The organism is Cardiobacterium hominis, assembly GCF_900637305.1.
GTDB classification, from domain to species: Bacteria; Pseudomonadota; Gammaproteobacteria; order Cardiobacteriales; family Cardiobacteriaceae; genus Cardiobacterium; species Cardiobacterium hominis.
In genome coordinates, this window is record NZ_LR134365.1 from 1413587 (window position 1) to 1528929 (window position 115343).

The following is a 115343-nucleotide window of genomic DNA, read 5'->3' on the forward strand; positions in this document are numbered from 1 at the left end:
CGCGCGCGCCGGTTTTGCGGGTAATGGCTTTTTGCGCAATGGCTTGCAGCGCGTCCGGGGTGAATTCTAGGGCGACGTTCTCAAAGCCGAAGATTTTTTCAAATTGGCGCACGATGGCGTTTTTCGGCTCGGTAAGGATGTGGATGAGCGCGTCTTCGTCCAGGGTGTCTAGCAGGGCGATGATGGGCAGGCGGCCGACGAATTCGGGAATGAGGCCGAATTTGACGAGGTCTTCCGGTTCGATTTGTTGTAGCAGGCGGTTGTTGTTTTCGTCCGCCTCGGCTTTGCTGTGGACGTGCGCGCCGAAGCCGATACCGCCTTGTTCGGTACGTTTGGCGATGAGTTTTTCCAGTCCGGCAAAGGCGCCGCCGCAGATGAAGAGGATGTTAGTGGTGTTGACGTGTATCAGTTCTTGCTGCGGGTGTTTGCGCCCGCCTTGTGGCGGCACGGCGGCAACGGTGCCTTCTACCAGTTTGAGCAGCGCCTGTTGCACGCCTTCGCCGGAGACGTCGCGGGTGATGGAGAGGTTTTCGCCCTTGCGCGCGATTTTGTCGATTTCGTCAATGTAGATGATGCCGCGTTCGGCGCGGGTGACGTCGTTGTCGCAGTTCATCAGCAGTTTTTGCACGATGGTTTCGACGTCTTCGCCCACGTAACCCGCTTCGGTCAGCGCGGTGGCGTCGGCAATGGCGAAGGGGACATCCAGGCATTTGGCCAGTGTTTGCGCGAGCAGGGTTTTGCCGGAGCCGGTCGAGCCGATCATCAGGATGTTGCTTTTGACGATTTCGACGCCGTCGTCGGCTTTTTGTTGGTTGAGGTGCAGCCGTTTGTAGTGGTTGTACACCGCCACCGCCAGCGCTTTTTTCGCGCGGTGCTGGCCGATGATGTAGTCATCGAGGAAGGCCTTGATTTCGGAGGGGGTCGGCAGCGGTTTGCCGTCAAACAGTTCGGGGCTGCTGCCTGCGGGTGCGCCGTCTTTCAGCATGTCGCCGCAGAGGGTGATGCACTCGTCGCAGATGTTGATGCCGTCCGGGCCGGAAATGAGGCGGCGCACTTCGGTATCGGGCTTGTGGCAAAACGAGCAGCGGTGACGTTTATCGGTCATGGGAACTCCGGGGAATACGGGTAGGGTGCGCTCAGGAGGCGCTGATGTCGGCGCGCGCAGTGGTGACGTGGTCAATCAGGCCGTAGGCGGCGGCTTCTTCGGCGGACATGAAGTTGTCGCGGTCGGTGTCGCGCTCGATTTTTTCCAACGGCTGACCGCTGTGTTTGGCGAGCAATTCGTTCAGCGTCGCCTTCATTTTCAGGAGTTCGCGCGCGTGGATTTCAATATCGGATGCCTGACCACCGAGACCGCCGCTGATAAGCGGTTGGTGAATCATCACCCGGCTATGTGGCAGGGCGAAACGTTTGCCTTTGGCGCCGGCAGTGAGCAGCATCGCGCCCATGCTCGCTGCCTGGCCGAGGCAGAGGGTGGAGACATCCGGCTTGATGAAGTTCATGGTGTCGTACACCGACATGCCTGCGGTGACGGAGCCGCCGGGCGAGTTGATGTAGAGGTGGATGTCCTGGTCGGGGTTTTCCGCTTCAAGGAAAAGCATTTGCGCGACGACGAGGTTGGCGGAGGCGTCATTGACCGGGCCGACGAGGAAGATGACCCGCTCTTTTAACAGGCGGGAATAGATGTCGTAGGAGCGTTCGCCGCGGCCGGTCTGCTCGACGACCATCGGGATGAGCAGGTTGTTGTGGATTTCCATGAGGGTTTTCTCCGTAAGGTGACAAGACAGTTCCCGATGTGCGGGCGGCTGGCGGGATTTCAAGAGGGGTAGAGGAACGGGCGTTTGCGTAAAACGGTTTCATGCGGTGATTTACATACTCTTGAGCGCTCAGGGTGTATGTAAATGAAGGGTGGTGATGGTGAGGCAGATGGCGTCGTGAAAGCTGTGGGCTAGCGGTTTTTTGGCGATAGCACCAATAAATGAAGGGCAGCCAAGGCTGCCCCGGATGCGGGATTAGTGCTTAGGCACGTTGTTGGCCCAGCGCCATCACTTCCTGGAAGGTTTTGTCTTCTTCGCTGACTTGGGCTTGGGTGTAAAGCTGGTCAATCAGCTGTTCTTCAAGAATGGCAGCTTCCAGACGGCGCAGGGTTTCCTGGTCTTTTTTGTACCAGTCGACGACTTCTTGCGGGTCTTCGTAGGTAGCAGCGATGGACTGGATACGGGCATCAACACGTGCCTGATCCACTTCCAGTTTGCGATCGTCGAGCAGTTTGTTCACGAGGAGGCTCAGGCGGACACGGTTGCGTGCCGGTTCGTCGAAGATGCGGGCAGCCAGTTCGCGGCGCTGTTGTGCGTCCGGGATTTGCCGCTCCAGTTGCATATCGTGTGCCATGCGCTCGATTTCCATGCGTACCATGCCTTCGGCGACGGTCTGTTCGGCGTTTTTCTCTAGCAGGGCATCGAACATGCGGTTGCGGCGGATGTTGCGCTGGGCGTTTTCCAGCTCGCGCGTCATGTTGTCGCGGATGGCTTTGCGGAAGGCTTCCTGGTCGCCGCTGTCAATGCCGAAGGCTTTGATGAAGGTTTCGTTGACTTCCGGCAGTTCCAGCGCTTCCACTTTTTTTACGGTCGCGGTGAATTGTGCGGTTTTTCCGGCAAGGTCGGCGCTGTGGTAGTCGGCCGGGAAGGCAACATCGAAGGTTTTTTCTTCACCTGCTTTGCTGCCACGGATGCCCGCTTCAAAGTCGGGCAGCATTCTGCCGTCGCCGATGATGAAGTTCATGTTTTCGCCGCTGCCGCCATCGAATGCGACGCCGTCCAGCTTGCCGACGAAATCCACGGTAACGCGGTCGGTATCTTCCGCCGCCTTGTCGGCTTCGCGGAAGGTGCCTTGTTGGCGGCGCAGGGTGGTAATCATGTTATCCACGTCTTCGTCGCGCACTTCGCTACGCGGCAGGGTGATGCTGATTTGATCCAGACCCTTGACTTCAACTTCGGGCATGACTTCAAAAATGGCGGTGTATTTGACCGGTTCGTTGGCGGCCATGCCGGAGACGAGCTCGATTTGCGGCGAGGCGACGGGTTCGTAACCGCTTTGCTGGATGGCTTCGCGGTAGGTTTCTTCAATTACTTCACCGAGAACATCCTGGCGGACGCTGGCGCCGTATTTTTGTTTGACGACGGCAGGCGGGACCTTGCCGGGACGGAAACCGTCAATGCGCACGCGCGGCGTGATTTCTTTGAGACGTTTGGCGACTTCTTGATCAAGACGCGCAGACGGCACTTCAACCGTTAATTTGTGCGCCAGACCTTCCAGATGTTCAACGGATGATTGCATGCTATCCTCGATTAAAGCTGTGGCTATTGCCAGTAAATTCAAAATTGGAAACTATGGTGCGAAAGGAGAGACTCGAACTCTCAAGGGTTGCCCCGCTGGAACCTAAATCCAGTGCGTCTACCAGTTCCGCCACTCTCGCAAAGCGGCGCATTTAAGCACAGCACCCAGCGAAATGCAAGATGGACGGGGCGTAAATGGCGATTGCGTTGCCTTGGTAAATATGGATAATTGCGCCGTTTCTTTTCTCTATAACGAGGCGTTATTCCTTGATAATGAATACGAGTGCGTGGGCGGATATCCGCCAGGGTATCGCCGGGTTTCGCTTGTGGCAGTCGCTGGCACGGCAGGACATCCGCCTGAAATACCGCCGCTCCACGCTGGGGCCGTTCTGGATTACCCTCAGTATGGCAGTGACGGTGTCGGCGATGGGGCCGCTTTACGGTGCGCTGTTTTCCACCGATTTGGCGGCGTTCGTGCCGCATCTGGCGCTGGGCCTCATTTTCTGGGCATTTATCGCCGGTTCTATCAGCGAATATGCGGAAACCTTTACCGCCAACGAGCATATTTTGAAGCAGTCTTATCTGCCGCTGTCAGCGCTGGTGATGCGCGTGTTTTACCGGCAACTGCTCATTTTGCTGCATAACCTGCTGATTTATCCTTTCGTGATGCTGTTTCTGGGGCTTAGCGTCAATGCCAATATTTTCTGGCTGCTGCCCGCCTTCGTGCTGGTATCGCTCAATATTATCTGGCTCGGCCTTATCATCGCCATTTTCTGTACCCGCTTCCGCGACATGATGCCGGTCATCCAAAGCATTGTGACGCTGCTGTTTTTCGTTACGCCCATCATTTGGCAGCTGCACCAACTGCCGGAAGGGCGGCTGCATATCGCGCAAATGAACCCTTTTACTTCGCTCATTACCCTGCTGCGCGACCCGGTGCTGGGCGTTATGCCTGCGCCGCTGTACTGGCTGGTGGCGGCTGCTTTCGCCCTCGTCGGCACGGCGCTCGCGGTGTGGGTTTTCTCGCTTACCCGCAAAAAAATCACTTACTGGCTATAAAAGATGTATATCAAGGCAGACGACGTCTGCGTGACTTTTCCCGTGTTTGACGCGCACCAGCGTTCTTTCAAGAAGACCGTTTTCAAGGCGGCGGCAGGCGGCGGACTCAGTAGTTTCCGCAAAGGTTTTGCCGAGATTGAGGCGCTGAAGCATATTACCCTCGATATCCGCGAAGGCGAGCGGGTCGCGCTTATCGGCCATAACGGCTCCGGCAAGACAACGCTGCTGCGTGTTTTCGCCGGAGTTTATGCGCCGACGCGTGGCAAGATCGCCGTTGAGGGCAGCGTTACCAGTCTTTTGGATGCGATGCTCGGCATGGACGGCGAGGCGACCGGCTTTGAAAACATCCGTATGCGCGGCCTCTTTCTCGGCCTCTCGCCGAAGCAAATCGAAGCCATCACTGACGAAGTGGTGGAATTTAGCGAGCTGGGCGATTTCATCAATATGCCGGTGCGCACCTATTCCAGCGGCATGGTGCTACGTCTCGCCTTTTCCATCTCGACCAGCATCCGTCCGGAAATTATCCTCATGGACGAATGGATGAGCGTCGGCGATGAAGCCTTCCGGCAAAAAGCCGAAGCGCGGCTGATGCGTTTCATTGAAAACGCGGGCATCCTGGTTTTTGCCACGCACGATTTCAACCTCGCCAAACGTCTGTGTAACCGCATGATATTTCTGGAGCATGGCGAACTCATCCGCGAAGAAGCGAATATTCTGGAGACTCACCCATGAAAGACAAAATCCTCGTGGTTGGCGCCGGTTTCTCCGGCGCTGTCATTGCCCGCACCCTGGCTGAAGCCGGACACGCGGTAGACGTCATCGAAAGCCGCGAACACGTCGCCGGTAATTGCTACAGCGCCCGCGACGGCGAAACCGGGGTGATGGTGCACGTCTATGGACCGCACATTTTCCATACCGACGACGCCGAGGTGTGGGCGCTGATGCAGCGTTTCGGCGAGATGATGCCTTATGTGAACCGCGTCAAAAGCACGGTGGACGGACAGGTGTACTCGCTGCCGGTCAATCTGCACACCATCAACCAGTTCTTCGGCAAGGCGTTGCGTCCGGATGAAGCGCGCGCCTTCATCAGTGAGCAGGCAGACAGCAGCATTGCCGAACCGCAGAACTTTGAGGAGCAGGCGCTGAAATTTGTCGGTCGCGCGCTTTATGAGGCCTTCTTCAAGGGCTATACGCAAAAACAGTGGGGCTGCGAGCCGCGCGAACTGCCTGCCAGCATCCTCAAACGCCTGCCGGTGCGTTTCAACTACAACGACAACTACTTCTTCCACCAGTTTCAGGGGATGCCGAAAGACGGCTACACTCCCATCGTCGCGGCGATGCTTGACCATCCGGCGATTCACCTGCGCCTGAACACCGACTTTAACCGCGCCGACAGCGCCGCCTACGCGCACACCTTCTACACCGGCCCGCTCGATGGCTACTTTGACTACCAACTGGGGCGCCTCGGCTACCGTACCCTCGATTTCGAGCGCTTTGTGACCGACGGCGATTATCAGGGCACGGCGGTGATGAACTACGGCAACGTGGACGTGCCCTACACCCGCATCACCGAGCACAAACACTTCGCCCCGTGGGAGACACACGAAAAAACCGTGTGTTACCGCGAATACAGCCGCGCCTGCGATGCCGACGACCTGCCGTATTACCCCATCCGCCTCACCGCCGAACAACAAATGCTCGCCGACTACGTGCGCGCGGCGCAGGCGCTCGAAGGCGTGACCTTCATCGGCCGCCTCGCCACCTACCGCTATCTTGATATGGACGTTACCATCCGCGAAGCGCTCGATGCGGCGCGCGGCTACCTCGCCGCCCGCGAGCGCGGCGCGCGTGTGCCGGTTTTCTACTGCGACATTTGATGAACATCGTCGCCGTCATCGTCACCCACAACCGCCGTCACGCGCTGCTGCAAACACTGGCGGCGACGCTGGCGCAGCCGTTTGCGGGCGTGGTCGTCGTGGATAACGCCTCAACCGACGGCACGCGCGAATGGCTGGAACAGTGCGATGACCCGCGCCTGCACCTCATCCTGCACACGCAAAACGCCGGTGGCGCCGGTGGCTTTGCCCTCGGCATGGCGGCGGCTCTCGCGCACTTCAACCCCGACTGGCTGCTCTGCTACGACGACGACGCCTTCCCTGCGCCCGACACCCTGCGCCAATTCAGCGCCGCAGACCTTAGCGACTGCGACAGCGCCGCCGCCGCCGTTTACTACCCCGACGGCCGCCTCTGCGAAATGAACCGTCCCAGTTACAACCCCTTCTGGCACCCGCGCAAACTGCTGCGTACCGCGCTTGGCGTCTTCACCGGGCGCGCCCGCGGCGCCTTTCACGTCACCGACAGCGCCTACCAAGGCGCAGAAGCGCTGCCCATCGACAGCTCGTCGTTTGTCGGCTTCTTCGTCCGCGCCGACTGGGTGCGCCGCCTACCGCTGCCGGAACCGGGGCTGTTCATCTACGGCGACGACGTCCTCTACACCCTGAACCTGACGAAACACGGCGCGCGCCACCGCTTCCTGCCGACGGTACGCTTCATCCACGACTGCTCCACCTTCCAGACGACGCGGCGCGGCTACCACCCGCTGTGGAAAGCCTACTTCACCTACCGCAACGGCCTGCTCATCTACCGCATGGCGGCGGGCGTGTGGTTCTACCCCGTCGCCCTGCTGAAAGCGCTCCTCTGGCTCGCCGCCGTCCGCCATTACCGCAACAAGCGCCGCTACCTGCGCCTGTGGTGGCAGGCGGTGCGCGACGGCATCCGCCAAGACTTGAGCCGCGATCCCGCCATCATCATCCAACAATACCAAGACGATGCACCTGCACCCTAAAGCCGCGCGCAACGGCGTCATGCCCTACATGCACTGGCTGGCAAAATGCGCCGACGGTGTCAGCATCTACCTTGCCGGTGTCATCACCTTCTGGGCGTACTTCGGCTACCCCATCTGGCAGTGGGAACGCTACCAATGGATGACCGCGCTCTCCTCGCTGATGGGCGTATTTGTCTTAAGCGGCTGCGGCGTTTACCGCTCCTGGCGCGGCGCCCTGCGCGCGCCGCTCCTGCTGCGCCTCACCCAGGGATTCCTCTACCTCGCCGGAATGATAGCGGGCTACCTCTACCTCACCAAAGCAGGACACCACTTCTCCCGCCTCTGGTTCGGCATCTGGCTTGGCACCGCCTTTGCCCTGTGCATCATGAGCCGCCTCATCGCCTACTGGCTGCTGAGCCGCCTGCGCGCTTCCGGGCACAACACGCGCAGCCTCGCCCTCATCGGCAACCACGCCACCTGCCGCGAAGTCTTCCGCTCCATCCGCCGCGACCCGCTGGCGGGCTTCGTCGTGCGGCAAATCCGCCTGCTCGATGCCGACGAAGCGCTGTTTAACGACGTCGAAGACGTGCGCCGCTACGACCCGGCGCGCGACGGCGAACCGCCCTACGACGAAATCTGGATCTGCCTGCCGCTGACCGCCGGTGATACCGTTGGCGACATCCTCGACGTCCTGCGCTACAGCACCGCCAACATCCGTTACATCCCCGACCTGCGCAGCTTCCGTCTCATCAACTACCAGGGCTCCTACGTTGTCGGCCACTACGCGCTCGACATCAGCATCTCGCCGATGCACGGCCGCAAACGCCTGACCAAATGGCTGGAAGACAAAATCATCGCCAGCGTCGCCCTCATCCTGCTCGCGCCGCTCCTGCTTGCGGTTGCCCTGTGGATACGCATCCGCGCGGGCAGCCCCATCTTCTACCGCCAAGCGCGCGTCGGCTGGAACGGCGAAGTCTTTAACATCCTCAAATTCCGCACCATGCCGACCGGCAACGAGCAGGGCGGCGCGACCTGGGGCGGCGCGGGCGAAAAACCGACCATCCCGATGGGACGCTGGCTGCGCCGCCTGAGCATAGATGAATTGCCACAATTCTGGAACGTCCTCAAAGGCGAAATGTCCGTCGTCGGCCCGCGTCCGGAGCGGCCACAATTCGTCGAACAATTCAAAGACGAAATCCCCGGCTACATGCAAAAACACATGGTGAAAGCGGGCATTACCGGCTGGGCGCAAGTGAACGGCTGGCGCGGCGACACCGACCTCGAAGAACGCATCAACTACGACCTGTGGTACATCGAAAACTGGTCGCTGTGGCTTGACCTCAAAATCATCGCCCTCACCGCCCTGCGCGTCTTCCATGACCGCAACGCACAATAACCACAGCACGGCGGGCGTGCCGGGTAACCTTGAAGGCAGCTGATTTACATACACCTTGAGCGCTCAAGTGTAGGTATAATCCGGCGCCCTCATGGAGATACCATGCAACCCGCCGAAAAAGCGCATGCCGACCACCAAAACGCACACGCCTCCCATGCACAACATCCAAAACCTGCAATTCAGCTATCCCTCGCTCCCGCAGCATCTCTTTTGGCACAGTGCCGACCAAGAATACGCCTGCCAGACAAAAGCCGACGGCCTGCATTTGGCGAGCTACGGCAAACAAATCTCGCTCAACTTCACCAGCCTGTTTAACAGCTTCCCTGCCGGGCATTTCCTGCTGCATACCACCGCCACTCAAGTCTATCTACAATTACACATCAGCGGCAAAGCCGACAGCATCAGAATCTACCGCAAAAGCCAATGGAGCGAAGAGTGCATCCTGCAACACCACGACTGCGCGGAAGGCACAATCCAATTAGGCCCGTTTCCGTTGGAAAAAGGCATCGAGCGCTACAGCTTTTCCCTCGAAACCCGCGGCGAAATCATTATTCATGAGGGCTGTTGGCTAGTCGATGCCAGCGCCAAAAACAAAAGCGTCGCAGTCTGCATCACCACCTTCAAAAAAGAACACTACGTTATCGCCAACGTCAATGCACTCTTGCATTACCCGCCACTCAAAAAACAAAATTACCGCATTACCGTCATCGATAACGGCAGCACCCTGCAGCGCGAAGATTTTGCGCCTTCCGCACCATTCCAACTCATTTCGCAGGCGAATCTCGGCGGAACCGGCGGCTTTATGCGCGGCTTAATGGATGCGCGCGCAAAAAACAGCGACTACATACTATTCATGGATGATGACATCCTGCTCGCGCCGGAAATCATTTACCGTGCCGTCGCCATTGCACAAATCGCCCGCCCGAAAAAAGCCTTCGGCGGCATGATGCTGCATTACACGCGCAAAGACAAAATCCATGAACAGGGCTGCCGCCTGCCGTGGAAAACCAACCAATTTTTCCAGAGAATCAACAGCGACGAACAATTAACGTGCGTGCAAGACAAATTTGCGCCGCTATATACCGAAAACTATCCCGACTTCAGCGGCTGGTGGTTTTACATGGCAGAAACCAAAGAAACCCCCATCCTGCCCAATTTCTTCTTCAAATGGGACGACATCTGCGCCTCGCTTTACCTGCAACAACACGGCAATAGCCTGACCGTATTCCCGACCCTTTTTGTCTGGCATGAAGACTTCAGCATCAAGCGCCATTTAATGCTGACCGATTACCTTAGTATGCGCAATGAGATTTGGGCTTTTGCTTTTCTCGGCATTTCGGAAAACCAAATGCAAATTGCCTTTCGCCGTACCTTTATGATGATCGTGCGCGACATCCTGATGTATGACTACCGGCGCGCGAAAATCCGCCTGCAATCCCTGCAAGATGCACTCCGCTACCGCGAATACCTTGCGCCGCAATTCGTCGCCGACGGTCACGGCGATTATCCGGTAAAACTGGCACGGGAATACATGCCACCATTGCAGGAAATTGACAACCACATTGACACCTTCTATGAAAAAGAAAAAGAACGCTATCCGCGCGGCACCTTCATGAAGCGCTTGGTTCGCCTTTCGCTCGGCACCCTGCGCATGCTGATGCCACGGAAAAAAGCCAGCCTCGGCAATGGCAAAATCCCGCTACTCTCGATGGATAACGGCAACTTCCCGATTATCCATCCTTACCAAAAATACTTCCTCTATAACAGCGACGGCAACGTCGGCTATTACTGCGAATATAGCGCCAAAGAAAGCAGACAATTACTTTGGCAGACCGTAAAGACCCTGCGGCAAATCAAAAAAGCATATCCACAAATCGTCGCCTGGATGAAAACGCAGACATTTGATGAAACCTATTGGCATGCCATCTTTCAGGCGAAAGCGGAAAAATAAAGCGCCCCCACAGAAAGCGGACACGTCATTTCCAAAACACAAATTCCAAAACATCAAACCCATAACAAAAGGAGACTCCCATGATTCTCGTCACCGGCGGCGCCGGCTACATCGGCTCGCACACCGTCCTCGTCCTCCTGCAAGCAGGGCATGACGTCGTCGTCCTCGACAACCTCGTCAACAGCTCCGCCGAATCGCTGCGCCGCGTCGGCACGCTGGCAGGCAAAACCGCGACCTTCATCGAAGGCGACATCCGCGACCGCGCCGCGCTGGACGCGCTCTTTGCCCGCTACCCGATAACATCGGTCATCCACTTCGCCGGACTCAAAGCGGTCGGCGAGAGCGTCGAAAAACCGCTGCCGTACTACGAAAACAACGTGAGCGGCTCCATTACCCTCTTTGAAGCCATGGCGGCGGCGGGCGTGAAGCGCATCGTCTTCAGCTCGTCGGCGACCGTTTACGGCGAAGCGGGCGGCGAACGCGAATACCGCGAAACCCTGCCGGTCGGCGTGCCGAGCAGCCCCTACGGCCAGAGCAAAGTGATGATTGAGCAAATCCTGCGCGACACCGCCCGCGCCGATGGCGACTGGTCAGTCGCGCTATTGCGCTACTTTAACCCGATTGGCGCGCACGAAAGCGGCGATATCGGCGAAGACCCGCAAGGCATCCCGAACAACCTCGTGCCTTACATCTCGCAAGTCGCCGTCGGCCGCCTCGCGCAGCTCTCCATCTACGGCAACGATTACGACACTCCGGACGGCACCTGCCTGCGCGACTACATCCACGTCATGGATTTGGCAGAAGGGCACGTCAAGGCGCTGCAAGGCATTGACAGCAAGACCGGCGTATTTACCTGGAATCTCGGCAGCGGCAAACCCAGCTCGGTGCTGGACGTCTTGCACGCCTATGAAAAAGCCTGCGGCAAGGCCATCCCGTACCAATTCGCACCGCGCCGCGCCGGTGACTTGCCCGCCTTCTGGGCGAACGCGGACAAGGCCGCCAAAGAGCTCGGCTGGCGCACCAGCCGCAGTCTGGACGATATGGTCGCCGACACCTGGCGCTGGCAGCAGAAGAACCCGATGGGTTATCGTTAAATCCTTGCGACCCAGTCATAAAAAAACCGCCTTACGGCGGTTTTTTGCGTGCCGGCGATCAGGCCTTCGCTTGGCGGTAAAGCTCGGCGACATACGGCCAGTTCACCACTTTCCACCAGGCTTCGAGGTAATCCGGACGCTTGTTCTGGTAGTTGAGGTAGTAGGCGTGTTCCCAGACGTCGCAGCCGAGAATCGGCGTGCCTTGGACGGCGGCGGTATCCATCAGCGGGTTGCCCTGGTTCGGGGTGCTGGTGATGGCGAGTTTGCCGTCTTTGCCGACAATCAGCCACGCCCAGCCGGAGCCAAACTGCTTGATACCGGCGTCCTTGAAGGCGGTTTTGAAGGCGTCAAAGCTGCCAAAGGCGGCGTTGATGGCGTCCAGGAGTTCGCCTTCCGGCTCGCCGCCGCCATTCGGGCTCATCACGTTCCAGTAGAGGTTGTGGTTGTAGTAACCGCCGCCGTTGTTGCGTACCGCCGCCGGGTATTTGCTGATGCCCGCGAAGATGGCTTCCAGCGTTTCATTGGCGAGCGGGGTGTCTTTGATAGCGGCGATGAAGTTGTCAAAGTAGGCCTTGTGGTGGCGGCCATGGTGGATTTCCATCGTGGTTTTGTCGATGACCGGTTCGAGCGCGTCCGCCGGGTAGGGCAGGGGGGCAAAGGTGTAGTTCATGAGCGTATTCTCCGTGTCTGTTGGGGAAGCGTCATTATTGGCGCGCGGCGGTATGTTTTCAAGTTTTTCAGGATGTTTTTTGTTTGTCGTTTTGTTTTTCTGTTTGGGTTATGCGCGGAATATGTGCTCGCGGTAGTGGCGCAACTCGGCGATGGAGTCCTGGATGTCGGCAAGCGCCTGATGCGTGCTGTTTTTGATGAAGGTGTGCTGCGGATACCAGCGGCGCACCAGCTCTTTCAGGGTGGAGACGTCGAGGTTGCGGTAGTGGAAGTAATTTTCGAGTTCGGGCATGAGACGCGCCATGAAGCGGCGGTCCTGGCAGATGCTGTTGCCGCAGAGCGGTGATTTTTTCGCCGGCACGTACTGGCGGATGAAGGCGAGCGTCGCCGCTTCGGCTGCGGCGGTGCTGACGGCGCTTTGGCGGCAGCGCTCCAGCAGTCCGCTTTTGCCGTGATGCTGACGGTTCCAGTCGTCAAGGTTGTCGAGGAGTTCGGCGTCCTGGTGGATGGCGATGACCGGCCCTTCGGCGAGGATGTTGAGCTGGGCGTCGGTGATGAGGGTAGCGATTTCGAGGATGTGGTCGCGCTGGCTGTCGAGGCCGGTCATTTCGAGGTCAATCCAGACGAGGTTATCGGGGTGTTGCATGGTTAGTCCTTTAAGGGTTTTCTGTATCTGCGACGGGGGGGGCCGCGCACATGATACGCGCAACCGTCGTCGGGCGTTTATTTTGACATTAGCCGTTGCCGCCTGCGCGCGGGCATGGTAAAAAGCCCGCCATTTTTATTCCCGGGGATGTCATGAGTGCAATATTGGCTGCCACGCAGCTACGAAAAAATTTTGCCGGTTTTACCGCGGTCAGCGATGTCGATATCCACATCGACGCGGGGGAAACGGTCGCCCTTGCCGGGCATAACGGCGCGGGCAAATCCACCCTGATGAAGATGCTGCTCGGCCTGCTCGCGCCAACGCAGGGCAGTATCCGGATTGACGGTCATGCGGCGGGCAGCGTCGCCGCGCGCAAAATCATCGGTTACCTGCCGGAGACCGTCGCACTCTATCCGAACATGACTGGCTTTGAAACGCTCACTTTCTTTGCCAGCCTCAAGGGACTTTCAGATGCGGGCAACCGCGACCTGCTCGCGCGGGTGGGCATACTGGAAGCGGCGGGCAAGCGCGTCGGCACCTATTCCAAAGGGATGCGGCAGCGCCTCGCGCTGGCACAAGCCTTGCTCGGCCAGCCGAAAATCCTTCTGCTGGACGAGCCGACCACCGGCCTGGATCCCGCTTCGCGCGCCGATTTTTACCGCATCCTCGCCGAACTGGCGGCGCAGGGCACGGCGATTCTGCTCTCCTCGCACGCACTCGCCGAACTGGCCGACCAGGCCGACCGCATCGTCATCATGAAAAACGGCGTCAAAACCGCCGACGGCAGTTTGCAAGAATTGCGGCAGAACGCCGGCCTGCCGACGCGGCTGCGCGTCTGGTTTGACGATGCGGCGCTGACGCTGCCCGCACCGTGGCAGGCAGATGGCGCCGGGCAATGGTTCTGCGATTGCGCCGAGAGCGAGAAAACGGCGCTGCTTGGCGCGCTGTGGCAGGCGGGGACGCCGCGCAATATTGATATGTTGCCGCCCGCGCTGGATGATTTGTATGCCCACTTTTTACGCCGTGAAGATGCCACAGCCTGATAACGCGCCGCGTCGCGCATTATTCGTCGATGTGCTGGTGGTCTTTTCCGCGTTGGCGGTGGTTTTTTTGCACGCCAACGCGATTTTCTGGACGCGGCCGCAGGGGCGGCTGTGGCTGACCAGCAATATCATCGAATCTGTATGTTATTTTGCTGTGCCGGTATTTTTCATGATTTCCGGCTATACCCTGCTCGATTATCGTGCGCGCTATGATACCAAGGCCTTTTTGCGCAAACGGATGCAGCGCACGCTGATTCCGTTTTTATTCTGGTCGCTGTTTGGTTTCTGCTATGTATGGTGGTATCACGGTGCGCCGCCGGATGATTCGGCATCACGCATCATCGAAGGCATCCTCACCCACCGCTATATTGATATCTATTGGTTCTTTATGCCGCTCTTTGCGGTATATCTCTCCTTGCCGCTGTTTGGGCTGATTCCGGCAGAAAAACAGCCGCGTGTTTTTGCCTATCTCATCGGCTACGCTTTTGTTTCTTTTTCCCTCTTGCCTTTTTTGCGCAATATCAGCGGCATTGACTACGACTGGCAGATTCATTCGCCGGTTTCTGCCGGTTTCCTGCTCTATGCCTTGCTTGGCTATTATTTGGGAAAATGGCCGCCTGCGCGGCGCTGGCGTTTGCTGATTTATGCGCTTGGCATGGGCGGCCTGCTGCTGCATTGCCTCGGTACGATTTTGCTGTCGCCGCCGGATAAAGTGAACGAGTTGTTCAAGGGGTATCTCAATTTCCCCTGCGTCCTTTACGCGGCGGCCCTTTTCCTCTGGGCGCGGCAGCATGACTGGTCGTGGCTGGCGCGTGGCGGCGTTGCCAGATTGCTGACGGCTTGCCGCAATGCCGCGCTCGGAGTCTATGTGCTGCATATTTATTTTATTTGGCAGATGCACGAGTATTTCCCGCAAGCGAAGCAAGTTATCGGCTTTCGCATTTTTGGCGCGCTGGCTATTTTCATCTTGTGTGTGCTGATTGCCAGCCTTATCCGTAAATTGCCGCTGTTACGCGCCTTGATTCCTTAACCGTTTTGGATGTTTTTATGAATACATTGCTAACCCTCGCCCGCAAAGAATTAAAAGACGGATTGCGCAACCGCTGGGTACTGGCCATTGCCATTTTGCTCGCTGCTTTCGCGCTGACGCTCGCTTTTCTCGGCAGCGCGCCCGCAGGTGAAACCAAGGCCAATGCGCTCGCCATTACCGTAGTCAGTCTGGCAACGCTCAATATTTATCTGATTCCGCTGATTGCGCTGCTGCTTTCGTATGATGCGATTGTGGGGGAAATTGAGCGCGGCACGATGGCATTATTGCTTTCTTATCCGTTATCACGCTGGCAAGTGGTCGCGGGCAAGTTTTTAGGGCAGACGGCAATTTTGGCGGTGGCCATTGCCATTGGTTATTTTGTCGCCGGTATTGCCGTCGCCTTATTGCACAAAAATACCGGGTTTTCTTGGGCGGTTTGGCAGCCCTTTTTCAAAATGACATTCACCACGCTATTACTCGGCGCCGTCTTTTTGGCGATTGGTTATGTGTTAAGTGCCATTGCCAAACAGCGCGGCAGCGCAGCGGGCATGGCGATTGGCGTCTGGCTGTTTTTTGTGCTGCTTTATGATTTTGCCCTGCTCGGTATTTTGATTGCCGACAAGGGGCAGCATATCGGCGTGGCGGCGCTGAACGCGCTGTTGCTCGCCAACCCGACCGACACTTACCGCCTGCTCAATTTGAGCGGCAATGTGGCAAGCGGCTTGGGCGCGCAGGGCGGGATTGCGCATGGCGTGCTGGCGCTGGTGCTGCTCGCCTGGATTGCCGCCCCCTTGGCGTTGGGGATTTTTTTGTTCCGGCGCAAGACGCTGTGAGGCTTTAGAGAATGGCTAGAAAAAGGCGCGGAACGATCCGCGCCTTTTTCTTTATGCCGCCGACAAAATCGCGCTATTTGCGCACCATCCGCCGGTTCAGTACCGAGCAGATGGCGCCGGTGACGACCAGCGCCGCGCCGAGGGCGGCGAGCAGGTTGAGGTCGGGCGCGGCGAATTTCGCCGGGACGAGCCAGTGGGCGAGCGCGGCAAAGGCAATGGTAAAGAGCGGCACCAGGGTGATGGTGGTTGAAACTTTGCCCACTTCCCAGTGGTTCAGCGCTTCGGCAAAGGCGCCGTAGGCGATGGGGGTGTTGATGCAGCAGTAGAACAGGCAGAGCCACTGGTAGCCGTTGAGGTTGGAGAGTTCCGACCAGTTGGCAAACGGCGCGGCAAAGAGCGCGCAGCCGCAGTAGAAAACGAACAGCACTTGCGGCGCGGTGAGGCGGCGCAGCAGCATTTTCTGCACGAGGCCGTAGGCTGCCCAGCTAAAGCAGCCGAGCAGGCTTAAGGTGATGCCAAGCATTTGGTGGTTGGCACCGCCGGCAAATATTTGCGGCAGCTCGCGGTTGAAAAAGAGGAGGATGCCGAACATGAGGATGGCCGCGCCGATAATCTGGTTTTTGCGCAGCGGTTCTTTAAGGACGACGATACCGGCGAACAGCAGGATGAAGGGCGAGATTTGCGCCAACACCTGCGAGGCGGCGGCGGAAAGGTAGACAAGCGAGGTGCTGAACAGCCAGAAGTTGCCGACCAGACCGAGGATGCCGATGAGGATGAGCCAGCGGTTTTGCAGGAGCAGGCGCGGGTCGGGCAGGCGTTTGCGGGCGCGCAGGAACAGGCCGAGGATGAGGGCGGCAGCGGCGAAGCGGCAGGCGACGACGGTGCGCGGCGAGATGACGGGCAGGATTTGTTGCAGGATGAGCGGCAGCGACGCCCACATAAGGATGGTGACGAGGGTAAGCAGCGGTCCTTTTAGCGATGCATTCATGATGTTTGCGGTTTGGTGGTGGATTTTGGGGGGCGCTATTGTAGCGCCTGCATCTTATAATGCCGCGCTTTTACCACGGGCGGTTTGCGATTTCTCCCTCTCCTGCGAAGCGGGGGAGGGCAGGGGGGTAGAACAACACCGCCACAACATCAAATCCGGATGGCAAACACGCCCCAATGCCGCGCTTTTACGGGAGGGATACATGGCATTACTACTGACCGCACAAGACCTGTCGCTCGCCTTCGGCTGGCGGCCGCTACTTGACCACGTCAACTTCTCGCTGGAGACGGGCGAGCGCGTCGCCCTGCTGGGGCGCAACGGCGAAGGCAAATCCACCCTGCTCAACGTCCTGCGCGGCGCCCAAGCGCCGGATGACGGCGAACTGCGCCTGACCGAAGGCGTGCGCGTCGCCTACCTGCCGCAAGACCCGCCCGCCGCCGATGCGCGCAGCGTGCGCGAAGTGGTGCGCGACGGCCTCGCGGAAACGGCAGCGCTGGTCGCGCGTTACCAAGAACTGCTTGCCAACCATAGCGACAGCGACGCCGAAACCCTCGCCCAACTGGAAGCGCAAGTGGCCGCCGCGGACGGCTGGCAGCTGGAAAACCGCATCGACAATATCCTGCAACGCTTCGACCTCGACGGCGCGGCGCGCATGGCCGACCTCTCCGGCGGTTGGCGGCGGCGCGTCTGGCTGGCGCGGGTGCTGGTCGCCAAGCCGGACGTGTTGCTGCTCGATGAGCCCACCAACCACCTCGACATGGGCGCCATCGTCTGGCTGGAAAACCTGCTGAACAACTTCAGCGGTGCCGTCGTCTTCGTCACCCACGACCGCGCCTTTCTCGAAAAAGTCGCCAACCGCATCTGGGAACTTGACCGCGGCCGCCTGCTGGATGTACGCAGCGACTACCGCCGCTTCCTGCGCACCCGCGACGAAATGCAGCACGCCGAAGCCGAAGCCAACGCGCGCTTCGACAAAAAACTCGCCGAAGAAGAAATCTGGATACGCCAGGGCATCAAGGCGCGCCGTACCCGCAACGAAGGCCGCGTGCGCGCGCTAAAAGCCATGCGGGCAGAGCGCGCCGCGCGCATCAACCGCCAGGGCAAAACCAACCTGCAACTGGACGCGGGCGAGCGCAGTGGGCGGCAAGTCATCGTCGCCGAGCGCGTCAGCTACGCCCACCCCGGCGGCGCGCCGCTGGTACAAGACTTCAGCGACATCATCGAGCGCGGCGAAAAAATCGGCCTCGTCGGCGCGAACGGCGCGGGCAAAACCACCTTGCTACGCCTGCTGCTCGGCGACCTCGCGCCCACCGGCGGCCACATCAAACACGGCACCAAACTGGAAGTCGCCTACTTCGACCAACTGCGTGCCCAGCTTGACCCGGACGAAACCCTGCGCGACAGCGTCGGCGCCGGACGCGACTACGTCGAAGTGGGTGGCGTGCGCAAACACATTGTCGCCTACCTGCAAGACTTCCTTTTCCCGCCCGAACGCTGGCGCACCCCGGTCGGCGCACTCTCCGGCGGCGAACGCGCGCGACTCTTGCTCGCCCGCCTCTTTGCCCAACCGGCAAACGTCCTCGTGCTGGACGAACCGACCAACGACCTCGACATCGAAACCCTCGAACTGCTCGAAGAAGTACTGGCCGACTACCCCGGCACCGTGCTGCTGGTCAGCCACGACCGCGCCTTCCTTGACGCCGTCGTTACCCGCCTCTGGGTCTTCAACGCACAAAAAAACCGCATCGAACAAACCGTGGGCGGCTTTGCCGACTGGCTGAACCAGGGCGGCGACATCGCCCAACTCGAAGCCGTCACCGCAACCGTCGCGCCGGAAAAACCCGCACCCACACCCGCCGCCGCGCCCGTTGCCGAGAAAAAAAGCGGCAAACTCTCCTACAAATACCAGCGCGAACTCGAAGCCCTGCCGGGACAAATCGAAGCGAAAGAAGCAGAAATCGCCCGCCTGACCGACACCGTGCAACAGGCGGACTTCTACCAGCGCCCGCCCGCCGAACAACAGGCGGCATTCGCCGAACTGGAAGCGGCACAACAGACGCTGGAAGCGCTGCTGGAGCGCTGGATGCAGCTGGAAGAAGGCGAAGTGTGAGGCGGATTCCGAAAAAACATCAACGTTGTATCATGCCGCTTTTCCCCGCCGGAGCCGCCGATGAAACCACACCAACCGCTTACAATCGCCCTCACCCTGCTGCTTGCCGCCTGCGCCAGCAGCGCGCGCTACGAAACTAACCTCGCCCGCTGGGGCGGAAAACCGCTGGATGACCTCGTTCTCGCCTGGGGGCCGCCACAAAGCAGCTACACCCTGCGCGACGGCCGCCAAGTCGTCGAATACCAGCGGCAACAACTCATCCGCCGTCCCGGCTTGGGGCGCAGCATGCTCAATACCTCGCGCGTCTTCTACCTGCTCGATGAAATGGAAGACGACTACACCCTGCTGCAATGCCGCACCCGCTTCACCGTGGATGCGCAGGGCATCATCCAAAACTGGACATGGGACGGCAACGCCTGCCGCGAGTAACTTTCACCAATCCCGGAGAACCTATGCTCACTTACCGTACCAACCACCCCGTCAGCCGCGCCCAGTTCATCGCGCTGCTGCAAAAAACCAGCCTCGGCGCACGCCGCCCGCTCGCTGAAGCCGAGCGCATTGACGCCATGCTGCAAAACGCCGACCTGCTCATTTCCGCCTGGGACGACGACCGCCTGGTCGGCATCGCCCGCGCCGTTACCGACTACGCCTACTGCTGTTACCTCTCCGATCTCGCCGTTGATGAAGCCTGGCAGCGCCGCGGCATCGGTCAAGAACTCCTCGCCACCCTCAAACAGGCGCTGCACCCGCAATGCAAAATCATCCTCCTCGCCGCACCGCAGGCGGTGGACTACTACCCGCATATCGGCTTTACCCAGCATCCGAGCGCCTGGACGAAAGTGTGAGCGGTTTACAAACACCTACCGCGCTACTCGTGTACATAAATGCCATGGCCTGTAGGGTAGGGCTTGCCCCCAATCTAGGGCGTGTTTGCAAATTGCACTCCCTCCCCTGCGAAGCGGGGGAGGGACGGGATTCCCCTTGAAAAAGGCGTTCGCCTTTTTCAAGGGAACCCGGGGAGGGGGTGTGAAAACTGCGTAGCGACGACACTCAAAATGAAATACAAACAGCCCCTAAAATCCGATAACGGATTGCGGTGGAAGCACCTCCCACACCACACAACAAACCCCGCCTCACCATGCCCACACCCTCCCGCTCCTGGCGCAGCGCCGCCGCCGTTTACACCGACCGCCGTGCGGTCAGCCTCTTCCTCCTCGGCCTCGCCGCCGGGCTGCCGTTTCTCCTCATCTTCTCCAGCCTCTCCATTTGGCTGAACGAAGCGGGCGTTGAGCGCAGCACCGTCACCCGCTTCAGCTGGGCGGCGCTCGCCTACTCCTTCAAATTCGTCTGGTCGCCGCTGGCTGATGCCCTGCCGCTGCCGCTTTTGACACGCAGTCTGGGTCGCCGCCGCGCCTGGCTCTTTGCCGCGCAATGCGGGATTATTGCCGCCATCTGCCTGATGGCGCTGATTGATCCGGCGCGGCCGGGCGCGTTGCCGCACATGGCGCTTGCTGCCGTCCTGCTCGGATTCTCCTCGGCGACGCAGGACATCGTCATCGACGCCTACCGCATCGAAATCGCGCCCAACGACGCGGCGATGCAGGCGGTCACGGCCGCGACCTACGCCGCCGGATACCGCTGCGGCATGATTCTCTCCGGCGCGGGCGCGCTGCTGCTCGCCGAACACTACGGCTCGACCCTGCAAAACTACCATTACCCCGCCTGGCGCGCGACCTACCTCATCATGGCGGCGCTGATGGGCATCGGCATTGCCACCACCCTGCTCGTGCGCGAACCGTCCGCCTCGCGGCAAAACACCGCCAGCCGCCCGACTGCCGATAATTTGCGCCTGCTGCTGCTTTTCGCCGCCAGCGTTGCCGCGCTCATCGCCGCTTACCGCGTCCTCGGCGGCCTGCCTGAAGCGCGTGGCAACCTCGCCGCGCTCGCCCGCGAAATCCTGCGCCTCGGTGGCGGCATGACGGCGGCTGTCGCGGTTGGCATGGCGCTGGTGCGCCTCGGCCTCGTCCCGTGCGAACTGGCGCGGCAAACCTGGATTGAGCCGGTCGCCGACTTCTTCCGCCGCTACGGCCGCGCCGCGCTGCTGCTGCTCGCGCTTATCGGCGTATATCGCAGCGCCGACATCGTCGCCGGCGTCATCGCCAACGTCTTCTATCAGGACCTGGGCTACAGCAAGGCGGAAATCGCCAGCGCCGTCAAAATTTTCGGCGTGGTCATGACCCTCGGCGGCGGCTTTCTCGGCGGCCTTTTGGCGCAGCGCTACCCGCTGATGCGGATGATGATGGCGGGCGCGCTGCTGACCGCGGCGACCAACCTGCTGTTCGTGCTGCTCGCCTGGTTTGGCGACAAAAGCGCGTGGCTCGCGCTCGCACCGCTCGCCGCCGACCCGCACTGGCAGATACTCTGCCCGCCGCTGGAAGCCGTCGCACAGACCCTCGCCGCCGCGCAAAGCGACAAAACCTGGCTGCTCTACGGCGTCGTCGGCTTTGACAACCTCGCCGGCGGCGTCGCCGCATCGGTCTTCATCGCCTTCCTCTCCTCGCTGACCAGCATCCGCTTCACCGCGGTGCAATACGCGATCTTCAGCTCGCTGATGACCCTCTTGCCGAAAACCCTCGGCGGCTACTCCGGCAGCATCGTCGATGCCATCGGCTACCCCGCCTTCTTCACCTTCACCGCGCTCCTCGGCGTGCCGGTGCTGGCGCTGGTGTACTGGACGGAGCTGCGGGTGTATCGCGGCAACAGTACGCGATAAAGCGCTATGGCCGCTGCCCTAAAACCTTAAACACACAACATCAGCAGCACCAAGGGAGGACATATGGCGATCCTCCGAAAACCACCTCATAAGGTGTTGCGTCGCTTCACCGCACCAATAACGTACTGTCTTCAGCGACGCGCCTTGTCTGAAACTTTATATGTGGATGGTTATAAAAAAAACCGGGCGATGCCCGGTTTTTAATGATGTTGCGCTCAGCGGCGTGCGGTGACGACTTTGCTCTTTTTCACGACGGCAGCGACTTTCGCCTTGCTGTCTTTGCCGCTCGCCTTGTCTTTGCTATTTGGCGCACGTTTGGCGAGACGTTTCTCGTTGGGCTCTTTGTTTTTGCTTGTTGCAGTAACACGATTGGCGGCAATAACGATTTTCTCGCCTTTCAGCGCACGACGCGCGCCGGCGTAGCGGCGTTTCCAGTTGGGGCGGCCCATGTCTTCGATGCGAACTTTGGAACCGGTTTGCGGGGCGTGCAACATTTTGCCGCCGCCGAGGTAGAGGCCGACGTGGTTGATGGTGCCGTTGCGGCGGAAGAAAACAAGATCGCCCGGCTGCGGGTTGCTGGCGACGGGCAGGCGGGAGAATTGTTCGCGGCTGTTGCGCGGGATAGATACGCCCTGTTTTTGGTAGAGGTAATGCACCAAGCCGGAGCAGTCAAAACCTTTGGGCGAGGTGCCGCCCCAAACATAAGGGGTGCCGATGAATTTTTTGCCGTGATTGAGCAGGGTGCTGCGGGCGCTGCTGATGCCATTGGCGGCGACGTCGCGCGTTTTCGCAGGGGCGTGCTTCTTGTCTTTGGCGGCAGCGATTTTCTTGTCGTTTTTATTCTTGGCGGCCGCTTTGTCATGCGATTTCTCGCTTTTTTGGGCAACGGCTTTTTTCGTCTCGACCGCTTTGCGCTTGTCCGCTTTCTCCGGTTTTTTCGGATTTTTGTCCGCTTTGGCGAGTGTCGGTTTTTTCTCGCTGGTTTTGTCTTTTTTCGCTTTTACCGGTTCGGCTTTTTTCTTGGGTTCGGCAGTTTTTTTCGCTTCGGGTTTGGCGGCTTTTTTATCTGCGGCAGGTTTGGCTTTTTCCGCTTTTTTGGCAGGCGCTTTGCTGGTCTGCGTGGCTTTGGCTGCCGGGGCGGAGGCTTTACTGGCGGGCGCAGCGTAGAGGCTCTGACAGGCGAGCATCAGCGAGAGGAGGATGATTTTTTTCATGGTTTTCAGGGTTTCGTGTTTGAGGTAACTGGCGGGCTATGCTAATGGATAGTGGCTGGTTTGTCATGTTTCACTTCTACACTTTACGCCTGGTTAATGTTGTGTCTGCACAACAGATTTGTGGTTTTTCGCGCAATACTCGGGTTTTGTATGGAGGGTTATCGCCCTTTTATTGGCCACGATGTTGCGAAATTATCATGTATAGCCACTTTTCTACATAGCCTGTTCAGAATCACGGAGAAGCTACTTTTTAGCGCTCTGTGTAGTGACCAAAGCGAGAGGCAAGACGCTGATATGCCCTTCCCCCCGTGGGGAGGGGGTGAGCGGTGTCGTTTATGAACAGATGTCTGCATTTTCACATTCGCAGCCCTCACCCCAACCCCTCTCCCAGAAGGAGAGGGGCTCGTTCGCCGAATTGTCAACAGTCCCTAAGGGATGTATTGAGGGCTGCCGATAGGCAGCCCTTTGAACGCGGTTTCGGGGTTGGGGAGGGCAAGCGTTTATGGTGCGCTGCTGCCCGATTTGATGGCGATGATGTGGGTGTTGTCAGCGGTGGCGCGGATGGTGTGGCTTTGCCACGGGGCGAGGGTGATGATGCGGTCGGGGGTTAGCGCCGCGCTTTCGCCGTTGCTGTGGATTTCGGCGCTGCCGCTCAATGTGATGAGGATGATGCTGGCGGCGTTTTGGTAGGGCGGGATTTCGTTGCCCGCGCGCAGGCGCAGTTCGACGATTTCGTATTGGTTGTCGTTGGCGAGGATGCCGCCGAGCGGGCCGCTGTGGTGCAGGAGCAGGGTTTGCATGGGTTTCTGGTTTGGGTTGGGGGAGGAGTTGGATGCGTTGTGAGCGGGCGGTTGTGTTTTGCCAACCGCCCCTGCGCTCCCTGCAGGGACGGTTTGGCAAGGGATTTGCAACTGTGGCGGGTGTTATTCCGGCAATTCCAGCAGCAGTTCGATGAGTTCCGGCGAGCCGGCAACGTGCAGCAGTTCTTGCGGGGTGAGGTATTTCAGCGCCTCAGCGTAGTGCCGCGCTTCTTGTAGTTTGGCTTTGGCGGTGATGTGCAACAGGCGTTCTTTGGTGTTTCGCGGGGCATCCAGGTCAAGGGCGGCGATGTGCTGTGCGGCGAGTTCGCGGTTGCGCCCCAGGTCGGCGATGCGTTGTGCGCGGCAGGCAGCAAAGGGCGCGCTATCGGCTTCGGCGGCGGTTTCGATGGCGGGCGGCGCAATTTCTTCCGGGATGATCAATACGCGCTTTTTCGCCAGCCATTTGCCAAGGCCGATGTTGCCGCTGTGGCGCGACAGCCACGGCGAGAGGAAGAGGCCGATGATGATCGGCGAGAGCCAGATGATTTGGTTCGGCGCCTGCCAGATGAGGCCGGCGAGCATGATGGCGGCGATGATGACGTAGATGAGGTTGCGCTTGATGGCGTCTTTCCACGGCATCAGCGCGCCTTCGCGGTTTTGTGTGCGCCAGCCGCTGTCGCGGCCGAGGAAGATGTCGATGACGTGGCGCGTCTGGATGAGCATCAGCAGCGGTGCGTAGAGGGTGGAGACGATGAGTTCGATGATGAAGCCTTTGCAGACGGTCAGGCCGCCACCGAAGGCGCGGCGACGTTTGCCGGAGAGCATGATGCGCAGCCAGCCGACGAATTTGGGCAGGAGCAGCAGGTTGATGGCGGCGAAGAACAGCCAGAGCATGCGCTCGGGGTCGAAGGTCGGCCAGTCGGGGAAGAGTTGGCGCGCGCTGGTGAAGTATTGGGGTTTGGTAAAGAGGGTCTGCGCGGTGATGCCGGTGCCGACGATGAGCATGGTCAGCCAGATGGGGCTCATGATGTAGCTGGCGATGCCGATGAGGAAGTGGATGCGGCTCGGCCAGCGCAGGCCTTTGGCGCCGATGATGCCGAGGTGCTGCATGTTGCCCTGTGCCCAGCGGCGCTCGCGGCCGACGAGGTCGTCCAGTGTTGGCGGCAGGCCTTCGTAGCTGCCGCCGAGGTCGGGGTCCATGCGCACGTTCCAGCCCATGCGGCGCAGTAATGCGGCTTCGACGAAGTCATGCGAGAGGATGTGGCCGCCGATGGGGTTGCGCCCGCGCAGGATGGGCAGGCCGCAGCTTTCGGCGAAGGCATGGACGCGGATGATGGCGTTATGTCCCCAGTAGTTGCCGTCTTCGCCTTGCCAGGCGGCAACGCCACGGGCGACGATGGGGCCGTAGAGCGCACCGGCGAATTGGATGGCGCGCGCCAAGAGGGATTCTCCGCCGATGAGGCGTGGCATGGTTTGCAAGAGGCCGAGGCGGGGTTCGGCGTCCATGCGTGCGACCATTTCGACGAGGGTGTCGGCGTCCATCAGGCTGTCGGCGTCAAGCATGACCATGTAGGCGTAGCGGCCGCCCCAGCGGCGCACGAAGTTTTCGACGTTGCCGGATTTGCGCCCGACGTTTTGCGCGCGGCGGCGGTACCACACGGGCAACGGCGATTGTGCGCGCAGGATGTGCAGCGCCTGGGTTTCGCCGAGCCAGGCGTCGGGTTTTTGGGTGTCGGAGATGATGAAGATTTCGCAGCGTTCGGCAATGGCGGTCTGGCGGATTTGTTGTGCCATCGCCAAGAGTGCGGCGTGGGTCATCGCCGGGTCTTCGCCGTAAACGGGCATGACCAGCGCCACTTTGCCGCCGTTCGGGTCAAGCGCCGATTTGGGGCGGCGCAGCGGCAGGAAGCCGGCGAGGCAGGCGGTGGTGGAGAAGGCGACCCAGTAGAAGGTGAGCGCGAAGAAGACGAGCAGCACGTATTGCAGCAGGGTGCTGCGCCCGTCGCCAAAGGCTTTGAGCATGTGCCAGGTGCCGAGGCTGCCGATGGCAAGCGCACCGCCAAAGGCGATGAGGCGCGCGAGGTGGGTGCGCAGCGGGGTGTAGAGCGGTGGGCGTCCAGGCGCTTTGCGTAGCGACTGGACGCGCATGTTCAGCGGCGCGTCCGGTGGTACGGCGGGGGTTCTCATAAGGGTACCCAGCGGTAGTACCAGCTTTCGGTGACGGGTACGCCTTTGTCGTCGGTCAGGCGCAGTTGTAGTTCGGCCATGGTGTTGTTTTTCGGGCGGTAATCAAAGGCCGCGCGCAGTTTGCCCGCTTCCGGCAGGCGCACGAGGTGCGCGCCGCTGATTTCGCCGACGCTGGCGTTGGTGCTGAGTTTGAGGGTGTCCGGATCGAGTGGCGTGCTGCCTTCGGGCATGGTGAAGTCAATGGTGAAGGTGAACAGTTCGGGGTTGTTCACCGCCGCCCCGCTGCGCGTACCGCTGATGCGGGCGCGGCCGGAGAATTCGGGGCCGGATTGCGACCAGGTAAGGTCGTAGGAGAAATCGTGCCGTTGTCCCGCCTTGAGCGGCTCGGCCGGACTCCAGAAGGAAATGATGTTGTCGTTAAATTCGTTGGTAACAGGGATCTCGACGAGCGAGACGCTGCCTTTGCTCCAGTTGCCGCGCGGCGTGACCCAGGCGGAGGGGCGTTTGTCGTAACGCGCTTCGGCGTCCTGGAAGTTGTCGAAGGCGCGTGCGCGTTGCAGGAGACCGAAGCCTTTCGGGTTGTCGTCAATAAAGGCGGAGAATTGCAGGGTCTGCGGGTTGCACAGCGGCCGCCACAGGCGGGCTTCCGCGCCGGTGTAGATGGCGAGGCCGTCGTTGTCGTGTACCGCGTTGCGGTAATCGTTGATGGCGGCGCGACGGCTTGGGCTGAAGTAGTACATTGAGGTCAAGGGCGCGATGCCGTAGTGCTCAATGTCCTTGCGCGGGAACAGGCTGGATTTAATCAGGAAAACAGTTTCCGCGCCGGGGATGATTTCCATCGCGTACGCGCCGGTGAGCGAGGCGCTTTCCAGCAGCGCTTCGAGGCGGATGCTGCGGTCGTTCGCTTCCGGCTGGTAAATCCAGAATTGGGTAAAGCGCGGGAATTCTTCGCCACCGGGGCCGCCGGTGCCGAGCGCGAGTCCACGGGCGGAGAGGCCGTAGAGGGTGTCGCGGGCGATGGCGCGGAAGTAGCTTGCGCCCTGGAAGACGGCGAATTCGTCCATGTAATCGGGCGAGTTGATCGGATAGCGCAGGCGGAAGCCGGACCAGCCAAGGCCTTTGCGCATGTCGTCGTTGAAGTCGAGTTTGGCGGCGTCGAACTGGTTGGGGTCGTAGTCAAACAGCGTCGGGTCAAAGGCGATTTCTTCTGCCTGTCCGTTTTTGACGAGGAAGATGCGTACCCGTTCTTTGAAGAAGTGGCCGGGCGGCAGCAGGTCGAGTCCGAATTGGGAATGGCTGGACTGGATGGGGTCAGCGCTGCGGCGGAAGCGGATGCCGCGGTATTGGTCGTAGGTGAGGTCGGCATAGGCGCCGCTCAAGCGAAATTGGTCGGGTTTGTCCGGGCTTTGTGCGCGCTCTTGCGCCAATGTGATGACCCGGCCAAAGCTGTGTGTATCTGCCGCTGGCTGCGCTGCGCCTTCTTGCGCAAGCGCCTGATTGGCCAGGGCGGCCGCGCCGATGACGCTGGCCATGAAATCCCGTCTGTTCATAATGATTGCTCGTGATGTGTGTGATTGGGAGGTTTCTGGGGCGCGAAAGTATAGCATGATTAGCGGGCGGTAATCTGTCGCCACGCTTGTGGTGGTGCGGGGTGGGCGTGTTTTTTGTCGCGGGAGCGGTTACGGTGAAGTCCGTAACCGCCCGGTGTTGTTGTGGGGTGATGCCGGATGAGACGCGGCGCGCCCATCCGGTCTGCCCCCGTTTTTTGGGCGGGACGAGTCCCGCCTTGTGGTTTATTGTCCGGTGCTGATTTTTAAGTTGTATTTGGCGGTTTCGCCGCGTTTGGCGGCGGCGTTGAGCAGGTAAACGCGCACGCGGTATTCGCCGCTTTGTTTGGCCACACCGGTGTATTGGTCGCCGCTGACGGTGCCGTTGTGTACGGCGTCTTCGCCTTTGGGCGGCAGCAGGTTGAAGTGGGCGTCTTTGTTGGCGCTCGTGAGGGTGATGTTCATCGCCTGGCCTTGTTTGATGCTCAGCGGGTATTCGCTGGTTTGGTCGCCGGTGATGCTGCCGCTGATGTCGCGGTTGTCCGCGGGCGGCGGCACGGGCGCGCTGGTTTTCGGTGCGGGTTTGCTGGTGGTGATGGTGAGGTCGTAGGGGGCGGTTTCCTGGTTTTTCGCCGCGCTTTGCAGCATGTACACCTGTACGCGGTATTTGCCGTTTTGTTTGGTCACGCCTTGGTATTGGTTGCCGTCCAGCGCGCTGTTGTGCAGGACTTCTTCGCCTGCGGGCGGCATCAGCAGGTAGTGGGTGCTCGTGTGCGGTGTGCTCAGTTTGACGGTCAGGGTCTGGCCTTCTTGCAGGTTGAGCGGGTAGTCGGCGGTTTGTTCGCCGCTGATGCGGCCTTTGATTTGTTGGACGTCGTCGGTGTTCGTTTGTGCGGCAGCAGCTGGTTTTTTGGCGGACGTTTTTTTGCGCGTGGTTTTTTTCTTGGCTTTGCTGGTTTTGCCCGTGCTTTTGCTGATGGTGGCTTTGCCGTTGCTGACGGTCGCGCTTTGTGCGGTTGCGGTTTGCGCGAGGGCAAAGGCCGAGAGGCAGGCGAGGGTGATGAGGGTTTTGTTCATCGGGGTTCTCCGTTTGGTTTAGTCGGGACGGGGATTGTAACGGGTTGGCGGCGTAGCGGGTTGTCTATATGGTCAGGCGGCGGTTTTATGGTAGCCGCCGCCAGAGGTCAAACAGGGGCAAGCCGCGACGGTCAGGCGTTGGAGGCAGCGAGTACGCGCTTGACGGCTTCGTCTTCGCCCATGCGGGTCATGAAGGGGGCGAGGTGCGGGTAGGCGCTGTAGGGTTTCGGCGTTTTGACCGACCAGCGCGCCATGACGTGGGCGTAGGCATCGGCGACGCTGCGTTTGCCGCGGTATACGTGGCCGCGCTCGCCGATGAGGTTGTCGAGAAACGCCATGACGCGGTCGATGCGTGCGTAGGCGGCTTCACGCACGGCGTTGTGTGCGGCCGGGGTTTTGTCCGTGGTGTAGCGCGCCGGGGAGAACATCGGCCAGTAGGCGGGGTGGAAGTCGCCGGTGAGGAAGGCCATGGTTTCGTTGAATTCGAATTGGCTTCGGGGCCGTCTTCCGCACCGAGGCGGGCTGCGGGGTGGCTGTCGGCGATGTATTGCAGGATGGCGTTGGCTTGGGTCATGGCGCGGCTGCCGCCGATGTCCAGCGCGGGCACCATGCCGAGCGGGTTGATTTTTTTGTATGCGGGGTCGGCGTAATCGACTTTCTGCACTTCGTAGTCGGCGTTCGCCCATTCGAGGGCGATCCAACAGCAAGGGCGCAGGTGCCGGGGGCGTAGTAGAGTTTCATCGGGGTCTCCTTTGGGGTAAGAGGGGTGGGGATTTACATACAGGTTAGTCGCTACCGCGTATGTAAATGGAAGGGGCATTTTACATACAGGGTAGCGACTATGGTGTATGTAAATCGTCTGGCTATCCGTCTTTCAAGATGCGGTAGGCAACGCCGGGGGCGAGGCGCAGCAGCCATTTGAGCAGGCGGGTTTTGCCAATGTAGTGTTCGCTGTCGCCGCGCTCAATGACGCGGATGATGGCGGTCGCAACCGCCTCTGGCGTCATTTTGCCGGTGCCGCGTCCGGCGGTCATGCGAGTGGCGACGAGCGGCGGGATGATTTCTTGTACCTGGATGTGCGGCGCGGCGGCTTCGGTCTGGTAACGCAGGGCGCGGGTGAAGTTGCGCAGTCCGGCCTTGCTGGCGCAGTACACCGGCGCGCTTTTTTTCGGCGCGAGCGCGAGGGCGGTGGTGATGTTGATGATGGCGCCCCGAGGGTGTTGCGCAAGCAGGGGCAGTAGTCCGGCGGCAAGGGCGATGGGTGCTTCGAGGTTGAGCGCCAGCTCTTGCGCGAGGGTGGCTTGTAGGTGCTGCGGCGTGTCATGGAGGAAATCGAGCGGGGATTGCAGCGCGGCGTTATTGATAAGGACGGCGGTGTCGGGGTGTTCGTCTTGTATCCAGGCGATGAGGGCGGCGCGTTCGGCAGGAATTGCAAGGTCGCAGCGACGGTAAATGACGCCGGACAGCGGCTGTTCGGGGAGGTTGCGGGCGCAGGCGATGACGCGGGCGCCGTGGTTTTGCAGTTGGGCGACGAGCGCCGCGCCAATGCCAGTAGTGCCGCCGGTGATGAGGATTTTTTGTTTGTCGAGGTTCATGGTTTTTGTGTGTTAGTGGATGGGTTAGCGGGGGTTTTTTATGCGTTGCAGTAATGCCCGTCCTTTGGCGGTCAGGCGGTATTTTTGGTTGGGGCTTTTGGGTTTGTCAGGCAAGGTCATTTCGATGAGATTTTGTGTTAATGCCGGAACCAGATAGGTTGTTCTGAAGCTTGCTCTATGCTTGATGGACAGTTTGTCCAGCAGCTCTATTACGCTTAATGGTTCATGTTGCAGCGGCTCTAGCAGGCGCAAAACGGTTTTCTCGGTCATGCCGCCAGCTTGTACGGTAGCTTGTACGGTATCTAGGTCGGTCGGATCCGGTAAACCCAGTCCTGATGCGGGTTTATCTTGGTCGGTGTCTTGTTCTGCCGGAGGGGTATGTTTTGGGTGTACCGGCAGGCGTATCAGGAAGGTAGTGCGGTCGTCGTCGGTTTCAAATTGGGGTTCGGGCGAGCCGTTTTCCCGCATCACGCGCAGGATTTTCGGGATGCCGGTTGAGCGTCCTTCGGTTAAATCCAGCTCTTTCAGGAATTCGCCGATACGACGGTTGCGATAGCGGCGGCTGACGGCTTTGCCGCTGCGCAGGTCTTCCAGGCGGATGGAGCGGTCGGGGCCGGGGACGCTGAAAACCGTGATTTCTTCGGGCGTGATGCGGATTTCTATCGGCTCGCGTTCTTCGTAGGAGCGGTGGTAAACCGCATTGACCACCGCTTCTTCCACCGCCTGATAGGGGTAATTCCAAAAGCGCTCGGCCTCGGCGCGGTTTGGATGCTTGATGACGGTCTCGTGCAGGTAGTGGTTTTGTATGTAGGTGAGGGCGTCGCGGGTGATTCGCCCCAGCGGGCCGATGAAGGTTTTTTCGCTGAATTGGTCAGCGTCTGTACCTTGCGGGAAGTGGACGATATCTATCTGGGTGGCGGGGAAAAAGCGGGTCGGGTCTTCGTTGAAAAATAGCAGGCCGACGTTTTTCGGAAAGAGCATTTCGGGTGTCCCGGATACGATATTCATCTGTTTTGCCACGGTTTCCAGCGGTAAATGGCGCGCATCTTGTGCCAAACCGCTGTTCACTTCGGCCAGAAATTCGCGTATCAGGTGCGGCGCGAAATCTGAAAGCATGGCCTGCTGGCAATAGCGGTCGTCAAACGGGATTTTCTGCGCCAGGCCGATGAGTTCCTGTTCGTCTGCCGCATTGGCGCATACGGTGCTGCTATGTTTGCGGATGTAGTAGCCCCAGCCCGTGTTTTTCTCGCCCAATGCCTTTTTCGCTTTATACGGGCGGTTTTCGCCGCCAACCACCCACAGCACCAGGATGTGTTTGCCCTGGATTTCGTATTGTTCGGTCAGCGGATGGTAGTTGGGGCGGATGGCGCTGTTGCCGAGATTCAGCAGTTCTTTTTGGATTTTGTCCAGTTGTGCCGCATCCAGTCCCGCTGGCGGCATTTCTGGTTGTCCGTTTTGCTCGCGCACGCCGATGACGATATAGCCGCTGCCCAGGTTGTGAAAGTCGTTGGCAAAGGCGCAGATGGCATGCAACACCGCTTCGGGATTCCAGTTTTCTTTGTATTCAATCTGCTCGCTTTCCACGCGGCGCTGGTGCAGCAGGTCTTCGATGTTAATCGGCAGTTTGTTGGCAAACATCGTGGGGAGAGGGTCAATGGCTGCCGGTGTGGCCGAAGCCGCCGCTGCCGCGGCTGCTGTCGGGGAAGTCGTCCACGAGGTTGAGCGCCGGACGGGCGACGGGCTGGATGAGCAGTTGGGCGATGCGCTCGCCGAGGGCGATGGTGTAGGGCGTGTTGCTGCGGTTCCAGACGGATATTTTCAGCTCGCCCTGGTAGTCGCTGTCGATGAGGCCGGTGAGGTTGCCCAGTACCAGGCCGTGTTTGTGGCCGAGGCCGGAGCGAGGCAGGATGAGGGCGCAGTAGTTAGGGTCGGCGAGGTGGATGGCGAGTCCCGTGCCGATGAGCGCGGTGGCATTGGGCTCAACGGTGTAGTGGTCGCCCTCGAAGACGGCGCGCAGGTCCATCGCGGCGCTGCCGGGGGTGGCGTAGGCGGGGAGCGGGATGGTGTCGCCGACGCGCGGGTCGAGGATTTTGAGGTCAAGGGTGTTCATGTTTTTTTCCAATGGCTGAGGATGTGGGTGAGCAGGCTGTCCGCCAGCGTGGTTTTCGCCTGGCGCGGCAGGGTGGTTTCGCCGTCGGCAGCGATGAGGGTGGCTGCGTTGTCGTCGGCGCCGAAGACGTCCCGGCTGACGTCGTTGGCAATGATGAGGTCGAGGTTTTTGCGTGCGCGTTTGTCGCGGGCGTAGGCGAGGACGTTGTCGGTTTCGGCGGCAAAGCCGACGGTGTAGGGGCGGTTTTCGCGCAATGCGGCGATGGTGGCGACGATGTCCGGGTTTTGCACCAGTTGCAGGGTAAGGCCGCTGTCGCCCTGTTTTTTTTGTTTGTGCGCGGCAGGCTGGGCAACGCGGTAGTCGGCGACGGCGGCAGCGGCGATGAACACGTCGCCGGGGTGGGCGAGCGATGCGGCGAGCATGTCAGCGGCGCTGGTGATGTCAAGGCGGGTAACGCCCGTGGGGCAGGGCAGGGCGGTCGGGCCGCTGATGAGGGTCACGTCCGCGCCACGGCGGGCAGCGGCGGCGGCAAGCGCGTAGCCCATTTTGCCGCTGCTGTGGTTGGTGAGGTAGCGCACCGGGTCGATAGCTTCGCGCGTCGGCCCGGCGGTGACAGTCAGGCGGATGTCGCGCCAGTCTTGCGTTTCGGCGTAGTTGAGGTATTGCAACAGGGTTTCGGGTTCGGGCAGGCGTCCGGCGCCGACGTCGCCGCAGGCTTGCGCGCCGCTGTCGCTGGGGATGACGGTGTGGTTTGGTCGCGCGGCGAGGGTGGCGAGGTTCGCCTGTACCGCCGGGTGGGCGAACATATGGCAGTTCATCGCCGGCGCGATATAGACGCGCGCGCTGGTCGCCAGGTAGAGGGTGGTGAGCAGGTTGTCGGCGATGCCGTGCGCCAGTTTGCCGAGGGTGTTGGCGCTCGCCGGGGCGATGAGGTAGGCATCCGCCCAGCGCGCGAGTTCGATGTGCCCCATGCCCTGTTCGGCGGCGGGGTCAAAGAGGGCATCACGCACCGCCTCGCCGGAAACGGCTTGCAGGGTGGTGGCGGTGACGAATTCGTGCGCGTGTTCGCTCATGACGATGCGCACGTTATCGCCTTGTTTTTTCAGGAGTCGGATGAGCTGCGGGATTTTGTAGGCGGCGATGCCGCCGCTGATGCCGATGAGGATGTTTTGCGCCATAATGCGCCCCTTCAAGGAAAAGGGGCATTGTAATGGATGAGGTTGCAAACTCAACGGATATGCCGCGCGAGCGGATGTTGCACAACGGCGCGCAGGCGCTCGCCGATTATGAGCTGCTCGCCATTTTGCTGCGCACCGGCAGCAAGGGCAGCAATGTGCTGGAGTTTTCGCGCGAACTGCTGCGGGGGCGCGGCGGGCTGGTCGGGCTGTTCAACAGCCGCGCCGCCGATTTACAGGCGGTGCGCGGTCTCGGCAAGGCGAAGACGGCGGAGATTCTCGCGGTAACGGAATTGGCGCGGCGCTTCATGCGCGAGGAAATGCGGCAGCCGTCGTGGTCGTTCAAAACGGCGGCGGACGTGCGCGATTACCTCTTGATGCAGTTCAAGGGGCAGGCGCTGGAGGCGTTTGGCGTGCTATTTTTGAACCAGCAACATGGCTTCATCGCCTTTGAGCGGCTGGCGGCGGGGGCTGCGGCGAAAGTGCCCGTGCCGGTGCGCCAGCTGATTGCCAGCGCCCTGCACCATCACGCCGCTGCCGTTATCCTCGCCCACAACCATCCGGCGGGCAGCGGTGCGCCGTCGGCAGAAGACCGCGACGTTACGCGCCATCTCGATGACGCCCTGGCGCTGATGGATATCCGCCTGCTGGATCACTTCATCGTCGCCGGGAATGAAATGGTGTCGATGCGTGAGCGCGGCGGCTGGTAAATACAGGCTATTCTATGGAATGCGGCCAGGAATAACGCTACAATGCCGCGGCCTTACAATGGATGACAGGAAATACTTAACATGCTCAAAACCGCACTGATTGTGGACGATTCACGACTGGCCCGCCTGACCCTGAAACGCCTGCTGGCCAAATACGACATCGAAGTGGCGGAAGCCGAAAGCGTCGTCGATGGCGAAAACTGGATTGCGCGCCACACCCTGCCCGACATCGTATTCATGGACATCATGATGCCGGATATTGACGGCTACGAAGGACTCGCCCGCCTGCGCGCCGACCCCGACACCCACGACCTGCCGGTCATCATGTACTCCGGCGACATCTCCGAAGAAGCCCGCCAACGCGCGCGCGATGCTGGCGCCACCGGCTACCTGCCCAAACCCGCCGACGCCAGCCGCCTTGACCATTTGCTCTCCGCGCTGCGCGACCGCGTCCGTGTTGCCCCAGCGCCGCAACCCGTACACCAGCCGACGCCCGCACCGCAGCCCGTTGCCCCGCCGCCTGTCGCACCGGTCAGCCGACCCTCGGCGATAGATGACGGCGAATTCGGCGTCGTCACCCCGTCCTACGTCGCTCCCGCTGCCGTACCGCCCGCGCCGCAGGCACAAATCCCGCTTGCCGTCACCTACGTTGATACCACCGAAATCACCCGCCGTATTGACGCCCTTGAGCGCCAGCTGAGCAGCGCACAAGAGCGCGCACAACGCGCCGCCGAAGAAGGCAAGGCGGGCATGAGCAGCGAAATCGAGCGCCACCGCAAAGAAGTCCAACACCTGCAACACCGCCTCGCCGAAAGCGACCGCCGCGCCACCATCTCCATCGTCATCGGCGCCGTTGCGCTCCTGATCGCGCTGGTCGCCATCGTCTGGCAACTGTTGCCGTCGCTGGGACTTTAAGCGATCGACCCTAACGAAAAACGCCACGAAAGTGGCGTTTTTTATCGCCATACCCTAGGGGCTGTTTACAATTCAGCGAACTAGCCCCTCTCCCTGTGGGAGAGGGGTTGGGGTGAGGGCAGCAAACGATTGAAAAATCGAAATTTCATCTCGTAAGCGGCATTGTCCACCCCCTCCCCATCCCTCCCCCGCTGCGGGCTTCGCCCTGCAGGGGAGGGAGATTTGAATTGTAAACAGCCCCTAGGCAAAACTGACCACCTCGACGCCAAGATGCTGGCAGATTACGCCCAGGCATTGGATAGCAGAAAGATGGCCGACGACATGTGTTATGCCCCGCCGAGCGAAGAAGCGCTGGCGCTTGAAGCATTGGTCAAGCGTCGCAGCCAGCTGGTTGAGATGCGCAAAATGGAGAAAAACCGCCTCGAACAAACCCATGCCAGCCAAAAAGCGAGCGTGGTCGCGATGATTAAACACCTGGGCGAGCTGATAGCCGCGTTGGACAAAGAAATCGACCAAAGCAACCGCGGCGGATTTAACGGCAAAGGCGAGATACTCAGTGAAATGAAAGGAGTCGGCAGAATAACCTGCGCCACCTTACTGTCGATGTTGCCGGAGTTGGGCAAAGTGCCACACAAACGCGCGGCGCTGTTGGTGGGGGTCGTGCCACCGCCACGTCAAAGCGGCGAGAAAGAAAAGAAAAGCGGCTGCGTCGGCGGCAGGATGGTGGTACGAAACGCGCTATACATGGCAGCGCTGACGGCGACGCGCAGTGAGCCGAAGATCAAGGCGTTTTACGAGAAGCTGATGAGCAGGGGTAAGGCGTTTAAGGTAGCGCTAAACGCCTGCATGCACAAACTGCTGCGCATACTGAACGCGCGGATGCGGGACTATCTCGCAAGTCTTAAAGAAACGGAGGAATCCGAGCTACAAGGTGCATAACTACCGAGTTTGGTTTCCCCGACCGACGGGTTGGAGAAACACAGTTGACTGCAGGGCGAAGCCCGCAGCGGGGGAGGGGGTGTGAAAACCGCATAGCGACCGCATTCAAAACGAAACGCAAACAGCCCCTTATATCGCGTTCGAAAATAATGCCCGCATCATGCGGGCGTTTCCAAACTTATACAATCCCCTGCGCCAGCATCGCATCCGCCACCTTGACGAAGCCGGCGATGTTCGCGCCTTGGACGTAGTTGATGCTGCCGTCGGCGCGCATGCCGTAGCGCTGGCAGGATTCATGAATGGCGGCCATGATGCCGTGCAGGCGGTTATCGACTTCTCCGCGCGTCCATGAGAGGCGGATGGCGTTCTGGCTCATTTCCAGACCGGAGGTGGCAACACCGCCTGCGTTGCTCGCCTTGCCGGGCGCGTAGAGGATGCCTGCCTTGAGGAAGGCTTCGGTCGCCTCCAGGGTGGAGGGCATGTTCGCGCCTTCGGCGACACAGGTGCAGCCGTTGGCGAGCAGGGTTTTCGCGTCGCTCTCGTCCAGCTCGTTTTGCGTGGCGCACGGCAGGGCGATGTCGGTCGGCACGCCCCAGGGACGTTTGCCGGGGAAGAATTCCAGCCCCTGTTCCTTGGCATAGACCGCAAGGCGTTCGCGCCGCACTTCTTTCAGTTCCAGCAGCGCTTGCAGTTGCGCTTCCGTCATGCCGCTGTCGGCAAAGCGGACAAAGCCGCCGGAATCGGAGACGGTCAGCACTTTGGCGCCGCGCTGGATGGCGCGCTCGGCCGCGTATTGGGCGACGTTGCCGGAGCCAGAAATGAGTACGCGCTTGCCGCCCAAATCCTGCCCGCGCGTTTGCAGCATGAATTCGGTGAAGTAGATGAGACCGTAGCCGGTCGCTTCCGGGCGGATGAGGCTGCCGCCGTAGGCGAGGCCTTTGCCGGTGAGCACCGAGGTGAAACCGTTGGTGAGGCGCTTGTATTGGCCAAAGAGGAAGCCGATTTCGCGGCCGCCGACGCCAATATCACCGGCGGGGACGTCGGTATCCGCGCCAATATGGCGGAACAGCTCGCTCATGAAGGACTGGCAGAAGCGCATCACTTCGCCGTCGCTCTTGCCTTTGGGGTCAAAGTCGGAGCCGCCTTTGGCGCCGCCCATCGGCAGCGTGGTCAGCGCGTTTTTGAAGACTTGTTCGAAGGCGAGGAATTTCAGCACGCCCAGATCGACTTGCGGGTGAAAGCGCAGACCGCCTTTGTACGGGCCGATGGCAGAGCTCATCTGCACGCGGTAGCCACGGTTGATTTGCGCCACGCCGCGGTCATCAACCCACGGCACGCGGAACATGATGATGCGCTCCGGCTCGACGATGCGCTCCAGCAGCGCCTGTTCGGTATAGTGCGGATGTTGCGCGAGAAAGCCTTCCAGACTGGAAAAGACTTCCTGCACTGCCTGATGAAAGACGGGCTGGCCGGGGTCGCGTTGCTGAACACGGGCGAACAGATTGCTCAGGATAGTTTGGGGCATAGTTATCTCCTCTAATAAAGTCAAAAAAACAGCAGAAAAATCTGCTGTATTTGCAATATAAAGCGATTTTCGCCAAACGCCAAACAAAAAATGCCAAAACGGCAAAAAAACGCCAACGGGGAGCCGTTGGCGGGTTAAAACGGGAGAGGGTTATAGTGGGTCAAGACCCACCCTACCAATATACATACACGATGAGCGCTACCCTGTATGTATATTTGCGGTTTAAGAAGCGGCGAGGCGTTTCCCCAAAATGACGATATCGGCGCGGCGGGTTTGCAAATCACAGACTTGCGGCAGGCGTCCCCATTCGGCAAAGCCCTGCGCTTGAAAGAGGGCGAGGCTCGCCGCATTGTGCGCGAAGATGACCGCCAGCACGTTTTCGATATCGAGCGCGGGCGCGCGGCGCAGCATGTCTTGCAAGAGCCTTTTGCCGAGGCCGCGACCGCGTTGGTCAGGCGCGACGTAGATGCTGATTTCGGCGCTGATGCGGTAGGCCTCGCGCGGGTAGTAGTCGCTGAAACTGCCCCAGGCGGCTATCGCGCCGTCCGCGTCTTCGACGACGTAAAGCGGGCGGTTGCCCTGATGCGCCGCAAACCATGCCTGCCGCGCGGCGACGCTTACCGGCGCGAGGTCGGCGGTAGCCTCCCTGCTTGCAATGGTGCTGTTGTAAATGGCGACGATGGCGGGCAGGTCATCGGCACGGGCGAGGCGGAGGGTTTCGGGCATAGCTTTGTGATTTCTTGTGTTTTTCCTGTGGGTTAGGGTTGATTCTGCGTGATTCGGTGTTGTTTTTATACCCTTATATACGTATTATAACGCCTGCCTGATATTTTTTTTCTTGGGGGTATATGTATGGCTAACTATCAGAATCAAAAGGCTTCTTCGCAATTGAGCGGTGGCAATGCCGCCTATATTGAGGCGCTTTATGAGCAGTATCTGGACGCACCGGAGAGCGTTTCCCCGCAATGGCGCAGTTATTTTGACGACATTCGCGGCGGTCAGGGCGGCGAGAAGCCGCGTCTGCCGGTGCAGGAGCGCTTCGAGGCGCTGGCGCAGTTGCCGCCGTTGGCAGGCGATGGCGCAGACAGCGAGGCGATTCGCAAACAGGTCGCGGTGCTGGCGCTGATTTCCGGCTATCGCGCCCGCGGGCATCAGGTGGCGGATTTGTGCCCCATTCATTTGCGCGACCGCCGCGAGGTGCCGGATGTGGATTATCGCTGGCATGGTTTGACGGATGCGGATTTGGACAGCAGTTTCAATACGGGAACGCTTTTTACCGGCGATATGAAATTGCGCGATATTATTGCGTATTTGGAGAAGGCGTATAAGCATCATATTGGCGCGGAGTTTTCTCATATTCATAACACCGACGAGCGCCGTTGGTTGCAAAGGAGATTGGAGCAAGCCGCGCAGGGTTATGGTTTTTCTGCAGCGCGCAAAAAGGAATTGTTAAATACGCTGGTCGCGGCGGACGGTTTGGAAAAGTATTTGCACAAACGATTCGTCGGGCAGAAGCGTTTTTCTTTGGAAGGCGGCGATGGTTTGATTCCGCTTTTGGATAATGTCATTCAGCGGCTGGGCAAGAATGGTTCCAAGGAAGTGGGCATTGCTATGGCGCACCGTGGCCGTCTGAATGTGTTAATCAATATTCTCGGTAAACGCCCTGAAGATTTGTTCAACGAATTTGAAGGGAAATATACGCCGATGGAAGGTCGCAGCGGCGATGTGAAATATCATATGGGATTTTCTTCCAGCGTCGATACGGAAGGCGGCGCGGTGGGATTGTCGCTGGCTTATAATCCCTCACATCTGGAATTCGTCAATCCGGTAGTGCAAGGTTCAATGCGCGCCCGTCTGGAGCGGGTGCAACAGGCGCAACACGCGGAAAGTGTTTATTCCATCAGCAATTATGCCGTGCCTATTCAGATTCACGGCGATGCCGCCTTTGCCGGACAGGGCATTATTATGGAAACGCTGCAATTGTCGCAGGTGCGCGGCTATCGTGTCGGCGGCTCGCTGCATATTATCGTCAATAACCAAATCGGCTTTACCACTTCCAATCCGCTCGATACCCGTTCGGCGATGTATTGTTCCGATGCGGCGAAATTGATTCAATCACCAGTTTTGCATGTCAATGGCGATGATCCGGAAGCGCTGGCTTTTGCCGCCGAATTGGCCGCCGATTATTTGCGCGAATTCCAGAAAGATATTTTCATTGATATTGTCTGCTATCGCCGCCTTGGCCATAACGAAGCGGATGAACCGGCGGCAACGCAGCCGATGATGTATCAGAAAATCCGCAAACATGCGGTACCGGCGCAGGTTTATGCCGAACGTCTGGTCGCCGAAGGCGTGATTGCCGCCGGTGATTATGAAAAATTGCAGGACGACTACCGCCAGCGGTTAGAGGCGGGCGATTCCGTTTCCCGCCCGCAGCCGCCGCGTCCGAACGCCAGACTGGAGAATGAATGGAAGGCGTTCAGCAAACCGGATATACACGCGCCGGTCGAAACTGCCTATCCGGCCAAAGACCTCACCCGTCTCGGCGCCAAAATCTTCACCCCGCCCGCCGATTTCACGCCGCACCCCATCGTGGAAAAAATGCTGGCGACGCGCGTGGAAATGTCTGCCGGCAAACAGCCGCTCGATTGGGGCACGGCTGAAAACCTCGCCTACGCCTCGCTGCTCGAACAAGGCCATCCGGTGCGCGTTTCCGGCGAAGACTGCGGTCGCGGCACCTTCTCGCACCGCCATGCGGTCATCCACGACCAGAAAACCGGCGACAGCTACACCGCGCTCGCCCACCTCTATGACGGCCAGCCGTCGGCGCGTATCATCGACTCCATCCTCTCCGAAGCGGCGGTACTCGGCTTTGAATACGGCTACTCCACCGCCGAGCCGCTGGGGCTGACCATTTGGGAAGCGCAGTTCGGCGACTTTGCCAACGGCGCGCAGGTGCTGATTGACCAGTTCATCACCTCCGGCGAAACCAAATGGGGACGCTACAGCGGCCTCACCATGCTGCTGCCGCACGGCTACGAAGGCCAGGGGCCGGAGCACTCCTCGGCGCGGCTGGAGCGCTACCTGCAACTGTGCGCGGAAGACAACGTGCGCGTCTGCGTGCCGACCACGCCCGCGCAAATCTTCCACCTGCTGCGCAGCCAGGTACTCGGCACCTTCCGCAAACCGCTGATTGTGATGTCGCCCAAATCGCTCCTGCGCCACAAACTGGCGGTGAGCGACCTGCAAGAACTGGCGGGCGGCGCCTTCCGCCCGGTGATTGGCGAAATCGACGAACTGCTGCCCGATGCGCAAATCCGCCGCGTCGTGCTGTGCAGCGGCAAGGTTTACTACGACCTGCTGCAAAAACGCCGCGACGAGAACCGGCGCGACATCGCCATCATCCGCGTCGAACAGCTCTACCCCTTCCCGCAAAAAGCCGTCGCCGCCGAACTGGCGCGCTACCCCAACGCCGACATCGTCTGGTGCCAGGAAGAACCGCGCAACCAGGGCGCCTGGCGACAAATCTACGAAGCACTCGCCCCGGCGCTGCCCGCGGGCAAAGCCTTGCATTACACCGGCCGCGTCGCCTCCGCCTCGACCGCTGCCGGCTACCTGAAACTGCACAACGCCGAACAGGCCGCGCTGGTGCGCGACGCCCTCGGCTTAACAGAAAACCAATGAGGAACCCCACATGACAACAGCAGTAACCGTCCCCGCCCTGCCCGAGTCCGTCGCCGACGCGACCCTGGTGAACTGGAACAAAAAACCCGGCGACAGCGTGCGCGAAGGCGAAAACCTCGTCGATCTCGAAACCGACAAAGTCGTCCTCGAAATGCCCGCCCCGGTCAGCGGCGTGCTGAAAGAAATCACCGCCCAGGATGGCGCGACCGTCACCGGCGGCGACATCATCGCCTACATCGAAGAAGGCGCGGTTGCAGACGCTCCTGCCGCTGCCGCACCCGCTGCGGAAAAAGCCGCTGCCCCCGCCGCTGCCGCCGCAAGCGCTGACGACAAAGCCCTCAGCCCGGCAGCGCGCAAAATCGCCGCCGAAGCAGGCGTTGCCGCAGGCGAGGTCGCCGGTAGCGGCCGCGGCGGCAGAGTGACCAAAAACGACGTCAAACAATACCTCGCCGGAGGCAATCGCCGCCTGGAAGAGCGCGTACCGATGACCCGCCTGCGTAAACGCATCGCCGAGCGCCTGCTCGACGCACAGCACAACGCCGCTATGCTCACCACCTTCAACGAAGTGAACATGCGCGCGGTGATGGCACTGCGCAAAAAATACCAGGACGCCTTCGTCGCTAAAAACGGCGTCAAACTCGGCTTCATGTCCTTCTTCGTCAAAGCCGCGGTCGAAGCGCTGAAAAAATACCCGGCGGTGAACGCCGCCATTGACGGCGACGACATCATCTACCACAACTACTGCGACATCGGCATCGCCGTCTCCTCGCCGCGCGGCCTCGTCGTCCCCATCTTGCGCAACGCCGAACAACTCGGCTTTGCCGACATCGAAAACGGCATCCTCGACTACGCGGGCAAAGCCAAAGACGGCAGCCTCGCCATCGAAGACATGACCGGCGGCACCTTCACCATCACTAACGGCGGCACCTTCGGCTCGATGATGTCCACCCCCATCATCAACCCGCCACAAAGCGGCATCCTCGGCATGCACAACATCGTCGAGCGCCCCATCGCCGAAAACGGCCAAGTCGTCATCGCGCCGATGATGTACATCGCGCTGTCCTACGACCACCGCATCATCGACGGGCGCGAAGCGGTCGGCTTCCTCGTTGAAATCAAACAACTCATCGAAGACCCGGCGCGGCTCATCCTGAACCTGTAACCACGAACGGCTCCCTCCCCCTGTGGGGGAGAGCTGGGGTGGGGGCAGCAAGCACCCCGCAGAGCGAAAAGCCAAAAACCGTAGCATCATTGCCGTTTGCCATTTACATACACCAAGAGCGCTCAGGTGTATGTATAACGCAAACCGAACGGCGCCCTCCCCCGTGGGCAAGGTTAAATAACAAACCGCGCTGACAAGCGGAAAACCGCGTCCCCCCGCACAACCGGAAAAAAATCCCCATGAAAAACTACGACATCATCATCATCGGCGGTGGCCCCGGCGGCTACGTCGCCGCCATCCGCGCCGCCCAACTCGGCTACAAAACCGCCTGCGTCGAAGCAGCATCCACCCTCGGCGGCACCTGTCTGAACGTCGGCTGCATCCCCTCCAAAGCGCTGCTCGAAAGCACCGCCCTCTACGAAAAAGCACGGCACGACTTCGCCGCGCACGGCATCAGCACCGGCGACGTCAAACTCGACATCGCCACGATGATTGCCCGCAAAAACGACATCGTCAAACAACTCACCGGCGGCATCGAACAACTCTTCAAAGCCAACGGCATCGACTGGCTCGCCGGGCGCGGCCGCCTGTTGCCGGGCAAAACCGTAGAAGTCACCGCCGCCGACGGCAGCATTGCCAAATACCAGGCAAGCCGCGGCGTCATCCTCGCCTTCGGCTCCGTGCCGGTGGATATCCCCGTCGCCAAAATGGACGGGCAGCACATCGTCAGCTCCAGCGAAGCGCTCTCCTTTAGCGACGTCCCCAAACGCCTCGGCATCATCGGCGCGGGCGTCATCGGCCTCGAACTGGGCAGCGTCTGGCACGCCGCAGGCAGCGAAGTCGTCATCCTCGAAGCGGTGGACGAACTGCTGCCGATGGCAGACCGCCAGCTTGCGCGCGAAGCCGGCAAGGCCTTCAAAAAACAGGGGCTGGACATCCGCCTCGGCGCCAAAGTCAGCGGCGCGAGCGTCAAAGGCGGCGCAGTCGAAGTGCAATACCAAGACAAAAACGGCGAACAAACCCTCACCGTGGACAAACTCCTCGTCGCCGTCGGCCGCAAACCCAACACCGCGAACACCATCGACCCCGCCTGCGCCGTCAAACTGGACGCGCGCGGCTACATCGAAGTCGATGAACACTGCGCCACCGCCGAGCCGGGGGTGTACGCCATCGGCGACTGCGTGCGCGGCGCCATGCTCGCCCACAAAGCGAGCGAAGAAGGCGTGATGGTTGCCGAAAACATCGACGGCCAGGCAGGACACGTGCGCTACGACCTCATCCCCGCCGTCATCTACACCCACCCCGAAATGGCGTGGCTCGGACAAAACGAAGAACAACTGAAAGCCGCGGGCGTGAACTACCAAAAAGGCGACTTCCCCTTCGCTGCCAACGGCCGCGCCAAAGCGCTCGGCGCGGCGGAAGGCTTCGTCAAAATCCTGGTGGACGCCGACAGCGATGAAATCCTCGGCGCGCACATCATCGGCCCGAACGCCTCCGAACTCATCCACGAACTGGTCATCGCGATGGAATACTACGCGGCCAGCGAAGACATCGCGCGCAGCATGCACGCCCACCCGACACTCGCTGAAGCCATCCACGAAGCCGCGCTTGCCGTCGAAAATCGCGCCATCCACAAAGCCAACCCGAAACGGCGCTAAAATACCCCAACCGGAACGCGGGCAACCCGTTCCGGTTTCTTCATTCACACACAAGAAAAACCCATGAAAAAAACCGCCCTCGCCCTCGCACTTGCCCTGCCGCTCCTCGCCCACGCCGAAGACGCTGGCGACGACCAACGCACCGCAAAAATGAACGCCTACATCGAATGCTATAACCGCGCCGACGACAGCGCGCACACCAGCATCGAACGTTACCAAAGCTGGATCAAGGACATAAAAAAAGGCCCGACGGGCAAAGAAAGCCACATATACGGCATCCATGACATCCACGAAAACGTCATCAAACTCTGCAACAAAAGCATGACCGAAGGCCTCGCCATCGAACCCGCCGCGCCCGAACTGGACGCTGCCGCCAAACAATACCTCGACAATCTGAACGCCTTAAAAGAAAAAGTCAGCGAAGCCCACAAATACTACGAGCGCGAGAACTACAAGGACGACAAATTCGCCAAAGGCAAAGAAATGCACGCGCCTCTGGTCGCCGCCATGACCGCCTTTGAAAAAGCGAGCGAAGATTTCTCCGCCAAACTCGAAGCCGAAAACGACAAAGTCCTGCGCGCGCGCCTGGAAGAACTCGAAAAAGCGGGCGACAAAAACGCCGAATACTGGACACTTGCGACCACGCTGGACGCCAAAGCGCTCACCAACCTGATGCAGGCGGACACCTTCGATACCGATGCCGCGAGCAAACTCATCGACGCCTACGAAAAAAACGCCGACGGCCTTGCCGAATACAGCAAAGCGCATCACGACGACTGGATGGCTGGCAGTTTCCTCAGTAACGCAGCGGAGGAGTACCGTGTTGCCGCCAAAGAGCGGATGCGCCGTGTCCGCGACAAAGAACCCTACAGCCAGGGCGAAAAAATGCACCTCAACCCGGACGCGGGCTGGATGGTCAAGGGCAGCCCGTACAAACTGCTACGCGCCTACAACGACCTCATCAGCGCCGCTAACCGCTAAACGCGCCGTACAAAAAACCCCGCGCCACGCGGGGTTTTCTTTTGCCGAACAGGTTTGGCTGCTTACGCACTCACCCGCTTTTTGAACACGCCGAGGCAGGCGGTGCTGACCGCGGTGCCGACGATAATAGCGAAGGCGTATGCCCAGACGTTCACCACCGCGTTCGGGATGAACAGCACGAAGATGCCGCCGTGCGGCGCACGCAGGCCGCAGCCGAAAACCATGCTGAGCGCTCCCGTTACCGCCGAGCCAATCATCAGCGCCGGAATGACGCGCAGCGGGTCTTTCGCCGCAAACGGTATCGCGCCTTCGGTGATGAAGCTGAGCCCCAGTACGCCCGCCGCTTTGCCCGCCTGCCGCTCTTCTTCGGTAAAGCGGTTTCTGTAGAGCATCGTCGCGCAGCAGATGGCAAGCGGCGGCGTCATGCCTGCCGCCATCGTTGCCGCCATCGGGCCGAGGACGTCCGAAGCAATCAGGCCGCTGGAAAAGAGATACGCCGCCTTGTTCACCGGTCCGCCCATATCCAGCGCCATCATGCCGCCGAGCAGCGCGCCCAGCAGCAGGGCGCTGGAGCCTTGCAGCGATTTCAGCCAGGTTTCCAGCGCGCTTTGCGCGTCGGCGACCGGGTGGGCGATGAGGTAATACATTAAAAGCCCGATGACGGCGGTGCCGACCAGCGGCAGGATGATCATCGGCTTCAAGCTATCCAGTTCGCGCGGCAGTTTGATGACTTTTGCCAGCCAGGCGACGAAGTATCCGGCGATGAAACCGGCGACAATCGCGCCGAGGAAGCCCGCGCCGGTATTGGCGGCGATATAGGCACCGACCATACCGGGGGCGATGCCGGGGCGCCCGGCGATGGAGTAGGCGATGTAGGCGCCGAGTACCGGCACGAACAGGGCGAAGGCGTCTTTACCGATTTGGAACAAGGTCTGCCCCAGCGTGCCTGCGTATTCTTCTTTGTAGATGTAGATGCCCTGCTCGCCGAACATGAACGAGCCGATGGCAAAGCCGAGCGCAATCAGCAAACCGCCCGCGACCACAAACGGCAGCATGTGCGACACGCCAGTCATCAGGTGTTTGTAAACGCCGGTGCGCTCCGGTTTGGCGCTGGCGCTCGCCGCTGCGTCCGCGTCGCCAAAGACCGGGGCGCTGGCGAAGGCGGTGTTGATGACCTGCACCGCGTCGTTGATGGCCGCTTTGGTGCCGGTGCGGTAGAGGCGTTTGCCGACGAAGCGGGCGGGATCGACGTTGGTATCGGCGGCGATGATGACTACATCGGCGCGGGCGATGTCTTCGGTGGTAAGCACGTTATCCGCGCCGACGCTGCCCTGCGTTTCGATTTTGACTTCATGGCCAAGCACTTGCGCGCCTTTTTCCAGCGCTTCCTGCGCCATGTAGGTGTGGGCGACGCCGGTCGGGCAGGAGGTGATACCGATGACGTATTTGCCGCTGGCGGTGGCCTGCGGCGCGGCGCTTTCACCCCCGGCAACGTCCGACAGGGCGCGGCGGATGTCTTCGGCATCGGTGGTTTTCGCCAGGCGTTCCGCAACTTCCTCGTCGCCGACGACGGTACTCAGGCGCTTCAAAACCGCCAGGTGTTCGTTGTCGCTGGCGGCAATGCCGACGATGAGGTAGGCGGGCTCGCCTTCGCCGTCTTCCCAATCAATGCCGCCCGGCACTTGCAGCACGGCGATGGCGGTTTCTTTGATGAGGTGGCGGCTTTGCGGTGTGCCGTGCGGAATGGCGACGCCGTTGCCGAGGTAGGTGTTTTCCTGCGCTTCGCGCGCGAACATGCCTTCGACGTATTCCGGCGCGACTTTGCCGTTCTCGGCGAGCAGCGCCGCGACTTGGCGGATGGCCTCGTTTTTGTCGCGCGGCGTCGCGCCAAGGCGGATGAGGGAGGTGGTCAGTTGCATGGGTTCTCCTTTGGTTGGGGGTAAAGCGCTATGTTATTTCCACACGCGGGCAATCAGGCGCAGCAGGTTGTCGCGCATGATGGCTTGGATGTCCGCCTCGCGGTAGCCGAGGCGGGCGAGGCCGTCGCGGATGTCGTCCAGTCCGGCGGGGCTGACGTATTTGCCGCTCAGTCCTTTTTTCGGGTCGTAGCCCGCTTCCGGCGGCCACCAGTATTGACGGTTCACATCGGCGGGGACGTCCGGCACGCCGTCGTCGTAGCAGTAATCAAGGCCGATGGCGGTGTGTTCGACGCCGACCATTTGCACGACGTAGTCGATGAGCGGCAGCAGCGAGGCGGGTTTCAGGTCAGGATCGCCGATGAAGCTGCCGACGCCGTTTAACGCGATGAGGCCGCCGGTCGCGGCGCAGGCGCGGATGGCGCGGTCGGTGATGTTGCGTCCGTGCGCTACCCGCGCGCGCGGGTTGGCGTGGCTAAAGAGTACCGGACGGTCGCCGCTGTAGGCGCAGATGTCGAGCGCGGTTTGTTCGTTGCTGTGGCTTAGGTCCATGAGGATGCCGGCGGCGTGGATGGCATCTACGATGGTTTCGCCGAGCGGGGTCAGGCCGCCTTCGTCGTGTGCGCCACCGGCAACGCTGTTGCTGCGGTTGTAAGCGAGGTGGATTTGCCGCACGCCGAGGCGGTGGTAGAGCGCGACCATGTCTGGCGTTTCCAGGAGCGGCAGCGCGCCTTCGAGGTCGAAACTCAGCGCCAGGCGGTTTTCGCTGGCGATGCGTGGGATGTCGGCGGCGCTTTCGGCAAGTTCGATCCAGTCACTCGCCGCGATTTGGCGGCGGTATCCGGCGATGGTGGTGAGTATTTGTGACAGCGGGTTCATGTCCATGCCGACGTTGACGGAGAGGTAGCGCACGCCGGCGTCGTAGTGCAGGCGGAGCTGGTTGAGGTCGGTGTCGCCGTGCAGTGGCAAGCAACTGTGCGCGTCGGCGTACCAGAAGTTTTGCATAGTGTTGGCCTTTGGAATGAGATAAGGGTTTCGGGATGGTCGTAACCGCGCCCCGCCCTGTGGACGGTCAATGTGCGTCACAGGGGGAGCGGGGCTTGATGCGCGGGCGCGTTACGGTACGAGGATTTCGTTACCGTTTAAGTCGATGACGCTGCGGTGGCCGCCTTTTTGTACGGTGGCGCGGCCGTTTTTGTACGGCCAGACGCGGTCGTAGCGCGGCTCGACGATTTCTTTGCCTTTTTCGTCAAGGTAGCCCCATTGGCCGTCTTTTTTGACGGCGGCGCGGCCTTCGCCGTAGGGCATCGCCTGTTCGTAGCGCGGCTCGACGACTTCTTTGCCGCGGTTGTCGAGGTAGCCCCAGCGGCCGTTTTTCTTCACGGCAGCGCGGCCTTCGCGGTATGACCAGGCGTCTTGGTAGGTCGGCGCGACGACTTCGCGTTCGGCGCGGTCGATGTAGCCCCAGCGGCCGTCTTTTTGGACGGCGGCGCGGTCTTCGCTGTAAGGCAGGACGCGGTCGTAATACGGGCGTTTGGGGTTGGGCAGGTAGAGGCCGCGCGGCGCTTTTTGTCCGGCAGCGGCGGTCTCGGCACTTGCACGGTTGGCAGCGGCACTGGCAGCGGCCGCGTTATTGGTGGCGTTCGCGCTCTGGCTGCTGCGGCTGTTCGCGGCAAGGGTTCCGGCGTAGGCGTTGTTGGCTGCCGCTGCGCGGGCGGCGGCGGTGGCTGCGGTTGTCGCGTTGTTGTCGCCGCTGCGGTAAGTGCCACTGCGGTTAGCGGGGGCGTTGTTTTTTTGCGCGACGGGTGCGGTTTTTTGCGCTTTGTCGGCACGCGGGCTTTCGGCGCCGTTGGTCGCATCCATCAGGACGTTCAGCAGCGCGCCGCGGTCAACGGGTACGCCCGGTTTGACGGTTTTGCCTTCGGGGTCAATGGCGCGGGCAATGTCCAGCGGCAAGGCTTTGCCGCTGCGTTTGGCCGGGCTGTCGTCGCGCAGGTGGTAGTTGCTTTGGCGGTAGGCGTCGTTGCCTTCGGCTTCTTTTTTGAAGTAGGGGTTTTCCGCCCGGCTGCCAAAGAGATCCAGCGCGTGCCGCTCCAGGCCGTTGATTTTCGGGTTGATGCGTGGGTTTTTCGCGAGGTCTGCGGTGCGCATCAGCATTTCGTTCACTTTGCCTTCGGCTTCGGTGTCCCAAACGATAACGTAAGGTTCGTTTTCGAGGCTGCTGCGGTAGTAGGCGTTGTAGTCGAGGCCGCGGAACATGTCGTTGCCGTTGCGCACGATGCCGCTGTCGTCTTCGGGCAGGCTGCTTTCGTTGCGCAGCGGGTAGGCGAAGTAAGGGTTGCCGTAGTCTTTTTTGACGAAGGCGCGCGAGGAGATGATGTTGTTGTAGATTTCGGTGTTTTCTTGGTTCCAGGAGAGGCCGCGGCTTTTTGACCAGCGTTCTTCGGCTTTGCAGACACCGTCTTTCATGTAGTTGCAGCCTTTGGCGCGCGAGTCTTCGCGGATAAGGAAGGGACGGGAGACGCGCGAGATGGTGTTGTTGTAGATGCGGGTGTTGCTGCTGCCGGAGGCGCGGATGCCGTAGTCGCCGCCTTCGATGATGTTGGAGGCGATGATGCTGCCGTCGCTGACTTCATCAAAGATGGCGACCGGTGAGTTGATGAAGATGTTGCCGGTGATTTTGGCGTTGATGCAGCCTTCGTCGCACCAGAAGCCGGGCGCGGTGTTGTTGATGAGGTTTTCGCGCAGGTAGTTCGGCGGGCTGTCGGAGTCGTCAATGGTGTTGTTGCGGAAGGTGAAGTCTTCGATGTGGGTGATTTTGACGTGGGCAACACCGCAGTAGGCGCCGCAGTCTTTGACGATGAATTTTTCGTTGTTGTTGCGCGCGAAGTAGTTGTTTTCAAAGACGGAGCCGTGCGCGTAGTTGGCGCCTGCACCATTCGCGCCGTTATCAACGAACTGGTTGTTGCGCACGACGGTGTTTTTCGCGCCCGCTGCGCCTTTTTCTTTCGGGCCGTCCAGGAAGAAGGCGCCAGCGCCGCTGCCGTTTTGCGCGAAGATGCCGTTTTCAACCAGGCTCGCTTCGCCGTTGATGCTGATGGCGATCGGCCCGCTCATTTCGGCGAGGATAGGGTCTTTGTAACCCCAGAATTGGTGCGGCGAGAACTGGGCGACGTTGATGCCGCGCATTTTGAAGCGTTTGCCGGTGCTGGTCAGCGCGCGCGTGTATTTGGAGATTTCGGCAGTCCCCTGGGTCGGGTCGCTGCCCAGATAGTAAGTGACGGGGTGCGCGGGCGGAATGTTAAAACCAAGGCGGTTGTTTTCGTTTTTCGGGTCTTTCAGGGTGGTGGGGTTTGGATCATCCACGTAGAAAGTGCCGGGTTTGACGTCTTCCTTGCGCGCCACCTGTTTCAGCGGTTCGTCGTTGATAAACGCCTGCTCGGGATAGGCGGCCATGCCTTCTTTTTTCGGGTCGGCGTTGGTGGTGCAGACGCGGCAGAAGCTCTGCTCACTCGTGGTTTTCCACAGGCTGCCCTCTTTTTGCCAACGGTCTGCGGGGACGACTTCCGTGCCTTTCAGCCAGACTTCGCCCTGCGGTTCGGCTTGCAGGGTGATGTCATCGCGGGTGATGAAGACGTGCGGCTCGCGGTAGATGCCGCTTTTCATGATGATGGTAGTGCCGTTCTGGCTGCGGTCTGCCGCTTCTTTCAAGGTAGAGAAGGGTTTTTCACGGCTGCCGGTCGCGCCCTGAGCGGCGCTTTTACCGTCGGTGGCAACCCAAAAGACGTTATCGGCAGGTACGGGGTAATTCTGCGGCTTGGGCTGGTATTTGTGGTTTAGCCCGGCAGCGTTTGCCGCGAGCGGCAAAGCGCCCAAAAGAACCCAGAGCGCGGTGCGATGTATCATGATTGTGTCTCCTTTTCTTCATTGAGGACGGCAGTTTAGCACGTCGGGACAGGGATGGCGCCTACCACGGCGCCGTAGGAAAAACCGGCAAAAATTTCCGCTTTTTGGCACGCGCTATAAACATTACCGCGCCCCGCCCCCCGGACGTTCACCGTCCCACCCTGTGCCAACCTGAAAAAACAATGGTGAAATAACTGATTGCCCGTACCCTTTTCCGTATGCTTCCCTTATAATTGCCTGACCGTATCGTCATGATGCGGTCAGGCAGGGAACCCGCAACATTCCACAGCCACCTCTGCTCCGTGTGCCGACCGCGCCGGACTCCCCTTCCACTCAAATACGAGACTCAACGATGAAACTGACCAATCTCTCTTTGGCCATCATGGTCGCCTTGGGCGTCGCAGCCTGCGGCGGTAGCGACAACACGGATAACACCCCGGCAGACCCGCCCGCGCAAAACCCCGCGCCGAAAGCCGACGAAAACAAACCGCAAGAGCCAGAAGCAAAAAACGACGACAAACTGGTTGACCCGACTGGAACCCACGTCGTCGATGGTCGCGATCTCTCCAAAGAAAGCACCGTCGGCGGTCTGCAATACATCCGCCGCGATAGCTCTGATTACGACCGCGTCTATAACCCGGACAAAATGGCGTCAAGCACCCCGCTCCTCGGTGTCAGCCTTGACGTACAAAACCCGAAGCTGACCAACATCGTCCTCGCTCGCCGCGACCTTGAGCGCGAAGAAAACAAGGCGGTGCGCGCACAATTCGCCGGTGGTATCGAAAAAGAGCCGCTTACCCTCGAAGGCAAAGAACCGGCTACCCCCAGCCTGCAAATCGAGAACTTCAAAAACGTCGATATCCTTGCGGGTGCATTCAAACAAGTCGGCTCCGCCAAATTTGCCGATGCCGCAACCAACCGCCTCGATCCGGTCACGCATAACATTGACACCCATATCCAGAACAATACCGACAAAGACGGCGAATTTACCCGTGAACGCGTCAGCCATGTCTATACCCTGCGCTACGAATACAAACAGCCGCACGTAGATTACCCGCATGGTCCGGATGGATTACTAAACGATAGCCCGACGGCAGCGGAACTCAGCGCCTATCCGCCGGGCAAACCGAGATTGCCGACAGCGGCTGAATTAAAGGCAGACGCCAGCTGGGAAACCAACAATAACCACAATAAATCTTGGCATGCCGTGAATAACGGTTTGGGCGATGGTCCCAAATCTGGCGGCTATATCGTCAATAACGAAGCCAAATACGGCAGTCTGGATGGTGCAACCGGTAGCGGCGATGTCGTGAACAATCCCGGCGACCATTCGGCAAGTGCCAGCAACTGGAAAAACAAGCCCTCGGATCCAGAAAATGCGGTGAACTGGACCACCACCAATTACCCCAACAGTTACTGGGGCAATCCGAAAGGCGCGTATCCGCGTTATCCGGCACAAACCCTGGAATACCCGAACTACAAAACCGAACAGCCGCGCTACCCGAATGAGCCCTATCTGGAGCGCACCCGCAGAAATGCCAACCATACCAAGAGCAGCCAATATACCCACGAGCACACCTATCTCGATCAGGAAGAATTTACGGCTATCCGTGTCGGGAAGGCAGTACGTCCGTTGCAAAATCCGGTACCCAATACCTGGAAATGGACACTGGATCAAAAATGGTCGTACCAAAAATACGAACAGACTGGAACAGATGGCAATGGTGATCCCATTTATGGCTTCGTAACGTATAACATCGCCAAAGGAAACCATGCTACCAAATATGATGGCACCAACCTTTGTGGTGCAGCGAATACAGTAAATTGCACCAAAGACTGGGCGCTGGAATCTGTTGATTGGACAACCCCGACTAACGAAGGCGGCGGCCAACTCGGCTGGTTCCGCGGGCCGCACTATTACGGCTGGCAAGAATACGCCCTGACCCTGCGTTTCAACGACGAACGCATCTGGAAACCGGGTACGCCGGGCTACAAGCCGGAATACGAGAAAAAATACGGCGCCAACCTTATCTGGTGGAGTACCCAAGACAGCGCCTTTGAAAACTGGGCCACACTGGAAGGTTGGAATCCGCGCGCCCGCCGCGTTGATAACAACGACAGCAAAACCGGTGGCGAAGGCTCGGAAGACCTCGTCTGGGCAAACGGTACGAATAACGGCAAAAACGCCCGTGACCGCGACCTGGAAATCCAGCCGACCGGCGACATCACCAACGGCCTGATTCGCATCGGTGGCGGCCGCATCACCCTCGGTGAAGAACTGAAATGGGATGGCAATGCAGGCGTGTGGAAAGACCACCACAACACCACCAGCCGCATCTTCGGTCACTACCACTTGGCGTTTGCCGATCAGGACGACCGACAAGTCAAGCCGATGACCATGAACAGCTACCTCGGCGCGCGTTCCTTCGTCGCCGAAGTACAAGGCCGCCTGCAAACCCCGCACCAACAGACAGACAAGCAGGGCACTACCCAGCGCTTCTATGCCGATTTGGAAAGCAAGCCGAAGTACTACAGCATCGGTGCTGAACCGATGACGCTGCACAAAGTGCAATATGGCCGCGTCACCACCAACCTCGACCTTGCCGCAGGCGAAGGCCCGTTGGGTGAAGGCTTCCTGCGTGCGCCGTTTGCCAAGAAAAACACCAACGACAGCGTGGACAACTACTTCTTCCGCGGTGTGGATGCCACCACCATCGAAGAAATGGCAGCACTGCCGAAAGAAGGCAGCGCGACCTATAACGGCCACGCGCTGATGTACGGTCTGAACAACGACTTCCACGGCATCACCGGCGACGTTCACCGCAACACGAAAAAAGACCTGCCGAACGCCTTTGACGGCGGCGGTCGCGCCAAAGAAAACGCCTCGCTCGGTTTCGGTAACTTCGTCGAAGCCAACGTTGATTTTGCTACCCGCAAAGTCAAAGGCGACGTCTATAACGCCTGGCTGGTCGATACCACCAAGCCCAACGTCGTCCACGACAAGCTCGTCGCCTTTGAAGGGGACATCATCGGCAACACCGTCATCGGTACCGCTGACCGCACCTACGCGCCCGGTAACGATAAAGCGGACTTCCGCGCCGCTTTCTTCGGCAGCAAGGCAGAAGAAATGGGCGGTTCCTTCAACTCCGTCGCGCATGAAGACAAATACGGCTCCGCCTACGAAACCGGCGACTGGGGCGGTGTCTTCGGTGCGAAGAAAACCGGCGGTAGTAGCAACAACACCTTCCAAGGTGATGACAGCAACAGCGTTTACGGCAATACCAACGTTGCCCCTGCCAACAATTACAACGAATAATTCGTTGATAACGACAAAAAACGGCCTCGCAAGAGGCCGTTTTCATTTGCGGCAATCCGGTTATCTGCCACAAACACATCCATCGCGTGTCGAAAATCGCGAATACAGTTGGAAATAATAAAGAAGTGGTTATAATCGACGCACCGATTCTTCAGAACGGTGCGGGCAGGGACGCTCAACGAGAAAAACTCGTCACACAGGAAGCGCCTCCCGCGACATCAACGCCCCAAGCGAGTCGCAAGGGGCTCTCAACGGAAGGAGCATACACTGTGAAACTGACGAACCTCTCTATCGCTATCCTGATCGCACTCGGCACCGTCGCCTGCGGTGGCAGCGATAACAACAGCGGCAACAACAACCCACCCGCAGATCCCCCCGCACCGCAGCCAAAACCGGAAACCCCGCCTGCGGACAACAGCCAAAAAGACAGCAAAATCGTTGACCCCACCGAAACCCACGTCGTTGATGGCCGGGACCTCAGCAAGGACAGCACCGTCGGCGGACTACAATACATCCGCCGCGAAAGCTCCGACTACGACCGCGTGTACAACCCGGACAAAATGGCATCGGCGACACCGCTGCTTGGCGTCAGCCTCAACGAACAAAACCCGAAGCTGACCAACATCGTTCTCGCCCGCCGCGACCTTGAGCGCGAAGAAAACAAAGGCGTGCGCGCCCAATTTGCGGGTTCAGAAGAAAACGAACCCCTCACCCACGCCGGCAAAGAGCGCGAACAGCCCAGCCTGCAAATCGAAAACTTCAAAAACGTCGATATCCTGGCAGGCGCCTTCAAACAAGTGGGCTCCGCCGTATTTGCCGACCCGTCCAACCGGTTGGATCCGGTCACCCACAACATTGACACCCATATCCAAAACAATACCGACAAGAGCGGCGAATTTACCCGCGAACGGGTCACGCACGTCTATACCCCGCGCTACGAATACCGCCAGCCGTTTGTCGATTACCCGAATGCGGCGAATAGCGCAGATAACCGCAAAGAAGCCGACGGCGATAAAACTATTGCCACCAAAGCACCCGCACCGCCCGGATTCCCCGACATCAACGCCCTGGAAAGCGCGCTCTACGGCACCGACGGCTCATGGTCAACCGAGGATGCCAATGACAACTCCCGCCATCCCGTTAACACCGGCACGGACAAAGACCGCTCCTTCGGCAGTTTTAGCAACGAAAGAGACCGCTACGGTAATTTCCCCAGCGGCAAAGACGATAGCCCGACCGACCCGGCAAACATCGCCGACGCCAAAGCCTGGCGCAACAAAGGTACCCGCACCGCAAACGGCACGGCAGTACCCCAGACAAGAAGTCCGGATCGCGAAGGCAACCACTATTACAGCGATGCCAAAACCGATAACGTCGTGGACTGGCAAGGCGATGACGCCAACTTGCCCGCCTACAAAGGCACCATCACCCGGGCACAGGCCATCACCCGCACGGGGGCTAATACCGCCAGCTATACACCCTCCCCTGATAGCACTTACAACTATCAGCAATCCTGGCCGAATGGCGCATATCCCCAATACCCGAAAAAACTCTTTGCCTACCCGAACGACCCCTACGACGAGCCGGGCAACAATGCCCTAAACGGCGGCTCTGCCGACGGTGACCCGAAAAACCATGAACACATCTACCTGGAGCGGGAAGAATTCACCGCCATCCGCCAGCTAGAACCCATCCGCCCGCTGGTCAATCCGATTGCCAACGAATGGGATTGGACGCTATATCAAGTATGGGACGCGTCGGTCAAATACCACAAACTCGTCAAGGAAGAACGGGAAAGAATTATCGGCACGAACCCCGACGGCACGCCGAAGAAAGAAAAATACGAAGTTGTCGTCCATGACCAAGACCATACGGCCAACATCGGAGACTCTGGCAATGACGCCATGCCCGTGCAAACTATTCAGGCAAAACTGGCTAATCTTAGTTTGGTTGACCCGCAATGTAGCGGCAGACTGGTTACTTGCACCAAACTCGGAGAAAGCTATTCCCTGAAGTCTGCGAACTGGCACACACCGGACAACAAAGGCGGCGGCATTCGCGGCGAATTCCGCGGGCCTGCCTACGTGGGCTATCACGAAGACCTGGCGACCATCCGCTTTGCCGACGACCGCATCTGGAAAGCAGGCACGCCCGGCTACAAACAAGAATACGAGAAAAAATATGGCGCCAACCTCATCTGGTGGAGTACCCAAGACAGCGCCTTTGAAAACCACGCCACCTCCAACGGCTGGAATCCGCGCGCCCGCCGCGTTGACATCAACACCAAAGCCAGCAATGGCGGAAACGATGCCGAAGGCCTGGAAGAACTCATCTGGGCAAAAGACAGCGGCAACGGCAACGAGGCCCGCGACCGCGACGTCGAAATCCAGCCCACCGGCGACATCACTAACGGCCTGATCCGTATCGGCTACACCGCGCGCACCGGCAAAATGCCGACCCTCGGCCAAGAGCTCAAATGGGAAGATGGCCGCTGGAAAGACCATCACAACACGACCTCGCGCATCTTTGGCCACTACCACCTCGCCTATGCCGACCAGGATGACCGTAAAGTCAAATCCATGAGCATGAACAGCTATTCCGGCGCGCGTTCTTTCGTTGCCAAGGTCAAAGACGTATTGCCGCAGGCGACCGCCCAAGGCTACCGCGCCGACCTCGACAGCGCTCCGGTGGAATACAGCATTGGCGCGCAGCCCATCACCCTGCACAAAGTGCAGTATGGCCGCGTCACCACCCAACTTGACTTGGCCGCCGGAGAAGGACCGTTTGGCGACGGCTTCCTGCGCGCGCCATTTGCCAAGAAAAATACCGACGACAGCGTGGACAACTACTTCTTCCGCGGCATAGACGCCACTTCCGTCGCAGACATGCCGAAAGAAGGCAGCGCCACCTACAACGGCCACGCGCTGATGTATGGCATCAACAACGACTTCCACGGCGTCACTCAAGATGTCAGCTTAAACGGCGGCTACAAAAACCTGCCGAACGCCTTTGATGGCCTAAACGGCCGCGGTCAGGCACAAATCGCCCTGGGCAACTTCGTTGAAGCCAACGTTGATTTCGCCACCCGCAAAGTCAAAGGCGACGTGTACAACGCCTGGCTGACCGACCTCAGCAAATCCACCGTCGTTCACGACAAACTGGTGGCCTTTGAAGGCAACATCATTGGCAACACCGTCCTCGGTAAGGCAGACCGCAGCTACATCCACGGCAACGACGAAGCAGAATTCCGCGCAGCCTTCTTTGGCAAAGAAGCCGAAGAAATGGGCGGTTCCTTCAACTCCGTCAAGCCGGATGACAAATACGGCTCCGCCTACGAAAACGGCGACTGGGGCGGTGTCTTCGGCGCAGTCAAAAGCGCCAGCAACACCTTCCAGGGCGACGACGGCAAAGGCGTTTATGGCAACAGCAACGTTGCCCCCGCCAATAACTACAACGAATAAAGCGCTTCGCGCTGAAAAGCAAAACGGCCACGCAAGTGGCCGTTTTTTTATGTACGCAATCGCCTATTCATGCCAGACGACGACATCATCAAGCGGCGGGCGCGGGCGTTCGCTCGCGCTGGCGGCAGGGCTGCCGAGGAGGATGAAACCGAGGATTTCATCATCAGGGGTGACGTTCAGCGCCTGTTTGGCGTCGGCATCGTATGCTGCCCAAGAGGTCAGCCAGCAGCTGGCGTAGCCAAGTGCGGTCGCGGCAATGATGAGGTTTTGGCAGACGGCGGCGCCGGAGAGGATTTGTTCGATACGCGGCACGCTGCTCGCGCGGTTGATGCGGCTCGATACCATGACGAGTAGCGGCGCGCGGGCAACGAAGCCGGTTTTTTTCGCGGTCAGCGCGGCATCGGCGTCAGGGTTTTTCTGCGTCCAAATGTCGAGCAGGGTGGCGACGAGTTTTTCTTGCGCGGGTTTGCGATAGATGTCCAGCCGCCACGGGTTGAGGTTGCCGTGGTCGGAGACGCGGGTCGCCGCGCGCAGGATGGTTTGCAGCTCCGCGTCGCTCGGCGCCGGTTCTTGCATTTGGTTGGGGCGCAGCGAGTTGCGATGCAGCAGGGTGTCAAGGGTGGGGTTCATGGTGTACTCCGGTTGGGTCGTTGTCCGAGGTTTAGGGCGTGTTGACAATTGAGACAGCCCCTTAGGGCGTGTTTGCATTTCGTTTTGAGTGCGGTCGCTACGCGGTTTTCACCCCCCCCGGTTCCCATGAAAAAGGCGTCCGCCTTTTTCATGGGGAGTCCCGTCCCTCCCACGCTTCGTAGGGGAGGGAAATTCAAATTGCAAACACGCCCAGGCAAAGAACTCGCTGTCAAACAGCGGGTTCTTTTTTATAGCGGCAAGTAGGCGGAACCACTTTTAATTTATTCCTGCGAAACGGTCGCGGCATTCCAGTCAATTTCCCATTCGCGTGCGGCAAAGTAAGCATTTAATTCGCGTACATCGCTCACCCAGTGATCGTAATTGTCTTCGGGATTGAACGGCGAAATCAGCAAAATCAGGAATCCGCCGGTATAGTCTTTGTCATTTAATATTTTGACGTGCCAGCCGAAATAGTCGCCTTTGACGACTTTGCCGGTTTTGTTGATTTCGATTTTTGTCATGCGGTATCCGTTATTCAAGGCGATGTTGTGGCGCGATGGTTTTTAGATCCGCCGGGCGAGTGCTTCCGCTTTGCCGGTGTAGCTCGCGGGCGTCATTTCGAGCAGGCGCGCTTTGGCGTCTTCCGGAATGTTCAGGGTGTCAATGAAGGCGCGGATGGTCGCGGCGTCAAGGTGCGGTTTGCCGCGCGTCAGTTCTTTGAGTTTTTCGTAGGGGTTGGCGATGCCGTAGCGGCGCATCACGGTCTGGATGGGTTCGGCAAGCAGTTCCCAGGTGGCGTCTAAATCAGCGGCAAGGGCGGCGGGGTTCGCTTCGAGTTTGTCGAGGCCGCGTTGGTGTGCGCTCATGCCGAGTACAGTGTAGCCGATGGCGACGCCCATGTTGCGCAGTACGGTGCTGTCGGTGAGGTCGCGTTGCCAGCGCGAGACGGGCAGTTTTTCGGCGAGGAAGCCGAGGATGGCGTTGGCCATGCCGAGGTTGCCTTCGGAGTTTTCAAAGTCGATGGGGTTTACTTTGTGCGGCATGGTGGAGGAGCCGATTTCGCCCGCCTTGATTTTTTGTTTGTAGTAGCCGAGCGAGATGTAGCCCCAGATGTCGCGGTTGTGGTCGATGAGGATGGTGTTGAGGCGGGCGAGGGTGTGGAAGGTTTCCGCCATGTAGTCGTGTGGCTCTATTTGGATGGTGTAGGGGTTCCAGGCGAGACCGAGCGCGTTTTCGACGAAGTTGCGGCAATGTGTTTCCCAGTCGTAGTCGGGGTAGGCGGCGAGGTGGGCGTTGTAATTGCCGACCGCACCGTTGATTTTGCCGAGGATGGGTTGGGCGGCGAGTTGTTCGCGCTGGCGTTGCAGGCGGCTGTACACGTTGGCGATTTCTTTGCCGAGGGTGGTTGGTGTCGCCGGTTGGCCGTGGGTGCGGCTCATCATTGGCAGCGCGGCGTGTTCGTGCGCCATGGCGCGTAGTTTGTCGCAGATGGCGTCAATCTGCGGCAGGAGGATGGTGTCGCGCGCGGCTTTGAGGGTGAGGGCGTGCGCGAGGTTGTTGATGTCTTCGCTGGTGCAGGCGAAGTGGATGTATTCGCTGACGGCGGCAATTTCGTGGTTCGCGGCAAAGCGGTTTTTCAGCCAGTATTCGATGGCTTTGACGTCGTGGTTGGTGGTCGCTTCTATCGCTTTGACGGCGGCGGCGTCCTCCGGCGAGAAGTCGGCGATGACTTGGTCAATGGCGGCGAGGGTGGCGGCGCTGAAGGGCGCGACTTCGCCGATTTGTGGCGCGGCGGCGAGCGCTTTCAGCCATTCGAGTTCAACGCGGACGCGCGCTTTCATCAGGCCGTATTCGGAGAAGACGGGGCGCAGCGCGGCGACGCTTTTGGCGTAACGGCCGTCAAGCGGCGAGAGGGCGAGGAGGGTGTCTTGCATGGGGGGTCCTTAGGGATGGCAGGCTTCGTAAAGGGGTTGCAGTGCGCGGATGGTGTCGGCAATCCATGCGGCGCTATCGACGCTGCCGAGCTGGGCGCGCTCAAGGTGTTTGCCGATGCTGTAGTAGTCGGCGGCGTCGCGTAGTGGTAATTCGTCGCAGTCGGCAACGCGCGGGTAGTCGGCGTATTCGTCGTCGCTGCCGTGCCAGAGGTCGTAGTCGGCGTAGGTTTTGCGGTCAAGCGCTTGCGGCCAGCGGTTGTAGTGGTCGAGGGTGGTGAGGGAGATGCTCGCTTTGTAGCAATGCCAGTCGAGGCTGACGGTGAGGCGGCGACGGTTGAGCAGCACGGAGAGGATGGCAGCGCTCTCTTGCCACTCGTGGTATTTGAAGTAGGCGAAGAAGTGGGCGCGCACTTGCCAGCCGTTGCACCAGCGCTCGATATGCGGCGCGGCGAAGGGTTCGCCGAGCATGGCGGCGACGCGCAGGATGATGGCGCGCCAGTTTTCCCAGGCGGCTTTGTAGTCGGCCTTGATTTGCGGGATGGTTTCGGGCGCGTATTTTTTTAGCTGCGCGAATTGGAAGCAGGGGCGGTTAAAGAGGTCGCAACTGGCGGGGGTGAGGTAGGTCATGCGTGGGTTTGTTGGGCGTGGTACCCGGCTTGGGCGTCGCTGATGGTGCGGGTGATTTTGATGAGGGTGAGGGCTGAAATTATGAAAGGAATACAGCCTACACTAAAAATGATACAACCTGTAATGACATCTTCTATGTTTTCGGAATCTATAAAGCGGTCGGATGCTTTATCGAAAAAACTGGAACTGATAAAACAAAACCACCAAACCAGCAAAATACCGGTACGACGGTAGTTTTTGTTCTTTACCATGTTAAGGCTATGGCGCCAGAGTTCTGCCATGATTTGATAAGGCGCAATAAGATTGGCGAAAGGAATGAACCACCAGATAATCGTTGCTCTTGGGCTGAAGTTCAGATGCCGCTTGCCGAGAGCACGTATATTGGTATTTGCCCGATAGAGCCAAATAAATGTCAGGATAATGTTGGCAAGCAAGAATGTTAAAGCAATTAACAGCAGGATGAATGCTAAATTCTCTTTGTTATTCATGGCTTCCAGAAAATTGGCAAAAGTGCGGTACTTTTCCAAGGTTTTTTCCGGATCGATAGTAATTTGTTTAAGAAAATACGCAAAGAAAGAAAAGTATGCCATTATTATGGCGATAATGACTACGGAGATGTAAAGGGTATAGTGCAGCCATTGGGTTAGCAATTTAAGATGGCGATATTGGTAAGTCTTTTCGGGATGGTCGCTCATATCAGTGTTCTCCTTGGGAAATTTTGTATTTATAAACGGTGTGCCAAGGCGCACCCTATGGCTGGTTGGCATAATCGGTTTACATACACCTGAGCGCTCATCGTGTATGTATATTTTGCGGCGATTGAAAAAGGCAGCTTGCGCTGCCCGTGATTAGTGGTGGTGATGGTGTCCGTGCGGGCCGTGGACGTGTCCGTGTGCGATTTCTTCGGCGGTTGCCTCACGCACGCTCTGCACTTTTGCCTTGAAGCGGAGGGTGAGGCCGGCGAGCGGGTGGTTGCCGTTTAGGGTAACGTGGGTGTCGCCGATGTCGCTGATGTGGAAGAGCTGGATGTTGCCATTGGTGTCTTCGCCTTCCAGCACCATGCCGACTTCGATTTCCGGCGGCAGGATTTCACGCGGTTCTTGGCGGATGTATTCGTCCTGGATTTCGCCGAAATGGTCATTGGGCGTGAGGGTGAGTTCAACCTGGTCGCCGACGTCTTTGCCGTCCAACGCCGCTTCGACTTTCGGGAAGGTTCCGCCGTAGCCACCGTGCAGGTAGGTAAGCGGTTCGCCGTCGTGGACGATGGCGTTGCCCTGATCGTCATAGAGTTCGTAGGTGACTTCAACGACGCTGTTTTTGCTGATTTTCATGGGTTTTCCTTGGTTTGTGGGCGGCGGATTATAGCACGGCGGCTGCAAGCCACAGGGCTGCGAGCGCGTACCCTGCGGCGAGGACGTCATCAAGCATGATGCCAAGTCCGCCGGGGGTGTGGCGGTCGATTTGCCGGATGGGCGGCGGTTTTGTGATGTCAAAGAGGCGGAAAAGAAGGAAGGCGGCGAGGTAGCATAGAAGCGTTCCCCAACGTGTCCACAATGCGGGCGGCAGGTAGGCAAGCACCAGCCAGACGCCGAGGAATTCGTCCCAGACGATTTCGCCGAAGTCATGCACGCCGAGGTCGCGCGCGGTTTTGTCGCAGACCCAGCAGCCGAGGGCAAAGGCGGCAAGGAGGAATATGGCGGTAATGGCTGGGTTGATGAGCAGGCAGGAGAGCGGCCAGTAGAGCAGGGTGGCGGCGAGTGTTCCCCAGGTGCCGGGGGCGGGGTGGATGAGGCCGCTGCCGAGGCCGAAGGCGAGGAAATGTATTGGTTTTTTGCGCAGACTGGCGAAGGTGTGCGGCCGGAAGTTCGCCGGGTTTTTGTCGTTCATTTAGAGGACGCAGGTTTGCAGGGAGAATTGCACCGGGGTTTCGACTTGTTTGGCGCGCTGCTCCGGGTTTTCCTGGGTCATGAAGCGCACCGAGAAGCGGTGTTTGTCGCCGCTGATGCGCGGGAAAACACGCTGTTCGTTGTCGAGGTGGATGCGAATCATCTGGTTGCGACAGTTGCTGTCCAGCGTTTTTAGGAAGATGCCGTCGTCGGTGTATTCGTTGGTGATTTCTGCGCCAGCGCGTACCAGGCGCAGCACGAGCGTGACCGCGCGCGCAATCGGCACGAACATTTCATAGCATTGTTGTAAAAAAGGAATTTCGTGATTTTCGTTTTGCAGCAGCCAGTATTGGTAGGCGGGGACTTCAAAGAGGCAGTTGCCGCTTTGGTTGAAGTTGCGCTGGCGCAGGCTGGTGAACAGCTCATTTTCGCGCAAGGCACTGATGGGGTTGAAGTTCAGAGCGTAGGCTTCTTGCAGCGACATATCTATATGTTCCAGCGTCGCCACCCGGTCTTCCAGCGTCCAGCCAAGGGCGAAGTGTTCGCGGTCAATGCCGGTTTTATAGCCCTGTAATTCCTTGATAATTTCCGAGCGAATTTCGTAGCGGTGCAGAAAATCCAGTACGTCAAACAGTGCATCAAGGAACAGCTGGATGGAATAGTATTCGTCCGCCTGGTGAAAGTTTTTCATCTGGAAAAACATCGACTCCAGCCGCATAAAGAGACGGATGCGCTCATTGAGAGGCTGCTCGTAAGTGCTTAATTGACATTGGGTTTGCGGGCTGATGGACATGGTGTGGAACGCTCTCGCTGCGAGGTGGGCGCTTATCGTGGCACAAGGGCGCGCGCTTGTCCATCGCGTTGCGTGGGAGGCCGCGAATTTGGTATAGTTTCCCGCCGGTTTACGGCCACGGAGGCCGTCCGGCCCAAAGATTTCTCAAAACGGTAACCAATAAAATCCGACAGGAGCGGGATGCTCGAACGGATCATCTTTTTTACAAATTTATCAGTCGTATGCGCGAAGGATGCGACTGCGGAGATTCTCGACTATGAAACGTATGCTTATAAACGCGACCCAGCAGGAAGAACTGCGGGTGGCGCTGGTTGATGGCCAGCAACTCTACGACCTTGATATTGAAACCCTTTATTCTGCCCAGAAAAAAGCCAATATTTACAAAGGCAAGATTACCCGGATTGAACCCTCGCTGGAAGCGGCCTTTGTCGATTACGGCGCGCAGCGGCACGGCTTCCTGCCGTTCAAGGAAATCGGCAAGGAATATCTGACCGGCTCCACGACCGCGCATGAAGGCCAACTGGCGTTCAAAGACATGATTGAAGTCGGGCAGGAAGTACTGGTTCAGATTGACAAAGAAGAGCGCGGCAACAAAGGCGCGGCGCTGACTACTTATATCAGTCTCGCCGGACGTTTCCTTGTACTGATGCCAAACAACCCGCGCGCCGGAGGCGTATCGCGCCGCATCCAGGGTGATGACCGCAAAGAGCTGCGCGAAACGCTCGATATGCTTGATGTTCCTGAAAACATGGGGATTATCGTGCGTACTGCGGGCGTTGGCCGGGCGCAGGAAGAACTACAATGGGACTTGGATTTCCTCCTGCAACTGTGGGAGGCAATTTCCGAAGAATACCGCAAGGCGCAGCCACAACGCCTGATTTATCAAGAAAGTAACATCATCGTCCGCGCCCTGCGCGACTACCTGCGCCCGGACATCGGCCAGATACTCATTGACGACGAGCGCGTCTATCAGCAAGCCAGCGATTTCATGACGCTGGTGATGCCGAACAACCTCAATAAACTCAAGCTGTATCAGGATAATATCCCGCTCTTTACCCGCTACCAGATTGAGGGGCAAATAGAATCCGCCTACCAGCGCAACGTGCAGCTGCCTTCCGGCGGCGAGCTGGTGATTGACTACACCGAAGCGCTGGTTTCCATTGACATCAACTCCTCCAAGGCGACCAAAGGCGGTGATATCGAAGAAACCGCCTACCAGACCAACCTTGAAGCGGCGGACGAAATCGCGCGACAAATGCGCCTGCGCGACTTGGGCGGGCTGATTGTCATTGATTTCATTGATATGAGCGTCAGCCGCAACCGCAAAGACGTGGAAAACCGCCTCTATGAAGCGACGAAAATTGACCGCGCGCGCGTGCAAATCGGCCGTATCTCCCGCTTTGGTCTGCTCGAACTCTCGCGCCAGCGCCTGCGCCCGTCGATGGACGAATCCAGCCACCGCGTCTGCCCGCGTTGCAAAGGGCAGGGCTCCATTCGCGGCATTCAGTCGATGGCGCTCTCACTCTTGCGTTTGATTGAAGAAGAAGCGATGAAAGAGCGCACCCGCCGCATCACCGGTGAGCTGCCGGTGAGCATCGCCACTTACCTCCTCAACGAAAAACGTGCGGTCATCCGCCAGATTGAGCAGCGCAACAAAGTGGAAGTCGTGCTGGTGCCGAATGCCGACCTGCACACGCCGGACTACTACATCGAGCGCTTGCGCGATGACGAGCTGGACGAAGACACCGCACCGACACCGAGCTACCGCCTGCGTACCCGCCACGAAAGCCACGAAGAAAGCGACGTTGTGGCCAAGCCGGGCGAAGCCGTCACCGAACAGGCGGCTGTACAGGGCGTCGTGCCGCGCGCCCCTGCGCCGCAAGTCGCGCCGACCGTACAAAAAAGCGGACTGGCGGCGCTGTTCTCCAAAGTCGTTGCCCTGTTCAAAGAAAACCGCGACCCGGCGAGTGCCGTTGAAGAAACGGCGAAAACCACCGCTGGCGACAAACGCCGCGAACGTACCGCCCCGGCGCGTAACCGCCGCGAGCGCAACGAACGGCAAGAACCGGTGCAGCCACCGCGTAAAACCGCCGAAGCCAAAGCCGAAAGCGTGCAAGAGCCGCGTCAGGCACCGCGCAACAACGAAAACGGCAATGGCAAAAACCAGCGCCAGGAAGAAGCGGCGCGCCGTTACGAAGAAGCGCTGCAACAAGACATCGTGCGTGAAGAAGCCCCTGCCGCTACGCCGCGCCGCGAAAAAGCGAGCCGCAGCGCCTTGCCGAAGGACGACGTCAATCCCACCCTTGAAGCGCTGCTCAATCCGCCGGAAGAAATCAACGGTCGCAGCGTGCGCAAAGGCCGTCCGCGCGACGTTCACGCCGTACGCGGCCAGGGCAAGGCGGACTACGTACCGCAAGAGCGCCCGCTAGCTCCGGCAGAAGACGAGCTGACCGCTCCCGGACTGGTCGAAGAACTGCGCGACGATGCGCCGGAAGCCGCAGAGACTGCGCCCGCACCGAAAAAAGCACCGTCCTTTGCCAAAATCAAACCGCTGCCGCCGTCTGATGCCGAAGCGCCCGGACTGGTTTCCCTGCTGGACCAGCCCGCCGATGCCGCGCCCGCCCCGGCACTGCTGCCCACCGGCAAACTGCGCGAAGACGCCCACTACCCGCTGGAAATGCCGGCCACACAAGCCATCAACCCGTTGCGCCAACTGGCAGCACTCGGGCAGAGCGTTTGGTACGACAACATCCAGCGGAGCATGCTCACCAGCGGCGAACTGGCGAACCTCATCGCGGATGACGACCTGCGCGGCATTACCTCCAACCCGGCCATCTTCCAAAAAGCCTTTGCTAGCGACGCCTACGACGCCGCGCTGCGCAGCTGGCTCGACGAAAACCCGAACGGCAGCGCCCGCGACGCCTTCTACAGCCTCGCCATTGACGACATCCGCCAAGCCTGCGACCTCCTCCTGCCGGTGTACGAACAAACCGGCGGCACCGACGGCATGGTATCGCTCGAAGTCTCGCCCGACCTCGCGCATGACAGCGGCAAAACCGTTGCCGAGGCGCTGGAACTTTACCGTCGCGTCGGTCGCGAAAACGTCATGATCAAAATCCCGGCGACACTGGCGGGCATCAAAGCCATCCGCGAACTCACCGTAGAAGGCGTGAACGTCAATGCGACCCTGCTCTTCTCGCCGGAGCGCTACCGCCAGACACTGGAAGCCTACATTGACGGCCTGAAAGCGCGCGTCGCCGCCGGACAATCCATAGATCTGCTGCGCTCGGTAGCGAGCTTCTTCGTCAGCCGCGTGGATAGCAAAATCGACGCACAACTCACTGACGAACACGCCGCGTTGCGTGGTCGCGCCGCCATCGCCAACGCACAGGCCGCCTACAGCTACTACCTGGAGCGCATCAGCCACGACGACTGGGCAGACCTTGCCAAAAAAGGCGCGGCCGTACAGCGCCTCTTGTGGGCGAGCACCGGTACCAAAAACCCGGCCTACTCCGACGTGCGCTACGTCGAACTGCTGATTGGCCGCGACACCGTCAACACCATTCCGCCCGCGACCTACGCCGCCTTCAAGGCGCACGGTCGCGCCGAAGAAACCCTGCTGCGCAACATTGACCAGGCGCCGCAACTGCTGCAACAAATCACTGATGCGGGCATCGACTGGGCGCAACTGTTCGTCGAGCTTGAAGCCGAAGGCATCGCCGGCTTTGAACAAGCCTTTGCCGAACTGCTGGCGACACTGACCGCCAAAATCAAAACCTTGCGGCAAGCGGCAGACGACGCGCCCCAAGCGGACGCCGAAACCGTCATACAGGCGGCAGAAGGCGAGGGGGCAGAAGCCGAAACAGCGGCTGAAGAAGCACCTGCGGACGAAGCTGAAGGCGAGGGCGAACAGCCCGCGGCTGTAGCGGAAACAGACGCTGCGCCTGAGGACGCCCAGAGCGAAGCGGCGCCACAAGCAGAAACAAATGCCGCAGGCGAAACGGCTGCCACGGCCACCGCTGAAGAACCTGCAGCAGAAGCAGAAAACGCGGACGCGGATGAAACCGCCGAAACCGCAGCCGGAGCGGACGAACACCCCGCAGACGAACCTGCCGCTGCGCCCGAACACGGCGACAACGCAGACGAAAACAGCGAAGACAAGCGCGGCGACTAAACGCCGATACCCGAACGATAACAGGGGCGGCAACGTCCCTGTTGTCGTTTGGGTATGGCATGCCAATGGCGTCCGCTACATGGGCCGAATGGAATGGCAAACAGCCTTTGGCTGAATCCCGTAAAAACGGCTATTCCCCGCCGTGATACGCGGTAGCGCGCCTGCGTCCATGCTAAAATCCGCGTCATCCTTACTTCACCCGGAACCGCCATGCACCAGCGCCTCTACATCGAAAAACGCCCTGAATTTGCCGACGATTACGCCCTCACTGAGCGGCTAAAAACCCGCCTTGACCTCACCGGATTGCAGCGGGTGCGACGCCTTGCCGTTTACGACTTGTACGACTGCCCGGAGGCGCTGCTTGCTGCCGCCATCAGTCGCGTCTTCAGCGATCCGGTCAGCGACGAAGTGCGCGACGCCCTGCCCAAGGCGGATTTCACCCTCGTCATTGAGCCGCTGCCGGGGCAGTTTGACCAGCGCGCCGACTCCGCCATGCAATGTCTGCGCCTGCTCGATGACGCCTTCGCGCCGACCGTGGTTACCAGCGCGCAGGCGTGGCTGTTTGAAGGCACGCTGGACGAGGCGGCACGCGCCAAGCTGCGTCAGCATCTCATCAACCCCATCGACAGCCGCGAAAAAAACCTTGCCGAAACGGCGCTGCCGCCGCATCACCCCGCCGCTCCCGTGCCGCGTTACGACGGCTTTACCGCGCTTGATGCCGACGGTCTTGCCGCCTGGCACGCCGCACAAGGCCTTGCCATGACCCTTGCCGACCTGCAACTGGTGCAAAAATACTTCCGCGCAGAGCAACGCGAGCCGAGCGAGACGGAAATCCGCGTGCTCGATACCTACTGGTCGGACCACTGCCGCCATACCACCTTCGCCACCGCCCTGCACGACATCGCATTCCCGCAGACGGACTTCGGCGCGGCACTCGCCGCCGATTTCGCCGACTATGAAGCGCAGCGGCAGGCCGTTTACGGTGCGCGCGCCGCCGCCCGCCCCTACACCCTGATGGATTTGGCCACCATCGACGCCAAATACCAGCGCGCCCAGGGCAATCTGCAAGACGTGGAAATCTCGGCCGAAGTAAACGCCTGCTCCGTTTACATCGACGTCGATGAAGATGGCAAAACCCGCCCGTGGCTGCTGCAATTCAAAAACGAAACGCACAACCACCCGACTGAAATCGAACCCTACGGCGGCGCCGCGACCTGCATCGGCGGCGCCATCCGCGACCCGCTCTCCGGCCGTGCCTACGTTTACCAGGCGCTGCGCATCTCCGGCAGCGCCGACCCGCGCGAACCCTACGCCGCTACCCTGCCCGGCAAACTGCCGCAGGCGGTCATAGCCGAAGGCGCGGCGGCGGGCGCATCCTCCTACGGCAACCAAATCGGCCTCGCTACCGGACAAATCGTTGAGTACTACCACGAAGGCTTCAAGGCAAAACACATGGAAGTCGGCGCCGTTGTCGCGGCCGTGCCGGCGGAGAACGTGCGCCGCGAAGAACCGGCGGCGGGTGACCTCGTCCTGCTGATTGGCGGCGCAACCGGACGCGACGGCTGCGGCGGGGCGACCGGCTCCTCACGCGCGCAACACGGCGGCTCGCTGCAAGAATCCGCCGCCGAAGTACAAAAAGGCAACCCGCCGGAAGAACGCAAACTGCAACGCCTGTTCAGAAACCCCGAATTCTCGCGCCGCATCAAGCGCTGCAACGACTTCGGCGCGGGCGGCGTTGCCGTGGCTATCGGCGAACTGGCGGATGGTCTAGACATCAACCTCGACGCCGTGCCGGTCAAATACCAAGGCCTCTCCGGCACCGAACTCGCCATCAGCGAATCACAAGAGCGCATGGCTATCGTCATCGCCGCCGAAGACCATGCCGCGATGCAGGCACTTGCCGCGGCAGAAAACCTCACCGCCAGCCATGTGGCGACCGTCACCGCTGACGCGACACTCACCATGCACTGGCAGGGCGACACCATCGTCCGCCTGAAACGCGACTTCCTCGACAGCAACGGCGCGGCGAATGCGCAGCACGGCGTGCGCATTGCCGAGCCGGACGACAGCGCCAGCCCGCTCGCCGTTACCAGCGAAAAAAACTGGGTGGACGCCCTCAAAGCACAACTCGCCACCCTCGCCCATGCCGACCAAAAAGGCCTCGGCGACCGCTTCGATCACAGCGTCGGCGCCGCCTGCGTCCTCATCCCCTACGGCGGCCGCTACCAGCGCACCCCGGTTGAGGCCAGCGTGTACCAACTGCCGACCGAAGGCAGAACCCACACCGCCTCCATCCTCGCGCACGGCTACAACCCCGCCGTCAGCGCCTGGTCGCCCTACCACGGCGGCCTGCTCGCGGTGGTGGACGCCACCGCCCGCCTCGTCGCCTGCGGCGGCAACGCCGAAACCGCGCACTACTCCCTGCAAGAATACTACCGCCGCATGGGCGCAGAAGCGGACAACTGGGGACAGCCCTACGCCGCGCTGCTTGGCGCGCATCACGCCCTTGCCGCCCTCGGCCGCGCGGCGATTGGCGGCAAAGACAGCATGAGCGGCAGCTACCACAACCTGCACGTGCCGCCGACCTTGATTGCCTTCGCCGTCGCCGCGGTGGACGTGCGCCGCGTCATCAGCCCCGAATACAAAGACAAAGGCCACCAACTCTACTGGCTGCGCTGCCCGCAAGATGCGCTCGGCCGCCCCGACCTCAAAGCATTTGCCGCCAACAACCGCTTCCTATTTGAGGCCATCGGCGAAGGCAACGTCAAAAGCATCCGCGCCGTGCGCCACGGCGGCATCCTGCAAGCCCTCTACGAAAGCGCGATTGGCAACGGCATCGGCGTCCACATCGACCAACTCGAAGACGGCTTTGCCCCCGAATACGGCGGCTACCTCATCAGCAGCGACGGCGGCCTCGGCATCACCGACAACCTGCAACACCTCGGCTTCACCACCGACAGCGGCAAACTCGAAATCAACGGCCAAAGCGCCGCCATCAAAGACCTCTACGCCATCGCCAGCGCCACACTCGCCAGCGTGTACCCGCTCTACGAAAGCGTAGGCGAAGCCACGCGCGTCCCGCTCGCCACCGCCAAAGACGCACAACGCCGCCCGCGTGCCGTGAGCGGCATCGCCACCCCGCGCATCTGCCTACCCGTATTCCCCGGCACCAACAGCGAACTCGACACCGCCCGCGCCTTCCGCAAAAACGGTGGCGACGTCATCGAAACCGTCATCTGCAACCAAAACCGCGACGCGCTCGACGCCAGCCTGCAAGCCTTTGCCGACCACCTCGCCAACAGCCAAATCCTCGTCCTCGCCGGCGGCTTCAGCGCAGGCGACGAACCGGACGGCTCCGGCAAATACATGGCAAACGTGCTCGCCAACCCGCGCATCGCCGACGCCATCGCCGCCCTCTTGGAACGCGACGGCCTCATCCTCGGCATCTGCAACGGCTTCCAGGCGCTCATCAAAAGCGGCCTCCTGCCGGGCGGCAAAATCGCCGCACCGGTGCCGGGCGACGCCACCCTCACCCACAACCGCATCGGCCGCCACATCGCGCGCATCGCCACCACCGTCGTTGCCAACAACCATAGCCCGTGGCTTGCCGACTTCCAAATCGGCGAGGCGCACAGCGTCAATTTCTCGCACGGCGAAGGCCGCTTCACCGCCGCCGATGCCGTGCTGAAAACGCTCATCAAAAACGGACAAATCGCCTTCCAATACGCCGCCCCCGGCGACCTCGCGCCGAGCATGAGCCCGAAACACAACCCGAACGGCTCACTCTACGCGGTGGAAGGCATCACCAGCCCCTGCGGCCGCATCCTCGGCAAAATGGGACACAGCGAGCGTCACCAGCACCACGGCCAGCAAAACTACCCCGACTTCCGCGCGCAGAACCTCTTTGCAGCGGGCATCAAAGCCTTCAAATAAAAACAAAAACCGCCGCAAGGCGGTTTTTTTATCCCCTACGCCTTCCGCCAGCGCCATTGCGTCCAAGCAAACAGCGCCGTGCCGAACGCGCCGAGCGCGGCGCCGCTGAAGCCAATCCAGGCAAGATCGGCATATTGCATCACCTGCTGGCCGATGAGCGCGCCGCCGCCAATGCCGATGTTGTAAATGCCGGAAAAAATAGCGGTGGCGACGTCGGTCGCATCCGGCGCAAAATGCAGCACGCGCACCATCAGGCAGAGACTGATACCGGAGATGCCGATGCCCCAAAAGAACACCAGCGCGTACAGCGCCGCAGGCATCGCGCCGAGCGGGCGCAGGAGGACGAGGGCGGCAAGCAGCAGCGCGATAGAAGCGCCAAGGAAAACCGTCGGCAGGCGGCTGTGGAAGCGGGCAAAAAGGACGCTTGCCACCATGCCGGAGAGACCGAAAACGAGCAACAGCGCGGTGGTCGCGCCTTCGCCCAGCGCGCTGAAATGGCGGGCGAACGGCTCGATGTAGCTGTAGGCGGTGAAATGCGCGGCGATGATGATGGCGGTAAAAGCGTAGAGGCTAAGCAAGCGCGGGCGGCGCGCCAGCAGCGGCAGACTGCGCAGCGAGCCGGCATTACGGCTGGGCAGACGCGGCAGGAGCGCGTAAACGGCGCACATCACCGCGGCGGCAATCAGCGCAATCAGCGCAAAAGTCGCGCGCCAGCCGAGCGCTTGCCCGATGAGCCGCCCCAGCGGCAGACCGAGAACCGCTGCCATCGCGCTGCCCATGGCAATCCAGCCGATGGCCTGTTGTCCCTTGCCGGGTGGGGCAAGCCGCATCGCCAGCGCCGAAGTAATCGCCCAAAAAACAGCGTGCGCCAGCGCCACACCGGCGCGCGCAGCCAGCAGCAGGGCGAAATTCCAGGCGACGGCAGTCGCGATATGGCTCATGACAAAGAGCGCAAAGAGGGCGAGCAGCAGGCCGCGCCGTTCGCGCCGCGCGACGAGCAGCATTCCCGGCAGCGAGGCAAGCGCGACAATCCAGGCGTACACCGTCATCATCACCCCGGCCTCGGCGGCGCTCATCGAGAAACCGGCGCCAATGTCGGAAAGCAGCGCGATGGGGATGAATTCGGTGGTGTTGAAGACGAAGGCGGCGACGGCGAGCGTCAGCACGCGCAGCCAGGCGAGGCGGTGGGCGGTGGTTTGCAGGGCGGTAGTCATGGCGAATAAAAAAGGCCGGGCAGTCCGGCCTTGTTGATGGACAGGCTTTTAGTGCAGGATGCGCTTGACCATGTTCTCCAGCGGCGCGATGAGATACGTGTCGCGCCAGATTTTCTCGCGCGCTGCCCAGCAGACCAGCCAAAGGATGATAAAGAAGATGAAATGCGCGCGGGCGACGGTGAGCCAGACGGTGAGGCTGATCGCCCATGCCCAAGGATAATTGGCATAGTAGCGCGGGATGAGAATGCAGACGACGAGGAAAGCAATGATAAGGATGGCGTGCATGGAAACTCCGGTTGCGTAAAAACGGGCGCAAGGATAGCGCTAAACCGGGATTTGCGCCAGCGGGGCGGTATACATCAGGCGGCCCCATTTGCCGCTACCGTCAGGCACGGGCGCGGGCAAGATGCAGCGGCGGCTTTTTAATTGCCACCACCCGCTATATCATGCGCCCCTCATTTCCACCACGAGGCAACCATGCACCTCAACCCCCTCCTCCTCACCCTGGTACTGACCATGACCACCCTCCACGCCCAAACCCCACCCGATGTCGAAAAACGCCCGCATACCGTCACCTCGCCGCATGGCGAACGCCAGGACGAATACTACTGGCTGCGCGACGACGAACGCAAAGACCCGCAGATGCTCGCCTATCTCAACGCGGAAAACGCCTACGCCGACGCCGTCCTCGCGCCGCTGCAAGCACAGGAAGACAAGCTCTACGACGAAATCGTCGCCCGCATCAAGCAGGATGACAGCTCCGTACCGGAGCGCGACCGCGGTTACTGGTACTACACCCGCTTCGAGACCGGCAAAGATTACCCCGTCCACGCCCGCCGCGCCGACCGCGTAGGGCTGGACGCCGTCAGCATCCAGGCGGCGAACAACAGCGGCGATTTTGTCGGCGAAGAAATCCTGCTCAACGTCAATGCGCTCGCGGAAGGACACGATTACTACAGCGCGAGCATGGTGGACATCAGCAAGGACAACCAAAAAATGCTCTGGGCGGATGACACCAATGGCCGCCGCCAGTACACCCTGCGCGTCACCGACCTCGCGAGCGGCAAGCGCCTTGCCGACGAAATCCCCGGCACCAACGGCGATGCCGTCTGGGCGGACGACGGCCAGACCTTCTACTACATCGAAAACGACCCCGACACCCTGCTCAGCAAACGGGTGAAAAAACACACCCTCGGCAGCGACCCGAAAACCGACCCCGTGGTGTACGAAGAAGGCGACGACAGCTACTACCTCGGCGTCGGCCGCACCCGCGACGAAAAATACCTCACCATCCACGCCAGCAGCACCGTCTCGGACGAACTACGCTACACCCCGGCGGCAAACCCCGGCGAATTCAAAATACTGACGCCGCGCGAGCGCGACCTCGAATACGATGCCGACCACTACGGCGACCGCTGGATTATCCGCACCAACGCCGACGGCGCGCGCAATTTCAAACTCATGACCGCGCGCGACGACGCCACCGCCCGCGCCGACTGGCAAGAATGGATTGCGCATGACCCGGCGATATACATCGAATACTTTGAAACCTTCGCCGACTACACCGCCATCGGCGAGCGCTCGGACGGCCTCGACCGCATCCGCATCGTCAAAAAAGACGGACAAAGCGAATACCTGAAAGCGGACGAACCCGCCTACACCATGGGCATCTCGTCCAACCCGGAGCCGGACAGCGACTGGCTGCGCTACAGCTATACCTCGCTCACCACCCCTGCCATCGTCTATGAAACCAACATCAAAACCGGCGAACGCCGCCAGCTCAAACAACAGCCCGTACCCGGTTACGACGCCAGCAACTACACCACCGAGCGCGTCTGGGTCCCGGCACGCGACGGCACCAAAATCCCCGTCTCCCTCGTTTACCGCAAAGACTTCAAACGCGACGGCAGCGCCGCCATGCTGCAATACGGCTACGGCAGCTACGGCGCCTCGATGGACCCGGCATTTTCCGCCAGCATCATCAGCCTGCTTGACCGCGGCATGATCTACGCCCTCGCCCACATCCGCGGCGGCCAAGAAATGGGGCGCGCCTGGTACGAAGACGGCAAACTGCTGCACAAAAAAAACACCTTCACCGACTTCATCGACGTTACCCGCTGGCTGGTCGCAGAAAAATACGCGGCCAAAGACCGCGTCGCCGCACTCGGCGGCAGCGCCGGCGGCCTGCTCATGGGCGCAGTCGCCAACATGGCGCCGGAAGACTACCGCGTCATCCTCTCGCAAGTGCCGTTCGTGGACGTCGTTACCACCATGCTCGACCCCAGCATCCCGCTCACCACCAACGAATACGACGAATGGGGCAACCCGGAAGCGAGCGCGGAAAGCTACGCCTACATGCTCTCCTACTCGCCCTACGACAACCTCAAGGCACAGGCGTATCCGGCGATGTTCGTCGGCACCGGCCTCTGGGACTCACAAGTACAATACTGGGAGCCGGCGAAATACGTTGCCCGCCTGCGCGACGTCAATACCGGCAAACACCCCGTCATCCTGCGCACCAACATGGAAGCGGGACACGGCGGCAAATCCGGCAGATTCCAGCGCTACCGCGAAATCGCCGAAATGTACGCCTTCATGCTGGAACAGCTCAACGCCAAATAAACCGAAAACGCCCCACAAGGGGCGTTTCTTTTGTGTTTCTCCGATCCGCCGCTCAGAGAGAGGCTTGTTCATCGAATTATCAACAGTCTCTAAATAATGGGCGGATGTGTTCGAACTGTTCGCGACGGATGTCGCTGGGGTATGCTTTTCTCATCCTGTCATGTACGCATTTCTGGAGAAACTTTAAACAGGCTCTTAAAAGGGCGGTTATGCTTGTGCTTAACCGCCCGTGTGTCAGTAGTGTTCGTTGTTCAATGCCGCTCTTGTTTGATGTTGCGGGCGAGCAGGCTGGCGAAGGTGTCTTCGAGGCTGCGGCTGCCCGCGAGCATGTGGTGCAGGTGTTCGGTGATGGGCATGCGGATGCCGTGTTGTTGGGCGAGCGCGTAGGTGTCGTGCGTCGCACCTTCGCCTTCGACGACCTGGCCGATGGCAGCCTTGGCCGCTGCCGCGCTTTCGCCGCGTCCCAAGGCGAGGCCGAAGCGGCGGTTGCGTGATTGGTCGTCGGTGCAGGTGAGGACGAGGTCGCCCATGCCGGCAAGGCCGGTCAGGGTTTCTTCTTGGGCGCCGAGGGCGGTGGCGAGGCGGGTGATTTCGCGCAGGCCGCGGGTGACGAGTGCGGCGCGGGCGTTGGCGCCGCAGCCAAGGCCGTCGGCGATGCCTGTGGCGATGGCGATGACGTTTTTCACCGCGCCGCCAATCTGGATGCCGGTGAGGTCGGTGCTGGTGTAGCAGAGGAAGTTGCTGCCGTGGAAGTAGCGGGCGAAGGTTTGTGCCAGCGCGTCGTCGCGGGCGGCGATGGTGACGGCGGTGGGTTGGCCGACGGCGACTTCTTTGGCGAAGCTGGGCCCGGCGAGGATGGCGTGCGGGTGTTCGCCGAGGGTTTCCATGAAGACGTCGGTCAGCAGGCGACCGCTGCCCGCCTCGAAGCCTTTGATGGCCCACATCAGCGGGGTTTGTTGGATGTGCGGTTTGAGGTCGGCAAGAAGACCGGCGAAGGCGCGGCTGGGCACGACGGCCAGGACGAGTTCTGCCGCCCGGACGCTCGCCGCGAGGTCATCGCTGATGGCGAGGTTGGGCGGCAGGGGGATGCCGGGCAGGTAGCGGCTGTTTTCGCGGTTTTCGGCGAGCGCCGCCGCGTGTTCGCGGCGGTGTGCCCAGAGGGTGACGTCGTGCTGGTTGCGCGCCAGTTGTAGCGCCAGCGCGGTGCCCCAGCTGCCCGCGCCGAGGACGGCGATGTTGGCCATTATTGGACGGGCTGGTCGGCCTGTTGTGCCGCTTCTTGCAGGCGCTGCTGGTACATGAGGTCGAAGTTGATCGGTTGCAGGTAGAGGTTGGGGAATCCGGCGCGGTTGATGGCGTTGCTGATGCCTTCGCGGGCGTAGGGGTAGAGGACGGTCGGGCAGTAGACGTTCAGCGCGTGGTGCAGTTGTGCGTCCGGCAGGCCGCTGATTTCAAAGATGCCACTTTGCGCGACTTCCACCAGGTAGATGACGCGCTCGCCGTCTTTGGCGGTGACGGTCAGGCGCAGTTTGATGTGGTAGTAGTTGTCTTCCGGCAGTTTGGTGATTTCGTGGGCAACGCCGAGGCTGATTTCCGGGTTGAGTTCCTGCTGGAAGATTTCCGGAGCGTGCGGGACTTCAACGGACATGTCGCCCGCGTAGAGTTTGCGGATGTCAAGGACGACGGGGGTTTGTTGTTCTTCGCTCATGGGGTACTCCTTTTAAGTATTAGGGCGAGGGTTTTGCGGCGCGGTTGCGTCGCAGGTGATTTGCGGGCGTCATTGTACGGTTTCAACCGCTGCGGGCAAACTTTTGTTGTGGCGGGCTGGGCGGCGCGTTAGGCTGGTGCTTTTTGGGGAAGATTCATGCGTTATCGCCTGTTTGTCCGCTTGGGGTGTCATTTGTGTACGGATGCTTTTGCCCTGCTCTGCGAGATGGGGGTCGAGGTGCAGCGTGTCAATATTGACCGCGAGCCGGCGCTGCGCGCGCAGTATGATCTGCTGGTGCCGGTGCTGTTTGATGCCGAGGGCGACCGCGAGTTGTTGTATCCGTTTGATGCGCAAGCTGTGCGGCGCTTTATGGCGGGTTGATGTTCAATGTGAGCGCGGCGGCAAGTTGCGCCCAGTGCGCGTCAAACGGTGCGCGCAGGTCAAGCGGCGCGCCCGTGTGCGGATGCGGCAGTTGCAGGCGACTGGCATGCAGCATCAGGCGCAGCGCTCCGTAGCGTTCGCCGAGAACGCGGTTCTGGCGGTTGTCGCCGTGCGTGGTGTCGCCAATGATGGGATGGAAAATGTGTTTCAGGTGGCGGCGTAGCTGGTGTTTGCGCCCTTGCAGCGGCCGCAGTTCGGCGAGGCTGTAGCGCGAGGTGGGATGTTTGCCATCGCTGGCAAAGGGCAATTCGCTGCGCGCCAGGCAGCGGTAGCGGGTGAGTGCTTCCTGCGGTGGTTTTTCGCGCTGCCGGTTGCGGTCGGCCATTTTGTCCGGCAGATAGGCAAGCGGGTAGTCAATCTCGCCTGTCTCCGCCAACCAGCCACGGACGATGGCGTGATAGGTTTTCTCCAACCGCTGCTGTGCAATCAGCTCGCCAAGCAGGCGTGCGGTCGTCGGGTCAAGCGCGAGCAGCAATACGCCGCTGGTCGGGCGGTCAAGACGGTGTGCCGGATAGCCCTTGAGTCCGGTTTGTTCTTGCAGGATTTGCAGCACGGTTTCGTCTGCGTACCGCTCCAGCGGGCTGCGGTGGACGAGCAGCCCCGCCGGTTTGTTTACGGCGATGAGGTGTGCGTCGCGGTAGAGGATGGGGAGGGTAGTCATGGCGATATGATACGTTTTTTCGCGATACAGGCGGGATGTGAACCGTTGTGACCCGAACCACAGCTATTCACAGCGCAACTTCGCTGAAAATGCCGCTTTCTTGTGGGATTCACTGGTGCAGGCAATGAAATCAGAACTTTTCTTGTTCTCATAACAGGCTATTTTTATTCAGGAAAAACTGCAATTCCCTGCTGACGCTGCGGGCTTTCATGTTAAAATGCCCACAATTCAACAAGAGGCATAACAAGAGGTACTTTATGGATATTATCCAGTCCGATGTAGCCATCATTGGCGCCGGAGGCGCGGGGCTGCGTGCCGCGATCGAGATCGCTCGCAGTGCACCGAACGCTAAAATCTCCCTAATTTCAAAAGTCTATCCGATGCGTAGTCATACCGTCGCGGCGGAAGGCGGCTCGGCCGGGGTAGTGCGCGAAGATGACTCGCTGGAATATCATTTTAACGACACCGTTTCCGGCGGCGACTGGCTGTGCGAGCAGGACGTGGTGCAATATTTCGTCGAACACGCCACGGAAGAAATGATTCAAATGGAGCACTGGGGCTGCCCGTGGTCGCGTCTGCCTGATGGTCGCGCCAACGTGCGCCGTTTCGGCGGGATGAAAATCCCGCGCACGTGGTTCGCTGCCGACAAGAGCGGCTTCCACATGCTGCACACGCTGTTTCAGACCTCGCTGCAATTCCCCAACATTGCCCGCTTGGATGAACATTTCGCGCTGGATTTGATTGAATCCAAAGGCGAGCTGCACGGCGTACTCTGCTACGACGTACAAAACGGTGTGCTGCGTGCGGTGCAGGCGAAATCCATCATCATCGCCACCGGCGGTGCCGGGCGCGTTTTTGCCTTCAACACTAACGGCGGCATCGTCACCGGCGACGGCATGGCGCTCGCTTACCGCCACGGCGTGCCGCTGCGCGATATGGAATTCGTGCAATATCACCCGACCGGACTGCCCGGCTCCGGCATTTTGATGACCGAAGGTTGCCGCGGTGAAGGCGGCATCCTGACGAACAAGGACGGCTACCGTTACCTGCAGGATTACGGCTTGGGGCCAGAAACGCCCATCGGCGAGCCGAAAAACAAATACATGGAGCTCGGTCCGCGCGACAAACTCTCGCAAGCCTTCTACCATGAATGGAAGGCAGGCCGCACCATTGATAACCCGCGCGGCGCAGTGGTCAATCTTGACCTGCGCCACCTCGGCGAGGCCTACCTCACCGAACGTCTGCCGTTCATCTGCTCACTTTCCAAAAAATTTGTCGGCGTTGATCCGGTAACTGACCCCATTCCGGTACGCCCGACCGCGCACTACACCATGGGCGGCATCGAAACCAATGCCCGCTGCGAAACGCGCATCAAGGGGCTGTTTGCCGTCGGCGAATGCTCCTCCGTTGGTCTGCACGGCGCGAACCGCTTGGGTTCGAACTCGCTCGCCGAACTGTGCGTCTTCGGCAAAGTCGCCGGGGAAGATGCGTGGAAACATGCCAGCAGCGCCGGGTACTTCGCCAGCAAGGAACAATTTGCGGCGATGGCAGAAGCCGCGTGGAAACCGTTTGCCGAATTGAAAAACCGCACCGGCGGCACGGAAAAACCCAGCGCCATCCGCAAAGAGCTGACGACGATGATGGAAGCGGAAATCGGTATCTACCGCAGCGCCGAGAACAGCGAACGCGCCATTGCCAAGCTGAACGAACTGAAAGCGCGCTACGAAAAAGTCCGTGTCACCGACCACAGCGACACTTTCAACACCGACTGGCTGACGACCATTGAGCTCGGTTACCTGCTGGATGTCGCGGAAACCATGATTTACTCCGCCGAAAGCCGTACCGAATCGCGTGGTTCGCACCAGCGCCTCGACTATCCGGAGCGCGACGACGACAAATTCCTCAAGCACACCCTCGCATTCCGCCGCGATGGCGAAAAACCGGAAATTGCCTACAGCGACGTCTGCATCACCAAATCGCAACCGGCGAAACGGGTGTACGGCGCAGAAGCAGAAAAGGCAAACCACTAAGAGGCAACCCGTCATGAGCAATAAAATCCGAATTAACCTGATGCGTTACCGTCCCGACGAGGACGAAAAACCCTGGGCGCAACCCTTTGAAATCGAATGGACACAAGACATGTCCATCCTCGATGCCCTTGACCTTCTCAAAGGCGACTTTGATCCAACCATTGCCTACCGCTGGTCCTGCCGCATGGAAGTCTGCGGCTCCTGCGGCATGGTGGTAAACGGCGAGCCACGCCTTGCCTGCTCCACCTTCGTCCGCGAATTTGCCGACGTTGGCGAAATCACCATCGGCGCGCTGGACCAATTCCCGATTGAAAAAGACCTGGTCGTTGACCTTGACCCGTTCATCAACAAACTGAACGCCGTCAGCCCCTTCATCATCACCAAAAACCCGCGCGCGCTTGCCGAAAAAGAGTACCTGCAAACTCCGCAGCAGCTGGCGAAATTCAAGCAGTACACCATGTGCATCAACTGCATGCTCTGCTACCAGGCCTGCCCGCAAATCGGCATCAATGCCGACTTCCTCGGCCCGGCGGCGATAGCCCTCGCCCAGCGCTACAACCTGGATAACCGCGACCAGGGCGACAAACAGCGCTTTAGCGCGCTTAACGACGAAAACGGCGTCTGGCCATGTACCTTCGTCGGCGCCTGCTCCAACGTCTGCCCGAAACACGTTGATCCGGCAGGCGCCATCCAGCAGGCCAAAGCCGCCGCCGTTCCCTACTGGGCGGCAAGCATGGTGACCAAGGACAAAAAGGAGGCATGACATGGCACGCAAACCCTACATTCACAAACAACCCGATGGCTGGTACAAAAAAAACAGCTTCTACATCTGGTACATGCTGCGCGAAGCAACCAGCCTCACCACCGCCATCACCGCCCTCAACCTCTTCTACGGCATCGCCTGTCTCGCTGGCAGCCAGGAAGCCTGGATGGGCTGGATTGCCTGGCAGAAAAACCCAATCATGTTCCTTTTGAACCTCGCGGGCATCGTTGGCGCGCTGCTCAACAGCAAAACCTGGTTTGAGGCGATGCCGAAAGCCATCCGCATCCAGCGCGGTGAAAAATTCCTGCCCGATAACGTCCTCATCCGCGGCGCTTGGGGCGCTTGGGGGGGCGTACTCGTCATCCTGCTGATTATCGTCGCCTGGCTGGCATAAGGAGCATCCCATGAGTGAGAACATGAGCGAAAAAACGGCAAACAAAACCTACTGGTGGCGCTTCAACCACGAACATGCCCGCCATACCCGCCACTTCAAGCCGATCTACTGGGGACTCTTCTCCGTCGGCGGCACCATCGCCGCACTGGCACTCGCGCCGATTATCATCGTGCTGTCCATCGCCTTGCCCTTCGGCTGGCTCGGCAGCCCGGCGGAGTTCTACCAAAGCATCCACGGCTTCGTTGCCAATAAATTCGTCTATCTCGTCCTTGCCGGCGTGATTTTCGCGATGATGTGGCACGGCGTGCACCGCTTCTATTACCTGCTGCACGACCTGCACTACCACATCGGCAACCGCTTCCGTAACGTCTGCTACCTCGTCACCATCGCCATCTTTGCGCTGACCCTGTACGCAGGTTGGTTCTGAACCACTTTGAACAAAAATAAAAGCGCGGCTCCGGCCGCGCTTTTTCATGCCCGTGCAGTAGAAATTAAAACTAAACAAGATTGATGTTCATTTGTTCGTAACCTAAAATCTCCGCAACATCAACCGGAGACCTACCATGCTCCAACGCACTGCACTCGCCTGCGCCATCCTCGCCGCGCTCACGCTGCCCGCTTTCGCACATGATCGCGATGAATCTGAAACACTTGCGCCAATTACCGTCAGCGCCGCACGTGAAGATTCGCCGCTGGCCAAACTGGCGAATAACATTACCGTCACCCGCGAAGCCGAAATGCAGAAAAACCTCAACAGCAGCGTCGAAGAAGCACTGGAAAACACCCCCGGCGTCAGCTTTGACGGCAGCGGTCGCTACGGCCTCTCCGACATCACCATCCGTGGCGTCTCCGGCAACCGCGTCAAAGTGCTGGTTGATGGCCAGGAGATCAACAGCCAGTTCAGCTTCGGCCCGTTCCAAAACGCCGGGCGACAATACATGGACCTCAACAACGTCAAACAATTGGAAGTCATCAAAGGGCCGGTTTCCTCGCTGCACGGCTCGGATGCCATCGGCGGCGTGGTCAGCCTCGTCAGCAAAACCCCGGATGACTACCTGCAAGACGGCCAGCGCATCGGCGGCACCGCCTTCAGCCAATACAGCGGCAAAAATCACGGCATCACCGCAGGCGGGGCAATCGCCGTCGCACCCAGCGAACAATGGGACGGCCTCATCAGCTACACCTACAACCACGAACACGAAACCCAAAACCATGGTGGTCGCGCCATCGCTGGCGCCGCGCGCACCACGCCCGACCCGCAGCGCGACCACAGCCACAGCGTCGAAGGCAAACTGCGTTACAAACCCAACGCCGACCACACCATCACCTTTGCTGCCAGCGCCTATCAGAAGCACCGCGACACCAACGTCCTGAGCAGCCTCGACAACAGCATGAACCTCTACCGTTACGACGACTACCAGGGCAAAGACAAACAGCAGCGCACCGCCGCTAGCCTGCGTCACGACTTTACCCTTAACCAGCCCGTGGCCGACAGCGGCTACTGGCGCCTCTACTGGCAAAAACAGGATTCCAGCCAGAAAACCCTGATGGACGGCCTGATGCTGCGCGGCGGCGAAACCGCAATGCAGCGCTATCGCAAATCCGACTACCAAATGCGCGACCTGGGTGGTGAAATCCAGCTCAATAAAGTCATTGACGGCAGCGTGCGGCAAAACTGGATTTACGGCGTGAACTACAGCCACAAAAACGTCGATATGCGCCGTCACACCCGCGATACCTACGGCGGTCGCCCAAGCAGCGCTTACGAAAAAAACGCGCCGGACTCCAGTATCGACCAGCTCGGCATCTTCGCGCAGAACCGCATCAGCTTTGGCGCAAGCGGCTTCAGCCTCATCCCCGGCGTGCGCTACGACCACTACCGCTTAAACGCCAAACCCGACCAAACCTTCTGGAATACCGTCGGCAGCGGCTACCAAGTGCGCGATTACCGCGAAGGCCAACTCTCCTGGCGACTCGGCGCGCTCTACGATATCGGCGACAGCCATACCCTTTACGCCAACTACGCCGAAGGCTTCCGCGCGCCTGCCTTCAACGAAACCAACCTCGGCTTTGAAAACGCCTCGCAGGGCTACAGCTACATCGCCAACCCCGGCCTCAAACCCGAAAAAAGCCGCGGCATCGAAATCGGCTGGCGGAGCGACAACGGCATCCTCAAACACGACCTTAGCGCCTACTACACCCGCTATCGCAACTTCATCCAAAGCCAGACCAATATCGGCCGCGACCCGCAAAGCGGTCTCATCGCCTTCAGCAGCGTCAACCTGCCAAGCGCCGAAATCTACGGCGTTGAACTTGCCAGCGAACTGGACATCGGCGCGCTCAACCCGACACTCAACGGCCTGACTGGCGACCTCGCCCTCGCCTGGGCAGACGGCAAAAACCGCAGCAAACACACACCCATTACCAACCTCTCGCCATTTTCCGGTCACATCGGCCTGAATTACGACAAAGACGGGCGATGGGGGATTGGCACCCGCTGGCGCTTTGCCATGAAAAAAGCCGACAAAGACATCGACAATGAAGGCGTGCGCAGCCCGCTCAAAGGCAGCGGCGGCTACGGTATCTGGGACATCACCGGCTACTACCGTCCGACAAAAGGCCTGACCGCCCGCGCGGGTGCCTTTAACATTCTCGACAAAAAATACATCACCTGGGGCGAGGCCAAGGGACTTGCCGACGACATCAGCCGCGAACGCTACAGCGCTCCTGGGCGATGGTTCAGCGCCTCATTGCGCTACGACTTCTGAACAGCAGACGAAAAAAACCGGCGATAAACGCCGGTTTTTTTATATACGATTTTATTTATCCAGATGTAGCATGGCATGGCGCCATCACCTTACTTACCCTTTGCCTTTCTCTGCCGGAAAAATAAACGAGGCGACGACACCTGCGGCGAGTACGACCAGCACCACAATGAGCGAAGCCAGCGGCGAAATATCAAGACCGTGGTGCATCAGATGATTCGTCGCAGACAGCGCCAGCTTGGCAGCGATGAAAAAGAGCAGAACGATGACCGCTTTTTCGAGGTGGACGAGATACCCTTTCAGCGCTTCTAGTACAAAATACATCGTCCGCAAACCGAGAATGGCGAACATCATCGCGCTATAAACAATAAGCGGCTCGCGCGAGACGGCAATGACGGCCGGGACGCTGTCGAAAGCGAACATCACATCAGAAAGCTCAATAACGGCAAGACAGAGCAAAAGCGGGGTGGCGACCCAAGCACCCGCTTTCATCGCCTGCGGATGACTAAGCTCAGGATGCTTGGCATCTTCGCCGGCAAGTTCCAGGTGTTCGCCCGGATTCTTGGCCTGCGCGTCAGCGAGTTCCTGCGGGTTCAGAAAAAAATTGTGTCCGTAAAGGCGCGGCCAGACGGGGAAAAAGCGGTGCACGAGGCGATAGGCGAGGTGTTCGGAGTAGTCTTCGATCTCATCATTGTCGTCGCCGCTTTTTAACATCATGACCGCCGTCCAGGCGACGATAAGGGCGAAGACAATTTCCACATACGGACCCAGCGCGAGCAGGCCGGTGCCGATCGCGACGAAAATCAGACGGAAGATGATGGCGCCGATAATGCCCCAATAAAGCACGCGGTGGCGGTAACCTTCTGGCACCTTGAACCAGCTGAAGATGGCCATCATGACAAAAAGATTATCGACGGAAAGCACCTTCTCCAGCGCGTAACCGGTGATGAACAGGCTCGCCGCTTCGCTGTCGTGATGCCAGCCGAGGTAGCCTGCAAAAGCGAGCGATACGACAATCCAGAACACCGTCCAGAGCGAGGCGCTTTTCAGGCTCATCGGCTTGTCGCTGCGATGGGCGTAAAGGTCAATGACGATGGCGCCAACAGCGAGAATAATGAAGACGGCGACAGTTTCAATGGGGAAGCCGAGGTGATGGTTTGGCATGGGAGTCCTTGCGGTGATTGGGGCGCGCATTATAGGCGTTTTCAGGACTGATTTTGGTCAAGTTTTGCAGAAAATGCCGCAGGTGAATCGTAACCCCGGATTGGGTGCGCATACGAAAACGGGCATCAATGATGCCCGCTATACCTGTTGTTTCAATAGTGTGATGGCATTTGCTCAAATACCATGCTTTGCCGGGTACTGCGTTGCGGCGTGCGGGTGAAAAAATCCGTTTTGGCGGTGAGGGGACGTGATTTGTCCGGGACGATGGCAAGGATTTTGCCGCTCAAATGGCTGTCACGGGTTTTCCAGGCATCGAGAAACTGCGCGCGGCTTAGGGAAACATGCCCCAGCGATGGGTCGGCCAGCAGCACGGTATCACCATCAATGCCGTACAGCACGGAGAAGTGGTCGTTGTTGCGATAGCGCAGATAGACGATGACCGGCGCGCGCAGTTGCTGTAATTGCTCAAAGGAAACGGCATAGCCTTCGGCACGGAATCCCAGTGACGGCATGATTTTCTGCATATCGGCAAAGGAGGCTTTGCCTTCCTCATGGGCTTCTTTGTGCAACAAATCCAGGATTTCCCGCTCGCTATAATTCAATCCGTATTGGCGGTTAAGCAGGGTGGCAATGGAAGACGCACCGCAGGAGTAATCTTTGTCTTGCTTGGTGATCCCCGCATCGCGCAGAGTTTTCCAGCTTTGGACAGCGGGTAATTCTGGTGTGGGTGCGATGTGATCAAGAAATGGAGTAATTGCAAAGGCCGAGTTTCCTAGTAGCAGGAGAAAAAAGTAACGGTTGACTACGCTATTCATGTTTATCTTGATCACCTTTATTTTTCCTGAACAGCTTTTTTAAAGATATTTTTTCATCACCATGAAATTTAATAAGATGCCCCATAGTACCAAATATTAAAGATTCTAATATATATATTAATAACATCATTGGATCTCTTTCGCCATCCCAGAAAGCACCAAGAATAAATATTGTTATACCAACAACAACCAAATAAATAATTTTTGATCTATACGGTTTTTTTATATCACCAATTTGGGAACAGCAGATTATCATGGTAATAAGAAGAATAGGGTTCATGTTATTTTCCTGTACGGGATGACTTAATAAAGTCATCCCGTATTTTTATTTAAATTAAATGTCAGAAATCGTAATTATTTTCTGGCATTGGCGGGGAAGGATTAGAAGGAGCTGGAGTAGGATCAATATCCTGACGGATTACTGTGTTATAATTTAAATCATTGTATGCTCTATAAGTATGAATATCTTCTTCGTTAACCCCTGACTGCTCAAAGGATTTATCAGAGATATGGAAATCCTGATAGTGGTGATTAGTCGGGTTGGCATAATTAAGCGTTTTAGTAACAAATGCACCATTAGCGCCCATAACGACTTTTCCGATACCCGTCAAACCTTCAGCGGCACTTAAACCTCGACCAACAGCACCGCCAAGAGCACCAACACCAGCCGCATATGCAGTAGAACCAACAGAAGCGGGTTGTCCCGTTTCTTTATAGCTTTTATAGTGGTTAGTCCAAGCATTTATAGCTGCACCTCCTAATGTCCAAGCAACCTAATGTCCAAGCAACCCAGGCAAGTGGAGCAAAGGCTCCTTCCGTTTCCCGCATTTCCTGCGGACTCAAAGCAGCAAGGTCAATAGAATTATCAAAGATTTGGCGGTCGATGGCAACCACTTCTTCCTGTACCGGAGCGGGTTTATGCTTGTGTTTGCCGTGTTTGGCAGTTTTTGCATAAACAGACAGCGGGGTTGCAGTTGAAATCCCTACGATGAGGGCACTAATTACCAGTTTTTTCATGGTGTTTCTCCATATTTTTTACAGGGTTACATCAAAATCGGTGCTGAAGTGCAAGGGTGGCATTAGCGCCGGAATCCCCGGAGAGATTCCATTGCACATCAGCACTGAGTGATGTTTGGTTTGAAAAGGCATAACCGACGCCGAGGGTGGCGTGGGTGCTGCTTTCAAATGCGTTGGCTTTTTTACTACGGATGCGGTCGCCTTGCCGCCCTGTCCATTGCAGGCGGACATTAAATGAGGTGCGGTCATTGGCGGCAAAGGAGACACCGGGACGGATAATCCAGTAGTTACCGGGACGGCGTTCGGTGCTGTTGTTGAAGTTGAAGCGGTAGCCGGTAGTGATTGAGAAAACGACGGGATCAATGGCTTTATACGCTGAGATTCCGGCAAACCAGGAGCGGCCGTGAACATTCTTGCCACGAATTTTCTCAACGACAGAGGTTTCCAGTTTGGCGGTCAGCATAGGATTTTTACCATCACGTAATAAAACCTGATTCACGCCAACAGTAATTTCTGACAGTTCGTTATGGTTACGGGAGGAGTAGTTGCCGTTTTCGTTGTAACGGTTTTGCCGCCAAAGTGCGCCAACCCCGGTGTAGATTTCGGTATTGACACTCAAGCCATATTGGAGATTGAGGTTGGAATAGAGAACGTCGCTATTTTCACGCCCGTTGTGCAAGCGTCCGGGGATTTCAATAGTGGTATTTTGCGGGGTGAGGAAGCGGGTGGATGCGCCTTGGCGGTAAACGTCGCTGCTGCTGTTGAAATAGGTGAGGGATGCGCCGATTTTGAGGTGGTTTTGTTTGGGGGCGATGTTTTCCAGACTAAGCGGTAAGTCGGCATAAACATCTGCGGCGAGGAGAAAAAACGGGAAGGCGAAAGCGTTTTTGAATTTCATGCGATGCTCCAAATGAGATTGTGGGCATCTTACAATCGTTTTTTTTTTGTCAATAGATTAATAAATTATTATTTAGAATCAGTTTGTTATATAACATTTTAAGTCGGTGTTTAAAATGCAGGTATAAAAAACGGGCATCCTGCGATGCCCGTTTTTTGTTATTGCGCTGCAATCAGAGGCAAACCAGTTTGCCGTCTTTCAGCACGCCTTCTTGCGCGTCGTAAAGCACTTGCGCGCTGTGCGAGAGGGCGACGCTTTCGTCTTTGTTCAGCGGCGGCATCAGGGTTTCCAGGATGCCTTTGCGCCCGATGAGGCGCGGCAGCGACAGGCAGACGTCGTCAAAGGCGCAGCCGCCGGAAGCGGTATAGACGGCGTGGCGGTCGTTGATGATGGCATCCGCCAAGCTGTTCACCGCGATGCCGATGCCGTAGTAGGTGGCGTGTTTGCCGGCGATGATGGAGAGCGCGGCGTTGCGCACGTCGTAGGCGATGGCGTCCATGATTTTGTCGTCCCAGGGGATTTTGCGCTCGCGCATGAAGGTGGCGACCGGCATGCCGGCAATCAGTGCGCTGCTCCAGCACATGACGGAGGAGTCGCCGTGTTCGCCCATGACGTAGGAGTGGACGTAGCGCGCGTTCACTCCGGCGCGTTCGCCGATGAGCTGGCGGAAGCGGGCGCTGTCCAAAATGGTGCCGGAGCCCATGACCAAAGACGGCGTCGGGTGCAGGGCGCGGGCGATACTGGTCATGATGTCCACCGGGTTGGAGACCAGCAGCACCACGGCATCGGGCGCGACTTCGACGATTTGCGGCACGATGCTGGCGAGGATGGCGGCGTTGCGCGCGAGCAGGTTCAGGCGCGATTCGCCGGGTTTTTGGTTCGAGCCGGCGGCGATAACGACCAGCGCCGCGCCTTTGAGGTCGGGATAGTCGCCGGCGTAGGCGCGCACGCCCTTGGCAAGCGGTGCGCCGTGGGCGATGTCGGCAGCTTCGGCCTTGGCGCGCGCTTCGTCGCGGTCAATCAGCACGATTTCGCTGCAAGTGCCGTTTAGCATCATTGCGTAGGCGGCGGTGGCGCCGACGAATCCCGCTCCGATAACTCCTACTTTTGCCATGGTGTTTTCTCCTGTTTTTTGGGTTGAAAGAGGGTAGTTGATGTTTTGCTGTCGTGAGGGCAGACACGATATTTCTGCCCTCACCCCTCTCTCCAAGGGAGAGGGACTTTATTAAACGAGGTTCTGCACTTGTTCCCGCATTTGTTCGATGAGGACTTTGAGTTCGACCGATGCCTGGCTTTGCGCGTTGTCGCCCGCTTTGGAGCCGAGCGTGTTGGCTTCGCGGTTGAATTCCTGCATGAGGAAGTCAAGGCGGCGGCCGATGGCGCCATCCTGTTGCAGGGTTTTGCGCGCTTCCTCGATGTGAAAGCGCAGGCGGTCAAGCTCTTCCTGGATGTCCATTTTGGCGAGGATTTGCGACAGCGCCTGTCCGGCAACGGCGGGGTCGGCCTCGTATTGCAGGGCGCGCAGGCGCTCTTGCAGGCTGGCGGCGGTTTTTTCCTGTAATTGCGGCAAATCTGCGACGACGCCATCCAGCACCGCGCTCATGCTGTCCAACCGCGCGCCCAGCACGGCGGCGATTGCCGCACCTTCGCGTTCGCGCATGGCGAGGAAATCGGCAAGGGCGGCGTCAAAGAGGCGGAGTACGGCGGCGTCCAACGCGTCTTCGCTGTCGTGTTCTTTGACGAGAACGCCGGGCAGGGCGAGCATGTCGCTCCAGGTAGGTTTGCTCAATGCGCCACACGGGTCGGCGTCGCTAAAGCGGGCCATCCAGGTACCGAGCGTAACGGTGTCAATCCGTTGCGCGCTGCTCTCGCCAAGGGCTTCGACAAACAGCCAGACTTCAACTTTGCCACGTGCGACCGCCGCTTGCAGGCGTTCGCGGATGACGCCTTCGAGATGGCGCAGGGTGTCGCCCATTTTGACCTGTATTTCGAGGAAGCGGTGGTTCACCGATTTCATTTCGACACTGATGCGCCACCGGGCGGTTTCTTCGGTGGCGCGGGCAAAGGCGGTCATACTCTGTCGCATGGGCAATATCGCAGTAAGAAAAGACGCGGGCATGATACGCCCTTTTGCCGGAAAACACAGCGCGCAGCCGCTATAATGCGCGCCCTCGCTACATTACTAAAGGAATCATCATGCGCGCCAGTAACCGCCGCCCCGACCAGCTTCGCCCCGTCAGCATCGAACGCGGTGTCAATAAATACGCCGAAGGCTCGGCGCTTATCCGCTGCGGCGACACCCACGTGCTCTGCACCGCCAGCGTTGAAGAAAAAGTACCGCCCTTTCTGCGCGGCAAAAACCAGGGTTGGGTGACGGCCGAATACGGCATGTTGCCGCGCGCCACCCATGAGCGCACCGTGCGCGAATCCGCCCGTGGCAAACAGCAGGGGCGCACCGTGGAAATCCAGCGCCTCATCGGCCGCTCGCTGCGTGCGGTGGTCGATTTGACCGCGCTCGGCGAACGCGCCATCACGATTGACTGCGACGTTCTCCAGGCAGACGGCGGCACGCGCACCGCAGCGATTAGCGGTGGTTTCGTCGCGCTTGCCGACGCCATCCGCACCCTTATCCAACAGGGACGTCTCAAACAAAACCCGCTGCACGGCCAGCTCGCCGCCGTCTCCGTCGGCGTGTACCGCGGCACGCCGCTGCTCGATTTGGAATATGCCGAAGACAGCGAAGCCGAGACCGACATGAACATCGTCATGAACGATGGCGGCGCGTTCATTGAAATCCAGGGCACCGCCGAAGGCCACGCCTTCCGCCACGAGGAAATGCAGGCAATGCTGGCGCTCGCAGACAAAGGCATCCGCGAAATCATGCAGGTGCAAAAGCAAGCGCTGGGGTTGTGAGCCGTTGGCTTTCCCGCAGTGAGCGAAAAGAAGCGCGTTATTCTGCACGGCTATAAAAAACGCCATCCGGCATAATTCTCGCCCCCCAAAAAGTCGCCTTACCAGGCGGCTTTTTCATAAACCCAAGGAGGTTGCATGCAATTCCCCGTCATAATTACCGGCATCAGTATTTTTCTTTTGCTTGGCATATTCGGCATGGTCCGGCAACAATGGCGTGCGCAAAAAAGAAAACGTTTCAAGAAAACGCAGGCGGAGGAAAATCTGCGGATTGTGCGGGAAAACCGCTATCAGGCGAAAAAGATTTGTAATGCCAATGAGCGGGCAGCATATACCGCCGCCTGTGCCGTGATATGGGAGCGGCAACGCAAGGAGCGGGTATTCGTGCAGGTGTCATTAGGCGAAATTATCATGCATCCGCATGGTCGCGTGCATGCGGCGATTAACAGCAAACGGGTGGATTTGTTGGTGACAGATGAGCAGTTCAATGCGCTAATTGCCATTGAGATTGATGGCAGCGGGCATCATCTCACCAATTACAGTCATATCAATGATGAGGGAAAAACTTTGGCGCTGCGCTCGGCTGGGATTCCGCTATTACGCGTTGCGGCGCGGCAGGATAATCATGAGGATATCAAGCGACAAGTGCGGAAAGGTTTGGAGCAGTTTTTTGCCAAGCGGGTCAATGGAGAATTTATGAAATAAATAAATAAACAAAGGCGGACGGGTGTCCGCCTTTGTTTTTTAATGTAAGCCGCCGAATTTGCCGCTGTTGAAGTCCCGGATTTTTTCCATGATTTCTTCGCGGGTGTTCATCACGAAGGGGCCGTAGGCGGCGATGGGTTCGTCAATCGGCACGCCGCTCAGGAGCAGCAGCTTGACGGCGTCACCTTCGGCGCTGATGCGGATGCTGTCGCCGCTTTCATTAAAGGTGGCGAGTTCGCTTGGCCGCAGCAGGTCGCGGTCGTTGATGCGGGCGGTGCCGCGCAGGGCGACGAGCAGCAGGTTGTGGTTTTCCGGCACCGGCAGGCTCATCGCGCCATCCGCAGGCAGGTCGATTTCCCACATGTTGAGTTCGGTGTGGGTGTGCGCCGCGCCGTTTGTGCCGTCAAGATGGCCTGCGATGAGGCGCACGTTGCCGTCGCCGCGGGATACGACCGGGATGTCCGCCGCTTTCAGGCTTTGGTAAGCGGGGGCGATGTTTTTCTTCGCCGCGGGCAGGTTCACCCAGAGTTGTACCATTTCAAACATGCCGCCCGTTTTGCTGAAGGCTTCGCTGTGGAATTCTTCGTGGACGACACCGTTGCCGGCGGTCATCCATTGCACGTCGCCGGTGGCGATGGTGCCGCCGTTGCCGGCGCTGTCGCGGTGGGCGACTTCACCTTGCAGGGCGAGGGTGACGGTCTCGAAGCCGGCGTGCGCGGATGATGCTGGATTGCGCCGAACAGGCAGTTGGCAGCGTGCGGCAAAGTCTGGACGCGCCGCAGGGTGTGCTGCGCCTGTCGGTATCGGTGGAAATACAGCGCGCGCTGCTGGAGCCGCATCTTGCCGATTACCTGCGCCGCTATCCGGATGTGGCGCTGGAAGTGGTGATGGACAATCGCCGCATCAGCCTGATTCAGGACGGTATTGACGTCGCGTTGCGCGTCGGCGAACCGGCGCAGGACGACGTCGTCGCACGCCATATCGCTTCTTTTGCCTTCGGCCTCTACGCCAGCGCGGATTACCTCGCCGCCCGTCCGCCGCTGGAAACGCCGGAACATCTGGCGCAACACCCGCTGCTGCACAAATTCGACGGCGCCGACGCGCTGCTGCGCCGCGGTATCGAGCGCTATCACCTACGCGCGAAAAAGCGGGTCAGCGCCAACGATGCCTTTCTCCTCGCGCGCTTGGCGGCGGCAGGGGAGGGCATCGCGCTGTTGCCGGATTTGCCTGCGCTCACCGCCGGGCTCACGCGCGTTCTGCCGGAATGGGCGACGGAAGCGCTGCCGCTGCACGCGCTTTATTACAAGAACCGCGGCTTCGCGCCGACGGTACGCAGTTTTATTGACTGGCTGGCGGCAGTCGCGGGGCAGGGCAGGGCGGTGTGAGGCAGTTATAGCGATCCATGCTTGGCGTGTACCGCGGTAAACAGCGGATATGAGAAATCGGGCATTGCCCGATTTTTTATCAAATGACTTTGGAAAAGCGTTTGCTGTTTTCCGCTTTGTGCAGATAGGCGTCAAAGACCATCGCGATGTTGCGGATGAGCAGGCGGCCGAGCGGGCGCACCTCGAGGCGGTCGCCGTCGATTTTGATGAGATCGTCAGCGGCAAGCGGTTGCAGCGCCTGCCATTCGCGCGCGAAGTAGTCGGCGGCGTTAATTTGCCAACGCGTGCTTACCGCCTTGAGGTCAAGGTGCAGGTTGCACATGATTTCGGTGATGACGTGGTGGCGGATGCGGTCGTCACGCGAGAGTTCGATGCCGCGCAGTACCGGGATGCCGCCGTTGTTCAGCGCCTGGTAGTAGCGGCTGCGCGCTTTTTCGTGCTGGCTGTAGCAGCCGTCGAGCATGCTGATGGCGCTGATGCCGAAGCCGAGCAGTTCGCAGGTGGAGAAGGTGGAGTAGCCCTGGAAGTTGCGGTAGAGCGTGCCTTCGCGCTGGTGGCGGACGAGGCTGTCGCCGGGCAGGGCGAAGTGGTCGAGGCCGATGAATTCGTAACCGCCGTCGGTGAGTTGTTCGATGGTCGCTTGCAGCAGTTGCAGTTTGGTCGGCGCGTCGGGCAGGTCGGCGGCGTTGATTTGTTTCTGCGCGCCGAAGATGTGCGGCATGTGCGCGTAGTTGAAGACGGCGAGGCGGTCGGGGGCGAGTTCGCGGATTTGTTCGAGGGTGCGGCTGAAGGTGCGCACGGTTTGCAGCGGCAGGCCGTAGATGAGGTCGGCGCTGATGCTGTGGTAACCGGCGTCGCGCGCGGCGGCGATGGTGTCGCGCACGTGTTCAAAGCCCTGGATGCGGTTCACCGCCTGTTGTACCGCCGGGTCGAAGTCCTGCACGCCGAAGCTGACGCGGTTAAAGCCCAGCTCGCGCAAAAAGCGCAGGTCGTCCGGGCTGACGGTGCGCGGGTCGATTTCGATGCTGTATTCGCCCGTATCATCGGCGGCAAAGCGGGGGAAATGTTCGTGCAGCATGGCGAGCAGGCGGCGCAGCTGCGTGTGGTTGAGGAAGGTCGGCGTGCCGCCGCCGAGGTGCAGTTGGATGACGCGGCGGGACGGGTCTATGTGCGCCGCCTGGCGGGCGATGTCGCGCTCCAGCTGGTCGAGGTATTCGTCGGACTGGTCGTGGTTGCGGGTGATGATTTTGTTGCAGCCGCAGTAGTAGCAGACGTGTTCGCAGAAGGGGATGTGCACGTAGAGCGAGAGGTCGCGCGCGGCGGCGTTGCCCGCTTCGAGGTGGCGGACGTAGTCGGCGGCGGTGAAGCGTTCGTGGAATTCGACGGCGGTCGGGTAGGAGGTGTAACGCGGGCCGCTTTGGCTGTATTTGCCGATGAGTTCGGCATCGAAGTATCGGGTCATGGCGGTTAGTGGTAGGAAAAACGGCGCGATTGTAGCAGCGCGGCGCGGCGGTGGCATTGACCTGGGTTGGCAGGCAAAGAAAATGCCGGAAAACCGCTGGAACGTTCGGGGCGCCAATTGCCCCGCATGTCCAGCGCGCTTTCCGACGGCGAGATTCTAGCATTTTGTCAAGGCTGTTAGGGACTGTTGACAATTGAGACATCCCCCTCCCCCGCAGGGCGAAGCCCGCAGCGGGGGAGGCGTATTTTGAACAGACACTGACGCTAAAGCGCAACCCGTGGCGAAGAAGCGCCGTTTCCATTACCCGCGCAAAACCGCAAGATCCGTCCGGTTGCTGCCCGCATAATGCGCGCAAAGGAGAACCCATGCGCCACCTAGCTGCCGCATTTGGCGACGACAAAGGCGAGCGCAAGGGCGAGCAGCAGTAACGGGCCGCCTTTGGGAAAGAGCAGGGCGATACCAGCGGCGAGTGCGAGCAGGGCGAGGATGGGCGGCCAGCCGAGGCGGTTGGCGTCGGCCAGTTGCCAGAAGGTCAGGCCGATGAGCATCAGCGCAAAGCCGGCGACGATAAACCAAAGGAAGGCGAAGGTTTGTGCGTCGCCGCTGTGTACGCTGTTGAAAATGCCGCCGTCACGGATGCGCCGCAGCGCTTCGTGCATGGTGAGCAGGGCGAGGGTGTTGTGCAGCACGCCGGTGGCGATAAGCGCGAGGGAGAGGATTTTCAGCACGGGAATCTCCGGCAGGTTAGTCGGGGCTTTATGGTATAGAATTGCCGCCTATTCATCATGAGAATGCCAACTTTTTGTGGAGATTTTTTATGCGATTTGTCGATAACCAGGAAATTACCGATCCGCGCACTAATATTGCGCTGGAGACTTATTTGGTGGAGAACCGCTTGTGCGATGAGCCGCTGCTGCTGTTTTATATCAATGAGCCGTCGATTATTATCGGCCGCAATCAAAATACGGTGGAGGAAGTCAATCAGGCGTATGTGGATGCACACGGTATTCATGTGGTGCGGCGGATGTCTGGTGGTGGCGCGGTTTATCATGATTTGGGCAATTTTTCTTTTTGTTTTATTCAGGATGAGAACAGTCTTTCGCGCGATTTTTCTGTGTTTACCAAGCCCGTCATTGAGGCTTTGCATCAAATGGGGGTTGCCGGGGCAAAGCTCGAAGGACGCAATGATTTGTTGATTGACGGCAAAAAGTTTTCCGGCAATGCAATGTATGTGAAAAATGGCCGCATGACCGCGCATGGCACGATTCTTTTTGATGCGGATTTGGATGCGGTGACGCAGGCGTTGAAACCGCGCGCGGACAAGATTGAGTCGAAAGGGATTAAGTCGGTACGCAGCCGCGTCACCAATATCAAACCGTTTGTTGCGCCGGAATATAAAAGCCTGACGACGCGCCAATTCCGAGATGCGCTGTTGTTGTATATTTTTGGGGTGAAAGACCGCGCGCAGGTGCCGGAGTATTTTTTGACGGATGCGGATTGGGAGAAGATCGCGCAAATCCGCGCCGAGCGTTTCGCCAACTGGGACTGGAATTATGGCAAGTCGCCCGCGTTTAGCAGCGAGCGTTATTGCAAATTCCCGCAAGGGGCAGTCGATTTTCGCTTTAGTGTGGAGCGCGGGGTGGTTCAGTCGCTCAAAATTTATGGCGATTTTTTTGGCATGGGCGATATTGCCGATGTGGAAAAATGGTTGACCGGCATTCCTTACCGCCGCGAAGCGGTCGAACTTGCTTTTAAGCAGTTTGATGCGCGCCATTATTTTGGCGGGATTGAGGCGGAGGCGCTGGTGGATTTGTTGGTTGGTTAATAAAAGGAGTCAATATGCGAGGCACTATTTTGGATTATGATGGGAATACGCAAAAAGGGCTGATTTCCGGCGACGATGGCAACCGCTATGTGTTTGCGAAAAATGAATGGCGCAGTCATGTCCAGCCGCAAGGTGGTCAGCGCGTCGATTTCACGCCTGCGGGTGAGCGTGCGGGGGATATTTATTATCTGGAACGTCCGTTTTCCCTGACGTCTTCAAAAAGGATTCCGGCGGTGGTTTTTAGTCTGTTATTGGGCGCCTTGGGTATACACAAGTTTTATTTGGGCTATACGCAAGCGGGCATTATTATGCTGCTCTGCACGATTCCCGGCGTGCTATTGTTTGGCATTCCGACGATTATTGTGGGCACTATTGCTTTGGTAGAGGGCTTTATTTATGCCTGTAAATCCGATGAGGAGTTTGAGCGTATTTATGTGCAGGGTCGCAGGCCTTGGTTTTAATGCGCTTGTAAAAAACCGCTACGGCGGTTTTTTTTTTGTGTCCGGGCGCTTTATTGGGGGAGCGCAGGCAGGATTTGCAGCGGATAGGGCGGAGCAACGAGGCGGTAGCGGGCGCGGGTTTCGAGGACGTAGGCGGTTTGCCCGTGCGCGGGGTAATGGGCGCACGGCGGTTTGCTGCAAGGGCGGGCGAGGTGGCGGGTGATGCGTTCGCCGCGGACGTCGTAGAAGCGCATTTCCAGCGGGATGAGGGTGTTTTTCATCCAGAAGGCGACGGCTTGCGGCGGGTCGAAGATGAATAGCATGCCGCTGTATGGGGCGAGCCAGGGGCGGTACATCAGGCCGCGAGCGCGGTCTTCGTCGCGATAGACGACTTCGGCGTGGATGGGGCGCTCGCCGTCGTAAAGCCAAAGGTATTCGGCTGCACGGGCGGGCAGGGCAGCGAGGGTGAGGAGGCAGGCGAGGTATCGCAGTTTGCGTGCCGCGTTTTGGGCGGGTATGCGCAGGGTTTTGGCTACGGCGGTGTGTGACGAAGTCTGGCTTTGCAGGGGAGGGGGCAGTTCTGTGGTAGTTGCATGGAGCGGTGCGCCAAGGCGCACCCTATGGTTTGCTGTTCTGTGGCTATCTGCTGCGGATGTCAGGGGCTGTTGGCAAGTCATTTGGTCATGGTGGTTACGCGGTTTTTTATACGATTTCAGGATGCCAAGCGGTAAAAACGTGCCGTTTTTGCCCTCACCCCAACCCCTCTCCCAAAAGGAGAGGGGCTCGTCCGCCGAATGGTCAATACGCCCTGATGCCTTCTGCGAGGGAGGGAGTGTGTGGATGGGTTTTGTGGTTTTCATCGCTGCGGGCTCTGGTAGGGGATGCGGTGCTGGGTCAGCTTTTTTTTCAGGGTGTTGCGGGTGATGCCGAGGATTCTCGCGGCGTGGCTTTGATTGTCGCGGCAGCGTTGCATGATGTGGCTGATGATGGCGTGTTCGGCTTCGCTGATGATGAGGTCGTAGAGGCCGGTGATGCGCTCGTCGTGGTTTTCGTGCAGGGCGTAGTATTCGGCGATGCTGTGCTCAATGGCGGCACGGATGGTCAGCGGGGGCATGGTCTTCCTGGTTTTAGCGGGGAATGAGGGCGAGTTGGGCGTCCAGATGCGCGGCGTGGTTGATGGCCGGGCGTAGCGCGGGGTAGTCGGGGTGCGGACGCAGGTAGGCGTGCAGGTGTTTGCGTGCGATGGCGGTTGCTTGTGCGCCGTAGTGCTGGTGCAGGTCGCGCAGGTGGGCGCGGATTTGTGTGTTTTTGGCGGCGGCCGGGATGTCGCGGCCGTTGATGAGCGCTTGGCAGCGGGCGAACAGCCACGGGTCGCCAAGGGCGGCGCGGCCAATCATGATGCCGTCGAAGCCGTAGCGGTCAAGCAGGGTTTTTGCCTGTTCGGCGCTTTTGATGTCGCCGTTGGCAATCACCGGCAGACGGGTTTTCGCTTTGGCTGCGGCGATGGTGGCGTAGTCGGCTTCGCCCTGGTAACGCTGCGCGCGGCTGCGGCCGTGTACAGCAAGGGCGGCAATGCCGCAGGCTTCGGCGATGCGCGCCACTTCGGCAATCACCGGCTCGCCGTCGTGGTAACCGAGGCGGGTTTTCAGTGTTACCGGGATGTTCACCGCGCGCACCACGGCGGCGAGTATTTTTTCAACTTGGCGGAGGTCGGCCAAGAGCGCCGAGCCCGCCTGTTGTTTGGCGACGGTTTTCGCCGGGCAGCCCATGTTGAGGTCGATGATGTCGGCACCTTTGGCCTGCATCAGTAGTGCCGCTTCCGCCAGCAGCGCGGCATCGCCGCCGACGAGCTGGACGATTTTTGGGTAGCGCGGGTCGAGGTCGAATTGCAGGCGCGCGGCGGAGTAGGCGGTATGCAGCAGTTCGGGTTTGGCGCTGATCATTTCGGCGGTGCTGTAGTCCGCGCCGTTTTGTTGGCAGAGGCGGCGGAAGGGCAGGTCGCTCACACCCGCCATCGGCGCGAGGACGATGACGGGTTGCGGGTAGTGGTAGCTGCCGAGGTTGAAAGGCATGGTATTTGCTGTTGGTTTGCGTGGGTTGTCGCTGCGCGTTTTTTTACACCCTCCCCTGCAGGGTGAAGCCCGTAGCGGGGGAGGTTGGTGAGGAAGTGGGCAATATTGCTTGCGGGATAAGATTCCGATTTTTCACGTTTGCTGTCCCCACCCCAGCCCTCTCTCGCTTCGCGAGCAATGCTTGTCCCACAGGGAGAGGGGCTATTTCGCTGAATTGTCAAAACGTTCTAGGCATTAGGGCGCAGGTGCAGCAGTATCCAGCCATCGCAGCTGTCGGTGCGGGTAATCGTATAGGCGTCGCCGTAGGCGACGCGGATGCGTTCTTCTTGGCGTTCTAGGAGCCCGGCGAAGATGAGCTGGCTGTCCGCGCGCAGGTGTTTTTCAAACTGCGGGCGGAGGAAGCAGAGCGGCTCAAGCAGGATGTTGGCGACGAGGAGATCTACTTTGGGCGCGTCGTCGGGGTCGGCGCAGAGGGTGATGCGCTCGCGCACGCCGTTTTTGTCGGCGTTTTCGCCGCTGGCGGTGAGTGCCTGCGGGTCGATGTCGGTCTGCCAGACGTGCTTTGCGCCGAGCAGGGCGGCGGCGATGCCGAGGATGCCGCTGCCGCAGCCGTAGTCATAGACGGTTTTGCCGGCAAGCGCGCCGTGGTGCACCAGCCAGTTGAGGCACATCGCGGTGGAGGGATGGGTGCCGGTGCCAAAGGCAAGGCCGGGGTCAAGGCGCAAGACGGTGGCATCGGCGGCGTCTATGTGGTGTTCGCTGGCTGCTACCCAGAAGCCGCCGCCGAAGTCGATGGGGCGGAAGTGGTCAAGCCAGGCGCGTGTCCATTCGCTGTCGGCAAAGAGGCGGTCGTTCAGCGCGATGTCGTTGCCGAGTGCTGCGCGCAGCAGGAAGTGGATGGTTTCCGGGTCGCTGTTTTGCGGAAAGAGGCCAGTAACGCCGGTGTGCGTCCACAGCGGCATGCTGCCGACGAGCGGTTCGTAGATTTCTTCGTCATCGGCGGCGGTGTAGGTGATGGCGATGGCGCCTGCGGCTTCAAGCGCGGCTTCGATGCGGTCGGTGTCGGCGTCGTTCGTGCTGTGCAGGGTGATTTCCAGCCATTGTGCGGTCATGGTGGGTTCCTTTTGGGGTTTTGGTGGGGCGGGTATGTTGTCGGTGATGTGGTGGGGCAAGCCCCACCCTACGGGAATGCGGCAGTTCGGGGGCCACAAGCAATTCGCCCCGCGGCTGCGGGGCGTTGTGTCAGGCAAGGCCGAGTTTGTGTTCGAGGTAGTGGATGTCCATGCCGCCTTTATTGACGACGGGGTCATCGAGTAGGTCCTGGTGCAGTTCGATGTTGGTGCTGATGCCTTCGATGACGAGTTCGCGCAGCGCCATTTTGGCGCGGGCGATGGCAGTTTGGCGGTCATCACCCCAGGTGATGAGTTTGCCGATCATGGAGTCGTAGTGCGGCGGCACGGTATAGCCGTCGTAGAGGTGCGATTCGACGCGCACGCCGAGGCCGCCCGGCGCGTGGAATTCGCGCACTTTGCCCGGCGAGGGGATGAAGGTTTTGGCGTTTTCCGCGTTGATGCGGCATTCGAGGGCGTGGCCGCGTACTTTGATGTCGTCTTGGGTGTAGGAGAGCGGCAGGCCAGCGGCGATGCGGATTTGTTCGCGCACGATGTCCACGCCGGTGACCATTTCGGTGACGGGGTGTTCGACCTGGACGCGGGTGTTCATTTCGATGAAGTAGAATTCGCCGTTTTCGTAGAGGAATTCGAAGGTGCCCGCGCCGTGGTAGCCGATGCGTTTGCAGGCTTCGACGCAGACGGCGCCGATGGCGTTGCGCTGTTCTTCGCTGATGCCGGGGGCGGGCGCTTCTTCCATGACTTTTTGGTGGCGGCGTTGCAGGGAGCAGTCGCGTTCGCCGAGGTGGATGGCGTTGCCGTGTTTGTCGGACAGTACCTGGATTTCGATGTGGCGCGGGGTTTCGAGGAATTTTTCCATGTACACCATGTCGTTGCCAAAGGCCTGGCGCGCTTCGGTTTTGGTGAGGCGCACGGCATCGACGACTTCGTCAGCGCTGCGTACGACGCGCATGCCACGACCGCCGCCGCCGCCAGCGGCTTTGATGATGACGGGATAGCCGATGCGCTCGGCGGTGGCGCGGATTTCGTCCGGGTCGGTGGAAAGCGGGCCGTCGGAGCCGGGGACGCAGGGGATGCCCGCGGCTTTCATGGCTTTGATGGCTTCGACTTTGTCGCCCATCATGCGGATGGTTTCGGCGCGCGGGCCGATGAAGGTGAAGCCGGATTGTTCGACGCGCTCGGCGAAGTCGGCGTTTTCGGAGAGGAAGCCGTAGCCGGGGTGGATGGCGTCGGCGTTGGTGACTTCGGCGGAGGCGATGATGGCGGGCATGTTGAGGTAGCTTTCGGACGACGGCGCCGGGCCGATGCAGACGGATTCGTCGGCAAGCAGGACGTGTTTGAGTTCGGCGTCGGCCTTGGAGTGGACGGCGACGGTTTCGATGCCCATTTCGCGGCAGGCGCGCAGGATGCGCAGCGCGATTTCGCCGCGGTTGGCGATCAGCACTTTCTCGAACATGGCGCGCTCCTTATTTGACGACGAACAGCGGTTCGTCGTATTCGACCGGCTGGCCGTTTTCTACGAGGATTTCGACGATTTTGCCGCCGAAGTCGGCTTCGATGCGGTTGAACATTTTCATGGCTTCGATGATGCAGACGGTGTCTCCCGCTTTGATGTCATCGCCCAGTTTGACGAAGGGGTCGGCGTCGGGGGCGGGGGCGTTGTAGAAGGTACCGACCATCGGCGAGCGGATGATTTTGCCGTCCGGTGCCGGTTTGCTGGCGGGCGCGGCTTCTGCGGCAGGGGCGCTGGCGGCAGGCGGCGGCGCGAGGTTGTAGGCTTGCGGCGGGTAGGGCATCGCGGGCATCGGCGGGGTCTGTCCGTAGCGGCTGATGCGCACGGATTCTTCGCCTTCGGTGATTTCCAGTTCGGCGATGCCGGAGGCTTCGAGCATTTCGATGAGTTTTTTGATTTTGCGGATGTCCATAGTGGGCGGTCTCTTATTTGGGTTGGGTAAGGTAGTGGTTGGCGGCTATCAGCGCCAGTTCGTAGCCGGTCGCGCCGAGGCCGCTGATGACGCCTTGCGCGAGGTCGCTGAAGTAGGAGTGCTGGCGGAAGGGTTCGCGGCGGTAGATGTTTGACAGGTGGACTTCGATGTAGGGGATGGCAACGGCAGCGAGCGCGTCACGCAGGGCAACGCTGGTGTGGGTAAAGGCGGCGGGGTTGATGATGATGTAATCGACTTCGTGTTTGCCAGCGGCGTGGATGAGGTCGATGAGCACGCCTTCGTGGTTGTGCTGGATGAATTCGAGTTGGTGGCCGAAGCCGGTCGCCATGTCGGTCAGGCGCTGTTCGATGGTTTCGAGGGTGTCGTGCCCGTAGTGCGCCGGTTCGCGGCTGCCGAGCAGGTTGAGGTTGGGGCCGTTGATGACAAAAATAAGCGCCATAGGGTGTGTTGTCTCGGAAAGGGGTGGTTGCCGTTTATGGTTACGCCCGCAACACCTTGCGATGTTGCGGGCCGGGGGCGTTAAAGGCGCGCATTATATACGCTTCCTGTTTATATTCCATGCGGTTTCTTGTCATGGAACGCGCCAGGCGGCGAGTTTTGCGGCGAAGGCGTCCGCCTCCAGTTCGCCGATGATTTTTTCTTGTGGTGCGGCGAGTTGGCCGTGCGGCGGGTAACGCAGTACCGCAGGCGGGCCGACGAGGCCGAGTTCGTTGAAGATGGCTTTGTGCGCATCATCAAAGTCGGTGACGTCGATTTTCAGCAGGGTGTAGTCCGCCAGCTCCGTGGCAAAGCGCGGATTGTGCCAGATGTGCGCTTCCCATTTTTTGCAGGCGACGCACCAGTCGGCGTAGAAGTCGAGCAGTACGGGGCGGTCGCTTGCCGAGAGCGCCGCTGCGATTTCAGCTTTGCTGTGCAGCAGGCGGAAATTCGCGCCTTGTCGGGCAACGGCCGCGGCGGGTGGGGCGAAGAACTGCGCCGCGCTTTGTGTGCCGAGGGCGATGGCGACAACAAGCCCGAGGGCAGCGAGGAAGCGGCGCAGTTTGCCTTCGCCGTAGATATAGGTCGCAAAGAGCAGCGCGTAGAGCGTCCACACCGCGAGCGCCCAGCCAAGCGGCATGATGCGGGTAATGAGCCAGGTGGCGATGGCGAGCAGGGCGAAGGCGAAGCCTTTTTTGACGTTATCCATCCACGCGCCCGCTTTCGGCAGGAATTTGCGGAAGGCGCCAGCGAACAGCAGCAGCGGCAGACCGGTACCGAGACCGAAGAAGAACAAGGCGGTCGCGCCCTTGAGCGGGGTGGTTTGCGTGGTAAAGAGCAGCAGCGCGGTCAAAATCGGCGTGGCGCAGGGGCTGACGACGAGGATGGAAAGCGCGCCCATCGCCGCCGCACCGGTATAGGAGCCGGATTGCTGTTTGCGGTTGAGCTTGTCCACCGGTTTTTGCAGCCAGCGCGGCGTTTGCAGGGTGTAAACGTCAAAGAGCGACAGCGACAGTCCGGCAAAGAGCAGCGCCACCAGTACGGTAATCCACGGTTTTTGCAGGATGACTTGCAGGTTTATCTGGAAGATGCCGAAGACGGCACCGAGCAGTCCCATCGCCGCCCCCATCGCCAGCACATAGACGCTGATGAGGCGGTAGGCGCGGGCGCTGCTGGTGTTCTTGCCGACGACGAGGCTGGTCACGATGGGAACCAGCGGATAAACGCAGGCGGTGAAGCTGACGCCAATGCCGAGCAGCAAGACGAGCGGCAGGGCGATGAGGAAATTGTCGTTTAATTTCTGCACGATGCCGGAAGGTTCATCGCTGCTGGCGGCAGGCGCGACGGCTTGCTCTGCGGGGACAACCGTCGTGGTGAGCGTGCCCGCCTGGGCGGCCTGCCCGTCAAAATGGAACTGGCGCTGCAACGGCGGATAGCAAATCAGCCCCTCGGCGCAGCCCTGCAAATGCAGGGTGAGCGCGCTGCCCTGCGGCTGCGGCAGGCTGAAGCGCAATTCGTGGCGGTAAATCTCCTGTTCGCCGAGAAAATCATCCTGATGACGTTCGCCCTGCGGCAATGGCAATGCCAGCGGTTTGCCGTCCAGTTCCGCCTTCAGGCTGTGGCGGTACAAATAATAGCCTTCCGGCATTTGGTATTGCACATGCAGCATCCCCTTGCCGTCGGCTTCCGCCTTGACCAGAAACGCCTGATCCTCCGGCAAAATCATATCCTTCGGCGTCTGGAACAGCGACGGGCTGGTGTTGTCTGCCGTTTCGCTGGCAGCCATTTCCGCAACGGGCGAAGCGGCAGCGGCTTCAGCGGGCGCGGGCGCGACCAGCTCCGCGGCGGGCACTTGCAGCGTCCAGGTCGTCGGCGGATAACAAATGACGTTCTCCTCGCAGCCCTGCGTCTTCAGGGTGAAGGTTTCGGCGCGGTCGTGATGGGTGACGGTAATGGTCGGCGCGTGATGCCAGACTTGCGTCGGGCCGAGGTAGGGGTCGTCCTTTTCCTCCGGCGGCGTGCGCGACTGTTCGCCGTCCGCGCCGCTGAGCGAGGTCTTGTCGGCATACAAATAATAGCCATCGGGAAAACGGATGGTGACTTCGGTGCGGTAACCGTCTGCGGTCGCGCTTTGATGGATTTCCGGCTTGAAGACTTCTTCCGCCGGCAGCGGGTCAGCGTGCGTAGTCGCCGCATAAAAAGTGAGGAGGATGGGTAATAGTCGTTTCATGGATTCCGGTGTGTGGTGTAAACGGGCGCCATTCTAGCGGATTTACCACGCCGCGCTAGTAGTGACACCGCACTTCAAGCCGCTCAAGCAAGAGAATGCGACGGTGGATGCGGTAGCGGCAGAAAAACGGGAAACCAGGCAGCGACAAGCTAAGCAAGGTATAATTTCGCCCGAATTTTCACCCGGGAGAACACCATGCCGTTTCTGGCCCTGCTCGGCTTATGGGGCGTCGCCGAACTGGTCGCGCTGATTGCCGTGGTCGCGCAAATCGGCTTTTTCGCCACCCTAGGCCTGCTCATCCTTTCCAGCGCCATCGGCTCGTGGCTGTTGCGCAGCCAGCAGCAGGCGGTGTTGCGCATGGCCGAAACCCCTGGCCGCGATGTTGCCCGCGAGAGTGTGTACCGCATGACCGCGGGCGTTTTGCTGCTCGTGCCCGGTTTTATCAGCTCGGCGCTGGCGCTCATCTTCCTGGTGCCGCCGCTGCGCGCGCTCTTTGCGGGCGCCTTGGTGCGCATCATCCAGCCGCAGACGATGTACAGCACCTTTTCCTGGCAACAACACGGCAACATCTACGAACACGAAACGCCGCCGGATAACGACGTCACCGCCACGCGCGAAGACGGCACCGTCATCCACGGCGAACTGATGGACACACACAACCCCAACGGGAGGGACGAATGAAACAAGCACCGGCCAACCATCGCGTCTTGCTGATGGACTACTACGCGCTCACCATGGCGCAGAGCCACTTCAGCCAGGGGCGACAACATGAAATCGCCTACTTCGACTACTTCTTCCGCACCGTGCCCGACCACGGCGGCTACGCCATCTTCGCCGGGCTGACACAAGTGCTGGACTACCTCGAATTCCTCCACTTCACCCCGGACGACATCGCCTTTTTGCGCAGCAAAGGCGTCTTCACCGCCGAATTCCTCGACTACCTCGCCAACTTCCGCTTCCACGGCGACATTCGCGCCGTGCCGGAAGGCTCGGTCGTCTTCCCGCATGAACCGCTGCTCACCGTGCGCGCCCCGCTGATTGACTGCCAGCTGATAGAAACCTACCTGCTGCTCACCCTCAACCACCAGTCGCGTATCGCCACCAAAGCGGCGCGCATCGTGCACGAAGCGGCGGGCAGACCGGTATTCGAATTCGGCTCGCGCCGCGCCCACGGCGGCGATGCCGCGCATTACGGCGCGCGCGCCGCCTACATCGGCGGCGTTGCCGCGACCTCCAACACCTACAGCGAATACGTCAGCGGCATCCCGGCGGTCGGCACCATGGCACACGCCTACGTGCAGAGCTTCGACAGCGAATACGAAGCCTTCCTCCAGTACGCCAAAACCTGGCCGGACAACACCGTGCTTTTGGTGGATACCTACGACACCCTGCGCCAGGGCATCCCCAACGCCATCCGCGTCCATAACGAATACCTCGCGCCCAACGGCCACGCGCTGCGCGGCATCCGCATCGACAGCGGCGACCTTGCCTACCTCAGCAACCGCGCCCGCGAAATGCTGGACGCCGCCGGCCTGCACGACGCCAAAATCACCGTCTCCAACTCGCTCGACGAATACCTCATCAAAGACCTCGTCCTGCAAGGCGCGGCGGTGGACAACTTCGGCGTCGGCGAGCGGCTCATCACCGCAAAAAGCAACCCCGTTTTCGGCGGCGTGTACAAAATCGTTGCCCTCGAAAAAGACGGCGCCATCATCCCCAAAATCAAAATCAGCGAAACACTCGCCAAAACCACCACCCCCGGCTACAAACAACTGTGGCGGCTCTATGACGCGGGCGGCAAGGCGATAGCGGATGTCGTCACCCTGCACGACGAAACCATCGACGACAGCCAGCCCTACGAACTGTTTGACCCCGAATACCCGTGGAAACGCAAAACCGTCAGCGGCTTTCGCGCCGAAAAACGCCTGCAAACCTGGATGGAAGCGGGCGCACGCAGCATCGCCATGCCCTCGCTGGAAGACGTGCGCGCCCACTGCCAGCACGAACAACAAACCCTGTGGGACGAAATTCGCCGCCTGGAAAACCCGCACGGCTACTACGTCGATCTCTCGCAAGCGCTGTGGCAGTTAAAACAAGACCTCATCCGCGAGCACGCCGGCAAGCCGCAATAACGCGAAAGCCCCAAGCGTGTAGAAGCGTTTGTAGATTGGGTTAGGGCGTGTTGACAATTCGGCGAACGAGTCCCTCTCTCGCTACGCGAGCAATGCTTGTCCCTCTGGGACTGGAACAGCTCACGCAGTGAGAGAGGGGTTGGGGTGAGGGCAGCGATCAATTGAAAAACAAAAATTTTGGTTCATCAATAACATTGCTCACCCCCTCCCCGACCCTCCCCCGGGCCCCATGCAAAATGCGTCCGCATTTTGCATGGGTACCCGCCCGCTGCGGGCTTCGCCCTGCAGGGGAGGGGGATGTCTCAATTGTCAACACGCCTAGGGCAAAGCCCGTAACCCAACCTATGACCACCGAACTGCGCCCTCCCCCGTGGGGGAGGGCACGGGGATACCCATGAAAAAGGCGAAGGCCTTTTTATGGGTATCCCGGGGTGGGGGCAGCAAACAAGCCGCGCAGCGGCAAAACCCCAACCCGAAAACCATTTACAAACACGACTCCGGAAAACCCCATGAACCTCACCGCCTACATTGACTACCTCGTCGCCTGGCTTGAAGACCAGCGCCGCGACCTCTACCACCTGGACGGCTACACCCTCGGCGTCAGCGGCGGCGTCGATAGCGCCGTCTGCGCCCATCTCGTCGCCCGCACCGGCCGCCCGGTGCATGCGCTGATGCTGCCCGCCGCGGTCAGCAGCGAAGCTGACCTGCAAGACGCCGAAGCCGTGCTGCAAAGCGCCGGACTCACCGGCAACATCATCTCCATCGCGCCGCTCTACGACCTTGCCATGCAACAACTCGCGCCGGTACTCAACCCCGAACCGGAGCGGCTGAACGTGCTGCGCGGCAACCTGATGGCGCGGCTGCGCATGGTCCTGCTCTATACCACCGCGCAAAGCCACCGCGCCGTCGTCCTCGGCACCGACAACGCCGCCGAAGTGCACACCGGCTACTTCACCAAATACGGCGATGGCGCCGCCGACGTGCTGCCGCTCGCCGCGCTGCGCAAAGAACAAGTTTACGAAATGGCGCGCCTGCTCGGCGTACCGCAGGCGGTGCTGAACAAAGCGCCCAGCGCCGGACTTTGGGCGGGACAGACCGACGAAGACGAAATGGGCGTGCGCTACAGCGAGCTGGACGCCTTCCTGCGCGGCGAAGCGGTAAGCGCGCAGGCAGAAAAACAAATCGCCTGGTGGCACGAACGCTCGCGCCACAAGCGGATGCTGCCGCCGGTGCCGCCCGCGCCGGACAAACTCTAACAACCAGAATGCAAAACCCCCTTTCCCTGCGCTGCGGGGGAGGGCAGGGGAGGGGGTATGGGACGCGTAGCGGCAGAAAGACCGACCATGCACTACCGTTCCTGACGCTCATCCCGCCTTTCCCGCGCATCACCCCGATCCATGGACGACACCGACAACCCCAACAGCCTGACCCGCAAAGACATCCAGGCCATCGAAGCCGCCCGCCTTTACTACCAGAGCGGTCAATCGCAGCACGAAGTGGCGGAGACGCTCGGCATCTCGCGCCCGACCGTCTCCAAACTGCTGCAACACGCCACCGATGCGGGCTTTGTCCGCATCACCATCCACGACCCGCGTGACGACCAAAGCACGCTCGCCGAAACCCTGCGCGCTCGCTACGGTCTCTCCGAAGTGCGCGTGACCGCAAGTCCTGCGAACGGCGACATCCACACCCTGCGGCAAAACATCGGCGCGGCTGGCGCGCGGCTGCTGGAAGCGCTGGTACGCGACGGCGACTCCATCGGCGTCGAATGGAGCAACAGCATTCATGCGATGGCGCAGGCCTTGCAGCCACAACTGCGGCGCGGCATCGAAATCGTGCAACTGCGCGGCAGCGAGACCAAGGCGCGGCAAGGGCTGAACGAAGCCGAAACCATCAACATGATCTGCCGTGCCTTTCAGGCGGGCGGCCACATCCTGCCGCTGCCAGCGGTGTTCGACAACCTCGAAACCAAAAACCTGGTTGAGCGCGAATCGCACATCCGCCGCGTACTGGAGCGCGGCCGCCATTGCCGCATCGCCGTCTTCACCGTCGGTGTGCCGGATGCCAGCTCGGTGCTGTTCAGCTCCGGCTTCTTCAGCGCGGCGGAAGTGGCGCAATTGACGCAGCGCTCGGTTGGCGGCATCTGCGCCCGCTTCGTCGATAAACACGGACGCATCTGCCTGCCCGACCTCAATAACCGCACCGTCGGCATCAGTCTGCCCGACCTGCGCCACAAAGAACAACGCCTGCTGATTGCGGGCGGTGAAAACAAAGTGCGCGCCATCCACGTCGCCCTGCGCTACGGCTATGCCAACCATCTGGTGACGGATGCGGTCGCCGCCCGCCTGTTGCTTAAACTGGCGGACGAAGAATAGCCGCGCGACGAATGGAAAACCGCCCTGTTCGGGCGGTTTTTGCGTTTGAATCGCCAAGCGTTTCAGCGCTTGCGAATCTGCCACAGCACGCGGCGCACGCCGAGGACGGCGGTGATGGAGAGGCCGACCACCATGCCGATCCACAGCCCGGCAACGCCGATGTCGAGGAAGTAATAACCGGCGAGTGCCGCCGGGAAGCCAATCAGCCAGTAACCGATGAAGGCATAGACCATTGGCATGCGCGTGTCGTGGATGCCGCGCAGGATGCCCGCGGTGCAGACCTGCATGCCGTCGCCGATTTGAAAGAGGGCGACGAGGAGGAGGATGCTGCTGGCGATGGCGATGATGTCCGGATTGCTGCTGTAGAGCGCGGCGATGTCTTGGCGGAACAGGAGCGGGATGAGTGCCATGAAGACCATGATGATGGCAACCACCATCATGCCGCCAAGTGCGCGTTGGCGCAGCGCGTGGTAGTCGCCCTTGCCGTAGGCGTTGCCGCAGCGGATGGTGAGCGCGTTGGCAAGCCCCAGCGGCACCATGAAGGAGATACCGGCGTAGTTGAGCGCGATTTGGTTGGCGGCGGCGTTGATTTCGTTGGTGCGGCTGACGATGAGGCCGACCACGGTAAAAAGCCCGGTTTCCATGACCAGCGCCAGTGCAATCGGCAGGCCGACGCTGAAGTAGCGGCGGATGGCGGCCATGTCGGGGCGGGCAAAGCGCTGGTAGGGGCGGTATGGCCGCCAGCGCGGGTTGCGGGCGATGGCGGTGAAGACGAACGCAGCGAAGATAGCGTAGCAGAGCGCGGTCGAGAGCGCCATGCCGGGTACGCCAAGGGCGGGAATGGGGCCAAAGCCGTAGAGGAAAACGTAGTTGCCGACGATGTTGGTTGGGATGAGCAAGGCTTGCACGATGACGGTGGTGCGCGGGTAGGCCATGCCCTCAAGGAAACAGCGTCCGGCGAGGCCGACGATGCAGATGCCCGCACCGGGGGCGAGGGTGAGCAGGTAGCGGCTGGCTTCGCGCGCGATGTCCGGCGTGCTGCCGAGCCAGGCGGGGACGTAGGCGCCGATGAAGGTGAGGATGGTCGCGGCGACGCCGAGGAAGGCGAGCATCCAGATGCCCTGCTGGAAGTTGCTGCGGATTTGCGCGCGGTCATCGCGGCCGTTGGCCTGCGAGATGGCGGCGGTCATCGCCAGCGCGCAGCCCACCATGAACAGGTAAATGAAGGCGAAGATTTGCGCGGCAAGCGCGACCGAGGCGAGGGTGAGGTCGCTGTGGCGTCCGGCCATGACGGTATCGATCACCGGTTGGGCGAAGCTCAAAAGCTGCATGAGGATGAGGGGGACGGCGAGGCGCAGGGTGGGGCCGAGTTCGTCGCGTAAGCGCATGGGGTTGTCCTTGATGTTATTGGAATGGGCGGCGTATTGTACGGGGCAGGGCGGGATGACGCCATGAATGCGGGCTTCATAAAAAAACCGGCGAAGGTCGCCGGTTTTTTGCGGGGCTGTGCCGTTTAGCGGACTTCGCCGCGTTCGGCGTGGAAGACCTGCTGGCCGGCGGGGTTGCCATAGGGGTCGATATAGTTGAGATCGCCCGTGATTTCTTCAGCGCGGGTACCGCTGATGATGAGGTTGTAGGTACCGCGTTTGCCGTCGCTGTAACGGTCTTGGGTGGTGATTTCGCCGTTTTTCACGCCGTAGTAAGTGCCGTAGAGCCCTTCGTGCTGACCAATCGGCGCTTCTTCCAGCTTGTATTTTTCATGCAGGGTGTTGGCGCCGACTTCACCGGAGCCGACGTGTTTGCTGAAGTCCACGACGTAGTTCAGTTTGGCGTCGTTCTGGGCGTTGTAGTCAAAGACGCGGCCAACGTAAAGCGCGCGCCCGCTGGTCGGCAGGTTGTCATACGGGGTCGGCGTGGTGTAATACATTTGGCCGATGTCCATGTTCGGGTCGCCGTCGTATCTGCCGTAGGCGTAAGCGCCCGCATAGAAGCCACGGAAGGAGCGCAGTGCCAAGTCCTGGCTGACGCGTTTTTTGTTGGCGTCATTCTGGCTGCGGTATTCGGTCTGTGCGGTGCCGGAGTAGAAGCCGCGCGGCAGGGTCATGCTGTTGATGCCCAGTTTGTAAGCGCCGCGGTCTTCGCTAGCGAGCGATTGTCCGTCCACGGTCAGGTTGTAGTGGCTGTAGCCGTCCAGGGCGTCTGACCAGCGGTATTCTCCGCCGCGTTTGTTCGCCCAAATCCATTCGCCCGCCGGGGATTCGGGGGCGATGATTTTGTTTTGTTTGGTTTGACCGCGCGGGGTGGGGTCGGCAGCGGTATTGCTGTCGCCGTCACTGCCGCCACAAGCGGCGACCAGGCAGAGGGTCAGGGCTGAGATAAGCCATTTTTCCTGCATGTTTGTGTTCTCCTGATAGTGTTGGATGTGTCCTGGGGTTTCAGCGCTTGCCGCGTACCCACGGGCGTAAAAGGGTGCCGAAACTGTCGGTATTTTAACCTTTTTGTCATAAACGGCAATGTTTTTCCGCCCGCGCGGTGTTCTTCAGATCATGTTCAGCTCGATTTTGGCGCGCAGGCTCATCATTTCCATGCCCCAGGGCGGGTCCCATTCCATGTGGACTTCGCATTCAAGCACGCCATCGACGGCTTCGACCGCGTCTTTGACCCAGTCGGGCATGACGCCCGCCACCGGGCAGCCGGGTGCGGTGAGGGTCATGTGGATGTCTGTCTTGCCGGTTTTTTTGTTGTATTTCAGCGCGTAGATGAGGCCCAGTTCGTAGATGTCCACCGGGATTTCCGGGTCATAGACGCCTTTGAGCGCGAGGATGATGTCTTTTTCGACTGGCGAGAGGCCGGGGTCGTCGGGGTCTTTGTTGTAGGGGACGTTGTCCGGGTCGTAGGGCAGGGTGTCGGCGTCTGTTGTCATCGGGTGTCCTTTTGGGTTTTGCTGTTTGTCATCAGTGTGGTGGTTTTTGTAGCTTGGCGGTTTGTTTGCTGCCCCCACCCCTGCCCCTCCCCCACGGGGGAGGGGGGGAATGGTAAACACGCCCTAGCGGTTGTAGGGTGGGCTTCAGCCCACCGTTTTTCGTGGTGGGGCAAGCCCCACCCTACGATGTTTTTATTCTGTCTTTGCCGCGCTTTGGCCGTGCAGGGCGGCGTCCAGGGTGTGCCAGGCCAGCGTCGCGCATTTGACGCGCGAGGGGTATTCGCGCACGCCCGCCAGTACTTTGAGTTTGCCGACGCTGTCCGGGATGGGGTCTTGCGTGGTGGCGATGTGGTGGAAGTTGTGGTAGAGGTGCGCGAATTCGGCGAGGGTTTTGCCGCGCGCGAGGTCGGTCATCAGTGAGGCACTGGCTTTGGAAATAGCGCAGCCGTCGCCGACGAAGCTGACCTCGGCGATGGTGTCGCCGTCCATGCGCACAAATATTTTCAGGTTGTCGCCGCAGAGCGGGTTGTGTCCGGTGGCGCTGTGGTCGCAGGGTTCGAGTGCGTGGAAGTGGCGCGGGTGTTTACTGTGGTCGAGGATGACTTCCTGGTAGAGGGCTTTGAGGTCGTTCATGCGAAGAGTTCCTGGGTGGCGCGCACCGCGGCGACGAGGCGGGCGATGTCGTCATGGTTGTTGTAGGCGGCGAAGGAGGCGCGGATGGTGGCAGGGATGCCGAAGCGGCGCATGACGGGTTCGGCGCAGTGCTGGCCGACGCGCACCGCGACGCCGTGCTGGTCGAGCACGGTGCCCGCGTCGTGCGGGTGGATGCCGTCCAGGGTGAAGGAGATGACGGCTGCTTTGTGCGGTGCGGTGCCGATGAGGCGCAGGCCGGGCAGTTCGGAAAGCGCTTGTTCGGCGGCGGCGCGCAGGGTTTCTTCGTAGGCGCCGAGTCGGGCGACGCCTTTGTCGTTAATCCAGTCCAGCGCGGCGCCGAGGCCGATGGCTTCGACGATGGGCGGCGTGCCCGCTTCGAATTTGGCGGGCGGCGCGGCGTAGAGGGTGCGCTCGAAGCTGACGCTCAGAATCATGTCGCCGCCGCTTTGGTAGGGCGGCATGGCGTCGAGCAGGTCGTAGCGGCCGTAGAGGATGCCGATGCCGGTCGGGCCGTAGAGTTTGTGTGCGGAGTAGGCGAGGAAGTCGCAGCCCAGCGCTTGTACGTCCACCGGCATGTGGGCGACGGCCTGCGCGGCATCGACGACGGTGATGATGCCGCGCGCTTTGGCGCGGGCGATGAGCGGCGCGAGGTCGTTGATGGTGCCGAGTGCGTTGGAGACGAGCGCGGCGGAGAAGATTTTTACGCCGTCGAGCAGGTCGTCGAGGTTCGTGGTGTCGAGCGCGCCGTTGTCGTCGATGGGGATGACGGCGAGTTCGGCGCCAAAGCGCTGGCAGGCGCGCTGCCACGGCACGATGTTGGCGTGGTGTTCGAGCGCGGTCAGCAGCACGCGGTCGCCCGGTTTGAGGACGAGTTCGCCCAGCGAGCTTGCCAGCAGGTTGAGTGCTTCGGTGGTGCCTTTGGTGTAGATGATTTCTTCGGCGCGCGCGGCGTTGACGAAGCGGGCGGCTTGGGCGCGCACGGCGTCGTAGCGGGCGCTCAGTTGCTGGGAGAGGTGGTGCACGCCGCGGTGGATGTTGCTGTAGTGGTGGCGGTAGCAGTCGTCCATCGCTTCGATGACCGCCAGCGGTTTTTGCGTGCTGGCGGCGTTGTCGAGGTAGGTCAGCGGTTTGCCGTGGATGGTGCGGCTGAAGATGGGGAATTCGTGCTTCATGCCGCCGCCTCGTCGTCGCCGAGCCAGATGTCGCTGATGGTTTGGTGGACGGCGTCGGCGAGGGTTTGGTGTTCGACGACTACGGCTTCGTGCAGGAAGCTCAGGATGAGCATTTTGCGCGCCGCTTCGTAGCCGATGCCGCGCGAGCGCAGGTAGAACAGTGCTTCTTCATCGACTTTGCCAGTGGTGGAGCCGTGCGCGCATTGGACGTCGTCGGCGTAGATTTCCAGGCGCGGCACGCTGTGCGAGCGCGCGCTGTCGGAGAGGAGGATGTAGCGGCTGTCCTGGCGCGCGTCGGTTTTTTGTGCGCCGTGGGCGACGTAGATCATGCCGTCGAAGATGCCGAGCGCCGCGTCGTCGAGCGCGCCGCGCACGCGCTGGTGGCTTTCGCTGTTTTCGGTGAGGTGGCGCACGTTGAGGTGGTAGTCGCCGGTTTGTTTGCCCGTGAGCAGTTGTACGCCGCCGAAGGCGAAGTGTGTGCCTTCGCCGTGCAGTTCGCTGTGGATGTCCAGCCGCAGCAGGTCACCGCCTGCTTGCAGGGCGTTGATGCGTACCCGGCTGTCGGTGGCTTGTTGTACGGCGGCTTGTGCCACTTGTGCGGTGCCGGCGTCGCCATGAAACCACAGGGCGATGTCTATTTGTGCGCCGTCTTCGGCATTGACGGTGATGACCGGCAGTTGTGCGCCGCTGCGGCTGGCGCGGTAGTCTATCCAGAAGGCGCTGCGGCTGTTTTTCCCGGCGCGGATGTGGATGCGCGAGGTTTGCAGGCGGCGGGCGAGGAGGTCGATGTTGAGCGCGGCGATGGTGTCAAGGTCGGCGCCGTCGGGGACGGTGAGTTGTAGGGCGTCGGGCAGGAGCGCGAGGTTCAACGCGGCGAAGGCGGCGTCGTCCAGCGCCAGCAGGGCGCGGTCGGCTTCGGTAAAGGTGCCGAAGTCTTCGCCGATGGCGTCCGGCAGGTCAAATTGGTAGTCGGCGCCTTCGCTGCGGCGCGCGTCATCGCGCAGGGCATCGAGCGGTGTCCAGCGCCAGTGTTCGCGGCGGCGCAGGTCGCCCATGGCTTGCCAGCGGGTGAAGGCTTCTTGTTGTAGCGCGCCTTCGGCGGCGCGGATGTCCGGGAAGAAGCCGCTCATCAGGCGCTCCGGGCGGCGCCGGTTTCTTCGCCGCGGAAGTCGGCATAGCCTTTTTCTTCCAGTTGCAGCGCCAGCGTTTTGTCGCCGCTTTCGACGATTTCGCCATTGACCAGCACGTGCACGTAGTCCGGCACGATGTATTCGAGCAGGCGCTGGTAGTGGGTGATGACCATGAAGCTGCGCTTGGCGTCGCGCAGGGCGTTCACGCCGTCGGAGACGACGCGCAGCGCGTCGATGTCCAGGCCGGAGTCGGTTTCGTCCAGCACCGCCAGACGCG

General features: G+C 60.0%; 101 protein-coding genes, 1 tRNA gene and 1 pseudogene (2 of these 103 running past the window's edge). 41 read left to right on the forward strand and 62 right to left on the reverse strand.

The features are described from left to right. The 4 genes from clpX to EL199_RS06975 all read right to left on the reverse strand — a co-directional run. Positions 1 to 1105 carry the 5' portion of an ATP-dependent Clp protease ATP-binding subunit ClpX gene (clpX, locus tag EL199_RS06960; protein ID WP_004140016.1) on the reverse strand. Its footprint begins 143 nt before the window's first position, so only the first 1105 of its 1248 coding nucleotides appear in the window; the start codon lies at positions 1103 to 1105; its stop codon lies off the left edge, out of view. A gap of 31 nt (positions 1106 to 1136) precedes the next feature. Next, entirely contained in the window at positions 1137 to 1757 is a 621-nt protein-coding gene (gene clpP, locus EL199_RS06965) for an ATP-dependent Clp endopeptidase proteolytic subunit ClpP (protein WP_004140018.1), read from the reverse strand. Positions 1758 to 2019: 262 nt separating this feature from the next. Continuing rightward, the gene (gene tig / locus EL199_RS06970) at positions 2020 to 3336 is read right to left on the reverse strand and encodes a trigger factor (protein ID WP_004140020.1); all 1317 of its coding nucleotides are present in this window, start codon (positions 3334 to 3336) and stop codon (positions 2020 to 2022) included. Positions 3337 to 3390: 54 nt separating this feature from the next. After that, positions 3391 to 3475, reverse strand: a tRNA-Leu gene (locus EL199_RS06975). 133 nt (positions 3476 to 3608) lie between these two features. Here EL199_RS06975 and EL199_RS06980 point away from each other — a divergent pair. From EL199_RS06980 to galE, 7 genes are all read left to right on the forward strand, one after another. Further along, entirely contained in the window at positions 3609 to 4394 is a 786-nt protein-coding gene (locus tag EL199_RS06980) for an ABC transporter permease (RefSeq protein ID WP_004140021.1), read from the forward strand. Between the two features lie 3 nt (positions 4395 to 4397). Next, the gene (locus EL199_RS06985; RefSeq protein ID WP_004140022.1) at positions 4398 to 5126 is read left to right on the forward strand and encodes an ABC transporter ATP-binding protein; all 729 of its coding nucleotides are present in this window, start codon (positions 4398 to 4400) and stop codon (positions 5124 to 5126) included. After that, positions 5123 to 6271, forward strand: a complete 1149-nt coding sequence (gene glf, locus EL199_RS06990; RefSeq protein WP_004140023.1) for a UDP-galactopyranose mutase — start codon at positions 5123 to 5125, stop codon at positions 6269 to 6271. The genes EL199_RS06985 and glf overlap by 4 nt, the downstream gene beginning before the upstream one ends. Continuing rightward, positions 6271 to 7239: a glycosyltransferase gene (locus EL199_RS06995; RefSeq protein ID WP_004140024.1), complete on the forward strand. Its 969-nt coding sequence runs from the start codon at positions 6271 to 6273 to the stop codon at positions 7237 to 7239. The genes glf and EL199_RS06995 overlap by 1 nt, the downstream gene beginning before the upstream one ends. Beyond that, entirely contained in the window at positions 7223 to 8614 is a 1392-nt protein-coding gene (locus EL199_RS07000; RefSeq protein ID WP_004140025.1) for an undecaprenyl-phosphate glucose phosphotransferase, read from the forward strand. The genes EL199_RS06995 and EL199_RS07000 overlap by 17 nt, the downstream gene beginning before the upstream one ends. Before the next feature lie 154 nt (positions 8615 to 8768). Beyond that, the gene (locus EL199_RS07005) at positions 8769 to 10565 is read left to right on the forward strand and encodes a glycosyltransferase family 2 protein (RefSeq protein WP_004140026.1); all 1797 of its coding nucleotides are present in this window, start codon (positions 8769 to 8771) and stop codon (positions 10563 to 10565) included. Between the two features lie 80 nt (positions 10566 to 10645). Beyond that, positions 10646 to 11659: a UDP-glucose 4-epimerase GalE gene (galE, locus tag EL199_RS07010; protein ID WP_004140027.1), complete on the forward strand. Its 1014-nt coding sequence runs from the start codon at positions 10646 to 10648 to the stop codon at positions 11657 to 11659. A 58-nt stretch (positions 11660 to 11717) separates the two neighbouring features. Here galE and EL199_RS07015 read toward each other — a convergent pair whose 3' ends face one another. Together EL199_RS07015 and orn are read right to left on the reverse strand one after the other, a co-directional pair. Continuing rightward, on the reverse strand, positions 11718 to 12329 hold the full coding sequence (locus EL199_RS07015; protein ID WP_004140028.1) for a superoxide dismutase: 612 nt from the start codon (positions 12327 to 12329) through the stop codon (positions 11718 to 11720). Between the two features lie 108 nt (positions 12330 to 12437). After that, a complete protein-coding gene (orn, locus tag EL199_RS07020) occupies positions 12438 to 12974 on the reverse strand; it encodes an oligoribonuclease (protein WP_004140042.1) in 537 nt (178 codons plus the stop codon). Between the two features lie 152 nt (positions 12975 to 13126). On the opposite strand from orn, the gene EL199_RS07025 reads away from it, so the two are divergent. The 3 genes from EL199_RS07025 to EL199_RS07035 are packed head-to-tail and all read left to right on the forward strand — an operon-like array spanning position 13127 to position 15880. Next, positions 13127 to 14017, forward strand: a complete 891-nt coding sequence (locus EL199_RS07025; RefSeq protein WP_004140045.1) for an ABC transporter ATP-binding protein — start codon at positions 13127 to 13129, stop codon at positions 14015 to 14017. Beyond that, positions 13980 to 15047 carry an acyltransferase gene (locus tag EL199_RS07030; RefSeq protein ID WP_232008271.1) on the forward strand — a complete coding sequence of 356 codons (1068 nt, stop codon included), beginning with the start codon at positions 13980 to 13982 and terminating at the stop codon, positions 15045 to 15047. The genes EL199_RS07025 and EL199_RS07030 overlap by 38 nt, the downstream gene beginning before the upstream one ends. Positions 15048 to 15064: 17 nt before the next feature. Next, the gene (locus EL199_RS07035; protein WP_004140049.1) at positions 15065 to 15880 is read left to right on the forward strand and encodes an ABC transporter permease subunit; all 816 of its coding nucleotides are present in this window, start codon (positions 15065 to 15067) and stop codon (positions 15878 to 15880) included. A gap of 73 nt (positions 15881 to 15953) precedes the next feature. Here the strand turns inward: EL199_RS07035 and EL199_RS07040 are convergent, their stop codons facing one another. Beyond that, positions 15954 to 16868: a DMT family transporter gene (locus EL199_RS07040; protein WP_004140050.1), complete on the reverse strand. Its 915-nt coding sequence runs from the start codon at positions 16866 to 16868 to the stop codon at positions 15954 to 15956. Positions 16869 to 17070: 202 nt separating this feature from the next. On the opposite strand from EL199_RS07040, the gene EL199_RS07045 reads away from it, so the two are divergent. From EL199_RS07045 to EL199_RS07060, 4 genes are all read left to right on the forward strand, one after another. After that, a complete protein-coding gene (locus tag EL199_RS07045; RefSeq protein WP_040354586.1) occupies positions 17071 to 18978 on the forward strand; it encodes an ATP-binding cassette domain-containing protein in 1908 nt (635 codons plus the stop codon). A gap of 60 nt (positions 18979 to 19038) precedes the next feature. Beyond that, a complete protein-coding gene (locus tag EL199_RS07050) occupies positions 19039 to 19407 on the forward strand; it encodes a hypothetical protein (protein WP_004140056.1) in 369 nt (122 codons plus the stop codon). A 23-nt stretch (positions 19408 to 19430) separates the two neighbouring features. Continuing rightward, positions 19431 to 19823: a GNAT family N-acetyltransferase gene (locus EL199_RS07055; RefSeq protein WP_004140059.1), complete on the forward strand. Its 393-nt coding sequence runs from the start codon at positions 19431 to 19433 to the stop codon at positions 19821 to 19823. A gap of 293 nt (positions 19824 to 20116) precedes the next feature. Beyond that, complete coding sequence (locus tag EL199_RS07060) at positions 20117 to 21751, forward strand: AmpG family muropeptide MFS transporter (RefSeq protein ID WP_004140061.1); 1635 nt, start codon at positions 20117 to 20119, stop codon at positions 21749 to 21751. A 215-nt stretch (positions 21752 to 21966) separates the two neighbouring features. Here the strand turns inward: EL199_RS07060 and EL199_RS07065 are convergent, their stop codons facing one another. The 11 genes and pseudogenes from EL199_RS07065 to coaBC all read right to left on the reverse strand — a co-directional run bounded on the left by EL199_RS07065 (position 21967) and on the right by coaBC (position 33459). Then, positions 21967 to 22965 carry a C40 family peptidase gene (locus EL199_RS07065; RefSeq protein ID WP_004140062.1) on the reverse strand — a complete coding sequence of 333 codons (999 nt, stop codon included), beginning with the start codon at positions 22963 to 22965 and terminating at the stop codon, positions 21967 to 21969. A gap of 500 nt (positions 22966 to 23465) precedes the next feature. Then, positions 23466 to 23765, reverse strand: coding sequence for a cupin domain-containing protein (locus tag EL199_RS07070; protein ID WP_004140064.1), 300 nt, complete (start codon positions 23763 to 23765; stop codon positions 23466 to 23468). Between the two features lie 123 nt (positions 23766 to 23888). Continuing rightward, on the reverse strand, positions 23889 to 25952 hold the full coding sequence (mdoH, locus tag EL199_RS07075) for a glucans biosynthesis glucosyltransferase MdoH (protein WP_004140065.1): 2064 nt from the start codon (positions 25950 to 25952) through the stop codon (positions 23889 to 23891). Continuing rightward, complete coding sequence (locus EL199_RS07080; protein WP_004140066.1) at positions 25949 to 27502, reverse strand: glucan biosynthesis protein; 1554 nt, start codon at positions 27500 to 27502, stop codon at positions 25949 to 25951. The genes mdoH and EL199_RS07080 overlap by 4 nt, the downstream gene beginning before the upstream one ends. Before the next feature lie 243 nt (positions 27503 to 27745). Then, complete coding sequence (locus EL199_RS07085) at positions 27746 to 28576, reverse strand: hypothetical protein (RefSeq protein ID WP_004140068.1); 831 nt, start codon at positions 28574 to 28576, stop codon at positions 27746 to 27748. A gap of 131 nt (positions 28577 to 28707) precedes the next feature. Continuing rightward, on the reverse strand, positions 28708 to 29046 hold the full coding sequence (locus tag EL199_RS13305) for a glutathione S-transferase family protein (protein WP_004140069.1): 339 nt from the start codon (positions 29044 to 29046) through the stop codon (positions 28708 to 28710). A 113-nt stretch (positions 29047 to 29159) separates the two neighbouring features. Then, positions 29160 to 29396, reverse strand: a pseudogene (locus EL199_RS13670) (glutathione S-transferase N-terminal domain-containing protein); the annotation flags it as partial. A gap of 43 nt (positions 29397 to 29439) precedes the next feature. Then, positions 29440 to 30171 carry an SDR family NAD(P)-dependent oxidoreductase gene (locus EL199_RS07095; protein ID WP_048713964.1) on the reverse strand — a complete coding sequence of 244 codons (732 nt, stop codon included), beginning with the start codon at positions 30169 to 30171 and terminating at the stop codon, positions 29440 to 29442. 24 nt (positions 30172 to 30195) lie between these two features. Further along, a complete protein-coding gene (locus EL199_RS07100; RefSeq protein WP_004140075.1) occupies positions 30196 to 31809 on the reverse strand; it encodes a Fic family protein in 1614 nt (537 codons plus the stop codon). A gap of 13 nt (positions 31810 to 31822) precedes the next feature. Further along, positions 31823 to 32281, reverse strand: coding sequence for a dUTP diphosphatase (gene dut / locus EL199_RS07105; RefSeq protein ID WP_004140077.1), 459 nt, complete (start codon positions 32279 to 32281; stop codon positions 31823 to 31825). Further along, on the reverse strand, positions 32278 to 33459 hold the full coding sequence (gene coaBC / locus EL199_RS07110; RefSeq protein WP_004140079.1) for a bifunctional phosphopantothenoylcysteine decarboxylase/phosphopantothenate--cysteine ligase CoaBC: 1182 nt from the start codon (positions 33457 to 33459) through the stop codon (positions 32278 to 32280). Before coaBC ends, dut begins: the two co-directional genes overlap by 4 nt. Before the next feature lie 32 nt (positions 33460 to 33491). On the opposite strand from coaBC, the gene radC reads away from it, so the two are divergent. From radC to EL199_RS07125, 3 genes are all read left to right on the forward strand, one after another. Next, complete coding sequence (radC, locus tag EL199_RS07115) at positions 33492 to 34166, forward strand: RadC family protein (RefSeq protein ID WP_004140081.1); 675 nt, start codon at positions 33492 to 33494, stop codon at positions 34164 to 34166. Between the two features lie 81 nt (positions 34167 to 34247). Continuing rightward, positions 34248 to 35081 (forward strand): response regulator, encoded by an 834-nt coding sequence (locus EL199_RS07120; protein ID WP_004140083.1) that lies wholly within the window; start codon positions 34248 to 34250, stop codon positions 35079 to 35081. Between the two features lie 222 nt (positions 35082 to 35303). Next, positions 35304 to 36020: a transposase gene (locus EL199_RS07125; RefSeq protein WP_197719321.1), complete on the forward strand. Its 717-nt coding sequence runs from the start codon at positions 35304 to 35306 to the stop codon at positions 36018 to 36020. A 178-nt stretch (positions 36021 to 36198) separates the two neighbouring features. On the opposite strand, the gene gdhA is transcribed toward EL199_RS07125, so the two are convergent. Next, positions 36199 to 37545, reverse strand: coding sequence for an NADP-specific glutamate dehydrogenase (gene gdhA, locus EL199_RS07130; protein ID WP_004140087.1), 1347 nt, complete (start codon positions 37543 to 37545; stop codon positions 36199 to 36201). 222 nt (positions 37546 to 37767) lie between these two features. Then, positions 37768 to 38271, reverse strand: coding sequence for a GNAT family N-acetyltransferase (locus tag EL199_RS07135; RefSeq protein WP_004140089.1), 504 nt, complete (start codon positions 38269 to 38271; stop codon positions 37768 to 37770). Between the two features lie 126 nt (positions 38272 to 38397). On the opposite strand from EL199_RS07135, the gene EL199_RS07140 reads away from it, so the two are divergent. The 4 genes from EL199_RS07140 to EL199_RS07155 all read left to right on the forward strand — a co-directional run bounded on the left by EL199_RS07140 (position 38398) and on the right by EL199_RS07155 (position 45030). Further along, positions 38398 to 41229, forward strand: coding sequence for a 2-oxoglutarate dehydrogenase E1 component (locus EL199_RS07140; protein ID WP_004140090.1), 2832 nt, complete (start codon positions 38398 to 38400; stop codon positions 41227 to 41229). Between the two features lie 10 nt (positions 41230 to 41239). Beyond that, the gene (odhB, locus tag EL199_RS07145; protein WP_004140091.1) at positions 41240 to 42391 is read left to right on the forward strand and encodes a 2-oxoglutarate dehydrogenase complex dihydrolipoyllysine-residue succinyltransferase; all 1152 of its coding nucleotides are present in this window, start codon (positions 41240 to 41242) and stop codon (positions 42389 to 42391) included. A gap of 239 nt (positions 42392 to 42630) precedes the next feature. Next, positions 42631 to 44049 carry a dihydrolipoyl dehydrogenase gene (gene lpdA, locus EL199_RS07150; RefSeq protein ID WP_004140094.1) on the forward strand — a complete coding sequence of 473 codons (1419 nt, stop codon included), beginning with the start codon at positions 42631 to 42633 and terminating at the stop codon, positions 44047 to 44049. 63 nt (positions 44050 to 44112) lie between these two features. Then, positions 44113 to 45030 (forward strand): YiiG family protein, encoded by a 918-nt coding sequence (locus EL199_RS07155; RefSeq protein ID WP_004140097.1) that lies wholly within the window; start codon positions 44113 to 44115, stop codon positions 45028 to 45030. A 62-nt stretch (positions 45031 to 45092) separates the two neighbouring features. Here EL199_RS07155 and EL199_RS13675 read toward each other — a convergent pair whose 3' ends face one another. The 3 genes from EL199_RS13675 to EL199_RS07170 form a co-directional block, all read right to left on the reverse strand. Then, positions 45093 to 46949 carry a fructose-specific PTS transporter subunit EIIC gene (locus tag EL199_RS13675; protein WP_004140099.1) on the reverse strand — a complete coding sequence of 619 codons (1857 nt, stop codon included), beginning with the start codon at positions 46947 to 46949 and terminating at the stop codon, positions 45093 to 45095. A gap of 33 nt (positions 46950 to 46982) precedes the next feature. Continuing rightward, positions 46983 to 47951 carry a dipeptidase gene (locus EL199_RS07165; RefSeq protein WP_004140100.1) on the reverse strand — a complete coding sequence of 323 codons (969 nt, stop codon included), beginning with the start codon at positions 47949 to 47951 and terminating at the stop codon, positions 46983 to 46985. 111 nt (positions 47952 to 48062) lie between these two features. Next, positions 48063 to 50852: a WG repeat-containing protein gene (locus EL199_RS07170; RefSeq protein ID WP_004140101.1), complete on the reverse strand. Its 2790-nt coding sequence runs from the start codon at positions 50850 to 50852 to the stop codon at positions 48063 to 48065. A 352-nt stretch (positions 50853 to 51204) separates the two neighbouring features. Between EL199_RS07170 and EL199_RS07175 the strand changes: the two genes are divergently transcribed. Further along, positions 51205 to 54168, forward strand: a complete 2964-nt coding sequence (locus EL199_RS07175; protein ID WP_004140103.1) for a transferrin-binding protein-like solute binding protein — start codon at positions 51205 to 51207, stop codon at positions 54166 to 54168. Between the two features lie 269 nt (positions 54169 to 54437). Further along, the gene (locus tag EL199_RS07180; RefSeq protein WP_050768046.1) at positions 54438 to 57629 is read left to right on the forward strand and encodes a transferrin-binding protein-like solute binding protein; all 3192 of its coding nucleotides are present in this window, start codon (positions 54438 to 54440) and stop codon (positions 57627 to 57629) included. Positions 57630 to 57692: 63 nt separating this feature from the next. On the opposite strand, the gene EL199_RS07185 is transcribed toward EL199_RS07180, so the two are convergent. The 8 genes from EL199_RS07185 to EL199_RS07220 form a co-directional block, all read right to left on the reverse strand. Continuing rightward, positions 57693 to 58259, reverse strand: a complete 567-nt coding sequence (locus EL199_RS07185; protein ID WP_004140107.1) for a nitroreductase family protein — start codon at positions 58257 to 58259, stop codon at positions 57693 to 57695. A 281-nt stretch (positions 58260 to 58540) separates the two neighbouring features. Further along, positions 58541 to 58780, reverse strand: a complete 240-nt coding sequence (locus EL199_RS07190) for a hypothetical protein (protein WP_004140109.1) — start codon at positions 58778 to 58780, stop codon at positions 58541 to 58543. A gap of 42 nt (positions 58781 to 58822) precedes the next feature. After that, on the reverse strand, positions 58823 to 60193 hold the full coding sequence (purB, locus tag EL199_RS07195; protein ID WP_004140112.1) for an adenylosuccinate lyase: 1371 nt from the start codon (positions 60191 to 60193) through the stop codon (positions 58823 to 58825). Between the two features lie 9 nt (positions 60194 to 60202). Beyond that, on the reverse strand, positions 60203 to 60820 hold the full coding sequence (locus EL199_RS07200; RefSeq protein WP_004140115.1) for an HI_0552 family protein: 618 nt from the start codon (positions 60818 to 60820) through the stop codon (positions 60203 to 60205). Continuing rightward, entirely contained in the window at positions 60817 to 61515 is a 699-nt protein-coding gene (locus EL199_RS07205) for a DUF4328 domain-containing protein (protein ID WP_040354593.1), read from the reverse strand. Before EL199_RS07205 ends, EL199_RS07200 begins: the two co-directional genes overlap by 4 nt. Positions 61516 to 61668: 153 nt before the next feature. Further along, positions 61669 to 62151, reverse strand: a complete 483-nt coding sequence (locus EL199_RS07210) for an FKBP-type peptidyl-prolyl cis-trans isomerase (RefSeq protein ID WP_004140125.1) — start codon at positions 62149 to 62151, stop codon at positions 61669 to 61671. Between the two features lie 28 nt (positions 62152 to 62179). Continuing rightward, positions 62180 to 62707: a phosphatidylglycerophosphatase A family protein gene (locus tag EL199_RS07215; RefSeq protein ID WP_004140127.1), complete on the reverse strand. Its 528-nt coding sequence runs from the start codon at positions 62705 to 62707 to the stop codon at positions 62180 to 62182. Further along, positions 62708 to 63499 (reverse strand): cell division protein ZapD, encoded by a 792-nt coding sequence (locus EL199_RS07220; RefSeq protein ID WP_004140129.1) that lies wholly within the window; start codon positions 63497 to 63499, stop codon positions 62708 to 62710. Positions 63500 to 63755: 256 nt separating this feature from the next. Here EL199_RS07220 and tal point away from each other — a divergent pair, with 256 nt between their 5' ends. Both tal and EL199_RS07230 read left to right on the forward strand, forming a co-directional pair. After that, complete coding sequence (tal, locus tag EL199_RS07225) at positions 63756 to 67673, forward strand: transaldolase (RefSeq protein WP_126316042.1); 3918 nt, start codon at positions 63756 to 63758, stop codon at positions 67671 to 67673. Positions 67674 to 67883: 210 nt separating this feature from the next. Then, a complete protein-coding gene (locus EL199_RS07230; protein ID WP_004140133.1) occupies positions 67884 to 71606 on the forward strand; it encodes a phosphoribosylformylglycinamidine synthase in 3723 nt (1240 codons plus the stop codon). A gap of 35 nt (positions 71607 to 71641) precedes the next feature. Here the strand turns inward: EL199_RS07230 and EL199_RS07235 are convergent, their stop codons facing one another. Together EL199_RS07235 and EL199_RS07240 are read right to left on the reverse strand one after the other, a co-directional pair. Beyond that, on the reverse strand, positions 71642 to 72820 hold the full coding sequence (locus tag EL199_RS07235; RefSeq protein WP_004140134.1) for a sugar transporter: 1179 nt from the start codon (positions 72818 to 72820) through the stop codon (positions 71642 to 71644). Positions 72821 to 72868: 48 nt separating this feature from the next. Next, on the reverse strand, positions 72869 to 73105 hold the full coding sequence (locus tag EL199_RS07240) for a hypothetical protein (RefSeq protein ID WP_004140135.1): 237 nt from the start codon (positions 73103 to 73105) through the stop codon (positions 72869 to 72871). Positions 73106 to 73297: 192 nt separating this feature from the next. Between EL199_RS07240 and EL199_RS07245 the strand changes: the two genes are divergently transcribed. Next, positions 73298 to 75442, forward strand: coding sequence for a S9 family peptidase (locus tag EL199_RS07245; protein ID WP_004140137.1), 2145 nt, complete (start codon positions 73298 to 73300; stop codon positions 75440 to 75442). Positions 75443 to 75693: 251 nt separating this feature from the next. Here the strand turns inward: EL199_RS07245 and EL199_RS07250 are convergent, their stop codons facing one another. Both EL199_RS07250 and secB read right to left on the reverse strand, forming a co-directional pair. Beyond that, the gene (locus EL199_RS07250) at positions 75694 to 76686 is read right to left on the reverse strand and encodes an NAD(P)H-dependent glycerol-3-phosphate dehydrogenase (protein WP_004140139.1); all 993 of its coding nucleotides are present in this window, start codon (positions 76684 to 76686) and stop codon (positions 75694 to 75696) included. Beyond that, positions 76686 to 77150, reverse strand: coding sequence for a protein-export chaperone SecB (gene secB, locus EL199_RS07255; RefSeq protein WP_004140141.1), 465 nt, complete (start codon positions 77148 to 77150; stop codon positions 76686 to 76688). The genes EL199_RS07250 and secB overlap by 1 nt, the downstream gene beginning before the upstream one ends. A gap of 156 nt (positions 77151 to 77306) precedes the next feature. On the opposite strand from secB, the gene EL199_RS07260 reads away from it, so the two are divergent. Beyond that, complete coding sequence (locus tag EL199_RS07260) at positions 77307 to 77531, forward strand: glutaredoxin family protein (protein WP_004140143.1); 225 nt, start codon at positions 77307 to 77309, stop codon at positions 77529 to 77531. Here the strand turns inward: EL199_RS07260 and EL199_RS07265 are convergent. Beyond that, positions 77518 to 78252, reverse strand: coding sequence for a tRNA pseudouridine(65) synthase TruC (locus tag EL199_RS07265; protein WP_004140144.1), 735 nt, complete (start codon positions 78250 to 78252; stop codon positions 77518 to 77520). The two genes, EL199_RS07260 and EL199_RS07265, sit on opposite strands and share 14 nt — an antisense overlap. A 257-nt stretch (positions 78253 to 78509) precedes the next feature. Between EL199_RS07265 and frdA the strand changes: the two genes are divergently transcribed. The 5 genes from frdA (at position 78510) to EL199_RS07290 (ending at position 84207) form a co-directional block, all read left to right on the forward strand. Continuing rightward, complete coding sequence (gene frdA, locus EL199_RS07270; protein ID WP_040354595.1) at positions 78510 to 80282, forward strand: fumarate reductase (quinol) flavoprotein subunit; 1773 nt, start codon at positions 78510 to 78512, stop codon at positions 80280 to 80282. Positions 80283 to 80295: 13 nt separating this feature from the next. Further along, on the forward strand, positions 80296 to 81045 hold the full coding sequence (locus EL199_RS07275; protein ID WP_004140148.1) for a succinate dehydrogenase/fumarate reductase iron-sulfur subunit: 750 nt from the start codon (positions 80296 to 80298) through the stop codon (positions 81043 to 81045). A gap of 1 nt (position 81046) precedes the next feature. Beyond that, a complete protein-coding gene (locus tag EL199_RS07280; protein ID WP_004140149.1) occupies positions 81047 to 81439 on the forward strand; it encodes a hypothetical protein in 393 nt (130 codons plus the stop codon). Positions 81440 to 81449: 10 nt separating this feature from the next. Next, positions 81450 to 81866, forward strand: coding sequence for a fumarate reductase subunit FrdD (frdD, locus tag EL199_RS07285; RefSeq protein WP_004140151.1), 417 nt, complete (start codon positions 81450 to 81452; stop codon positions 81864 to 81866). A 136-nt stretch (positions 81867 to 82002) separates the two neighbouring features. After that, positions 82003 to 84207, forward strand: coding sequence for a TonB-dependent hemoglobin/transferrin/lactoferrin family receptor (locus EL199_RS07290; RefSeq protein ID WP_004140152.1), 2205 nt, complete (start codon positions 82003 to 82005; stop codon positions 84205 to 84207). A 93-nt stretch (positions 84208 to 84300) separates the two neighbouring features. On the opposite strand, the gene EL199_RS07295 is transcribed toward EL199_RS07290, so the two are convergent. From EL199_RS07295 to EL199_RS07330, 8 genes are all read right to left on the reverse strand, one after another. Beyond that, positions 84301 to 85368 carry a TerC/Alx family metal homeostasis membrane protein gene (locus EL199_RS07295; RefSeq protein ID WP_004140153.1) on the reverse strand — a complete coding sequence of 356 codons (1068 nt, stop codon included), beginning with the start codon at positions 85366 to 85368 and terminating at the stop codon, positions 84301 to 84303. Between the two features lie 152 nt (positions 85369 to 85520). Next, positions 85521 to 86183 (reverse strand): C39 family peptidase, encoded by a 663-nt coding sequence (locus EL199_RS07300; RefSeq protein WP_126316043.1) that lies wholly within the window; start codon positions 86181 to 86183, stop codon positions 85521 to 85523. Further along, positions 86176 to 86463, reverse strand: coding sequence for a hypothetical protein (locus EL199_RS07305; protein ID WP_004140156.1), 288 nt, complete (start codon positions 86461 to 86463; stop codon positions 86176 to 86178). Before EL199_RS07305 ends, EL199_RS07300 begins: the two co-directional genes overlap by 8 nt. 61 nt (positions 86464 to 86524) lie before the next feature. Then, positions 86525 to 86770, reverse strand: coding sequence for a hypothetical protein (locus tag EL199_RS07310; RefSeq protein WP_004140158.1), 246 nt, complete (start codon positions 86768 to 86770; stop codon positions 86525 to 86527). Between the two features lie 142 nt (positions 86771 to 86912). Further along, positions 86913 to 87200 carry a hypothetical protein gene (locus tag EL199_RS07315; RefSeq protein WP_004140159.1) on the reverse strand — a complete coding sequence of 96 codons (288 nt, stop codon included), beginning with the start codon at positions 87198 to 87200 and terminating at the stop codon, positions 86913 to 86915. Between the two features lie 31 nt (positions 87201 to 87231). Beyond that, on the reverse strand, positions 87232 to 88098 hold the full coding sequence (locus EL199_RS07320) for a hypothetical protein (protein WP_004140160.1): 867 nt from the start codon (positions 88096 to 88098) through the stop codon (positions 87232 to 87234). Positions 88099 to 88270: 172 nt separating this feature from the next. Next, positions 88271 to 89212, reverse strand: coding sequence for an L-lactate dehydrogenase (locus EL199_RS07325; RefSeq protein ID WP_004140162.1), 942 nt, complete (start codon positions 89210 to 89212; stop codon positions 88271 to 88273). Between the two features lie 111 nt (positions 89213 to 89323). Then, positions 89324 to 90172, reverse strand: a complete 849-nt coding sequence (locus EL199_RS07330) for a YicC/YloC family endoribonuclease (protein WP_232008272.1) — start codon at positions 90170 to 90172, stop codon at positions 89324 to 89326. Positions 90173 to 90294: 122 nt separating this feature from the next. Between EL199_RS07330 and rph the strand changes: the two genes are divergently transcribed. Together rph and EL199_RS07340 are read left to right on the forward strand one after the other, a co-directional pair. Continuing rightward, the gene (rph, locus tag EL199_RS07335; protein ID WP_004140167.1) at positions 90295 to 91011 is read left to right on the forward strand and encodes a ribonuclease PH; all 717 of its coding nucleotides are present in this window, start codon (positions 90295 to 90297) and stop codon (positions 91009 to 91011) included. A gap of 135 nt (positions 91012 to 91146) precedes the next feature. After that, positions 91147 to 91713, forward strand: a complete 567-nt coding sequence (locus EL199_RS07340) for a DUF2726 domain-containing protein (RefSeq protein ID WP_004140168.1) — start codon at positions 91147 to 91149, stop codon at positions 91711 to 91713. 39 nt (positions 91714 to 91752) lie between these two features. On the opposite strand, the gene EL199_RS07345 is transcribed toward EL199_RS07340, so the two are convergent. Further along, positions 91753 to 92517 (reverse strand): pirin family protein, encoded by a 765-nt coding sequence (locus tag EL199_RS07345; RefSeq protein ID WP_081447803.1) that lies wholly within the window; start codon positions 92515 to 92517, stop codon positions 91753 to 91755. On the opposite strand from EL199_RS07345, the gene EL199_RS07350 reads away from it, so the two are divergent. After that, complete coding sequence (locus EL199_RS07350; RefSeq protein WP_004140172.1) at positions 92433 to 93098, forward strand: substrate binding domain-containing protein; 666 nt, start codon at positions 92433 to 92435, stop codon at positions 93096 to 93098. The two genes, EL199_RS07345 and EL199_RS07350, sit on opposite strands and share 85 nt — an antisense overlap. 79 nt (positions 93099 to 93177) lie before the next feature. Here the strand turns inward: EL199_RS07350 and hemN are convergent, their stop codons facing one another. Both hemN and EL199_RS07360 read right to left on the reverse strand, forming a co-directional pair. Continuing rightward, entirely contained in the window at positions 93178 to 94560 is a 1383-nt protein-coding gene (gene hemN, locus EL199_RS07355) for an oxygen-independent coproporphyrinogen III oxidase (RefSeq protein ID WP_004140174.1), read from the reverse strand. A 374-nt stretch (positions 94561 to 94934) separates the two neighbouring features. Next, entirely contained in the window at positions 94935 to 95288 is a 354-nt protein-coding gene (locus EL199_RS07360; RefSeq protein WP_004140176.1) for a DUF6463 family protein, read from the reverse strand. 89 nt (positions 95289 to 95377) lie between these two features. On the opposite strand from EL199_RS07360, the gene EL199_RS07365 reads away from it, so the two are divergent. Together EL199_RS07365 and EL199_RS07370 are read left to right on the forward strand one after the other, a co-directional pair. Beyond that, entirely contained in the window at positions 95378 to 96385 is a 1008-nt protein-coding gene (locus EL199_RS07365) for a lipoate--protein ligase (RefSeq protein WP_004140177.1), read from the forward strand. A 14-nt stretch (positions 96386 to 96399) separates the two neighbouring features. Then, positions 96400 to 96846, forward strand: coding sequence for a TM2 domain-containing protein (locus tag EL199_RS07370; protein WP_004140178.1), 447 nt, complete (start codon positions 96400 to 96402; stop codon positions 96844 to 96846). A gap of 50 nt (positions 96847 to 96896) precedes the next feature. On the opposite strand, the gene EL199_RS07375 is transcribed toward EL199_RS07370, so the two are convergent. From EL199_RS07375 to dsbD, 8 genes are all read right to left on the reverse strand, one after another. Then, positions 96897 to 97685, reverse strand: coding sequence for a DUF192 domain-containing protein (locus EL199_RS07375; RefSeq protein ID WP_004140179.1), 789 nt, complete (start codon positions 97683 to 97685; stop codon positions 96897 to 96899). After that, positions 97682 to 97939 (reverse strand): helix-turn-helix domain-containing protein, encoded by a 258-nt coding sequence (locus EL199_RS07380; protein ID WP_004140180.1) that lies wholly within the window; start codon positions 97937 to 97939, stop codon positions 97682 to 97684. The genes EL199_RS07375 and EL199_RS07380 overlap by 4 nt, the downstream gene beginning before the upstream one ends. Positions 97940 to 97952: 13 nt before the next feature. Then, positions 97953 to 98897 carry a tRNA dihydrouridine synthase DusB gene (gene dusB, locus EL199_RS07385; protein WP_004140183.1) on the reverse strand — a complete coding sequence of 315 codons (945 nt, stop codon included), beginning with the start codon at positions 98895 to 98897 and terminating at the stop codon, positions 97953 to 97955. A 227-nt stretch (positions 98898 to 99124) separates the two neighbouring features. Beyond that, entirely contained in the window at positions 99125 to 100009 is an 885-nt protein-coding gene (gene prmA, locus EL199_RS07390) for a 50S ribosomal protein L11 methyltransferase (RefSeq protein ID WP_004140185.1), read from the reverse strand. 130 nt (positions 100010 to 100139) lie between these two features. Then, a complete protein-coding gene (gene accC / locus EL199_RS07395; protein ID WP_004140187.1) occupies positions 100140 to 101483 on the reverse strand; it encodes an acetyl-CoA carboxylase biotin carboxylase subunit in 1344 nt (447 codons plus the stop codon). Positions 101484 to 101493: 10 nt separating this feature from the next. Continuing rightward, complete coding sequence (gene accB, locus EL199_RS07400; RefSeq protein ID WP_004140189.1) at positions 101494 to 101952, reverse strand: acetyl-CoA carboxylase biotin carboxyl carrier protein; 459 nt, start codon at positions 101950 to 101952, stop codon at positions 101494 to 101496. A gap of 13 nt (positions 101953 to 101965) precedes the next feature. After that, positions 101966 to 102412, reverse strand: a complete 447-nt coding sequence (gene aroQ, locus EL199_RS07405; protein WP_004140191.1) for a type II 3-dehydroquinate dehydratase — start codon at positions 102410 to 102412, stop codon at positions 101966 to 101968. A 132-nt stretch (positions 102413 to 102544) separates the two neighbouring features. Next, positions 102545 to 104680 (reverse strand): protein-disulfide reductase DsbD, encoded by a 2136-nt coding sequence (dsbD, locus tag EL199_RS07410; RefSeq protein WP_004140192.1) that lies wholly within the window; start codon positions 104678 to 104680, stop codon positions 102545 to 102547. Positions 104681 to 104875: 195 nt separating this feature from the next. Between dsbD and EL199_RS07415 the strand changes: the two genes are divergently transcribed. From EL199_RS07415 to EL199_RS07430, 4 genes are all read left to right on the forward strand, one after another. Next, entirely contained in the window at positions 104876 to 105361 is a 486-nt protein-coding gene (locus EL199_RS07415) for an FxsA family protein (protein ID WP_004140194.1), read from the forward strand. Next, positions 105358 to 106812, forward strand: coding sequence for a nicotinate phosphoribosyltransferase (locus EL199_RS07420; RefSeq protein WP_004140197.1), 1455 nt, complete (start codon positions 105358 to 105360; stop codon positions 106810 to 106812). The genes EL199_RS07415 and EL199_RS07420 overlap by 4 nt, the downstream gene beginning before the upstream one ends. A 509-nt stretch (positions 106813 to 107321) precedes the next feature. Further along, positions 107322 to 108068, forward strand: a complete 747-nt coding sequence (gene nadE / locus EL199_RS07425) for an NAD(+) synthase (protein WP_004140198.1) — start codon at positions 107322 to 107324, stop codon at positions 108066 to 108068. A gap of 141 nt (positions 108069 to 108209) precedes the next feature. Then, positions 108210 to 109187, forward strand: coding sequence for a sugar-binding transcriptional regulator (locus EL199_RS07430; RefSeq protein WP_004140200.1), 978 nt, complete (start codon positions 108210 to 108212; stop codon positions 109185 to 109187). A gap of 62 nt (positions 109188 to 109249) precedes the next feature. Here EL199_RS07430 and EL199_RS07435 read toward each other — a convergent pair whose 3' ends face one another. From EL199_RS07435 to sufC, 7 genes are all read right to left on the reverse strand, one after another. After that, entirely contained in the window at positions 109250 to 110575 is a 1326-nt protein-coding gene (locus tag EL199_RS07435) for an MATE family efflux transporter (RefSeq protein ID WP_004140202.1), read from the reverse strand. A 125-nt stretch (positions 110576 to 110700) separates the two neighbouring features. Beyond that, on the reverse strand, positions 110701 to 111582 hold the full coding sequence (locus tag EL199_RS07440; RefSeq protein ID WP_004140204.1) for a lipoprotein GNA1870: 882 nt from the start codon (positions 111580 to 111582) through the stop codon (positions 110701 to 110703). Between the two features lie 144 nt (positions 111583 to 111726). Continuing rightward, positions 111727 to 112110 (reverse strand): iron-sulfur cluster assembly protein, encoded by a 384-nt coding sequence (locus EL199_RS07445; protein ID WP_004140206.1) that lies wholly within the window; start codon positions 112108 to 112110, stop codon positions 111727 to 111729. 192 nt (positions 112111 to 112302) lie between these two features. Beyond that, the gene (gene sufU / locus EL199_RS07450) at positions 112303 to 112743 is read right to left on the reverse strand and encodes a Fe-S cluster assembly sulfur transfer protein SufU (RefSeq protein ID WP_004140207.1); all 441 of its coding nucleotides are present in this window, start codon (positions 112741 to 112743) and stop codon (positions 112303 to 112305) included. Next, positions 112740 to 113936: an aminotransferase class V-fold PLP-dependent enzyme gene (locus EL199_RS07455; RefSeq protein WP_004140209.1), complete on the reverse strand. Its 1197-nt coding sequence runs from the start codon at positions 113934 to 113936 to the stop codon at positions 112740 to 112742. The genes sufU and EL199_RS07455 overlap by 4 nt, the downstream gene beginning before the upstream one ends. Next, positions 113933 to 115066, reverse strand: coding sequence for a Fe-S cluster assembly protein SufD (sufD, locus tag EL199_RS07460; protein ID WP_004140210.1), 1134 nt, complete (start codon positions 115064 to 115066; stop codon positions 113933 to 113935). The genes EL199_RS07455 and sufD overlap by 4 nt, the downstream gene beginning before the upstream one ends. Next, on the reverse strand, positions 115066 to 115343 hold the 3' end of the coding sequence (sufC, locus tag EL199_RS07465; protein WP_004140211.1) for a Fe-S cluster assembly ATPase SufC. It continues 493 nt past the right edge of the window; 278 of the gene's 771 nt are visible here — the last part of the coding sequence; its start codon lies off the right edge, out of view — the gene reads right to left on this strand; its stop codon occupies positions 115066 to 115068. Before sufC ends, sufD begins: the two co-directional genes overlap by 1 nt.

Bases quoted from the DNA above. Each gene is read 5' to 3' on its own strand.
- clpP (WP_004140018.1), bottom strand. From the start codon at position 1,757: ATGGAAATCCACAACAACCTGCTCATCCCGATGGTCGTCGAGCAGACC.
- tig (WP_004140020.1), bottom strand. From the start codon at position 3,336: ATGCAATCATCCGTTGAACATCTGGAAGGTCTGGCGCACAAATTAACG.
- EL199_RS06980 (WP_004140021.1), top strand. From the start codon at position 3,609: ATGAATACGAGTGCGTGGGCGGATATCCGCCAGGGTATCGCCGGGTTT.
- EL199_RS06985 (WP_004140022.1), top strand. From the start codon at position 4,398: ATGTATATCAAGGCAGACGACGTCTGCGTGACTTTTCCCGTGTTTGAC.
- glf (WP_004140023.1), top strand. From the start codon at position 5,123: ATGAAAGACAAAATCCTCGTGGTTGGCGCCGGTTTCTCCGGCGCTGTC.
- EL199_RS06995 (WP_004140024.1), top strand. From the start codon at position 6,271: ATGAACATCGTCGCCGTCATCGTCACCCACAACCGCCGTCACGCGCTG.
- EL199_RS07000 (WP_004140025.1), top strand. From the start codon at position 7,223: ATGCACCTGCACCCTAAAGCCGCGCGCAACGGCGTCATGCCCTACATG.
- EL199_RS07005 (WP_004140026.1), top strand. From the start codon at position 8,769: ATGCACAACATCCAAAACCTGCAATTCAGCTATCCCTCGCTCCCGCAG.
- galE (WP_004140027.1), top strand. From the start codon at position 10,646: ATGATTCTCGTCACCGGCGGCGCCGGCTACATCGGCTCGCACACCGTC.
- EL199_RS07015 (WP_004140028.1), bottom strand. From the start codon at position 12,329: ATGAACTACACCTTTGCCCCCCTGCCCTACCCGGCGGACGCGCTCGAA.
- orn (WP_004140042.1), bottom strand. From the start codon at position 12,974: ATGCAACACCCCGATAACCTCGTCTGGATTGACCTCGAAATGACCGGC.
- EL199_RS07025 (WP_004140045.1), top strand. From the start codon at position 13,127: ATGAGTGCAATATTGGCTGCCACGCAGCTACGAAAAAATTTTGCCGGT.
- EL199_RS07030 (WP_232008271.1), top strand. From the start codon at position 13,980: ATGCCCACTTTTTACGCCGTGAAGATGCCACAGCCTGATAACGCGCCG.
- EL199_RS07035 (WP_004140049.1), top strand. From the start codon at position 15,065: ATGAATACATTGCTAACCCTCGCCCGCAAAGAATTAAAAGACGGATTG.
- EL199_RS07040 (WP_004140050.1), bottom strand. From the start codon at position 16,868: ATGAATGCATCGCTAAAAGGACCGCTGCTTACCCTCGTCACCATCCTT.
- EL199_RS07045 (WP_040354586.1), top strand. From the start codon at position 17,071: ATGGCATTACTACTGACCGCACAAGACCTGTCGCTCGCCTTCGGCTGG.
- EL199_RS07050 (WP_004140056.1), top strand. From the start codon at position 19,039: ATGAAACCACACCAACCGCTTACAATCGCCCTCACCCTGCTGCTTGCC.
- EL199_RS07055 (WP_004140059.1), top strand. From the start codon at position 19,431: ATGCTCACTTACCGTACCAACCACCCCGTCAGCCGCGCCCAGTTCATC.
- EL199_RS07060 (WP_004140061.1), top strand. From the start codon at position 20,117: ATGCCCACACCCTCCCGCTCCTGGCGCAGCGCCGCCGCCGTTTACACC.
- EL199_RS07065 (WP_004140062.1), bottom strand. From the start codon at position 22,965: ATGAAAAAAATCATCCTCCTCTCGCTGATGCTCGCCTGTCAGAGCCTC.
- EL199_RS07070 (WP_004140064.1), bottom strand. From the start codon at position 23,765: ATGCAAACCCTGCTCCTGCACCACAGCGGCCCGCTCGGCGGCATCCTC.
- mdoH (WP_004140065.1), bottom strand. From the start codon at position 25,952: ATGAGAACCCCCGCCGTACCACCGGACGCGCCGCTGAACATGCGCGTC.
- EL199_RS07080 (WP_004140066.1), bottom strand. From the start codon at position 27,502: ATGAACAGACGGGATTTCATGGCCAGCGTCATCGGCGCGGCCGCCCTG.
- EL199_RS07085 (WP_004140068.1), bottom strand. From the start codon at position 28,576: ATGAACAAAACCCTCATCACCCTCGCCTGCCTCTCGGCCTTTGCCCTC.
- EL199_RS13305 (WP_004140069.1), bottom strand. From the start codon at position 29,046: ATGGCCTTCCTCACCGGCGACTTCCACCCCGCCTACTGGCCGATGTTC.
- EL199_RS07095 (WP_048713964.1), bottom strand. From the start codon at position 30,171: ATGAACCTCGACAAACAAAAAATCCTCATCACCGGCGGCACTACTGGC.
- EL199_RS07100 (WP_004140075.1), bottom strand. From the start codon at position 31,809: ATGTTTGCCAACAAACTGCCGATTAACATCGAAGACCTGCTGCACCAG.
- dut (WP_004140077.1), bottom strand. From the start codon at position 32,281: ATGAACACCCTTGACCTCAAAATCCTCGACCCGCGCGTCGGCGACACC.
- coaBC (WP_004140079.1), bottom strand. From the start codon at position 33,459: ATGGCGCAAAACATCCTCATCGGCATCAGCGGCGGCATCGCCGCCTAC.
- radC (WP_004140081.1), top strand. From the start codon at position 33,492: ATGGATGAGGTTGCAAACTCAACGGATATGCCGCGCGAGCGGATGTTG.
- EL199_RS07120 (WP_004140083.1), top strand. From the start codon at position 34,248: ATGCTCAAAACCGCACTGATTGTGGACGATTCACGACTGGCCCGCCTG.
- gdhA (WP_004140087.1), bottom strand. From the start codon at position 37,545: ATGCCCCAAACTATCCTGAGCAATCTGTTCGCCCGTGTTCAGCAACGC.
- EL199_RS07135 (WP_004140089.1), bottom strand. From the start codon at position 38,271: ATGCCCGAAACCCTCCGCCTCGCCCGTGCCGATGACCTGCCCGCCATC.
- EL199_RS07140 (WP_004140090.1), top strand. From the start codon at position 38,398: ATGGCTAACTATCAGAATCAAAAGGCTTCTTCGCAATTGAGCGGTGGC.
- odhB (WP_004140091.1), top strand. From the start codon at position 41,240: ATGACAACAGCAGTAACCGTCCCCGCCCTGCCCGAGTCCGTCGCCGAC.
- lpdA (WP_004140094.1), top strand. From the start codon at position 42,631: ATGAAAAACTACGACATCATCATCATCGGCGGTGGCCCCGGCGGCTAC.
- EL199_RS07155 (WP_004140097.1), top strand. From the start codon at position 44,113: ATGAAAAAAACCGCCCTCGCCCTCGCACTTGCCCTGCCGCTCCTCGCC.
- EL199_RS13675 (WP_004140099.1), bottom strand. From the start codon at position 46,949: ATGCAACTGACCACCTCCCTCATCCGCCTTGGCGCGACGCCGCGCGAC.
- EL199_RS07165 (WP_004140100.1), bottom strand. From the start codon at position 47,951: ATGCAAAACTTCTGGTACGCCGACGCGCACAGTTGCTTGCCACTGCAC.
- EL199_RS07170 (WP_004140101.1), bottom strand. From the start codon at position 50,852: ATGATACATCGCACCGCGCTCTGGGTTCTTTTGGGCGCTTTGCCGCTC.
- EL199_RS07175 (WP_004140103.1), top strand. From the start codon at position 51,205: ATGAAACTGACCAATCTCTCTTTGGCCATCATGGTCGCCTTGGGCGTC.
- EL199_RS07185 (WP_004140107.1), bottom strand. From the start codon at position 58,259: ATGAACCCCACCCTTGACACCCTGCTGCATCGCAACTCGCTGCGCCCC.
- EL199_RS07190 (WP_004140109.1), bottom strand. From the start codon at position 58,780: ATGACAAAAATCGAAATCAACAAAACCGGCAAAGTCGTCAAAGGCGAC.
- purB (WP_004140112.1), bottom strand. From the start codon at position 60,193: ATGCAAGACACCCTCCTCGCCCTCTCGCCGCTTGACGGCCGTTACGCC.
- EL199_RS07200 (WP_004140115.1), bottom strand. From the start codon at position 60,820: ATGACCTACCTCACCCCCGCCAGTTGCGACCTCTTTAACCGCCCCTGC.
- EL199_RS07205 (WP_040354593.1), bottom strand. From the start codon at position 61,515: ATGAGCGACCATCCCGAAAAGACTTACCAATATCGCCATCTTAAATTG.
- EL199_RS07210 (WP_004140125.1), bottom strand. From the start codon at position 62,151: ATGAAAATCAGCAAAAACAGCGTCGTTGAAGTCACCTACGAACTCTAT.
- EL199_RS07215 (WP_004140127.1), bottom strand. From the start codon at position 62,707: ATGAACGACAAAAACCCGGCGAACTTCCGGCCGCACACCTTCGCCAGT.
- EL199_RS07220 (WP_004140129.1), bottom strand. From the start codon at position 63,499: ATGTCCATCAGCCCGCAAACCCAATGTCAATTAAGCACTTACGAGCAG.
- tal (WP_126316042.1), top strand. From the start codon at position 63,756: ATGAAACGTATGCTTATAAACGCGACCCAGCAGGAAGAACTGCGGGTG.
- EL199_RS07230 (WP_004140133.1), top strand. From the start codon at position 67,884: ATGCACCAGCGCCTCTACATCGAAAAACGCCCTGAATTTGCCGACGAT.
- EL199_RS07235 (WP_004140134.1), bottom strand. From the start codon at position 72,820: ATGACTACCGCCCTGCAAACCACCGCCCACCGCCTCGCCTGGCTGCGC.
- EL199_RS07240 (WP_004140135.1), bottom strand. From the start codon at position 73,105: ATGCACGCCATCCTTATCATTGCTTTCCTCGTCGTCTGCATTCTCATC.
- EL199_RS07245 (WP_004140137.1), top strand. From the start codon at position 73,298: ATGCACCTCAACCCCCTCCTCCTCACCCTGGTACTGACCATGACCACC.
- EL199_RS07250 (WP_004140139.1), bottom strand. From the start codon at position 76,686: ATGGCCAACATCGCCGTCCTCGGCGCGGGCAGCTGGGGCACCGCGCTG.
- secB (WP_004140141.1), bottom strand. From the start codon at position 77,150: ATGAGCGAAGAACAACAAACCCCCGTCGTCCTTGACATCCGCAAACTC.
- EL199_RS07260 (WP_004140143.1), top strand. From the start codon at position 77,307: ATGCGTTATCGCCTGTTTGTCCGCTTGGGGTGTCATTTGTGTACGGAT.
- EL199_RS07265 (WP_004140144.1), bottom strand. From the start codon at position 78,252: ATGACTACCCTCCCCATCCTCTACCGCGACGCACACCTCATCGCCGTA.
- frdA (WP_040354595.1), top strand. From the start codon at position 78,510: ATGGATATTATCCAGTCCGATGTAGCCATCATTGGCGCCGGAGGCGCG.
- EL199_RS07275 (WP_004140148.1), top strand. From the start codon at position 80,296: ATGAGCAATAAAATCCGAATTAACCTGATGCGTTACCGTCCCGACGAG.
- EL199_RS07280 (WP_004140149.1), top strand. From the start codon at position 81,047: ATGGCACGCAAACCCTACATTCACAAACAACCCGATGGCTGGTACAAA.
- frdD (WP_004140151.1), top strand. From the start codon at position 81,450: ATGAGTGAGAACATGAGCGAAAAAACGGCAAACAAAACCTACTGGTGG.
- EL199_RS07290 (WP_004140152.1), top strand. From the start codon at position 82,003: ATGCTCCAACGCACTGCACTCGCCTGCGCCATCCTCGCCGCGCTCACG.
- EL199_RS07295 (WP_004140153.1), bottom strand. From the start codon at position 85,368: ATGCCAAACCATCACCTCGGCTTCCCCATTGAAACTGTCGCCGTCTTC.
- EL199_RS07300 (WP_126316043.1), bottom strand. From the start codon at position 86,183: ATGAATAGCGTAGTCAACCGTTACTTTTTTCTCCTGCTACTAGGAAAC.
- EL199_RS07305 (WP_004140156.1), bottom strand. From the start codon at position 86,463: ATGAACCCTATTCTTCTTATTACCATGATAATCTGCTGTTCCCAAATT.
- EL199_RS07310 (WP_004140158.1), bottom strand. From the start codon at position 86,770: ATGGGCGCTAATGGTGCATTTGTTACTAAAACGCTTAATTATGCCAAC.
- EL199_RS07315 (WP_004140159.1), bottom strand. From the start codon at position 87,200: ATGAAAAAACTGGTAATTAGTGCCCTCATCGTAGGGATTTCAACTGCA.
- EL199_RS07320 (WP_004140160.1), bottom strand. From the start codon at position 88,098: ATGAAATTCAAAAACGCTTTCGCCTTCCCGTTTTTTCTCCTCGCCGCA.
- EL199_RS07325 (WP_004140162.1), bottom strand. From the start codon at position 89,212: ATGGCAAAAGTAGGAGTTATCGGAGCGGGATTCGTCGGCGCCACCGCC.
- EL199_RS07330 (WP_232008272.1), bottom strand. From the start codon at position 90,172: ATGACCGCCTTTGCCCGCGCCACCGAAGAAACCGCCCGGTGGCGCATC.
- rph (WP_004140167.1), top strand. From the start codon at position 90,295: ATGCGCGCCAGTAACCGCCGCCCCGACCAGCTTCGCCCCGTCAGCATC.
- EL199_RS07340 (WP_004140168.1), top strand. From the start codon at position 91,147: ATGCAATTCCCCGTCATAATTACCGGCATCAGTATTTTTCTTTTGCTT.
- EL199_RS07350 (WP_004140172.1), top strand. From the start codon at position 92,433: ATGATGCTGGATTGCGCCGAACAGGCAGTTGGCAGCGTGCGGCAAAGT.
- hemN (WP_004140174.1), bottom strand. From the start codon at position 94,560: ATGACCCGATACTTCGATGCCGAACTCATCGGCAAATACAGCCAAAGC.
- EL199_RS07365 (WP_004140177.1), top strand. From the start codon at position 95,378: ATGCGATTTGTCGATAACCAGGAAATTACCGATCCGCGCACTAATATT.
- EL199_RS07370 (WP_004140178.1), top strand. From the start codon at position 96,400: ATGCGAGGCACTATTTTGGATTATGATGGGAATACGCAAAAAGGGCTG.
- EL199_RS07375 (WP_004140179.1), bottom strand. From the start codon at position 97,685: ATGAAAACCACAAAACCCATCCACACACTCCCTCCCTCGCAGAAGGCA.
- EL199_RS07380 (WP_004140180.1), bottom strand. From the start codon at position 97,939: ATGCCCCCGCTGACCATCCGTGCCGCCATTGAGCACAGCATCGCCGAA.
- dusB (WP_004140183.1), bottom strand. From the start codon at position 98,897: ATGCCTTTCAACCTCGGCAGCTACCACTACCCGCAACCCGTCATCGTC.
- prmA (WP_004140185.1), bottom strand. From the start codon at position 100,009: ATGACCGCACAATGGCTGGAAATCACCCTGCACAGCACGAACGACGCC.
- accC (WP_004140187.1), bottom strand. From the start codon at position 101,483: ATGTTCGAGAAAGTGCTGATCGCCAACCGCGGCGAAATCGCGCTGCGC.
- accB (WP_004140189.1), bottom strand. From the start codon at position 101,952: ATGGACATCCGCAAAATCAAAAAACTCATCGAAATGCTCGAAGCCTCC.
- aroQ (WP_004140191.1), bottom strand. From the start codon at position 102,412: ATGGCGCTTATTTTTGTCATCAACGGCCCCAACCTCAACCTGCTCGGC.
- dsbD (WP_004140192.1), bottom strand. From the start codon at position 104,680: ATGAAACGACTATTACCCATCCTCCTCACTTTTTATGCGGCGACTACG.
- EL199_RS07415 (WP_004140194.1), top strand. From the start codon at position 104,876: ATGCCGTTTCTGGCCCTGCTCGGCTTATGGGGCGTCGCCGAACTGGTC.
- EL199_RS07420 (WP_004140197.1), top strand. From the start codon at position 105,358: ATGAAACAAGCACCGGCCAACCATCGCGTCTTGCTGATGGACTACTAC.
- nadE (WP_004140198.1), top strand. From the start codon at position 107,322: ATGAACCTCACCGCCTACATTGACTACCTCGTCGCCTGGCTTGAAGAC.
- EL199_RS07430 (WP_004140200.1), top strand. From the start codon at position 108,210: ATGGACGACACCGACAACCCCAACAGCCTGACCCGCAAAGACATCCAG.
- EL199_RS07435 (WP_004140202.1), bottom strand. From the start codon at position 110,575: ATGCGCTTACGCGACGAACTCGGCCCCACCCTGCGCCTCGCCGTCCCC.
- EL199_RS07440 (WP_004140204.1), bottom strand. From the start codon at position 111,582: ATGCAGGAAAAATGGCTTATCTCAGCCCTGACCCTCTGCCTGGTCGCC.
- EL199_RS07445 (WP_004140206.1), bottom strand. From the start codon at position 112,110: ATGACAACAGACGCCGACACCCTGCCCTACGACCCGGACAACGTCCCC.
- sufU (WP_004140207.1), bottom strand. From the start codon at position 112,743: ATGAACGACCTCAAAGCCCTCTACCAGGAAGTCATCCTCGACCACAGT.
- EL199_RS07455 (WP_004140209.1), bottom strand. From the start codon at position 113,936: ATGAAGCACGAATTCCCCATCTTCAGCCGCACCATCCACGGCAAACCG.
- sufD (WP_004140210.1), bottom strand. From the start codon at position 115,066: ATGAGCGGCTTCTTCCCGGACATCCGCGCCGCCGAAGGCGCGCTACAA.